Genomic DNA, 81,326 nt, shown 5'->3' with positions numbered 1-81,326 from the left:
GTTATCGTGGACCCGCCGCAATTGCTGCTGCACGCCGGGGCGCAGGGAGACGAACAGTCGCGCACGCTCCATCACCCCGTGCTGCGGGATTTGCCGACACGCCGCGCGGAATTCTCCCCCCAGCTCTATTACTGCGGCGGACCAAGCCTGCTCCGCGCAGCCAAGCGCCTCGCTGCGATCAGGGACGGTGCCGCGTGAACCGCCCGAACCGCCCGAACCTCATCTTGCTGGCGTGCCTGCTCGTGGCGATCCCGCTGTCGCTGCTCGCGGGGCGGGCGTGGATATTCGGGCAGGAGCAGGGAACCGCGCTGCTCATTATCGCCGATCTGCGGCTGCCGCGCGCGTTCTTGGCGGTCACCGTGGGCGCAGGGCTGGGCGCGGCGGGGGCGGCGATGCAGGGCTACCTGCGCAATCCGCTTGCCGATCCGGGCCTGTTCGGGATCGCGCCGGGTGCCGCGCTGGGCGCGGTGCTGAGCTTCTATTTCGGTTATGCGGCGAGCGGGTGGCTGCTGCCGATCATGGCGCTGACCGGCGCGGGCGGGGCGATGGCGCTGCTGGCGCTGCTCGCCGGGCGTGGCGGCGGAATCGCACTGTTCACGCTTGCGGGGCTGATGATCGCGAGCCTTGCCGGTGCTCTGACCAGCCTTGTCATCAGTCTCGCGCCGAACCCGTGGGCGTTGAGCGAGATCGTCACCTGGCTGATGGGCGCACTGACCGATCGAAGCTGGGCCGATGTCGCACTCGCCGCACCCCTGACGCTGGTCGGGATCGTTGTGCTGGCACGGGCCGCGCCCGCGCTCGACGCGCTGACTCTGGGAGAGGATGCGGCGCGATCGATGGGGGTTCGGATGGACCACTTGCTTGCCCTGCTGGTGGTGGGCGTCGGCATGACTATCGGCAGCGGGGTCGCAGTGGCGGGGATCATCAGTTTCGTCGGACTGATGGTTCCGCATCTCGTCAGACCGCTGACCGACCGCAGGCCATCCTCGCTGATCGTGCCGAGCGCGCTGGCAGGGGGGCTGATGGTGCTGGTGGCGGACAGCGTGTTGCGCGCGTTGCCGCTGATCACCGAGCTGCGGCTGGGAATCGCGCTGTCGCTGATCGGCGCGCCATTCTTCCTGTGGCTGCTGCTGCGCTTGCGCCGTGGCGGCACATTGGGGCTCACCTGATGCTGGAAGCACGCAGGCTTTCGCTGGACGACCGGTTGCGCGGCGCCACGGTCGAGATTCCCGCAGGGCGCGTGACCGCGATCTGCGGCCCCAACGGCGCGGGTAAGTCGACGCTGCTCCGGCTGCTGGCGGGCGTACTCATCCCCACGAATGGCGAAGCGTTGCTCGATGGCACCCGCCTGCAAGACATGAAACCGCGAGAGCGCGCCAGGGCCATCGGATACCTGCCGCAGGAACCGCAGATCGCGTGGGACCTGTCGGTCCGCAATCTGGTCGCTCTGGGGCGGCTGGCGCATGGCAGCGTGCGCGGCGGAAACCGTCAGAAACCGGTCGACGCCGCGCTTTCTGCGTTGTCGCTGGAGCGGTTTGCGGATCGCCCTGTCTCGACCTTGTCGGGGGGCGAGCGCGCGCGCGTATTGCTCGCAAGGGTCCTCGCGGGAGAGCCGCGGTTCATCATTGCGGACGAACCGTTCGGCTCTCTCGATCTGGCACATCAGGCCTCGCTGGCGCGGCACCTGCGCGCGCAGGCAGAGGCCGGGCGCGGAGTCGTGGTGGTGGTCCACGATCTTGGGCTCGCGCACAATATCGCTGACCGTGTCGTCCTTATGAAGAGTGGCGATGTGCTGGCAGATGGGCCGCCAGATGATGCCTTGTCGCCCGCAAAGCTCAAAGCCGCCTTCGGGATCGAGGGAACTTGGCTGGGCGAGCAGGGCGCGCGCGTGCTGTCGGTGCAAGCGCGTTAGAGTCTGACGGCGATTGTCACTGGCAGGGCGAGCGGCTTCGGAGCAGTCTTGCGGGAATTATGACGCGAGCGACCTCGGGGACAAATATCAATGCGCATTTCACTACTGGTAGCGGCAGCCGGGCTGGCCCTTTCCTCCGCCGCAATGGCTTCGGCCAGCGGCGCCGGGCAGGAAGCCAGTGGCACTGCCACGGCTGGCGCGCAGCAAGCCTCCTTGCCGCCCTGCGAATACAAGACCCGGATGAATTTCAGCATCGGTAGCGGCACCACCGGCGCACTCCATGCGCGCCGCATTCGCTTCAAGGATGCGCCCGCGCCGACGACCGAGCTGCGCATGACGATCGAAGCGCCGATCACGAAGGCGCATTCGGACACCGCTGAAGGGATGGTGAAGGTTACGCTGGGCGTAGCGGATGGATACCTGCCGCCGGCCGCGAATGGTGCGGGCGCTCGCAAGGCGGGCCTTCAGTGGGTCCATGTCAAATCGCGGCAATTGCAAGGGACCAGCCCCGATCACCCCGCCTACAAACGCAAGCCCAAGCCTGCCGTGCGCTGGATCGTGGGCGGCAAGCCCCTGATGGGAGACGGGTTCTCCCCCGATGGCGACGCCTTCTTCGTCCTCAGCCCTGCCGGGAGCGAAAATGCAGGTGTTTTCGACCCGGCAAAGCTGTTTACCGATGGCGACTGGATGTTCGAAACGTCCAAGGGCATCGAAACTCCCTGGGCCGGGTACACGCTGCCGACCGCATTCGTGGCGGGGATCGGCGCGGATATCGTAAAGATCATGGCGTCGATCGACCAGGCGGCCGCCAAGGGCGAATGCTCTATCGGCACCAGCTTCGGCGAAATGCCGAAGGCGGATATTTTCTACTAACGGGGCGGGGTAGCCGGGACGGGGCGTCCATTCCGGCCTGGCAGTGCAGGATTGAACGCGCGGGCCACGGCCTTGCGAGACCGGCTGGCCCGCGCGTTACAATGTGTGTCTCTTACTGCCCTTGTTCGCCAGGCTCGCCAGCGATGCGCGGCCCATCGTCGATCGACTCGTCCGCGAGGCCCAGTGCGACCAGCATGTACTGCACATCGGGATCGCGGTTCGCGAAGTTGCGGTACATCTCGCCGTAATCCATCGTTCCTCCGCGGCTGAGCACGGTGTCGCGATAGTGATCGCCGTTGGCGCGCGTCAGGCCACCGTTTTCGAGGAACCAGGCGCGGCTGTCACGATCCAGCATCTGCGTCCACAAATAGCTGTAATAGCCGGAGGAATAGCCCGTCGGTCCGGAGAAGATGTGGTTGAAGTAGGTCGTCCGGTAGCGCGGCGGCACCAGTTCGATCTCCAGCCCCAGGTCCTTGAGCGATTTGGTCTCGTAGGCCGAAACCTTCTCCGGCGTGTCGATCGCGGCAGCTTCGTCCTTCGACAGCGCGTGCCACTTCATGTCGAGCAGCGCGGCTTCCAGCACTTCGCCGAAGTCGTAGCCCTGGTTGAACTTGGACGATGCGAGGATCTTGTCGACCAGCTCGGTCGGGATGGTCTCGCCCGTCTTGTAGTTCTTGGCGTAGTTCTGGAGGACTTCAGGGTAGGTCGCCCACATCTCGTTGACCTGGCTCGGGTACTCCACGAAGTCGCGCGCGGTCGCGGTGCCCGACAGGCTGGGGTAGGTCTGGTCGGCGAAGAAGCCGTGCAGCGCGTGGCCGAATTCGTGGAACGCGGTTTCCACCCAGTCGAAGCTGACCAGCTGCGGCTCGCCCTTGGGGGCCTTGGGGATGTTGAGTACATTGTAGATGACCGGCTTTTCGTCCCACAGGAACGACTGGTCGACGAAGTTGCTCATCCACGCGCCGCCGCGCTTCGATGCGCGCTGGAACGGGTCGAAATAGAACAGGCCCATGTCCGATCCGTCCGCGTCCTTCACGGTGTAGACCCACACGTCGTCGTTATAAACGGGCAGATCGGTGCGGCGTTCGAAGGTCAGGCCGTACAGCTTGTTGGCAGCGTAGAAGACGCCGTCTTCCAGCACCTTGTCGAGCTGGAAATACTTCATCACCTCGTCGTCATCGACCTGATAGCGTTCGGCCTTGATCATGTTCGAATAACGATACCAGTCCCACGGCTTGACCTCGTAATCGCCACCTTCCTCGGCAATCTTCTCGGTCAGCATCGCGCCTTCGCGGCGCTGCGTTTCGGCGAGCGCGGGGACCATCTGGCCCATGAATTCGAGCGCGGCCTGCGGGGAATCAACCATCCGGTCGTACATCGTGTAGCTCGCCCAGTCGGGCTGGCCGAACAAAGCAGCCTTCTCCGCGCGAAGTTCGGCGATCCTGGCGACCAGCGGGCGCGTATCGATATCGGTCGTGCCGTCGGCGCGGTGGTAGCTCGCCATGAACAGCTTTTCGCGCGCCGCACGGTTTTCCATGCTCGGCAGCAGCGGCTGTTGCGTGGTGTTCTGCAGGGCGATCGCGAACTTGCCAGGCTGGCCTTCTTCCTTGGCGAGATCGGCGGCGGCGGTGATGTCGGCTTCGGACAGGCCTGCCAGTTCCTCGCGACTGTCGAAGAACACCGGCTGATCCGCCATCGCGTTGCGCGCAGACTGCGCGAACTCTGTGGTGACGGTCGAAAGCTCGGTGTTGATTTCCTTCACCCGCTCGCGCTGCGTGTCGGTCAGTTCGGCACCGGCGTGGACCATGCCATCATAGGTATCTTCGAGCAGCTTGGCGTCTTCGGGCGTCATGCTCATCGCGGCGCGATTGTCGTACACCGCCTTCACCCGGGCAAACAGCTCAGGGTTCAGCGTGATGCTGTCCGAATGGGCGGAAAGCTTGGGGCTGATTTCGGCGTCGATCTCGTCGAGCTTGTCGGTGGTATCCGCACCCGTCAGGTGGAAGAACACCGCGCTCACGCGGCCGAGCATCCGGCCCGACTTTTCGAGCGCGACGATCGTGTTCTCGAAGGTCGGCGGCTCGGGATTGTCGATGATGCGTTGGATCTCGCCCTTCTGGATCGCCATCGCGGCCTTGAAGGCGGGCAGGTAATCGTCTTCCGAAATCTTGCTGAAATCGGGCGCCTTGAACGGCAGCGAGCTTTCGAGATCGAAGTAGTTCGCGCCTTCCAGGTGATCGGTCGTGGTGACCGAGCCAGCAGTGTTCGAGGATGTCGTCTGGGCCATGGCCGCTCCATGAAAGCCGCCGACCATGGCGACGGTCGCGGCGGTGGTAAGAAGAATGCGCATCAAGTGCTCTCCAGCTGTCTGTCAGTCTCTACGTTCGTGAATGGGTTGGGCTATGCGATAGCAGCGGCCACTTGAACAGCGGCTTGCGGATTATTCAGCATTCATTCGGATGATCTTTGCGGGGCCCGCGTTCCTTCGCCGGCCTCGGCCTTCGCCCGCACCGCATCGGCGGCTTCTCCCAGCGCCTGTTTGTTCACCGTGACGATGCGCGGCCGACCGCCGCTGCGATCGACCACCAGCCAGACCGATCCCAGCCGCACGAAGGCACCCTGGTCGGGCACCACGGTAAGGGCGTCGAGGTCGACATCGCGCAGCAGGGCGAGAACATTGTCGTCGAACACTTCGGAAAAGGCCGCGTCGACATCGTCGGATGCGGTCAGTTCCCGTCGATTGCCGTTGGCATCGATATAGAGAAGAGGCAGGCCGATTTCGTCGAGGATCGCCGCCTTGTCCTGCGCGCGCGCCGCGCTGCGGATCGCGGTGAAGGCGTTGGCGAACTGGCTTGCGCTGGTGCCGGTCGCGCAGGAAATGGCGCCGCCGGTCGCGCTGTCGTGTGCCAGATCGAATCGTTCGTCGCGCGTCTTCTGATCCTGCCAGACCACCAGCAAGCAGTTGTCGGACGCCTTGGTGGGCCCGGTTTGCGGAGGCGATGGCGGCTGGGCCACCTGCGCCGCTGCGCGTTCGTCGCTCTGCGGTTGTGCGGGGGAGCAAGCGGCAAGCGCAGCAATGCTAACGCCGAGCATGAGGTTAGCCGGGGCGGACATCCGCATAATTCGCCTTGAGGAAAATCTGTGTGCGCCGTTCGGATCGATGGACAAGGCCACCTGCAATTTCTCCACCTGCAAAGCGATACCTGAGTTCGGCGGCTATCGCCTCGTAATCGGCATTGGCAATGGCGCGGTTGAGGTCGGGGCTCTCTTCGGGGGACAAAGTGCCTTCGCCAACGTTGTATGCCAGATCGACCAGTGCATCGAACTCATGCTGATAGAGCTTGAGGTCGCCGACGACCGCTACAACGGATTTCTCCGCCGTTTCCAGATCGGCTTTCAGGAATGCCATCGCCTGTTCGCGCGTGATCCGGTCGCCCACGCGCAAGCCGTCTGCGGGTCGGACGAGGTGGCCGATGCCGACCGTAGGGTAGCCCGCAACATCGCGATAAACGGTCAGGCGCATCCCCTCTTCCTGCGCCAGCGCGTTGCGCATCCGCTCGCTGGTGGTGAGGAGCCGCGCGTTCATGCGGGTATAGTTGGGGTTGGTCTTCAGGTTGTTCTCGTAAGACCAGCCACGCACGTCGTCCTGCGAAGGGCTGTAGGCACCGAGCGACCCGGCCGCGACGGACATTGCCGCAAGCGCGACCGGCGCGCGCTTCATAAAGCGTTTGCGGCGCGAGAGGCGGGGGCGCTCTTGGGCCTCAGGATGTCTCTCGCGCAGGCGCGCACGCTCTCGGCGCTGGCGCCGGGCAACGCGGGGGCCGCCGCCATTGCGAACGGAAGTGCGGGAAGCGGACAGGTCTGTCATCGGCCGACGTGCCGCCAGCCGCATATCCTGTCCGATGTGGTCGCCACCCGGGCGATCATATGCCACTCTCCTGTTGCACTGCTCTTCGGCAGACATGCGCGGGCGCGTGCGCACCGGTCTGCCACCTTCACCCGATCAACGGACAAACAGCCTCAAAAGGTCCGCGCTTCGTCGGGCGAGTCCGGCGGGTCGTCTTGTCGATGTCGGTGAAAGGTCCGGAAAAATGAGGATGGCAGCCGGTGTGTATTCGAAAAGCTGTGCGGGAATTCGCGCAAGACACGATGCGCTTCGTGGTGCAGTCGAAGGCAGGCAATGCGGGGTGCGAATGCCCCCATCGGGCTTCTGGCAGAGCAGGCTCAGGCCGTGAGCGGAAACGCCAGCAGCGGCTCGTATTGCGCACCGCCCGCATCGAGGCGGCTTTGGTAAAGCCAGAACCGCTCGACCTCCCACTCAGGCAGCGCGAGCCGCTCATGATCGGCCAGCCACCCGCCGATCGGCCCAGTCGAGGCATTGGTGCGCGCGAGCGTGATATGCGGCACGAATTTGCGCGTGACCGGCGCCAGCCCCGCACGCTGGCACGCCCGCTCGACCCGGCGCTGGAGGATGGCGAGCGGCTCGCACGGCGCGACCCCCGCCCACAGCGAGGTGACGCGGCCCTTGGTCTCGAACGTGCCGACGCCCCGGATGGCGAGCGCGAACGGCTCCACGCTCACCTGCGACAGCGCGTTGGCGAGATCGTCCGCCGTGCGCGCATCGACTTCGCCAGCGAAGCGCAGCGTGAGGTGCAACTGCTCATCGAACTGCCACCGCGCGCCTTCGATGTCCTCCATCGTATCGATCAGCGCATCTCGGATGCCTTCGGGCGGACGCAGGGCGGCGAACAGGCGGTGCATGCTTGACCGGGTAGCAGGCGCGGGGGATTGTGAGGAGGGTACCCAAGCGGAGCCGCAGCTATTCCTTCTCGCGCAGCGTGCCGGTCAGGCTCAGGATGGTCACCGAAATCAGCAGCATTCCCACAACCTCATAGATTGATTTCGCAATCGTCACCGCGCTGGCGAGCACATCGTATCGGAACGCTGCGGGATTGATCGTCCAGGTCGAGTCCTGGTTCAGATCGATGATCGGGATCGCCGCGTCGAAAGCGTAGACGAAAGGATCGAACACCGTTTGCGGCTGCGCATCGGTCGACGCGAGCATGAGCGCGTTGTGCGTGCTCAGGAAGTAAGCTGCGATCGTCCCCAGCGTAACGTACAGGACCGTCCAGAAGATCGCCCGGCCGGGTGAATAGCCGTAGTCGCTCGTCTCTTTGAGCAAGCGCTGCATCGCACGGTTGAACGGCCCCAACCGGCCAAATTTCCGGTTCATGTCTCGCTTTGCAATAATGACCTTGCGCCGCCCGCGGTCGTTGCCTTCGGCCGCAAAAATCGATGCGAGCTGTTCGTAGGGCTGCGGTATGAAGGTCACCGGGTCGGCCTTGCCGCGGGGATATTGCAGTTCCAGCCAGCGCAAACGTTTGCTCGCCGCATCCCGGTTGCGCCGCGTGCCGGAGTTCTCATCTTCATGAATGTCGTCGAGATCGCGATAGATGCATCCGTCCAGCAACAACTGCCCGGGCTGTAGGCCGGCCTTTCGCCAGCATTCGCCGCCGGAGTCCGAAATAAGCCCGATATTGGCGTTGCGCATGTCGACCAGTCCGGTCAGCATGGGAACGGGATTTTTCTCTTCGTCCTGCGAGCAATGCCCGATGACGAGTTCGCCGCCTATCTGGGTGTCGTTGAGCGATAGGGCCACGCCGCGTTTGCGGCGCGCCACGCGTTCCTCCGAATTGAAATGGGCCAGAGGTCGCGCCGTGTCCCCACGCGCCTCGAGGATGCAATCATTCACGATCACATCGCCTGAGATCTTGGCGTCGTCGAGACTGAACGCTCCGACAAACTTGGGGGGCGAGAAGTGACTGGCACGCCGTTCTATGCGCGATGTCGTCTGCCCGATCCGAACATTGTTGCGGATGACCGCACCTTCCGCATCCACGACCCGCCCCTGCCCGATGGCGAAAGCAACGTCCGGCAGGATCAGTTCGCACGACTGGAATTGAAGATCGCCCAGATCGCCATGGTCGAAGAACGCCATCCCGATCATGCGCGTGGTCAGTCGGCGACCGTCTATTTCGATCTCGGTGATGGAAAAGGTCTGCTTTACTTTCAGGCCCGAGGCCCAGAGCGAAAACGGTGCGGAAGTTTCCGCATCATAGAAGCCGATCTGGCAGCCTTCGAATGTGACGAGTGCCCAACTGCCATCCCACAGCGTCACCGCCGACGTGATATGACATGCTCGCAGGAAGAGATTGCCGATGCTCGTACTCGACTGAAGGTCCAGCGATACCTGGCGCGTTCCTGATACGAATGCGGATTGCCAGAACTGGGCTCCACTCGCCATTTCGGAAAAGAACACTTCCGCGCCTCCCGATACGAGCGAGCGATTGAAGTAGAGGTAGCCACCGATCTTCGAATTCATCATAAAAAACGAAGGGTGATTTTCATCGACCTGCTGTTCTGGATCGAGGTCGCTCAAAGTGAGCCGGTCCTCGCCGAAAATCTTGCATGCCGACGCCAGAAAATTGAAGTCTCCGTCGATCCGGCAATTGGAAAAGCGCAATTGACCCACGAAAAGGCTGTCGTGAAATTCCAGAGCTGCAACGCTCAGCGAGATGGCAGACAGCGCCATCGAGTCTGCGCCTGCCGCTACCGCGCGCGAACTATGCACCAGCATCGGTCCATCGAGTTTCGCGAAGTTGAGCGTCAGCCCTTTCCTGAAATCCGACCGTGTTATGTACATGGACCCCGCGATCTTGCCGTAATCGAGGTTGAACTCGGAATGGCCGGTGCCCTGCAGAACGCGGCAATCTGCCACATAGCAACTGCTGGAAGAAATAAGGGAATGGGCCCAGATGCGGCCCCTGAACACGCTGCGGGTAATTTCAAAGCCGCCCTCCAGTTTCGCCCGGAAGAGGTTGAGCGCGACCTCGTTGACCTCGGTTGATCGGACGCTGCACCGGCTGATGGTCAGCCCCTGGATATTCATCGCCGCCATCTCGATCGACCCATCGAAGCGGCATCGATTCACCGTCAGTCCGCCTTCGAGCGCCAACTGGCTGAAATCGGCGCAGAAAGCGTGGGGCGAACCTCCTTTCTGATCCCGCCCGCCTATCGTACAGCCTTCGATTTGGACGGAGCCCTGCGACTTCGCGGACGCCATGTGGAGCGAGTGCGCGAAGGTACAACGGGTGATGTCCAGACCCTTGGCAAGGTTGGCAAAATCGAGCGCCACCTGGCCGACGAAGTTACAGCCCTCGAAAGCCACCTCGCGTTCGAATTCGGCTCCGAGAAAATGAAGCGATTCATTCGTCGGATTGACGCTGTATTGCGTCTGGCTCGAGCCGAAGTTGCAATTCTCGAACGAGATGGCCCGCACACGGGTGCCACGCAGATCGATCAACCCGCCGATCTCGCACTCCAGCAAATCGATCTCGGGCAGAACTTCGTACCCTTCGCGTGCGGGGTTAGCCCGCGCCTTGAGGTCGCCAGCGATCCGAACCCCTGCAATCCTCAGCCCGGCAGGATGGATATGGTGATCGGGCAGCAGGCCCATCCACAAATCGCCGAGGAAGCTGGCGCGCACGGTCGGCAGATCGGCGGATGACTTGGATTGCCGGAAATCTGCAAGTTCGCCCTTTCGGGCTGCGGCAATGATACGCCTTTCAGGCTCGGACAGGTTTCTCATCGACGCCCCTTCGATTGCCACTTTCACCGATCGGGCTGCCCGTGTGAAGGTGTTTTGTGGTCAAATCGGCAATTCGCTGTGCCTCCACACACCTTCAAATCGCGCCCCGCCACACCACATTCTCCCCAACAGGGCGGAACCGCCCATGCCGGTCGCTCGCTTTCCAGCGGATAGGCCACTCGGCATCCTTGACAGACCCGGAACACAAGCGGAACACGCGCCCTATGGCACTTACCAAAATCTCCGTGCGCGGTGCGCGCGAGCATAACCTCAAGGGCGTCGATATCGACCTGCCGAGGCATTCGCTGATCGTCATCACCGGGCTCTCGGGCTCGGGCAAAAGCTCGCTCGCCTTCGATACGATCTATGCCGAGGGGCAGCGGCGCTATGTCGAGAGCTTGAGCGCCTATGCGCGCCAGTTCCTCGAAATGATGCAGAAGCCCGATGTCGAGCATATCGAGGGGCTGAGCCCCGCGATCTCGATCGAGCAGAAGACGACCAGCAAGAACCCGCGCTCGACCGTCGCGACCGTGACCGAGATTTACGACTACATGCGCCTGCTGTGGGCGCGGGTGGGGGTGCCGTACTCGCCCGCGACCGGGCTGCCGATCGAGGCGCAGACCGTTTCCAACATGGTCGACCGGGTGATGGCTTTGCCCGAGGGAACGCGCGCCTATTTGCTCGCGCCGGTGGTGCGCGGGCGCAAGGGCGAATACCGCAAGGAAATGGCCGAGTGGCAGAAGGCGGGCTTCACCCGCGTGCGGATCGACGGGGAAATCTACCCGATCGAGGATGCGCCCGCGCTCGACAAGAAATTCAAGCACGACATCGAGGTGGTGGTCGATCGCCTCGCGGTGAAGGAAGGGCTGGAGACGCGGCTGGCGGACAGCTTCGAGACCGCACTGCGGCTCGCCGAGGGGCTGGCCTACGTGGACCTGGCCGATGGGACGGTTGCCGAGGTGATGGGCAAAGCCCCCTCCTCTTCAGGGGAGGGGGTTGGGGGAGGGGGAGGCGCCGAGCCCCCCTCCCAACCCTCCCCCCTGAAGGAGGGAGGGCTTCGTGGCGCAGGCGTGCCCGCCAACCGGATCGTCTTCTCCGAAAAGTTCGCCTGCCCGGTCAGCGGGTTCACGATCGAGGAGATCGAGCCGCGGCTGTTCTCGTTCAACGCGCCGCAGGGCGCCTGCGCGACGTGCGACGGGATTGGCGAGAAGCAGCTGTTCGACCCGCAGCTCGTCGTCCCGAACGAGGCGCTGACGCTGAAGCAGGGCGCGATCATGCCGTGGGCGAAGAGCAATCCGCCGTCGCCCTATTACATGCAGGTGCTCGCCAGCCTGGCGAAGGAATACGGCTTCGACCTGACCACGCCGTGGCAGGATCTGGGCGCGGAGAACCAGGACGTCATCCTCTACGGCACCAGGGGCAAGCGCGTGCCGCTGACCTTCAAGGATGGCCGCAAGCAGTACACGGTGAACAAGCCGTTCGAGGGCGTGATCGGCAACCTCAACCGCCGCCTGCTGCAGACCGAAAGCGCGTGGATGCGCGACGAGCTGGCCAAGTTCCAGACCGCGCAGCCGTGCGAGACCTGCGGCGGCAAGCGGCTGAACGAGAAGGCGCTGGCGGTGAAGATCCCCAGCGGCGCCGGGCCGACCGACATTGCCGAACCTTCCCGCATGAGCGTGGGCGACGCGAAGGTGTGGTTCGAGAACCTGCCCCAGCATCTGGGCGAACAACAGCAGCAGATCGCCCGCGCGATCCTGAAGGAAATCAACGAGCGGCTGGGCTTCCTCGACAATGTCGGCCTCGACTACCTCAACCTCGACCGCAAGTCGGGCACGCTAAGCGGGGGCGAGAGCCAGCGCATCCGCCTCGCCAGCCAGATCGGCAGCGGGCTGTCGGGCGTGCTCTATGTGCTCGACGAACCGAGCATCGGCCTGCACCAGCGCGACAACGACCGGCTACTCGAGACTTTGAAACGCCTGCGCGATCTCGGCAACACGGTGATCGTGGTCGAGCATGACGAGGACGCGATCCGCACCGCCGACTATGTGGTCGACCTTGGCCCCGGCGCGGGCGTCCACGGGGGCGAGATCGTGGCGGAGGGCACGCTCAAGCAGGTGCTCAAGTCCAAGAAATCGCTCACCGCGGCGTACCTCAACGGCACGCGTGAGATCGAAGTCCCGGCCACGCGCCGCAAGGGCAACGGGCACCAGCTGACCGTCCACGGCGCGCGCGCCAACAACCTGAACAACGTCACCGCGTCGATCCCGCTGGGCACCTTTACCTGCATCACCGGCGTCTCCGGCTCCGGCAAGTCGAGCTTCACCATCGACACGCTCTACGCCGCCGCCGCGCGCGAGCTGAACGGCGCGCGGGTGATCGCGGGCGCGCACGATCGTGTCACCGGCCTGCAATATTGCGACAAGGTGATCGAGATCGACCAGTCGCCCATCGGCCGCACGCCGCGCAGCAACCCGGCGACCTACACCGGCGCCTTCACCCAGATCCGCGACTGGTTCGCCGGCCTGCCCGAAAGCCAGGCGCGCGGGTACAAGCCCGGCCGCTTCAGCTTCAACGTCAAGGGCGGCCGGTGCGAGGCGTGCCAGGGCGACGGCCTGATCAAGATCGAGATGCACTTCCTGCCCGACGTCTACGTCACCTGCGAGGAATGCGGCGGCAAGCGCTACAACCGCGAAACGCTGGAGGTGAAGTTCAAGGGCCACTCCATCGCCGACGTGCTCGACATGACGATCGAGGATGCGGAAAGCTTCTTCAAGGCGGTCCCCCCGATCCGCGACAAGATGGCGATGCTCAGCGAGGTGGGGCTGGGCTATATCAAGGTCGGCCAGCAGGCGACCACGCTGTCAGGCGGCGAGGCGCAGCGGGTGAAGCTGGCCAAGGAGCTGAGTAAGCGCAGCACGGGGCAGACGCTCTATATCCTCGACGAGCCGACCACCGGGCTTCACTTCGAGGATGTGAGGAAGCTGCTGGAAGTGCTCCACCGGCTGGTCGACCAGGGCAATTCCGTGGTGGTGATCGAGCACAACCTCGACGTGATCAAGACGGCGGATTGGCTGGTGGACCTTGGCCCGGATGGCGGTGTGCGCGGGGGGGAGATTGTTGCGGAGGGTACGCCTGAGGAGGTGGCCGAGGTGAGCGCGTCTTACACAGGGCAGTACCTTGCCCCAATTCTCGCACGGCAAAAGGAATCGGCGGAGTAAGGCTTTTCTTGAACGCGGCGTCAAAAGATATGCGATTAAGTAGCGTCTCTTGAGAAGAGAACATTACAAGACCGAGTTATGGAAAAAGAGCGAAAGAAAAATTCATTTATATAATATTCTGGATAGGCTCTGTTGTCCTTAAAGGAAACTATTTTACTTCTCTTTCGGAGCATGAGGCCTGGAGCATCTCGAGTATTGTACTCAAAGGCGTTTCCGAAGTATATAAAAGATTTGACGACGGGTTCTTTTTCCAAAAATAGTTCAAGTATTTCAGCGAGTGGAGAGCTTGACGCGCTTTGATATCCATTTATTAACGGCATCAAGGAAATCTCGTGCATCAATCTACATAGAGCAAAGCTAAGCGAAAGTGAGGGTTCTAAGATGGGATTTTCGAAATTCGTTCTGTGCAAGAACGAATAGAGGGAGGATCTTGTCTCGATATCGCCATTTGATGAAACGAGATTATCAATAAATATATTGAGAGCTTCAGAAAAGAAGTGCGTTGGGTCAGATGAAATTGCACTCGCGACTGCGAGGCACGGCGCGGATGGTCTAATCTCATCTAAATATGAGGTCAAATTCGGTAGCTTTACCAAGTGGCAAGCGGCTAGATATTCCTGTAGAACCGGATGGCAAAATTCATAATTTCTGTAACCCGATTCTACAATGAGTCCGGTATGGGATTCTATTTCTGACAGAACATCAATTGACGCACTTGATCTTATCTTGTTCCTCTTTAGTGAATCGATAATTGCGACTTCAATATCAGAAAAAGAAAAGCGAACCTTTCTGATTTCAAATACTGTCTTAAAGGCAATTTCATCAATTAGGCGGCGTTTTGTCGTAAGCATCACGTCTTCGACAAGTGATTCCCGGACTATAGAATTAACACTGTCGATCCTATTAATAATTAGATCCACCACGTGCTCATATAGATCGGAAGGGGTGTCTGGCAGTTTTTTTTGCCTATTAAATATTATTATCAAAAGCATAAGAAAAAGTGGTCTATCGACAAGCTGGCGATAGGAAATGCTGTCGATGCGCTTTAAGAAATCTGTGGGCGTTTCAGACCAAGTGTTCGCGATATCGCGAATATTCTGATCGGAAAGGGGCGCTATCTGGTAGGCGGAAAAGCCCTCTACTTTCGTTGACCAATCTCCCGATCGGCAGGTCGCGATGATCCCTCCTCGGACCATAGAAAGGCGAAGGTCGGCTAGGTCGCTAAAGACTCGCTGCTTGCTCTGACCGTCTAGCTCGTCAATCCCATCCAGGACTAAGAGGGTGTCAGACTGTGAGAGGGCGTGAAAAACTGCATCTCGCTTCTCCTTTTCCCGGATTTTTACGAGTTCATAGTAAGATTCGTCGTCCAACTCCGTTCTATCGATAAATACCTCTGAGTATCCGAGGATATCGAATATATGATCGATAAGATTTTTATTTTGTAAATCTCTACGGCAAATTGCTAGCAACAGACTTCGTATCTCTGGAAGGTAGTTTTCACTTCCCGTAGAAAATATGTGAGAAATAAGTCTTTTAACAAACGTCGTTTTTCCGGATCCCGGATCTCCAAGGACGACGACGAATCTGTCATCAGAAAAAATATCTCTCTCTCGTATTATTTCCGAATAGAAATTAGTCCCAATTTCTTTTCTGGTCTGTGTTGCTATATCGATTGAGATTGTTCCGTCGGAAATATCACGTGGCTTATGGATCAATGCAAACTGAGTTTTTGACGCCCAAGTGTTAATGTCGGTGGCATGTTTCTTTAGAGAGAAATCAGATTTTGCGGAGCTAAAGGATATGTATTCTCTGACGGTATGTTCACGATTTTTCTTCAGAAAGCGGAATGCCTCTAAAAGGGACAGGCTAAGCCCAAACTCTATCAATTATGCCTCCCGGTCGTCATGATAAAATTAATTCGCTACCCTAAGAGAATAAGTAATGCTCTTTGCGTTCTTAGTTCTTCAAATAATCGCGAAAATAATAGATTGGCGTCGCATGTGGTATACTATCTGTGAGTTTTTCCGTCCGATCAAGGGTGATTCCGAAGGTCGCTGTCCTAAACCTCTCTCTCCCACTAGCCTCCCGGTCCCCACCCACGAACCCGAGAGGCCAATCCATGTCCAGACCCACCCCACAGCACGCCGACCTTATGGGCGGGCCGCCGTTCTCGGCGCGCGTCGCGTATGAGGAGTGGCAGCGCCACGTCGATGCGGGGCGGATCGGGAAGCGCGCCTCGCAGACGCCTGCGCAGCTGCTGCGCCATATGCGTGGACGAGGAAGTTCTGCTGGGGCGCGCGGTGAGCGTGAAAGTGCATGTGCGGGAGGAATTGCGGGGGCGGTAGGAGTGCCTCGCCCTCAAACCCGTTCGTGCTGAGCTTGTCGAAGTGCGGACGGGGCGCTCGCCCTTCGACAAGCTCAGGACAAGCGGAGTCTTTTTTGGCCTCGCTTTCGGGCGGCCGGTCGGCCTTGCCTCGGCTGCGCCTCGGATTGGTGCGTGTCTGTGAGGGGGCAGGGCGGGCTGTCCTACAGCGCCTCTCGCGTATAGATGAATCGGTCCCTCGCAGCAGATGCTCACGGACCGCTCATGACCCACACCCCCCAACCTTCCGCAAGCACCGCCAGCCTCCCGGTGCTCTCGCCCGGCACGGCGCCGCCCGTGCCGCCGCATTTCAGCCGGGAGGATCAGGCGTTCTTCCTCGATCGGCTGGCGCAGTGCGGCAACGTGCTGGCCGCGACGCGGGCGACCGGTGTCTCGCGCTCCACCGCGTACCGGATGCGGCGGGCGTGTGCGCGCTTTGCCCGATTGTGGGACGCGGCGCTGCTGCTTGCGCGGCCGCAGGTGGAGGCGGTGCTCGCCGACCGGGCGCTGAACGGGGTGGAGGAGACGATCTTCTACCACGGGGAGGCGGTGGCGACGCGCCGCCGCTACGACGCGCGGCTGCTGCTCGCGCATCTCGGGCGGCTCGACCGGCTGGCGAAGGATTGCGCGGCGAGCGACGCGGTGGCCGAGTTCGACTTCGAACTGAACGAGTTGGCGGCGGAGGAGGAGATCACCTTCGTCGCATGCGCGCCGACGCAGACGCAGACCTCCGATGCGGATGCGGGTCCGGATGACGAGGTGTGCGGTGAGGCGGCGGATGAGCGCGCGCCAGAGCACGCCGAAAGCGACGAGGTTTTTTCGCCCCAGGACACTGTGTCAGGTGTGTCAGGCGAGGGGGAAACGCCCGCACTCAGCCGCGCGGGTGTGCGATCACAAAATGCCCTCCAGCCCCCAGGTCGCGTAGGCGTGGAACAGCTGGGTGAAGACGATGAAGCCCATCAGCACGATGCACACGATCCGGCGCCTGCTGAAGGCGAGCCACAGGAAGGCGGGGAAGTTGAGCAGCATGATCATGCTCGAAATGGCGAAGGCGGGGTGTTCGAGAGCGGCTTTCTGCGCCGCCGCGACCTGCTCGGCCCCCTGCGCGCCGAGCATCAGCGACGCGACGGTGGAGGCGATGTTGATCAGCAGCACGCCGCCGACCACCACGCGCTTCTGCTGCCAGAAATAGGCGTCGAAATCGGGCCATAGCTCGGGCTCGTCGGGGAACACCAGCGTCGCGATCAGGTAGTAGCCGCCGATGAGGACGAGCACGCCGAAGATGGTCGCGATCCGCATGTCGAGCACGCCGCGCATCGTCCAGATGATGCTCCAGAAGGTGGCGAGGTCGATCAGCACCAGCAGGCCGAGCAGCGGGACCAGCCAGCCGACCCGCACGCTGATTGCGGTGGGATCGACCCCCGCCTTGCGCCGCGCGCGCATCTTGAGAATGCGGGAAAAGCCCATCAGCATCTCCGCCACGGCGAGGCTGATGAGCAGCGTGAAGAGTTCGAAGATGTAGTCGAATTGCGGATTCACGCGCCTGCCCCCGATGTCGCTCCTTCCCGCTCTATTGCGCGGGGGAGGCCGGGCGGCAAGTCGCTAGTCGACCAGCGCAAGCTCCACGTTGCCGTGGCCGCGCTGGACCAGGCCGAGCTCGACCGCGGCGGCGCGGCTGACGTCGATCTCGCGGCCGCGGGCGTAAGGGCCGCGATCGTTGATCCGCACGATCACGCTCTTGCCGGTGCGAGGGTTGGTCACGCGGACCTTCGTGCCGAAGGGCAGCGTCTTGTGCGCGGCGGTGTAGGCATTCATGTCGAACCGCTCGCCACTGGCGGTGCGGCGGCCGTTGAACTTCGCGCCGTAATACGACGCGACGCCGCTGCGCCACACTTCGGGCTCCGCCTCGACCGGTGGATCGAAGCTGTCGAGATCGACGGCTGCGGTGCCCACGCTGGGTGCCGGCGGGTCGATATCAAAGCGCGCAAAGCTGGCGTCGAAGTCGGTCGCGGCGGCGCTTGCCGGAACGATCTCGTCGGTCAGCGATTGAGTATCGGCCTGGGCGATTTCGGCGACCATCGCGCGCTGGCCCGCCGCATCCTGCGCGCCCGCTCCGGCGAGCGGCAGTGCAAGGATGCCGAGTGCGAACGCCGGCAAGGCGACGCGGCGAAGGGTGTTCGTGTTCCCGTCCATGGCGAGGGAACTTAGGCCTGTTTGTCGGCGAAGGAATACGTCCGCAGGCAACTCGCCGCGCTTTCGCCACATTTGGCCCGATAGGAACGGACCTGTCGCAAAGTGACTCGGTTATTGCGCAGATTTGGCAGAAATCTGCATTTGATCGAGATTTAGCGAGCAATTTCAATGGCAAGTTAGGGTGCAAAAAGAACCCCTGGTCGCTGCGGAGCGATCGTCCGGCCTCGCGAAGTCGGGCGAGATGCAGTAGGCCATCGGACACCGCGCGCAAGACAAATGGGGCCGGCATTGCTGCCGACCCCACTCTCACCGGCCCGTGGTCCCGTCTTCAGGCGAACCTTCCGACGGTCGCTTGGCGCCCGATGCGTCCCCGTCACCTCCCGAAGGATCGGACGAATCATTCACCGGCGCTCGCACCGGCATCCGGTTTCGCCCGCGGTTGGACGAACCCGAAGGTCCATCCTCGTCTGGCGAGACCGAAACCGGGCGGTCCATGGTGGCCTTCCATCTCGAGCGGTCTCCCCGTTCGCCGAAGCTTGCAGGGTTTCCATCGATGTCCGGCCGGATTGCCCGGCTCATGGTGAAGCACCTTTCGCGGTTTTCTCGAACGGCTCGCTTGCTTCCGGCAAAAGCCTTTGCCAAGCGTTCCTCGAACTCCGCGCGGACAATCTCCGCCATCTCATCCGGTTCGAAAAAATCCTTCGTTTTCAGGTCTTTCGACCGTCATTCGAAGAGGTCTTTCGTCCCTTCCGATGTCTTGAGACTGCGCTCGACGAGTGAGTCGGACAAGCTTTTCAAGGTCGAGTTATCCACTTTCCCACGATTTCGCGGTGGACAGGGGTGGGTAACTCAACGCTTCGTCGCATGGCGCGCGATTGCGGTCAGCGATCCCGTTTTGCCAGCAGCCTGAGCCGCAGTGCGTTGAGTTTGATGAAGCCTGCCGCGTCCTTCTGGTCATAGGCGCCAGCATCATCCTCGAAGGTAACGTGAGCTTCGGAATAGAGGCTGTTGGGGCTGCGGCGTCCGACCACCGAGGCATTGCCCTTGTAGAGCTTGAGCCGCACCTCGCCGGACACACGCGTCTGGCTGTGGTCGATCGCGGCCTGCAGCATCTCGCGTTCCGGGCTGAACCAGAACCCGTTGTAGATCAGCTCTGCATATTTGGGCATCAGCTCGTCCTTCAGGTGCGCTGCACCGCGATCGAGCGTGATCTGTTCGATCCCGCGATGGGCGCGGGCGTAGATTTCGCCGCCCGGCGTCTCGTACATGCCGCGCGATTTCATGCCGACGAAGCGGTTCTCGACCAGATCGAGCCGTCCGATCCCGTGCTTGCGGCCGAGATCGTTGAGCGCCGCGAGCAGCGTGGCGGGCGACATCGCCTCGCCGTTGAGCGCGACGCCATCGCCCTTCTCGAACGCAATCGTGATGTACTCGGGCGTGTCCGGCGCATCCTCGGGATTGTCGGTGCGCGAATAGACGTAGTCCGGCGTCTCCTCCCACGGGTCTTCGAGCACCTTGCCTTCCGACGAAGTGTGCAGGAGGTTCGCGTCGGTCGAGAACGGGCTTTCGCCGCGCTTGTCCTTCGGTACTTCGATCTGGTGCTGCTCTGCCCACGCGATAAGGGCGGTGCGGCTGGTCAGATCCCACTCGCGCCACGGGGCGATCACCACGATATCGGGGTCCAGCGCATAGGCGCTAAGCTCGAAACGGACCTGATCATTACCTTTGCCGGTTGCGCCGTGCGCGATGGCGCCGGCGCCGGTCTCGTGAGCGATCTCGACGAGCCGCTTGGAAATCAGCGGGCGCGCGATGCTGGTGCCCAGCAGGTAGTCGCCTTCGTAACGGGCATTGGCGCGCATCATCGGGAAGACGAAGTCGCGCACGAATTCCTCGCGTAGATCCTCGATAAAGATGTGCTTGTCCGGGATCCCCATCGCCTGCGCCTTGCGGCGGGCGGGCTCCAGTTCCTCGCCCTGGCCGAGATCGGCGGTGAAGGTGACGACCTCCAGCCCGCGCTCGACTTCGAGCCATTTGGCGATGACGGAAGTGTCGAGGCCGCCCGAATAGGCGAGGACGACGCGGTTGTTCTGAGGGGTCGAGGTCATGGCAAGCGCCTATCAACGAGGTTTGGCCAAGACAATCCGCTATCGAACGCCAATCAGCGCAATTGGCTATCCTTGCTGCCGCGGCGGTTGATCCCGCTGGAGCGTGCGCTGCTGTCGCGTTTCGACTGGCATTCGACGCAAGTCTTTACTCCGGGCAGAGCGACGCGGCGCTTCTCGGGGATGTCTTCCCCGCATTCGATGCACCACTTCTCGCTCTCGCCCGTGGGCATCCCTGCCCGCGCGGCTTTCACCGCGTCGGACACCGTGTCGTCGATCTGGTCCTGCACCGCGCCGTCGCGTGCCCATCCGCCTGCCATTTGCGTAATCCCGTTCTGCCTCTCCCGCCCAAAATGGGTACGAAGATCAACGAAATCAAATCGTTCGGCAATTCAGGCCGCAGGAAGGGAGGTCAGGCGTCGCCGAGCAGCCGCTTCTCCGCCTCGGCCACGTAGTCGCGCGTAAGAGGCAGGGCATGTCGGTGGCGGGCGTACTGGATCTGGTAATTGCACATCGCACCGCTTTCGAATGCGGCGGCGGCACCGGCCAAATAGAACGTCCACATGCGATAGAAGCGCTCGTCGTACATGCCGACGATCGCGTCGCGATGTTCCTCGCACCTTTCGTACCACGCGCGCAGCGTATGTGCGTAATGCAGCCGCCAAGTCTCGACATCGGTGGCGATGAGGCGGCACTTCTCGCTCGCGGCGACGGTTTCGCTCAATGCGGGGATATAGCCGCCGGGAAAGATGTACTTGCGGGTGAAGGCGTCGGTCGATCCCGGAGGGCCCATGCGCCCGATCGTGTGGATCAGCATGACGCCGTCGACTGAGAGAAGCGTGCCGCAGGCACGGAAGAACTCGTCGAACTGCGCCCGTCCGACATGCTCGAACATGCCGACCGACACGATCCGGTCGTACTTGTGCCCCTGCGCGGCGTGATCGCGGTAGTCGACGAGCTCGATGGTGACCTTGTCCGACAGTCCGGCTGCGGCGATGCGCTCGTGCGCCAGGGCCGCCTGTTCCTTGGACAGCGTGATCCCGGTCACGTGAACATCGGCGCGCTCGGCAAGGAACATGGCCATGCCGCCCCAGCCGCATCCTATATCGAGCACGCGCTGACCCGGCTCCAGCGCCAGCTTGGCGGCGATATGCGCCAGCTTCGCCTCCTGCGCCTGCGCCAGTGACATGTCGGCGCCGCCGCGCTCTTCAGGCCAGTAGGCGCAGCTATACTGCATGTGCTCGGCATCGAGCATCAGCTGGTACAGCGGATTACCGATGTCGTAGTGATGCGAAACGTTGGATCGGCTGCGCACCGCATTGTTGAGCTGCTCTCCATGAAAGGCGAGCCGGTTTGCCAGCTTCTTGAGTGCGTGCGGCCGGTCATAGCTGGCACCCGCTTCCCACGGGGCGTTGCGGGCAAACAGTTCGATCATACCCATGATGTCGCCACGCTCGATCACCAGCCGCCCCTCCATGAAGGCGTCGGCCGCGCCAAGCGCCGGATCGAGAAGTATCTCCCGCGGCACGTGCGCATCGGTGAAGCGGATGGCGATTTCGAGCGAGCCGGGGGCGGGCGAGCCGTACCTCTCGACCGTGCCGTCGGCGAATGCGACCTCGAATGCGCCCGAGGTGATGTGGGAAGCGAAAAACCGGCTCAGCAGGCGACTTGCGAAACCGCTGGGCCGCGAATCGAAGGTTCGCCGAGAGGCGATTTCTTTCGTAAACATAAGGCGATCCGTCTACGCGGGGGCGAGATAGATGCCTTGTATCAAATTTCAGCCGGTTTTGCGTGTCAGAATGCGATCCAGCAGAGGCGGCTTGGCCCCTTTCGGAGGCAGCGTACCGCAAAGTTCGAACAGCATGTTGCCAAGCTGGACGGCCTGTTCCTTGTTCATCACCATGCGGGAAACGAGGATATCCTCCTCGCTTTCCGGCTTGTTGGTCGCCGTCTCGATCCGCACGATCATGTTCGATCCGAAGTCCTGGGCGGTCCAGCCGACCAGAACCCGTACCTCTTCATCATTCCAGACCTTGCCCATGACCCTGCTTCCAGTTCGGTAAATGCGGCTTAACGTTATCGTGCCCCACATAGCCGGACAAGGTTACTACATCCCTGCGTACCACTGGTAGCCACCGTGGTCTTCCCAGTATCCGCCCTTGCCGAGCCCGATGTCGTCCAGGCTCGCGACCGCCTCTACGCCCGTCAGATACTTGGCATGCTTGTAGCCAAGCTGACGCTCCACGCGAGCACGCAGCGGAGCGCCATTGCGGACGGGCAGCGGCTCTCCGTTGAGGCGGTGCGCGATGATCGTCTGCGGGTGGAGGGCATCCACCATGTCGATGCTCTCGTAATAGCGGCCTTGCGTGTAATCGTCGGCGCAGCGGAAGACGATGTAGTTGGCCGCTTCCTTCACCTTTGCCAGATCGAGGAAAGTGGAGAGTTGCGGTCCGGTCCACTGGCCGATCGCGCTCCACCCTTCGACACAGTCGTGGCGGGTAATCTGCGTGCGCTGCGGCAGGCGCATGATCTGGTTGAGAGTGAACGATAGCGGTCGCTCGACCAGCCCGCCGACGGTGAAGCGCCAGTTTGCGAAACCTTCGGCCACATGCTGGGGATAGCCATCGTTCTGCGGGTCGGTGGAGCCGTTGCCGCGGAAGAAGGGCGAGATATCCTCGGGCGCAAATTCGGGAGCCAGCGCGTTGCGTGCTGTGAGGCTGCGCTGAAGGCCTTTGTGCCAGTCGTCGACCACGCCGAACAGGCTTTGACCGGCCGTGCTGTCGTGCACCTTGGAACAGGCGCCGAGCATCAGGGCACCCGATCCCAGAAGGACGCTGCGGCGTTTCATAAGGATGCTCATGCGGCGTCTCCCTTGTCGTGCCGGGGCCTGGCGAAAGGCGGGTTGGCCGGTTCGTAATCGCCGCCCAGCGTCATCGCACGCAACTGGCCGATCGGACCCGTCAGCAGCACCAGTGCGACGTGCAGGATGAAGAAGCCGAAGATCGCCCAGGCGAACAGGAAGTGGATCGAGCGCGCGCTCTGGCGTCCGCCCAGTATATCGACCAGCCACCACAGCGTTGCCTCCATGCCGGGGCTAATCGCCAGTCCGGTCAGGATCATGCCGGGCAGCAGCACGCCGAACACGCCGCCATAGGCAAGCTTTTGGAGGAAATTGTACTTGCCGCCCTCATGCCGGAAATCGAAGCGCAGGTGCTGGACGATGTCGGACTTGATGGCCCGCCATCGCCATTCGTGTTTGCGGGTCACAAGGTCGCGCCGGAAGTGACCGTTCCAGAGCATGGCGATCCAGATGAACAGCAACCCGAAGGCGAAGGGCAGCGCCATGAGCAGGTGCCAGTCGCGCGCCTTGGCAAGGCTGTAGAAATCGGGGATCGTCATCCAGCCGGGAAAGCGCGGGACCGCCAGCCAGGCCTGATCGGGCGAGAACCCCCAGTTCCCCCAGTAGAGGTAGGGGTGGGCATTGGAGATGTTCAGTCCGCTCATGAACAGGATCACGATCGCGATCAGGTTAATCCAGTGCCACAGGCGCGTGGAAACAAGGTGCCTCATTGTCCGCCCTCCCGTTCGAGATAGATAACGTCGCGCGGCTGGCTGAGCAAATGCTGCCCACTGTCGACGAACAGCGTCTCTCCGCTCGCCAGATCGCCGCAGGCGAGCATCACCGCAGCCTGAGCCACGTCTTCGGGCGTGGTTCTGCGGCGGCGCAGGTTGAGCAGGTGCGAACGTTCCGCCTCGTCCTCGCTCTGATCGTGGCTCGCCAGGATCGCGCCGGGGGCGAGGCCGTAGATACGGTCTTCGGCGCGGGCCGCGCCCATCGCGAGCATCCGGATGGTGGCATCGGCGGCGTGCTTGCTCATCGTATAGCTGAAGAAATCCGGGTTAGGATTGGCCAGCTTCTGGTCGGTCACCTGAATCACGTGTCGACCTGCCCGTGCCCGGGCATGGGCGAGGTAGCTTTGCGCAAGCAGTGCAGGCCCGCGCGCGTTAACCTGCATCGCCTTTCCGAAAATCTCCGGGTCCAGGCCGGTGACGTCGTCCGGTTCGAAGATCGCCGCCGAATTGACGAGACAACGCCAATCGCCGAGCCGCTCGGCGAGTTCGCGTGCCAGCGCATCGGGGGCGCCGTCCTCGGCGAGGTTTGCTTGCATCGTTTCGGCGGAGGGGAGTTCGCCCGCCAGCGCCGCCGCTTCATCGCCCGACGAGCGGTAGTGAATGACGACATGCCAGCCTGCCTCTGCAAAGGCGCGCGAGAACGCTGCGCCGATCCGCTGTGCGCCTCCGGTGACGAGAACGGCTGGCTTGTCGGTCATCGGCGGGCCTCGGGCATGGAGGGGAGCCTAGCCTATGATCCGCCCCAAGTCTTCGGCCAATGCATCACGCTTCGGGATGCTTGCGGCGAATATCGCGCACCAGCCGGTCGGACACGCGGGGCAGGGTGGCGAGTTCGTCCAGCTCGTCGCGTTCCGGCTTCGATGCCCCGTAGACGAGGTGGAAGGCCCGCCTGACGGTCCAGTCGGTGGCGCCTTGCTCCAGCGGCGTGAGCACATCGCCGGCCCGAGCCGTTCCGGTTTCGACGACGCGAAAGAACATGCCGCAGCGCCCGCTGGCGACAATCGCCTTCACAACGCCTTTTCGGCCCAGATGACGCTCTATCGTGGCGCAGGGCTGGCGGGGTTGGGAGACTTCGATGACGGCGGTGCCCAGCCGGAACCGGTCGCCTATGTGGACCGAGGTCTCGTCGATCCCGTGCACGAACAGGTTTTCGCCCATGCTACCCGGCCCGTCGAGTGCGGGCAGATCGCCGAATTGCTCGCTTAGCCAAGCGTAGTGGTCTGCGGGGTACAGGTGCACGGCCATCGCCGGGAAGCCGTGATGGCGGCGGTCGACCTGTTCGTCTCCCGCAACGCCGCCTGGCCCGAATTCCACCGGGCCATCCAACGGAGATTTGACGATAGCGGTGCGTTTGCCATCGGAAAGCGAAGCTGCGCGTCCTGCGCAGATCGCTTCGACCAGCATGGTCACGCGGCGTCGACTTCCGCAGCAGCTTCCGCAGCTTCGCGATCGCGCTGGGCGCGGCTCTTCTTTTCCGCGGCCGTCTTCAGCTGGCCGCAGGCAGCGCCGATGTCGCGCCCGCGCGGGGTGCGGACGGGCGCGCTGATCCCGCCTTCGAAGACGATGTCCGAAAAAGCGCGAATGCGCTCGGGCAGGGAGGTTTCGTAATCGCTGCCGGGCCAAGGGTTGAACGGGATCAGATTGACCTTGGCGGGCAGATCATACTGGCGCAGCAGGCGGACAAGCTCGCGCGCATCCTCGTCGCTGTCGTTTTTGTCCTTGAGCATGATGTATTCGAAGGTGATCCGCCGGGCGTTGCTGGCGCCCGGATAGTCGGCGCAGGCCTGCAGCAGTTCCTCGATCCCGTACTTCTTGTTCAGCGGCACGATCTCGTCGCGGATGTCCTTGCGCACCGCGTGTAGCGAAACCGCCAGATTGACCCCGATTTCCTCGCCGCAGCGCTCCATCATCGGCACCACGCCGCTGGTCGAGAGCGTGATGCGGCGTTTCGACAGCGCCAGGCCGTCGCCGTCCATCACCAGCTTCATCGCGTCGCGCACATTGTCGAAATTATACAGCGGCTCGCCCATGCCCATCAGCACGATGTTGGTCAGCAGGCGACCATCCGAGGTGTATTCGGCGGTGTCCTCGACTTCATCCAGCCCGGCCATCGAACCCTTGGGCCATTCGCCAAGGCTGTCGCGCGCCAGCATCACCTGGCCTACGATCTCTCCGGGCGTCAGGTTGCGCACCAGCCGCATCGTGCCGGTGTGGCAGAAACGGCAATTGAGCGTGCAGCCGACCTGGCTGGAGATGCACAGCGTGCCCCGATCGGCATCGGGGATGAAGACCATTTCGAAATCATTGCCGTCGGCGGTGCGCAGCACCCACTTACGGGTGCCGTCTGTCGAGTGGTGCGCTTCGACTACCTCGGGCCGTCCGATCACGAACCGCTCGGTCAGCCACGGGCGCATCGTCTTGGCGATGTCGGTCATCGCCTCGAAGTCGGTCACGCCGCGATGGTAGAGCCAGTGGAACACCTGCTTGGAGCGCAGCTTGGCGGCTTTCGTGTCCAGACCGGCAGCCTCGAACAGCTCTCGAATGCGGGTTTTAGGCAGGCCGATCAGATCGACGCGGCCATCGGCACGCGGCGTAATATCGCGCGGGGTGGGCACCGGATCGAACGCTCCGGGCGTGGGCATGAGGTCTGTATCGGCCATGGGAAAGGCGCACATAATCTGTTTGCGGCCCGAATTCCAGCATCGCACGCATCCGCTCGCCCTCGGTTCCTACGGCTGGTCGCATCAATCCCTCAGCTGGGCGACAGATTGTTACCCTAATGCCACAGTTTCTTGTTGTGTGACGTTCATGAAACTTCGCGGGACCTTCCGACATTCCTTCCCTGCGTGCCGCATCGCAGGCGGCACTCGGATAAGAAGGAAGTACCCCCATGAATAAGATGATTGCATTGATCGCCACCGGCTCGATTGCAGCGCTCGCCACCCCCGCGTTCGCTCAGGATGCCGACTCGCCCTTCACCGGACTGCGCGTCCAGGGCGTGACCGGTTACGACAGCCTGCGTGCCGGATCCTCGGTGGACGATGATGGCAACGACAATAACGACCAGACCGCAGACGGCCTGCTTTACGGTGTCGCCGTCGGCTACGACGTCGACCTCGGCAGTGTCGTGCTTGGTCCCGAAGCTGAATTCTCCGGCTCGACCGCGAAGACCGACTACAAGGACGGCGACTTCGAAGGCTTCGGCTACGGCAACGTCTCCTCGGGCCGCGACCTGTACCTCGGCGCGCGTATCGGCGTGAAGGCGAACGAGAACATGATGTTCTACGCCAAGGGCGGCTACACCAATGCCAAGCTCAACGTTCGCAGCAACGATGGCACCACCGAGTTCAACGACGACTATGATCTCGACGGTTATCGCGTCGGTGGCGGGCTGGAATATGCCTTTGGCCGCAACATGTTCACCAACATCGAATATCGTTATTCGAACTACTCGCGGGCCGAAGTCGATTTCGACGGCACGCTGCCCGACAGCGACCGCTTCGATGTCGATACCGATCGCCATCAGGTGACCGTCGGTCTCGGCATGCGCTTCTGATAGCTTGACCTCACAACGCGAAGGGGCGTGGTCCTTACTGGGCCGCGCCCCTTTACTTTTGCGCGAACCGCAGCTGTCGCCCGCCTGTGCCCGACCTCAGTCCCTGGCGCAGGATATCGTCGCGGCGTCGATTGCCGTCGCAACCCCCGACAGGCTGTAGGTGTCGGTGAAGCGATTGCCGCCGCGGTCTGTCGCGGTGACAGTCATCCGGGAGCCCGCGCGCATGGTCGCGACGATCGCAGCATCCATCCGCTTGTCGACCGCCCATGCGTCCGCCTCGCCCGCTATGAGGCTGTAACTGTCGCCGCCAACGCGCAACACCACTTTCGGGTCTGCGGCAAGGCGGCGCGATGTCCGCAAGTGAACCTGATTGCGGATTTTGCGCTTGGGCCACGTGCCGACGGTTGCGTACGGCGTGAACTCGCGCGCACCCTTGCTGCGTTCGCCCTTCGAGATGGCATAGCAGCGTGGCAAGCGCGGGTCGCGAAACGCGCCCCAATCGTCGAAAATGCCAAGCGAGGAGCGTGCGAGGGCGGGGCTTGCCAGCATGGCGACCGTCGCAAGCGCCAAAATCGACCGTCTCATGCTGCCGCGCCTGCATTCTCTGGGTAGGAAACGGCGAGCACTTCCCATTCTCTAAGGCCAGTAGGGCCCTTCACCATACGCACGTCGCCGACTTCCGCGCCGCGCAGTGCCCGCGCCAGCGGAGACGACCAACCGATCCGGCCTTCGCCAGCCTCCTGTTCGTCGTCGCCCACCAGCGTGAGCACGCGTTTGCGATCATCCTCGTCGACCACGGTGACGGTCGCGCCGAAGAACACGCGGCCCCGGTTCGGCTGGTCTGCCGGATCGATCACTCGCGCGGTTTTCATCCGCCTCGCGAGATACGCCAGTTCGCGATCGATCTCGCGCATCTTCTTGCGACCATAGAGGTAGTCGCCGTTTTCGGAACGATCGCCATTGCCCGCCGCCCAGCTGACGATTTCCACGATCTCGGGCCGTGCAGTGCCGAGCAGATGGTCGTAACGCGCCTTCATCGCGGAATAGCCCGCAGGCGTGATGGGATTGTCTCCAGCCATGTCCGGCAGACTAGCCCGTCCTAGCGCAGGAAGTCACCCGCCATCCGTGGGCGGCCGAATTCGGAACGGTTGGGATTGAGCTGTTCGTAAACCGCTGCGTTCTCGATCACTCGCTGCACGTAGTTCTTGGTCTCGTAGATCGGGATACGCTCGATCCACGTGACCCAGTCGATCCCGCCTTCGCGCGGATCGCCATTGGCGCGCAGCCACTTGTTCACGTTGCCCGGTCCCGCATTGTACGCCGCGATGGCGAGCGGATATGACCCGTTGTAGTAGCTCATCATGCGGGCGAAGTACGCATCGCCGAGCTGCATGTTATAGCTCGGATTGTCGATCAGGTCGCTCGAGTTGTAACTCATGCCCAGCTTGCCCGCCTGCTCTCGCGCGGTGCCCGGCATCAGCTGCATTAGCCCGCGCGCGCCCGCATGGCTCTTCGCGTTGGCGGCGAACTGGCTTTCCTGCCGCGAAATCGCATGGACCATGGTCCAGTTTGCGCCCGGGGGCGGCGTGACCGTGGGGAAACCCTGCAAGACGAAGCCCCGCAGACCGTCCGCCGCAGCCGCCTCGGCGACGTTGACCGCGAGGTCGCGGCGCCCGGTATCGCGCGCCAGCTCGGCGACAAGCGCGTGTTCCTCCGGCGTATCGGCACGCTCGGAAATCGCCTGATAGAACTGGATGCCGGTACGCCATGGCGCGTCGCGAGCGACCTCGCGCACGGCCTTGGTCAAGGTCGAGTTCTCGAACTCGGCGCGTTGCTGTGCGGTCGGCAGCGCGACGCTGTTGCCGCCGAGCTGCGGAACGTCGCGGCCCAGCTTGGCGAGCGCCAGCTGGCCGTAGAAACGGTCGGGGTAGCTCGCCGCCATCTCGTAATAGCGGTTTGCTTCGCTGCGGTCGCCTGCACGTTCGGAAGCAAGACCTGCCCAGTAGAACCCCTTGGAGCGGGTCTGCGGGGTCTGTGCTGCTGCGCCATAGCGATAGAACAGCGGTGCTGCGCGTCCCGGCTGGCCGAGGTTCCAGTACGCATTCGTACCGCCCAGCCACATCAGCGATGTGTAATCGTCGCGCAGGCGATACGCTTCCTGGCTGATATCGGTGCCTGGCGCGAACAGATCGTCGACCTTGGCCGCGATCTGCGCCGAAGGGTCGGAGCCTGCACCGCGCGCCACGCGCAGCGCCTCGCCGACGAAATCCTCGGGGTCGAAAGCGGGGCGCTCGAAAGCGGGCCTATTGGCAAGGAGCGCAATCGCCTGCGGCAGCTGCCGGTTCTCGCGGTAATACTTCGCGAGATTGTAGACGTAGCCCGCATCCTGATGGGCGTCGGCGGGGATGGTCACGCCCGCGCTCGCCGGGTCATAGCCCTGAATCATGGCGAGCCGGATGGTGAACATGTCGCGCTTGTCGGGCGAAACGCGGGTGATCTGCCTTTGCGCAGCCTCCGTCGCGCTCTGCCACAGCAGCGCATTCATCCGCGCGTCTTCGTCGGCCTGCGTGAATTGCGAACCGAACAGCGACACCAGATAGGGTTCGCTGGTCGAGCTCATCTTCCCCCCGCGCCAAGCTTCGCGGGCGATAGCGGCAGCCTCGGGCCGCGAGACCGACGATAGAGCCAGCGCGTAACGCGCCTTGCCCGCATTGGTCACCGGCGGCAGCGCATCGAAATATGCGACCAGATTCTCTGGGCTGGCGAAGCTTTCGTCGAGGGCATTCTCGGCCCGTTCACGAAGCCTGTCAGCCTGCGGGAAATCGGGATAGGCCAGCAGAAAGCTTGCATATTCGGTGAAGGGTAGGTCGCGCTGCTCGAGCAGATATTCCCACCGGGCGATCACCTGCGCCATCTGGGTCGGTGCGGTTGCGATCAGGTCAGCCCGCGCGCGATCCCAGCTCGCCGCGTCCTGGGCGAAGGCGGGCGGGGTAATAGAGGTGGTGGAAACGAGCGCGATGGCCAGAAAGGGAAGTCGGGTCATGCTGGACATTATGGCCACTGGCTCCTTATCAGGCACTGAACAAATCGGGCGGGATGGGGCAGCTGACACCCCGTTTTCGCTCCCCTGTATAGTATCAACGAAAGAGCGGCTCAAATGTTCTCAGGCTCAATCCCGGCGCTCGTCACCCCATTTCGGGACGGCAAGGTCGACGAGGCGGCGTTTCGCACGCTGGTCGACTGGCAGATCGAGCAGGGCAGTGCCGCGCTGGTACCGTGCGGGACGACGGGCGAGGCCTCCACGCTTTCCAACGCCGAACACCACCGGGTGATCGAGATGTGCGTCGAGCAGGCGGCGGGCCGCGTGCCGATCATCGCGGGTTGCGGCAGCAACGACACCAACAACGCGCTGCTGCACCTCAAGTTCGCCAAGAAGGCGGGGGTGACCGCCGGACTGTGCGTCGCGCCCTATTACAACAAGCCGAGCCAGGCGGGCCTGATCGCGCATTTCAGCCATCTGGCCGAGCACGGCGATCTGCCGATCGTGCTCTACAACGTGCCCGGCCGCACGGTGACCGATATCCTGCCGGAAACGGTGTGCGAACTGGCGGAGAAATTCCCCGAGGTGATCGTGGCGATCAAGGACGCGAGCGAGGATTTGTCGCGCGTGGCCGACCACCGCATGGGTATCTCCCGAGATTTCTGCCAGCTTTCGGGCAATGACGAACTGGCGCTGCCGTTCAACGCGGCGGGGGGATCGGGCTGCATCTCGGTCACCGCCAATGTGGCGCCCAAGCTATGTGCTGAGTTCCAGCAGGCCTGTGCGGATAACGACCTCGTCCGCGCGCGCGAACTGAACGACCGCCTTTATCCGCTCCACTACGCGATGTTCGAGGATTCGAGTCCCGCGCCGGTGAAATATGCGCTCAGCCGCACGCAAAGCTGGATGACCGACGAGGTCCGCCTGCCGCTTGTCGCCTGCTCCGACCACGCCCGCCGCGCGGTCGACGAGGCGCTGGAGCATGCGGGGCTGGTGTGATCGTGGCCTACATCGGATGATGGGCTTGCGGAAACCTCCTAAAGCACCTCATCCTCGTCCAGCAGCGTGGTCGGCGGATGGGGTGGCTGGCTGACGGCCATGGCATCGGCGATGCTGCGGGCGTCTTTGCCCACGGCGTCCATCGTCTCGACCTCCGCGATATGGAACAGCGCGTCGCCCTGGTTGACCACGGGCAGTGTCGCGTGGCCGATGATGACTCCGTCGAACGGGTTGACCAGTTCCAGCCCGTCCTCCCCGAACAACCCGCCGACCACCGCCAGCAGGCTGCCCTTCTTCACGATGTCGCCCGATTTGCGCACGCGCCGCGTCACGCCGCCGCGCGGGGCGCGAACCCAGCTCGATCGGTTGGCGCGAACCGGCACCTCGGTCTCGTGCGCATTGCCATGCTGCTCGATCATCCCGATATGCGCCAGCACGCGCAGTACGCCCGCTACGCCGACCTTGATCGAATAGCGGTCGAAACGCAGCGCCTCGCCCGCTTCCAGCAACAGCATCGGCGTGTCGCGATCTTCGGCGAGCGCGCGCATCGATCCGGGGCGCAGGGGGCTCTCGATGATGATCGGCGGGGCGAAGGCCATCGCCAGCTCGGTCAGGTGCGCGCTGCCCGAGGCGATCCTGATCTGCGGCAGGTTGTAGCGGTGAACCGCCGCGGTGTGCAGGTCGATCCCCAGCGTGCAGCGGTCGATCACATTGACGAGGAAACAATGCGCCAGTTGCGCGGCGAGGCTGCCGTGCTCGTAACCGGGGAAGCTGCGATTGAGATCGCGCCGGTCGGGGAGGTAGCGGCTATGCGAGGCGAAGCCGTAGATATTGACTGCGGGTGCCAGGATCACCGTGCCCGCAATCTCCTCTGGCATTAGATGGTCGAGCAGTCGCTGGATGATTGCCGTACCGACGATCTCGTCCCCGTGGATTGCCGCGCTGACGAAGACCGCCGGGCCGGGCTTCGCGCCGTGCAGCACTTTCAGCGCGAGCGACGCGTCGAGCCCGGTGACCTGCTGGCTGACGGGGATAGTGAGAATTTCCGACGTACCCGGCGCAATGCTCCGGTCGTGAATTGCGAAAGGTTCGGTATCGTCCACCAGACTGTCTATTGGCCGGGAAGGGGGGCGCGACAAGCGTGTCTGCCCCCCGACGCCGACTAATCCGCAGGATTATGAGTCTGGACGAAGCGCATCGTGGCCTCGAGCATCTGCTGCCGGGTGGCCGACAGCGACAACCAGTGATCCTCGCCATCCAGAGATACAAGCTCGTAGGGTTTGCCGTTGTCCTTGAGCTTATCCGCCATCTGGGTCGAATGCGAATAAGGCACCACGGTATCTTCGCGCCCGTGGATTAGCAGGATCGGAGCATCTGCGCGATCGGCATTGCGTCGTGGAGAGACATCGTCCCACTGGTCGCGCGGTCCCAGCTGTTGCAACAGGGCTTCCTTGGTGATGCGGCGATCGCCGGACTCGCGATAATCCTCGTTGTACATCGCCTTGAGGTCGCTCACCGGAGCAACCGCCACTGCGCAGCGATAGAGCCCCTGTTGCAGCGTCACACCGGCGAGCGCGGCATACCCGCCGTAGCTCGCGCCGACGATACAGGCGCGCCGCGGATCGACGATGCCCGCATCTGCCAGCGCCGCCAGACCGTCCGATATGTCGGTCTGCATCTTGCGGCCCCACTCGCCGTATCCGGCCAGCTTGAACGCATCGTCGCGGTTGGTCGAGCCGCGAAAGTTTGGCTGGAACACGGCGTAGCCGCGAGACGCGAAGGCCTGCGCCCACCAGTCGAATTGCTCGCGATCGGATGCGTGGGGTCCGCCGTGCGGTAGCATGATAACCGGGAGGTCTTTTGCTTCGCGACCCGGAGGCAGCGTCAGGATGCCATCCATCTCGAGCCCGTCGACCGCCGTATATGCAAAGGTCGTAATCGGCCCCACCATGTCGGGCTCGATCGCCAGTCGTTCCCATCCGAAGCCTTCCGCGCGCATCGAGTGCAGATCGACGACATAGTACGAGCCGCTGTCGCCGTTGCCGCTCGTGCGGACGAGGACCTTGTCCATCTGCGGCGTCCAGTCGATCATCCGCATGTCGAGCTTGGAAAAGGCCCGGCGGATCTTGCTGGCCGCCGCCTGCCGCGCGGGATCTGCAAAGACAGGCCCCTTGTTGGCGTCGAGATAGCCAAGCAGATTGCCCGTCGTCTCGTCGAAATAGAGCCGGTCGACATCGGCATCCTGAAGGAGCGGGGTTACAGCGCCCCCGGCGAGCGGGACTTCGAACCACAGCGAGTTCCCTTCGGCATCCCGTTCGGAGTAGATGACCGATCTACCGTCGTAACCGAGCCCGATAAGGCCCGCGCGGCCGGCCTGATCCTGCCCATCGGCAATCTTGTCGCCATCTGGCCCACGCAGCACCCAGCGCCCAGAATCGCGGTTCATGTCGAATGTGGCAGCGACCCCACCGGTGGCATCGACCAGCCAATCGCGAGCGATGTCTTCAGGGGGTGCCCGGGAGACCATCTGCGACTTGCCGGTGCCCAGGTCGTACGAATACAGGTAGGGGCGACCGTGGTCGAATCTGTAGTCATTGTTGAAATCGCGTTTGAGTACGATAGCGCCGAAAAAAGCCTGCCATCGGCCGTCGATCTTGCGCGTACCGTAATTCCCGAAAACCGCCTGAACCAGCTTGCCATCGTTCGCGAAGACCGTCTCGACCTTACGATCTCCGCGGATCGGGATGATCTGCGCGCTGGAAAGTTCGATCTTGTCAGTGGTGAAGCCCCACACATCCTGCGTCTGGCTGGTTACCAGCAGCAGGCGATCGTCGCCGATCCAATCGAAATAGCGGACCTTGGCATCGCCCACTCCCCACCTGTCGACGATCGCCCTGTTCTGGTCGAGGACGACCAATTGTCGTTCTCCCTTGATCCGCGTCAGAATGGCGATGTTCGCTCCGCCGGTCGAAATCGCGGCGTCTTCTACATTGGGCAGGTCGCCGTAGACGGAAAGAAGCAGGGGCTCCTGCGCATGTAGCTGACCGAAAGAGAAAGCGAGCAGCAATGCCGCGAACAGCGACCGGATTTCGATAGTGTGCGGCATGGCTCCCCCCGAATGCCGTTATCCGACAAGCTTTGACGAATGCGCGAGGGAAGACAAGCCTCTTGGGTTCCCTTCCTGGGCGATCGCAGCCTCTCGGAACGGGTGGCGCGACACCTGCGCCACCCTTTTTCCTGGATCAGTCGGCCGGATTGTATTTCTCGACGAAGCGAACCGCTTCAGCGAGCATCTTCAATCGCGTGCTCGAAAGCGACAGCCAGTGGTCCTCTCCTTCCAAAGTGACCAGTTCGTAGGGCTTGCCGGCATCTTTCAGCTTGTCGGCCATGATCGTGCTCTGTTCATACGGGACGACCGTATCGTCCTTCCCGTGAATCAGCAGGATCGGTGCGCTCGCCTGATCGGCAAGCTTGGCTGGCGAAATCGAATCCATTTCGCTGCGCGGGCCGATCGTTTCTTCGCGGAAGTCGCGCAACGACCGGCTTCCGCCCTCGTTGTATTCCCGGCTGACCATCCTTTTCAGGTCACTCACCCCGGCAACTGCAACGGCACAACGGTAGACGTCCTTCTGCAAGGTAATGCCCGCCATTGCAGCGTATCCACCATAGCTGGCGCCGACGATGCAGGCGCGCGACGGATCGACGATGCCCTTTTCGGCAAGAGCGTCGATGCCGTCCGAAAGATCGGTCTGCATCTTCTTGCCCCATTCGCCGTTGCCTTTGTCGACGAAGGCCTGATCCTTGTCCGTCGAGCCACGGAAATTGGGTTGGAGCACCGCGTATCCGCGCGAGGCGAAAGCTTGTGCCCACCAGTCGAAGCCCTCTTCGTCGTGCGCTTGCGGCCCCCCATGCGGCAGCATCACCAGCGGCAGGTCCTTGGCTTCGCGGCCGGGGGGCAGGGTCAGGATCGCATCGATCTCCAGCCCGTCGCCGGCGGTGTAGGTGAAGGTCGATATCGGGCCGACCAAGCCGGGAGAGATAGCGGGCCGCTCAAGGCCGATCTGGAAAGTCGATCCCGCGGTGGTATCGACCATCAGCCATGTGCCGCTGTCGAAATTGCCGTTCGTAGTGACCAGCATCTTGGTGCGATCCGGGGTCCAGCCCACGATCTTGCCGTTTTGGGCATCGAAACCCTGGATGACTTTCCGCACCGCGTCCTGACGCTCCTCATCGAAGAAGATCGGCTCGTCGGGGGCATCCTCGAGCGCATATCCGATCATTCGGCGCGAATACCGGTCTGTGTAGACGGTATCGACTGTGCCATCGACATCGTCGAACAGTTTGGTTGTCGAGCCTCCCTGGAGCGGTACGGAGAACCACTCGACGTCGTTGTCGTCGTCGGTGATGGCCACGACCACACCCGTACCGTCGCGCGTGAATCCGGCAAGAGAAGCCCATCCGTCGTCAGAGGTGTAGTCCGTCGCCAGCTGCTTGTCGCTGCCGTTGCGCAAGACCCAGCGATGGTCCTGCCGGAAGTAATCGAGGTAGGCCCCGATGCTTCCATCGGCCTGGATTTCCCAATCCCGGTTGCCGCGATTTGTCGCGCCGCTGGCTATCCGCTCTGCCTTGTTCTTTGCGAGGTCCACCCGGTAGAGCGCGATAGGATCGCCGTCGTAGTAGGAATTCCCGCTCTGCGCGCGTTTCATCGGCAGGCCGGCATAATAGCCGTACCAGCGTGCGTCGATCAGGCGCTGGCCGTAACTGCCGTAGTTCGCGTTCAGAATATCGCGATTGTCGGCGAAGACGGTGCTCACCGGTTTCGAAGAGTCGACCGGCACGAGCATCGAGTTGCTGAACTCGGCCTGGTCGGCGATGAACCTGTCACCCAGTTCCTGGGTATCGGTCCGCTGAACGATCACGATGTCTTCCCCGGCCCAGCCGATCGAGCGGACCTTGATGTCGCCGACGAGGGCGTAGTTCATCGGCTTGCGGTTTTCGTCCAGCATCAGGACCATGCGCTTGCCGTTGACCTTGCCCAGCAATGCGATGCGGCCGTTGGGCGACAGCGATACGTCCTCGATGTCGGGCAATTCGCCATACGCTTCGAGCGGCGGCGGAGCCTGTTTGGCGGTCTGCGCGACAGCAGGCGATGTGGCCAGAGCTACGCTGGAAAGTCCTAGGCAAAGAATTGCGCTGAATACGGTTTTCACGAAGTCCCCCCTTGATTTCGTTAGCTGTTATTCATGCGGGGTCGGCGTTCCGCAGTCCAGTTGTTTTCCTCCCCGGATGCACTTCGGGCAGGGCCGGTTCGACCCCGGCGAACCGATTGGACGGCGTCTGAAATGCCGCACCCCCTTTCCCTTTGACCCGCGCCCGCCTACATCGCGCAGCCTTATGCCACGCCCCAAGCCCCCGACCTTCGACAAGCGCAAAGTCGTCGCCGAGAACCGGCGCGCGCGCTTCGACTACGAGGTCGAGGAAAAGTTCGAGGCAGGGATCGCGTTGCAGGGAACCGAGGTGAAGTCGCTGAGAGTGGGCGAGGCGGCTATCGCTGAATCCTACGCCGAGGTTCGCGACGGGCAGGCATGGCTGATCAACGCCAACATCCCCGAATTCAGCCACGGCAACCGCTTCAATCACGAGCCCAAGCGGCCCCGCAAGCTGCTGCTGCACGCACGCGAGATCGAGAAACTTCTCGGCGCGGTCGAGCGCAAGGGCATGACGCTGGTACCGCTATCGGTGTATTTCAACGGACAGGGTCGGGCGAAGGTCGAATTGGCACTCGCCAAAGGACGCCAGACGAAGGACAAGCGCGACTACATCAAGGATCGCGACTGGCAGCGCGACAAGGCCCGCATCCTGCGCGAGAGAGGCTGATTAGGCCAGATTGATTTATGCGGTGTGCGGTGAACGATTAAGGAAGCAGCCACCCCGTCCCGCCTATAATGCTACTGGCCTTTCGCAGGGCAAAATGCAGACGCGCGGCTTGCCCTTGGGGTCGGTCGATCCCATCATCGAACGAGACCTATGAGCCAACCTTCAGACAGCCTCCCGAAGCCGAGCGCCCGATCGGCAATTTGGGGGTATCTGCGCCGGTACACAGACCGCGAATCCCTGGCCGAAAGTCGCATCCTCAAGCCGATCGCGCACCGTTTCCTCAGCCCCGAATTATGGCGTTTCACGCGCCGCAATGTCCCGCGCGGCGTCGCGCTGGGTCTGTTTGCGGGTTTCGTGATTCCCTTCGGCCAGATCTTCCTCGCGCTGGTTCTCGCGTTCACCGTGCGTGCGAATGTGCCGATCGCGAGCGCAGTGACGCTTGTGACCAACCCCCTGACTCTGCCGTTCTGGCTGTGGGCGGCCAACCGCGTAGGACACAAGGTTCTGACGATTGCTCCCGATACGGGCGACGTCCTGCTGCGTAACGACAGCCTGCTGTCCTTCGCCGGACTGTTCGAAGCGGCGGGCGCGACCGTTCTCGGCTTCATGCTGTTCGCCGCACTATTCCCCCCGGTCGGCTACTTCATCACCAAGTGGGTATGGCGAATCGCGATGGGTCGGCGCAGGCGGCGGCGCCTCGTGCGGGGGCAGGTCGCGCGCCAGAAGGCGGCGCTCGACGCGATGGGTGAGGACGAGGGCCTGTGAGCCTGGCCGGCGAACCGGTCGAAAAAGCCACGCCGCTGGGGTGGGTGGTCCTTCTGCTCGCCCTGATCGTCAGCATTACCGCGGTATGGCTGCTTAGCGAGCTGCCAATCCTGACCGCCGCCTATGCCGGCGGGTTGGCAACGCTGATGGCGCTGCTGATCGTGCTGCGCAACAAGGCGGGCACGGCGAAGGCCGATGCGCTGGCTCCACCCGACTGGAGCGTGACGCTGGCGGCGATCGATCAGCCCGGCGTCCTTATCGCGATTACCGACCGCGCCAACCGGCTGGTCTGCGCGAGCGCGGCGTTTTCGGCGCGGTTCGGGATCGAGAAGGCACCGCCCAATCTTGCGCTGAGCGAGGAAGATGCGTCGGAGATGCTGCTCAAGACGGCGCGAGAAGCTTGGCGCGAGGGCAGGGCACATGCCTCGCACCTGTCGCTTGGCAAGGATGACGTGCGCTGGGAGGTCGAGGCGCAGCGGGCGGGGCGCGGCGAGGATCATCTGGTCTGGCGTTTCCGGCCCGAATCCAGCGAAGATCTTGCCACGGATATCGGTCAGCTGGTCGCAGGGCCGCTCGGGCGGATGCTCGGACGCGCAGGAGTGATCGCGGCGGTCGTTTCGCCCGAAGGCACGGTGCGTGCCTCGTCACCCGACTTCGCCGAACGTGCGAGCGGCGATCCCACCGCGACACTCGCGGGGCGTGAATTTGCCGACTACCTTCGGCTGGACGAGCGGGAGAGAATCTTCTTCGCACGTTCGGGCCGGGAAGGCGAAGCCTTTCAGCTGATCCATGTATCTCTGAACGATCTCGACGATGCATTGGTCGCCAATCCGCAGGACGCTCCATCATTGATGCTGCTGGTGGAAGCGCACGCCGCGCTCGCGGACAATAGCGGCGGCGATACTACGCCCAAACTCGAAACCCTGATAGAGGCGCTGCCACTGGGTCTCGCGATGACCGACCGTGACGGGCGCTTCCTATTCGCGAACCCGTCGTTCCTTCGTGCCTGCGGTCGCACCGATGTCGGGTTGCCGACATTCCCGTCCGATCTTGTGGTGCGCGAGGACAAGAGCGCGATTTCCGATGCGGTGCGGCGGTACGGCAAGGGCGGCGTGGCCAGCGGCGACGTTGCCGTGCGGCTCGCGTCCGCGCCCGAGGAACCCGTGTCGCTCGGCTTGGCGAGTATGCGCGGTCTGGGCGAACCTGCCGTTCTGCTGACATTGGCCGATTCGAAGGAAGAGACCGAGCTGAAGCGCCAGATGGCGCAGGCGACCAAGATGCAGGCGATCGGCCAGCTGGCGGGTGGGGTCGCGCACGACTTCAACAACGTGCTCACTGCGATCATCGGCTATTGCGACCTGATGTTGCTGCGCCACATGCCGGGCGACAGCGATTACGATGATATTCAGCAGATCCGGGCGAACTCCAACCGTGCAGCCAGCCTGACGCGGCAGCTGCTCGCATTCAGCCGCCAGCAGACGTTGCGGCCCGAAGTCGTTCAGCTGCCCGATGTGGTTTCGGAGGTCAGCCAGCTGCTCAAACGCCTTCTGGGTGAGAAGATCGAATTCCGGGTCCGACATGATCGCGATCTGGGGCCGGTGCGCGCCGATCCCGGACAGCTCGAACAGGTGATCGTCAATCTTGCGGTCAATGCGCGCGATGCGATTGCGGCTCAAGGCGATGGCACCGGCACGCTGGTGATGTCGACCCGAAAGGTGTCAGTGAAGGACCCGCGTGCACATGGGGCGACCGATATGCCGCCGGGCGAATACACCGCCCTGATCGTGCGCGACACGGGCGGGGGTATTCCGCCTGCGGTTATCAGCAAGATCTTCGATCCGTTCTTCACGACCAAGGAATTGGGCAAGGGCACCGGCCTGGGCCTGTCGACCGTCTACGGTATTATCCGCCAGTCGGGTGGCCATATCCACGCGCAGAATGTCCCACCGGCCGACGGGCTGGGTGCGGGCGCACTTTTCGCGATCTACCTGCCCGTTCACCACGGGTCCGTTGCGGGCGAAGACCGGCGCGGGGATACCGACGAGCCCGCCCGCGCGTGGTCGAGTGGAGGCCGCGTGCTGCTGGTGGAAGACGAGGACATGGTCCGCGCGGTCGCAGTGCGCGCGCTGGAGCGGGCTGGCTTTACGGTGACAGCCCGGCCCGATGGTGAAGATGGACTTGCCGAAATCGCCAATGGCGGCGAGTTCGATCTGATCGTCTCCGACGTGGTGATGCCGGGCATGGATGGGCCCGCGATGGCGCGCGCGATCCGGAAGTTGCGGCCCAGTCTCCCGATCCTGTTCATGTCGGGCTACGCCGAAGAAACGCTGCGGAGCGAAATCGATATCGACAATATGCACTTCATCGCGAAGCCGTTTAGCGTGGAGCAGATCTCCCAAAAGGTCGGTTCGGTCATGCGTGGAAACGGAACCGATACTTAGGGGCGTTCGCATATTTCCTTTTGCCTTAATTATGCGTAATTCATCCAGATGGCGGGGGTCTGCTTTTCATCTGATCATCTGATGAGCCAGCAGAGAACGGCTAGGGTCGCACCGAACCTGTTTGGGGGATGACGAAATGAAGAAAGCCAAATTTGCCACTTTGAGCGCCGCCGTGGCGCTTGCTGCCGGTTTGCCTACTGCACCGCTCAGTGCTCAGTCCGAACCGTTCATCGGGCAATTGGCCCTTTTCGGCTACGACTGGTGCCCGCGAAACTGGGCTCGTGCTGACGGGCAGCTCATTGCGATCTCGCAAAATGCGGCACTTTTTTCCCTGTATGGGACGACCTATGGCGGGAACGGGCAAACGACATTCGCGCTTCCTGATCTTCGCGGCCGGACGCCGATCCACGATGGCCGCGGTGGGGGGCTCACAAATTATACTCTGGGTGAAGTTGGCGGGGCTGAAACCGTGACGCTTGTGACACCCCAGATGCCTGCGCATAACCACAGTGGGCATGTCGTCGCCGTCAGTGGCATCCAGGCCGATAAGGCTTCACCAAATGGCACTGTCTTGGCCCGAACGGTGACCGCCAACATTTATACCAACGCCACTCCGACCGACGCTATGGCCAATGGGACGGTGCAGACAGATTTGACTGGCGGCAGTCAGCCGCATGAGAACCGCATGCCCTACCTTGCGATGAATTGGTGCGTCGCGCTGTATGGCATCTTCCCTTCTCGCAACTAGGTGTGACCCGACTGGGGAACGCAGTGGAGGGCGCGTCGCAAGGCGCGCCCTTTGCATTTCAGGCCAGCTCCGAGATATTTTTCGTTCCCCCCTTGTTCTTGTGGAACGTAACGGGTACATGCGGCTTATGTCGAAAAGGCGAGACCGCCCCTAGGCACTTGGAGGAGAGCGTGCGATGGCTGCCAAATTGAAGCTTGTAAACGACAAGGAAACCAACGTGGACCGTCAAAAGGCGCTCGACGCCGCGCTCGCACAGATCGATCGTGCTTTCGGAAAAGGCTCGGCGATGAAGCTTGGCTCGAAGGAGGCGATGAACGTCGAATCGATTTCGACCGGCTCGCTCGGTCTCGACATCGCGCTCGGCATCGGCGGCCTGCCCAAGGGGCGAGTGATCGAAGTTTACGGGCCTGAAAGCTCGGGCAAGACGACGCTGGCGCTGCATGTGATCGCGGAAGCGCAGAAGGCCGGCGGTACCGCCGCCTTCGTCGACGCCGAACACGCGCTCGACCCGGTCTACGCCAAGAAGCTGGGCGTCGATATCGACGAACTGATCGTCTCGCAGCCCGATACGGGTGAGCAGGCGCTGGAAATTACCGACACGCTGGTCCGCTCGAACGCGATCGACGTGCTGGTGGTCGACTCGGTGGCCGCGCTGGTCCCGCGCGCCGAAATTGAAGGCGAGATGGGCGATAGCCACGTCGGCCTTCAGGCGCGCCTGATGTCCCAATCACTGCGCAAGCTCACCGGGTCGATCAACCGTTCCAAGTGCATGGTCATTTTCATCAACCAGCTGCGGATGAAGATCGGTGTGATGTACGGCAATCCGGAGACGACGACCGGCGGCAACGCTCTCAAGTTCTACGCTTCGGTCCGTCTCGACATCCGCCGGACCGGGCAGATCAAGGATCGCGACGAGATCATCGGCAACTCGACCCGGGTCAAGGTGGTGAAGAACAAGGTCGCGCCGCCGTTCAAACAGGTCGAGTTCGACATTATGTATGGCGAAGGCATCTCCAAGATCGGCGAGATTCTCGATCTCGGCGTGAAGGCAGGGATCGTCGAGAAGTCGGGCTCGTGGTTCTCCTACGACAGCACCCGGATCGGCCAGGGCCGCGAGAACGCGAAGACTTTTCTCAAGGAAAACCCGGAGATTTGCGACAAGTTGGAGGCTGCGATCCGCGGCAGGACCGACGACGTCGCCGAGGAGATGATGGTCGGACCTGACGCGGAGGACTGATCGCCTTTTCTCAAGCGGGCGCGTGGCGCGCCCGGGAACCCGGAAAGCCGGATCGCATGCCTTCTTTCGAGAAGGTCTGGCGGCCGGCTTTTCGGTTATCTGCGCAGGACGTCGCCGTATGTACTTCGAAAGCTTGTCCGCCCGCAGGTTCTTGCCTAACTCACGCTCGTATGACGAGCACCAATGATATTCGCCGGACCTTTCTCGAATTCTTCGAAGCACGGGGCCACACCCGCGTCGCCTCCGCACCGCTGGTTCCCCACAACGATCCCAGCCTGATGTTCGTGAACGCCGGGATGGTGCCGTTCAAGAACGTGTTTACCGGCTTGGAAACGCCACCCGCCCCGCGTGCTGTAAGCGCCCAGAAATGCGTGCGTGCTGGCGGCAAGCACAACGATCTCGACAATGTCGGCTATACGGCACGGCATCACACCTTCTTCGAGATGCTTGGCAACTTTTCGTTCGGCGACTATTTCAAGGAACAGGCAATCGAACATGCCTGGACCCTGCTCACGAAGGAGTTCGGCCTCGATCCGGATCGTCTGACCGCCACCGTCTATCATACCGATGACGAGGCATTCGATCTGTGGAAGAAGATCGCAGGTCTTCCCGAAGATCGCATCATCCGCATCGCGACGAAGGATAACTTCTGGGCCATGGGGGACGATGGCCCGTGCGGACCGTGTTCGGAAATCTTCTGGGATCACGGAGACCACATCGCAGGCGGCCCCCCGGGATCGCCCGACGAGGACGGCGATCGGTTCGTGGAAATCTGGAACCTCGTGTTTATGCAGCACGAACAGCGCGGCGGTGAGATCATCGGGGACCTGCCGAACCAGAATATCGATACCGGCATGGGGCTCGAGCGGATCGCGGCCGTCCTCCAGGGCGTCCATAACAACTACGACACCGATACGTTCAAGACGTTGATCGAAGCCGCCGAAGCGCAGCTTCACGAACAGGCGACCAATGCCACGATAGCGAGCCATCGTGTAATTGCCGATCACCTGCGCGCGACCGGCTTCCTGATCGCAGATGGCGTTTTGCCATCCAATGAAGGGCGCGGATACGTGCTCCGTCGCATCATGCGAAGGGCAATGCGCCACGCACACATCCTGGGTGCCAAAACTCCGCTGATGCATCGGCTCGTCCCGACGCTGGTCGGCGAAATGGGGCAGGCCTATCCCGAACTGGTCCGAGGCCAGTCGCTGATCGAAGAGACCTTGCAGCGCGAGGAAACACGATTCCGCGAAACGCTGGAAAAAGGTCTGCGACTGCTCGATGATGCGACGGGCGACATGAGCGGTGGCGACGTGCTCGATGGCGAAGTCGCGTTCAAACTCTACGACACGTATGGCTTCCCTTACGACCTGACCGAGGACGCGTTGCGCGCGCAGGGCATCTCGGTTGACCGCGAGGGGTTCGATACCGCAATGGCGCGACAGCGTGCGGCTGCGCGGGCTGCCTGGAAAGGCAGCGGCGAGGCCGCAGACGGCGAAGTCTGGTTCACCATAGCCGAACGCGAAGGAGCCACCGAGTTCACGGGTTACAGCGCGACGCAGGGCGAAGGCCGGGTTGTCGCGATACTCAAGGATGGGGCGGAGGTGGAGTCTGCTTCTGCTGGTGAGGATGTAACCGTCCTGACAAACCAAACCCCTTTCTACGGTGAAAGCGGCGGGCAAACCGGCGACAGCGGCACGATCTCGACCCACGAAGGGCTGCGGATCACGGTCCGCGATACGGGCAAGCCGCTGGGGCGGTTGCACGCTCATTATGGTAAAGTCGATGCTGGCGAAGTGCATGTGGGCGACGAAGTGCGGCTCACCATCGATGCGGAGCGTCGCGATCGCATTCGCGCCAATCATTCCGCAACCCACCTCCTCCACACGGCGTTGCGCAATCGACTGGGCGAGCATGTGACACAGAAAGGGTCGCTGGTTGCCGAAGACCGCTTGCGGTTCGACTTCTCGCATCAATCCGCGCTGAGCGAGGGCGACATTGCTGCCATCGAAGCCGAAGTGAACGCCGAAATTCGTGGGAACGAACCGGTTTCTACCAGGCTGATGTCACCCGACGATGCGGTCGAAGCGGGAGCGCTGGCGCTCTTCGGCGAGAAGTACGGCGACGAGGTACGGGTGCTCTCGATGGGGCGTCAGGGCGATGGAGGCCGCAATTTCTCGGTCGAGCTGTGTGGTGGCACGCATGTCGATGCGACTGGCGATATTCAGCTTTTCCGAATCATATCCGAAGGTGCGGTCAGCTCAGGTGTGCGCCGCATCGAAGCACTCACGGGGGAGGCTGCGCGGCAATGGCTGGTGGCGCGAGAGGACGGGCTTAAACAGGCTGCCGCGGCGCTGAAGACCAATCCAGAGGAAGTGAACGCGCGCATCGATGCGCTTCTAGAAGAACGCAAAAGGCTCGAAAAGGATCTTGCTGCGGCGAAGAAGCAACTCGCTTTGGGTGGTGGAACCGGTGAGACGACCGCGGAGACCGAGACGGTCGGCAACGTTGCTTTCTCGGGTCAGGTCATTGATGGTCTCGATCCCAAAGAGTTGCGCCCATTGCTCGACGAAGCGAAGACGCGTCTCGGTTCGGGGGTGGCGGCAATCTGTGCCACCAACGATGGCAAGGCAGCGTTTGCGGTCGCGGTGACCGACGATCTGACCGGACGGTTCAGCGCGGTCGACCTTGTTCGTGCAGGTGTGGCCGCGTTGGGCGGGAAGGGCGGCGGTGGCCGACCGGACATGGCGCAGGGCGGGGGCCCCGACGCGAGCAAGGCAGATGCCGCGCTCGACGCGGTTCGCAATGCCCTGTCAGAGGCCGTCAGCGCCTAACGCATACTGGACGAGGGCTCAGCGTGCTCCGCTGCCGGCGCGACGCGTATCGGGTTCGCTCCCGCGACTAATCCCTTCGCCGCCGGTGTCTGCCGGGCTGGATGAGTCGCGCCGGGCAGAAGGTTTGGGCTTGCCTTGGCCCTGCACATTCTGCGGCTTGAACTTCTCGTCGTTCGGCGTCGGCTTGGTCGGATCATGGTCGGACATTTAAATTCTCCTTTCTCTCCCAATGGTTGGGAGACGAAGAAGGTCCTGATCACGCCTCGGGCGCGGTAGCGGGCGCGGTCGACGAGGCGGAGCTCGTACGCAACTTTGGCTTGTGTTCCAGTGCGCCCTCGGTCTGGATCTGCATCCGCATCTCGTCCCTCTTTTCATGGATAGAGGCGATCACGGGGCCCATGGCTACTCCGATATCGACCAGTACTGCCTCCGATAGCTGCAGCGAGCTTTCCAGCGTTTCCGGCACGGCGTGGCTGGCGCCCGCCTGATACAGCGCCGCTGCGTGGCTTGCATCGCGTGCACGACTGACGATCAGGAGAGCGGGGTAGGCCTTGCGCAACCGCGCCACCAGCCGCTGGGCCAAGACTGGCGCATCCATCGTCAGGACAATTGCCGACGCATCCTCCACCCGAAGCGCGCGCAGCGTTTCGAGCCGCGCGGCGTTGCCGAACAGCACGTTGTAGCCATCGCGCTTGTCCTGCTGGACGAGGTCGGCATCCGATTCGATCGCGATGTATGGCTTGCCATGCACCGTCAGCATGTCCGAAACGAGGCGGCCGACGCGTCCACCGCCGACCACGATCACCCGGCCGACGGGTGCGTCGGTGTCTTGCACGAGGTCGGGCACCGGGTCGACCCTGCGCGCGACCGCGCGCCCGACCAAAGCCAGCAGCGGTGTGACGGTGAGTCCGATTGCCGTCACGATCTGCCAGAACTGCGTGGTGCCAGGCTGGATGAGCATCGCAGAGCTCGCTGCGGAGAGGACGATCAGCGTGGTCTCCGAAGGGCTCGCCATAAGGATGCCCGTCTCGGTCGCGGTGTTGCGCCGTGCGCCCATCATTCGCAGCAGGAGCCCTGTCACCAGCGCCTTGAATACCAGAACAAGCACCACTGCGGTAAGGATCGTGCCGAGATTGTCGGCCAGTGCCTGCAGGTCGATACTCATCCCGATGGTGATCAGGAATATCCCCAGCGCGAGGCCCTTGAACGGCTCGATAATCGCCTCGACTTCGCCGTGGAAGTCGGTTTCCGCGATCAGCAGTCCGGCGATCAATGCGCCCACGATGGGGGAGAGGCCGGTCATCCCGGTCGCGAGGCTGGCGCCGATCACCACAACCAGCGTGGCGGCCAGGAAAACCTCCGGGCTTTTCGTACGCGCGGCCTGCGCGAACAGGGCGGGGAGGACATAACGCCCGGCGATGAGCAAAACGCCAATGACCGCTGCGCCTTGCCACAACGTGGTCCAGATGCCTGTCAGCCCGTCGGCCTGCGCATATGGGGCGAGCGCGCCGAGCATGAAGATGATCGGCACGATGGCGATGTCTTCGAACAGCAGCATCGACAGCGCGGCCTTGCCCACGGGTGACGCTGTGCCCGATATCGGGAGCACAATCGCAGTGGAGGACAGCGCGAGCGCGAGGCCCAGCGCCATTGCGCCAGTCCAGTATTGCCCCATCATAGCCAGCACCAGCGCGATCGAGCTGCCGATGATCAGCAATTCCATCGCGCCCAGGCCGAACACCAGCCTGCGCATCTGCCACAGGCGATTGAAGCTCAGCTCCAATCCGATGGTGAACAGCAGCAGGATGATGCCGAACTCTGCGAAGATATCGAGCGAGCCCGGCTCTGATATCGTCACCGCCGTCAGCCATTTGGCCTCGTCGGTCAGCGCGCCGAGCCCGTAAGGGCCGACGAGGATTCCCACCAGCAGGAACCCGATGACGGGGGTGATGCGAAAGCGTGCGAACAGCGGAATCACGATCCCCGCCGCGCCCAGAATTACCAGTGCGTCCGATATCGCAGTCGTCGGTTCGAGTTCACCCGCCATGTGAGTGACCTATGCGGGGTTTCGCGAAAAGTCACCCGGCCTGACGTTATGCTTGCCGGTGGGTTCGATCTTGGTAGCTTTGGCGGATAGACAGGGGGGGATGGACATGAGGGGTTTGGCTTGGTTTGTGGGCGCAGGCTTGGCAGTCTGCGCTGTTGGATCGCCCGCATCGGCACAGGACGCTGGGGAGGCGATGGATGAGGCGCTGCACGATGCGTTGGGCGCGCGTCGCGCGGGCGATGTCGGCAAGGCGCAGGACATCATCTCCTCCGCCGTCACCGCTTTTGAGGACAGTTTCGAAGACGGTGTCGACGTGTATTGCGCCTCGTCACCGACCGCGACGATCACCTACATGGCGCTGGCAGCCAGCCAGAAACACAAGGCCATCGCCGTGACCGATAGCTATTGCGACGCGCGGTTCCTACTCGCCTACCAGCTTGCAGAGGAGGGGACCTACGCTGCCGCTGCGCAGGCTATCGAAAGGGTTCTCGTCAACGATCCGATGAACTCGCACTACTTGAACGAGCTTGGTTTCGCCCGATCCCATGCCGGCGATCTCGCAGGCGGGCTGGAAGCCTACCGGTCCGCGCAAGGATGCGCGGGGTTGGCCGATGAAAGCGATCAGCCGCATTGGACGGCATTGGCACTGCGCGGCCAAGGCTGGGTACTGATCGAGCAAGGCAAGTGGGACGAGGCGGAAGCCGCGTTCCACGAAAGCCTCGAATTCGAGCCTGACAGCGAGGTCGCGCAGTCCGAACTCAATTATATCGCGCAGAACCGCAACTGATCGCAGTGGCGATCAGCCGCCGCCGGGTGTGTGCGGCCCCATCGGCTTGCTGTCCTGACCGGCTGCCTCGCTTTCGGCCTCGCCTATCCGCGGGGAGACCTGTCCCACGCGCTTGTCCCACTCGATCTGGTACAGATCGAAGCGGCGATCGGCGAGATTGCGGACCGTGCCCTCGGCACGTGCCCAGCTGAGGTCCGCCAGATTCACGTCGCTGATCGTCAGCGTTTCGACATTCTCGCTCGCTTCGGCGGCGATGCCGTCGCGCGCGAAGGGGAAGTCGCATGGCGTCAGGATGCAACTCTGCGCATACTGGATGTCCATGTTCGCGACATTGGGCAGGTTGCCAACATTGCCCGATAGCACGGTGAAGCACTGGTTTTCGATCGCACGGGCCTGCGCGCAATAGCGCACGCGCATGTAGCCCTGGCGGCTGTCGGTGCAGAAGGGCACGAAGATGATCCGCGCGCCTTCGTCGACCAGCCGGCGGGCAAGCTCGGGGAATTCGCTGTCGTAGCAGATCAGCACGCCGATCGGGCCGCAGTCCGTCGGGATTGCATCGATGCTGTCGCCTCCCTTGATGTTCCACCAGTAGGCTTCGTTGGGCGTCGGGTGGATTTTCTCCTGTGCGTGGATCGATCCGTCGCGCAGGCAGACATAGGCGACGTTGTGGATGTCGCCGTCGTCCATCCGCGTCGGATGCGATCCGCCGATGATGTTGATGTTGTAGCTCAGCGCCAGCTCGGAAAGCTTCTGGCGGATCTTCGGGGTATAGTCGCTCAGCGCCTCGATCGCTTCCATCGGGCTCAGCTCCTTTTCCTCCGCGCTCAGCAGCATCAGCGTGAACAGCTCGGGGAAGAGGATGAAATCGCTTTCGTAGTCCGCCGCAACGTCGACGAAATACTCGATGTGGCGCATGAACTCATCGAAGCCGGAAACCGCGCGCGCCTGCAGCTGGCATGTCGCGATGCGCACGCTTTCGACATCGCGCGGCAGGCGGTGCTTGCGCGGCGCGTCTGCGTCGACATACGGGTTACGCCAGACCATCCGCACCGCAAACGCCTTTGAACGCTTGTCTTCGGGCAGGTAGTTTTGGAGGATGCCCTGCGGTTCGAACCCGTTGGCCAGCTGGAAACGCAGCACGGGGTCGTGGATCTTGTTGTCGACGACCTTCTCGAGATAATCCTCGGGACCTTCCGCGCGGTTGCGCTTGCGGCGCATCGCGTTGGCCAGATTGGGCATCCGTCCGCCAAAAACGATGCCTGCAAGGTCGAGCCGCTCTGCCAGCGCCCGCCGCTCCTCGTACAGGCGACGCCCGATCCGGGTGCCGCGCACCTTGGGGTCGACGCACATCTCGTACCCATAGAGCCAATCGCCGGTCGGATCGTGCCGACTGCCGAACCCGTTGCCGGTCACCTCGTCCCAAGAGTGGTCGGACATGGCGACGCTGGCCTTCAGGCGCATCGATGCGCAATAGCCGACGATCACGCCGTCGAGCTTGGCGACGAAGCATCCCTCGCGGTAATTGTTCAGCTGCCCGCGAATCTCACCCAGGGTATATGGCGGCAGATCGGCGTATGCGCGACGGACTAGCTCGGCGATCTCGGGCACGTCTTTCAGCTTGGCCTGACGGACTTCGAGTCGCGCCTTGGTCTTTGCGGTGGTGGCGATCGGATCGTCTCCTGTAGATTTACGTTCGATGGGCACTAGTGCCTGAACAAGGAAAGGCCTCGAAGGTGCCGCACAATCCCGAATTGTCGGTAATTATCGTGGGTGGAGGCCCCGCCGGAATGTTTGCTGGCATGTTGCTCGCGCGTGCCGGCGTCAAGGTCACCGTGCTGGAGAAGCACGAGGACTTCTTCAGCGATTTTCGCGGCGACACCGTGCATCCCTCGACGCTCGACCTGTTCCACCAGCTCGGCTGGCTCGACGAGTTGCTGGCGATCGAGCACAGCAAAGTCGAACGAATCGGGCTGAGGGTCGCGGGCCAGCAGCGCGATATTGCCGATTTCCGGCACTTGCCGGTGCCCGCACCCTTCATCGCGATGATGCCGCAGTGGGACCTGCTCGACTTTCTCGCGGGCAAGGCGAAGCAGTATCCCGGTTTCGAATTGCGCATGGGGACCGAGGCGGTTGCCGCGCACACCGACGTCGACGGGCGGATCGCTTCGGTTGAGACCGGCGATGGCGAGGTGCTGCCAGCGCGGCTGGTAATCGCTGCCGATGGCCGCCGCTCGATCATGCGCGAAGAGGCTGCATTGCCGCTCAGGAACATCGGCGCGCCGATGGATGTCCTGTGGTTCAGGCTCGAACGACCGCCCGAGCTCGGGCCCGAGAGCTTCGGCTCGCTCGCCGCAGGGCGGTTTCTCGTGCTGATCAATCGGCGGACTTACCTGCAATGCGCCTTCGTCATCCCCAAGGGCGCAGGCGATGAGATCCGCCAGCAAGGGATTGCGGCGTTTCGCGATCGCTTGCGCGGGCTGGTGCCCGAACTGGACGGTGTGATCGACCAGCTAACCGATATTGATGATCTCAAACTACTGAGCGTATCGCTCGATCGGCTGACCCGCTGGTCGCGCGCGGGATTACTCGCGATCGGCGATGCGGCGCACGCGATGAGCCCGATTGGCGGGGTGGGGATCAACGTCGCGGTGCAGGACGCGGTGGTTGCGGCAAACGTGCTGGCAGCGCCGCTCGCGCGGGGAGAGAACCCCGACGCCCTGCTGCCGCGCGTGCAGCAACTTCGCGCCCGGTCGGTCCACTACACGCAGATGATGCAGAAGTTTGCGCAGGATCGCTTTATCCGGCCGATCCTCGAACGCTACACGCCGATCGAGCGCGCCCCGCTGCCAGTGCGCCTGATAGATCGCGTCGGTCCGCTGCAACGCCTGCCCGCCAGGATCATTGGCCTCGGGATCGACCGCCCGCATATAGAAAGCCCCGACGCCTACGGTTGAGGCGCCGGGGCAAACCTGGTGATGAAATCTCTGTTCGAGATTACGCGGGGGCCAGGCCCTGCTTCTTCATTTCGGTTTCGAGGTTGGTCACGATCGCCTCGAAGAACTGCTCGGTGGTCAGCCAGCTTTGGCCGGGGCCGATCAGCAGCGCGAGATCCTTGGTCATCTGACCGTTTTCGACCGTCTGAATGCAGACCTTTTCGAGCGTTTCGGCGAACTTCACCACTTCGGGCGTCTCGTCGAACTTGCCGCGGTACATCAGGCCGCGAGTCCAGGCGAAGATGCTCGCGATGGGGTTGGTCGAGGTCGCCTTGCCTTCCTGGTGCTGGCGATAGTGACGCGTCACTGTGCCGTGAGCGGCTTCAGCTTCCACGGTCTTGCCGTCGGGCGTCATCAGCACGGAGGTCATCAGGCCGAGCGAGCCGAAGCCCTGCGCCACGATGTCGGACTGCACGTCGCCATCGTAGTTCTTGCAGGCCCACACGAACTTGCCGCTCCACTTGAGCGCGGCGGCGACCATGTCGTCGATCAGGCGATGTTCGTAGGTGATCCCGGCGGCCTTGAAGTCGGCGGCGAATTCGGCGTCGAACACTTCCTGGAACAGGTCCTTGAAGCGGCCATCATACTTCTTGAGGATGGTGTTCTTGGTGCTCAGGTACACCGGCCACTTGCGATCGAGCCCGTACTGGAAGCTGGCGCGCGCGAAGTCGCGAATCGAATCGTCCAGGTTGTACATCGCCATCGCGACGCCGGGGCTGGGGAATTCGAACACGTCGATGTCGATGTTCTCGCCATCTTCGCCTTCGAAGACGAGGCGCAGCTTGCCCTTGCCGGGGATCAGCGTGTCCTTCGCGCGGTACTGGTCGCCGAAGGCGTGACGGCCGACCACGATCGGGTCGGTCCAGCCGGGCACGAGGCGCGGCACGTTGTCGATCACGATCGGTTCGCGGAAGACTACGCCGCCAAGGATGTTGCGGATCGTGCCGTTGGGCGAAACCCACATCTTCTTGAGGCTGAATTCCTCGACGCGCGCTTCGTCGGGTGTGATCGTCGCGCACTTTACGCCGACGCCGTACTGCTTGATCGCGTTGGCCGCATCGACCGTGATCTGGTCGTCGGTCTCGTCGCGCTTCTCGATCGACAGGTCGTAATATTTAAGGTCGATATCGAGGTAGGGCAGGATCAGCCTCTCGCGAATCCACTGCCAGATGATTTTCGTCATTTCGTCGCCGTCGAGTTCGACGACCGGGTTCTTGACCTGAATTTTTGCCATCATTCGTCCTGTCGGTACCGCGTGTTTCAAAATGGGGGTGAAATCTGGCGCGGCTTTAGCAGTTGGCCGGTGCTGTGCAAGGCGGCTGCTGGAAATGAAAAAGGCGCCGCAGTGCGACGCCTCTTGCAGTTTCAGGCGATGGTGGGCGTAGCAAGGATTGAACTTGCGACCCCTACGATGTCAACATAGTGCTCTACCACTGAGCTATACGCCCACACCATCGCGTGTGCCGCCATGACGGCGGACGCGCCAGATAGCCGCGCCGAACGCAGGACACAAGGCCCTAAAGCGGTTCTTTAAAGGCGGGCTTCGAACTGATCGGCAAAAACCCGGTCCACCTCCAGCACCAGATCGCGCAAGTGGAAAGGCTTGGATAGCACCTTTGCCTGCGGCTGGTCGGTACACGCTTTCAACGAAACCGCGGCGAATCCCGTGATGAACATCACCTTCGTATCGGGGCTGATCTCGTTGCAAAGCTGCGCCAGCTCGATACCGTCCATTTCCGGCATCACGATATCCGACAGCAGCAGATCGTACTCGGCTTTCTCGAGCAGAGGCAGCGCGGCCGTACCGCAATCGACCGAATCGACCGCGTAGCCCGCTTTTTCCAGTGCGCGGGTCAGGTAGGTCCGCATTGCTTCTTCGTCCTCCGCCAGGAGGATTCGCCGATAATGTACAGGTTCGCTCATAGACCTCCTCCTTAGCGCGCAGCACTTAAGGAATCTTTGGCGTGGCAGTGCCTTGCCCTGCTTTGACACACACGGTGATCGGGTTCAGCAATTGGTAAAGGGAGGCTGCCTTGCACGGCGATTCGCGGCGCGAAATTTCAGGGGGGCTGATCCCCGGCAGCGGGGCTCCCGCTTTCAGCATCCGCGGTGTGCGCGAGGCCCGGATTCCGGTACTGATCGCTGCGCCGCATGCGGGCCGCGCATATCCTGCCGAAATCGAAGCCGGACTTCGCAATCCGGGGATCGCAAAGTTGCGGCTGGAGGATCGGCTGGTCGACGAACTGGCGCTTCTCGTGGCGGACCTCGCGGGTGCGGCCACTCTGGTCGCACATGCGCCGCGTGCCATGATCGATCTCAATCGCGCGCCCGACGATCTCGATTGGTCGATGATCGAGGATGCACGCCCCGGGTCGCAGCATTCCAGCGCGAATCGACGTGCACGAAGCGGGCTTGGCCTCGTGCCACGCCGGGTGGCCGGGGTCGGCGAGATTTGGCGCAATAGCCTGTCGCAGAACGATATCGCCGACAGGCTGGCGGGGATACACGAGCCTTATCACCGGGCATTGACCCGCGCGCTGGACGATTTGCGCAAGGCGTGGGGCGTTGCGCTGTTGATCGATCTGCACTCGATGCCGCCGCTGCGGGTGCGCCACCCGGGATCGCGGGCGACCGATTTCGTGGTCGGCGATCGCTTCGGTGCATCGTGTGACGATCATGTCGCCAGTCGCGCACTGAATTTTTTCGCCCAGCACGATCGGGGGGTGGCCCACAATCGACCCTATGCTGGTGGATACATCCTCGATCGCCATGGCCGGCCGGCACTCGACCTTCAGGCTCTTCAACTGGAAGTGTGTCGGTCTCTCTATCTCGATCCCCGGTTCGAAAGCCTGAGCCCGCGGTTGCCGGGTCTGGCCCGCCTGCTTGCAGAACTGGTTCGCGCGCTGGCCGATGAGGTGCTGCCCGGCCGGCGTGAAGAGGGCCTGCCGCTAGCCGCCGAATGACATAAAAAAACCACCCCGTGCAATTGCTGCACGAGGTGGCCAAGGTTCAGGGAGGAAGCACGCATTCAGCGCGCTTATCCGGGCGGCTATGAGGGGGGAGGTCCGCCCGGACACCATGAATTTGGGGGGCGCTGCAGCATTGTCAAGGATTGCAGCGCACGCCCCTTAGGTAATGTTCCTATTGAGCCGGCGCTGCGGCCTGCGCGGGCAATTTGCCTTGCTCTTGCTGGCGCGCGAAGATCACTCGCAGCAGATCCAGCGAAGCGAGGTGCGCGTAGATCAGCGGAAGCATGCCGTCCTTGTTCCAGCGAGCGATCGTTTCGCCATCCAGTTCGCGCAGCTTGTTCTGATCGACCATCTGGAAGCCCTTGTAGACGTAGGGTTTGCCAGGTTCGCTGTTGCGTTCGATGCTGACCTCGCCATCCATCAGGAGGCCGTGCTTGACCAGCTCGTCGGTCATCAGCTTGGTGCGATGGCCTGCCTGTTCGAACTGTTCGCAGAAATTGAGGATTGCCTGCGTGTGCTCGGTCGGCGAACCGTCATCGTTGAACAGCGCATCGCCTTCGCTGAAATCGCCGACGGCGTCGCAGGTGGGGTCGAAGCACAGCGAAAGGTCTTCGCTTTCCGCGGTCAGGCGGGCGAGCATGAAGGGATAGCGGCGAACATAGGCAGGCACGTAAACCGGTTCGTGCGCCTTGCCGTTTTCGTCGAAGAAGGTGTTCACACCCTCGTTCAGGCCCATCAGTGCCAGCGGAAGCGGATTTTCGCCGGTCGAGAAGATGATCGGGTAATGACGCGCAACCTGGACGAATTCCTCGGCGGTCAGCGGAACCATGTGCTGTTTGGCCAGGTAGGGGGCCGTTTCACGCATCCGGTTGTGGAACTTCTTGTGATCCCGCGAATTGAGCGGCATCAGGTCCTCGTAGAACATCGGAAGCTGGGTCTGTTGCGGCTCACTGGCCATTGGTCTCTCCGTCAACGGGCTGAAGTGTCGAAGGGCGTCCGGCCTGAGCCATGCCCCGGATTTGGAACCCGCGCCTTTAGGGCGCGGGCGCGCGACTGGCAAGCGGGACGAGCTTGCCGGGATTCATGATGCCTGCCGGGTCGAGCGCCTGTTTCACGCTGCGCAGGATCGTCAGCGTGGCCGGATCGCCGAGGCGGGCGAGCTCATCGCGCTTCATCTGGCCGATGCCGTGCTCGGCACTGATCGAACCGCCCCATTGCGTTACCAGATCATGGACCGTAGCGCTCACCGCCTTTCCGTGAGTTTCCTCCCATTCGCCGGCCTTCGCCCCCTTGGGCGCGCGGAGGTGGAAGTGGACGTTCCCGTCGCCCAGGTGGCCGAATGCGACGGCTTGGGTTCCTGTGAAGCGGCCTTCCAGCATCTGGCTTGCTTCCACGATGAAGTCCGGCATCCGTTCGACAGGCACGGCGATGTCGTGTTGCACCGCCGGGCCGTGTGCACGCTCCGCAGACGAAATTCCGTCGCGCAAAGCCCACAGAGCTTCGGCTTGAGTTTCGTTGGTTGCGATCGTGGCGTCGGCCAGAAGCCCCTCGCGCAGCGCTGCGGCCAGAACAGCGGTAGCGCGCTCCTCCAGCGAAGGGGCCTGCGCTTCGTCGGCGACCACTTCGAACAGGGCGTACCATTGATGGGGCAGGGTCAGGGGATCGCGCAAGGCGGGCTCGTAGGCGAGGACCGATTCGAGCGCGGTGCGAGGCATGATCTCGAACCCTTCGAGCGTGTCGCCCATCCGGGCCGAGGCGAACAGGAGCAGTCGGCGCGCCTGCTGTACGGTCTCCAGTCCCGCAAACATTACGCGGCGCGCTGCAATCTTCGGCGCGAGCGCGAGCGTAGCGGCGGTTACGATCCCCAGCGTGCCTTCCGAGCCTATCAGCAACTGCTTCAGGTCGAATCCGCGGTTGTCCTTCTTCAGCGCGGCAAGCGTATCGAAAACCTCGCCGTTCGGCAGCACCGCCTCCAGCCCCAGGACCTGCGCACGCATCGTGCCGTGGCGCAGCACCTGCGTGCCCCCGGCATTGGTCGAGATCAGTCCCCCAATGGTCGCCGAGCCGCGCCCGCCCAGGGTCAGCGGGAAGCGAAGACCTCGCTGCTCCGCCGCATCGTGCAAGGTCTGCAGAACGACGCCTGCCTCGCACACGACCTGTCGCGCTTCCTCATTCCAATGACGAAACGCGCTCATCCGCCGCAGTGACAGCAGCAGCGTCTCGCCGCTTTTGTCAGGGGTCGCGCCGCCGGACATGCCGCTGTTGCCTCCCTGTGGCACGATCGGCACGCGATGCTGCGAGCACAGCTTGACCAGCGACGCGACTTCTTGCGTATTTGCAGGCGAAGCAAGCGCCAGCGCCCGCCCGGTATAGCGGCCTCGCCAGTCGGTCAGCCACGGTTCCATGAGGTCTGCATCGCGGGTCAGGCCACGCGGGCCAAGGAGGTTGACTGCGGCGTCGAGGAAGCGCGTACTCATGTTGTCGCATTGCCACACCCTGATGGCACTTTGCCACCCGTTTGGGCCAACGCCTTGCCGCAATTAAGCCTCCATTCAAAAGACGGGCCTATTGAAGTGTCCGGGTAGATCGAACGGGGCGGGGCGATCCGATCGGATTTCCGCCTCTGAGGAAGATGGCATAAGAATGCTTTTCATAGCCGCACTTATGGCACCGGCACTCGCGTTGACGCCCGCGAGCAAGGCAGACGCGCCCAATACCCAGCCGTTCGTCGCCGAAGGCGCCGCCTTGGCTGTCGAGATGCCGCGGCAACCCGCAGAGCCGGCTGCACGTGGCTGGATGGCAAGCGAAGCCTGGAGTGCGGATCATAATGCACGACAGGTCCGCATCCGGCGCGAAATCACCATTCGCGTCTCCCCTCGTCGGCCGAACACGCGCGAGATGGTCGCCGACTGGCGGGCCGTCATCCCGCAAAAGTTCGAACAGCGAGAGATCGGCAAATGCATCCCGGCGCGCAGTATCGTCGCGGTTCAGACAATGAGTGCGCGTGACCTGGTGCTGTACCTTTCGGACAGTCGGATGATCCGGGCACAACTGCGCAAGTCGTGCAGCGCGCGCGATTTCTATCTCGGATTTCAGATCGAGCCGAACAAGGATGGCGATCTGTGCGTCGGGCGCGATACCTTGCGCACACGCAATGGCGCGGCCTGCAAACTGAGCGCGATCCGCCAGCTCGTCCCCGTCGAATAGGGCGGGGCGGGGCGCATTTCCTTGACATTGTCGTGCGTTTGAGCGAAGGCGCGCGCGCCCCTGCGGGGCTATTCCTGTAGGGCAGTATTCCTGCGGACGTACCCGCACCAGCCCTCCACATCCGGAACCCTGAATGAAATTTGCCGATCTCGGCCTCTCCGACAAGTTGCTGCAGGCGGTTGAAGCCGCCGGCTATACCGAGCCCACGCCTATCCAGGCGCAGGCCATTCCGCCCGTTCTGATGATGAAAGACATTATCGGGATCGCGCAGACCGGCACCGGCAAGACGGCCAGCTTCGTACTGCCGATGATCGATATCCTGGCGAGCGGGCGCCGTCGCGCACTGATGCCCCGGTCCCTGATCCTTGCTCCGACGCGCGAACTTGCGGCGCAGGTGGCGGAAAATTTCGAGAAGTACGGCAAGGAGCATGACCTCCAGCTCGCCCTGCTGATCGGTGGCGTTCAGATGGGCGACCAGGTCAAGGCGCTCAACGAGGGCGTCGACGTGCTGATTGCCACCCCAGGCCGGCTTATGGATCTGTTCGAGCGGGGCAAGATACTGCTCAACGGCTGCGAACTCCTCGTGATCGACGAAGCGGACCGGATGCTCGACATGGGGTTCATCCCCGATATCGAGACCATTTGTTCCAAGCTGCCCGAGCCGCGCCAGACCTTGCTGTTCAGCGCGACCATGCCGCCGCCGATCGAAAAGCTGGCGCAGAAGTTCCTCACCAATCCCAAGCGGATCGAGGTAAGTCGGGCGGCTTCGACGAACGAGAATATTACCGCCTTCAAAATTCCCGTGAAGCCCCGCGAGAAGCGCGAGACGCTGCGCTGGTTGCTGGCCAACGATCACGTCGAAACGGCAATCGTTTTCTCCAACCGGAAGACGACCGTGCGCGAGATCAACAAGAGCCTGCAAAGCTACGGCTTTGCCAGCGGCGAGATTCATGGCGATATGGACCAGTCGAGCCGGATCGCAGAACTCAACAGGTTCAAGTCGGGTGAGATCAACATTCTCGTCGCGTCTGACGTCGCAGCGCGCGGGCTCGACGTCAAAGGCGTAAGCCACGTGTTCAACTTCGACACGCCCTGGCACCCGGACGACTATGTTCACCGGATTGGCCGGACTGGTCGCGCGGGGGCGAAGGGCCGCGCCTTTACCTTCGTGACGAGCGATGACGAAGAAGCGCTCACCAATATTGAGAAGCTGACCAAGACGAAGATCAAGTCTTTCGGGAAGGACGACGTACGCGTCGAGCTGGTAGAGGCGAAGCCGAAGCGCGAAGGTGGCCGCAGCCGCTCCGATGAACGCAAACCGGAAGCGTCTGAGCGAGAAGACGATCGCGAGGCGCAGGAAAAGTCCAAGTCATCTCGTGCACGCAAACTGCGGCGCGACGAGCAGGAGACGGATCGTTCGAGTCAGGCGAAATCTTCGCGTGGGCGAGGAGGCCGGGCGCGCGGGGAGGACAATGAGACTATTCCTGCCGGCGAATGGAATGGGCCCAAGCCCGATTTCCTTTCCGTGAGCGCCCTATAATCCTCATTTTTTTCTAGCGTCGGGTGCATGTCGATTAGGTCTGTTTTAACCATTTAGGGAGCAGGCTTTTCTCGACATAGAGACCTCCGATGACGAACACAGACACCAGCCCTGAGGCGATACGTCGGCGCACGCTTGCCGCGCTCGACATCCTCAATTCAGCTCCCGAAGACGAATTCGATGCCCTTGTCAGGGCTGCGCGCAGAATCTTTGGCGCGCGGACGGCCTATATTTCGCTGATCGATACCGACCGCCAATGGTTCAAGTCGCGAGAGGGTTTCGAACCGAGCGAGGTGTCGCGCGAATGCTCGATCTGCGCGACTGCAGTCGACGAGGGTCGCGAAATCGTTGTCGAAAACCTGCAAGAGCATCCGGTTTACAGCAAGAAGCCGGAGATTGCGGCCATGCCGCATTTCCAGTTCTTCGCCACAATTCCGTTCATGGGGCCATCGATCGACGGGTTGAGCGCGCCGATCGGTACGCTTTGCGTTATCGACGACCGACCTTGGATCGCAGCTCGGGAAGAACTCGACGAACTGCGCCATCTCGCCAAGGTCATCGAATCGCTATTGAGAAGCCGATTGCGTGCCAAGGTCATCGAGACGGCTTTGATCGAACGTAAGGAACTTGTCGATCGCTTGCGCCGGACCCAGCGCCAGTTCGAGCTTGCCGAAGAGATGGCGCAGGTCGGCCACTGGCGGATGGATCTCGAGACACAGGAACTGTTCTGGTCGCGGCAGACCGCGGCGATTCACGCAATCGAGAATCCGACCAGAGAGCATCTGGAGGGCGGGCTGGATTTCTTCCCTGCTCATGATCGCCCGCGTATTGCTCAGGCGGTCGAGGAGTGTGCCGCGAATGGCACGCCTTACGATCTGGAGCTCGATTTCCGCGATACGAAGGGTGTTTTCAAGCGGGTCCGTGCCATCGGCGAGCGTGAAGTTGTAGAAGGCAAACCGGTCGCGTTAATCGGCGTCTTCCAAGACATTACCGAGCGTTATAAACTCGAGACGCGGCTCCGCGCTGCCGCCCATGCGGACCCGCTGACCGGGTTGCCCAATCGTGCGCGTCTTAACCAGTATCTCGACGACGGGATAAGTTGCAGCCGGAAACACGGTACACCGATGGCGGTGCTGCTGATCGACCTCGATCATTTCAAGGACGTCAATGACCAGCTGGGTCACGAAGCGGGAGATCGGGTGCTCAACGGTGTGGCCGCGCAGCTGCTAGGCGAGCCTTTCGCGGGTCAGATGGCCGCCCGGCTTGGCGGGGACGAATTCGTTCTTGTGCTGGAAGACGAGCATTTGCTTGCCGATCTGCCGGCCACCTTGGACCTGCTGTTGGGCAAGCTACGGTTCGGAATCGGACGGGAAAGCGAAATTATGCCCGTCAGCGCGACGATAGGCGCGGCATGGCTGACCGATTGCAACGCCGACAGCAGTGCGCTCCTTCGCTGCGCTGACTACGCGCTCTATCAGGCCAAGCGCGCAAAGCGCGGCACTGCCTCAATTTGCCCCGATGCGATCGCGGGTGAACGTCTGCGCGCAACGCCTCAGCTTAGGATCGTCAGCTAGCGGCGGATTGGCGCGCAGTTTTGCGCATGATCGCAGCCAACCGCATTCTCAGTCTGCCAGCTGCACGAAGCTGTCGATCACACGTTTGGTGCCGCTCGTCTCGAATTCGATTTCGAGCTTGTTGCCCTCTTGATCGGTAACGGTTCCGTAGCCGAACTTGTCGTGAAACACGCGCGCGCCCAATGCGATGTCGCCACGCGGTTTCGCTGCGAAGCTGGCCGCGCTTCGGCGGCTTTCCTGCACGCGTACGGGGCGCGTTTCGTAGCCGGTAGCTAGCGCCCGCTGCCAACCGGGCCCGCGCTTCTGCGAGCGGTCGGGTCGATCGCGCGTGACATGCGCAAAGGGGTCTTCGCTCTCACTCCAGTTGGCGCGCCACAGCGATGCGCCGCCTGACATGGTCGTCTCGCTTTCGACATGATCCTCGGGCAGCTCCTCGATGAACCGGCTGGGGATCGAGCTGGTCCACTGGCCGTAGATGCGCCGGTTGGCAGCGTGCAGTATCGTGCAGGCCTTCTTGGCGCGCGTGATTGCGACATACGCGAGGCGGCGTTCCTCCTCCAGCGAGGCGAGACCGCCTTCGTCGAGGGATCGCTGTGAAGGGAACACGCCTTCTTCCCACCCGACCAGGAAAAGGTGATCGAACTCCAGCCCCTTGGCGGCGTGGATGGTCATGATGGTGACCTTGGCCTCGTCGGCATTCGCCTCGTTATCCATCACCAGCGCGACATGTTCGAGGAAGTCGCCCAGCGTCTCGTAATCCTCCATCGCGCGCGCAAGTTCGGAGAGGTTTTCAAGTCTGCCCTTGGCTTCAGGAGTGCGCTCGTTCTCGAGCATGGTCTGGTAACCGCTTTCCTCCAGTACCTGCCGCAGCAGCTCGGCGGGGGCGAGGCCGTCGGCCTGCTCGCGCCATTGCAGGAACTGTCGCATCAGGCCGCCGATGGTACCGCGCGCCCGCGCAGGCAGTTCGTCGCTATCGGCCAGGTCTAGCGATGCTGCGGCGAGCGGCATTCCGGTGCGCCGCGCGTGCTGGTACATCTTCTCCAGAGTCTTCGCGCCGAGCCCGCGCTTGGGCTGGTTGTAAATCCGCTCGAACGCGAGATCGTCTGCAGGTTGTGCGATCACCCGCAGGTAGGCGAGCGCATCGCGGATTTCGGCGCGTTCGTAGAAGCGAAAACCGCCGATAATGCGGTAGCCCATGCCGATCTGAATGAAGCGGTCTTCGAATTCGCGGGTCTGGTACTGCGCGCGCACGAGGATGGCGATTTCGTCGAGCCCGGTGCCGCCGCGTTCGAGGCTTTCGATTTCCTCGCCCACGCGGCGCGCTTCCTCGGGCCCGTCCCACACCCCGATGACGCGGACCTTTTCGCCCGTGTCTGTCTCGGTCCACAATTCCTTGCCAAGCCGCTGGCTGTTGGCACCGATCAGGCCCGATGCCGCGCCGAGGATGTGCGGGGTGGAGCGATAGTTCTGCTCCAGCTTGATGACCTTGGCGCCGGGGAAGTCCTTCTCGAACTTCAGGATGTTCGCCACTTCCGCGCCGCGCCACGAGTAGATCGACTGGTCGTCGTCGCCTACGACGCAGATGTTCTTGCGCTCCTGCGCGAGCAACCGCAGCCACAGGTACTGGACCTGGTTGGTGTCCTGATATTCGTCGACCAGGATGTATTTGAAGCGGGTCTGGTACTGGGCCAGCACGTCGGTATGTTGACGAAATACATTCAGCATATGCAACAGCAAGTCGCCGAAGTCGCACGCATTAAGTGCTTGTAATCGTTTCTGATAAGTCTCGTAGAGCTGGCTCCCGCGCCCGTTTGCGTAGCTTTCGTTCTCTACCGTATCGAGATCGCCGGGGTTGAGCCCGCGGTTCTTCCACCGGTCGATCAGCCCGGCCAGCTGCCGCGCCGGCCAGCGCTTCTCGTCCAGCTCGGCCTCGGCGATCAGCGCCTTCAGCAGGCGCAGTTGATCGTCCGGATCGATGATCGTGAAGTTCGATTGCAGCCCGACCAGCTCTGCATGGCGGCGCAGCATCTTGGCGCCGATCGCGTGGAATGTGCCGAGCCACGGCATTCCTTCCACTGCATCGCCCAGATGGCGACCGACACGTTCGCGCATTTCACGCGCGGCCTTGTTGGTGAAGGTCACGCACAGAATCTCGCTCGGCCAGGCGAGGCGCATGGCGACGAGGTGCGCCAGGCGCGCAGTCAATGCCGAGGTTTTGCCCGTTCCTGCCCCCGCCAGCATCAGCACCGGCCCTTCGGTCGTCAGCACCGCTTCGCGCTGCGGCATGTTCAGCCGTGCGGCATAGGGGGGGATGTCCGCGTCTCCGGCGGCTTCGGCGAGGGGGAAGGCATCATTCATGGCGATGCCCGAACAGGTAGGGAACGTCGACCGGGCGAGCAAGGGAAGCGACCAGTGCGCTCCCCAATTCGGAACCCTGCCGCCGCGCTTCCGTTGATGACGCAAGGACGAGGGAAAAAAGGAGACAGAGACATGAAGAACTATATTCTCGCCGCCACTGCCGCCTGTGGCCTCGCTGTTGCTGCAGTTCCGGCCATTGCGCAAATGGAGTCGGATGCCGAAACATATGTCATGACTGACGCACAAGAGCAGATGTACATGAATTGGCCTGCTGAAAACCGCACGACCTATCAGGCGTGGCCGATGAATGCTCAGGAGTACTTCTGGACGCTCAATGACAACCAGAAAAAGATCTGGTGGGACACGCTCAACAACGACCAGCGCGTCAAGATCGTTATGATGGAACCGGCGCAGCAGACCGCGACTTGGAATTCGATCTACCAGCAGCTGAACGGTACGGCGACGCCCATGGCGACGACCAGCGCCAATGCGAAAATCACATACTCCAGTAATGCGGTGGTGCAGCCCACGCCGGGCGACGCTGGTCCGCCCCCTGCAAAGCTGCCGATCTGCGAGCCGATGCAGCAGGACAACTGCATCAATCGCGGCGCAGTCTGATCATCGTTTAACCAGATATCTCATTTGGCAACGCCGGGAGCGATTCCGGCGTTGTCGCGTTTGGGGCAAGAGGAGACAAGCAACATGAACAAGATCCTTTTGACCGGCGTTGCCACCGCGATTGCGGGTCTCGCCATGCCTGCAGCGGCCCAGACCGCACCGAAGATCGATTACGTCAGGCAGGAAATGGTGCAGCAGGTGCCCCAGGGCGAACAGCCTGTTTCGGGCGATCTGCCGATCTGTAAGCCGAAGCAGGAAACCAATTGCATCAATAGCTGGGAAGCCAACAAGACCGGCAACCGCCCTATCAATTACTGGCCCGGTCGCCCGGCGAGCGAGATAAAGGAACCTTTGCCGCTCGACGATCCGAACGGCTGAGTGCAGTCAGTATAGAGAATTGACGAATAGGGGCGTCTGCATGAGCGGGCGCCCCTTTTTGCTGTCAGGCCTCGGCCCGCAGCAGCAGAAGCTTCGCCTTGCCGACTTTTCGCTCGCTCTCGATCTCGACCCCGCGCAGCTTCACATCCTCACGCGCGCCGACTTCCAGCGAGATCCACGTGGCCGGGCCGATCCAGCCCAGTCGCGCCAGCTTGTCGATCGCCACTGCCCCTGCGCCCGTATCGTAAGGCGGGTCGAGCATAATAAGGTCGTGCGGCACCTTGGCCGGTCCCAGCCGAAGTACGGACGCTTGCTGAACCGAACAGCGCTGCGCTGCGCCGAGCTTGGCAATGTTGGCCCGGATGGCATCGACTGCGCGCTTGTCTTCCTCGACGAACAGGCAGGAGGCCGCGCCGCGCGAGAGCGCTTCGAGGCCGAGCGCACCCGACCCGGCAAAGAGGTCGGCAACGCTCAACCCTTCGAAACTGCCGAGGCGACTGGTGAGCATGTTGAACAGGGTTTCGCGCATCCGGTCCGCGGTCGGCCGGGTGGTCTCGCCGGTCGGAGCTGCGATAGTCCGTCCGCGCCATTCGCCTGCAACGATCCGCATCAGTCGCGCCCCTGCTTTACCGCAGAGCGGAACTTGCCGATCTCGTGCTTCCTGACCTCCACCGCCTGCCCCCGCGGCAGATCACCGAGCGAGACCGGGCCGAAGGATGTTCGCATAAGGCGGTTCACCTTCAATCCCAGATGTTCGAGCACACGGCGCACCTCGCGATTCTTGCCCTCGGTAATGGTCAGCTCGATCCACTGGTTGGCACCCGTGCGCCGCTCCAGATTGGCGTCGATACGACCGTAATGGACGCCATCGATGGTGACGCCTTCGATCAGCGATTCGAGCTGTGCCTGCGACACTTCGCCGTGGGCGCGGGCGCGGTACGTGCGTTCAACCGCATTGGCAGGCAGTTCGAGGAGACGTTTGAAGCCGCCATCATTGGTCAGCAGCAGCAACCCCTCCGTATTGAAGTCGAGGCGACCGATCGGCATCACCCGAGGCGCGTCCTTGGGCAGGGCGTTGCGCAGCGCGTCGTAGATGGTGGGTCGCCCGCGCGGATCGCGTTCGGCGGTGATGAGGCCGGTTGGCTTGTGAAATGCAAATAGCCGGGTCGGCTCGGGTTTGGCGACCGGCTTGCCGTCGACCGTGACGCCACGGAGCGTTTCGAGAAGCGTGGCTGGTGTTTCCACCACCTTTCCATCGATTGCGACGCGGCGGTCCGCGATCATCCGCTCCACTTCGCGGCGGCTGGCGACACCGGCGCGAGCCAGCAGTTTGGCAATGCGATCGCCGCTCCGTTCGTCGTTCTTGGTCGTATTCATAGGGGCCGCTTAGCGCGGTCGACGGGTTCCACCAACCTTGCGCTTCGACCTGTTCGACATAACGCGCTCGAAGTTCGGGTGCGGTCGACGATCCATGTGGGCGTCATTCTCGTTATCGAAGATGCGCCAACCTTCTCCGGTGCGAAGAAGTGCCGCCCCACAGCACTCGCAAGTGGTGCGGAAGTTGAGATCATCGTGCCAGACCCGGTGTCGATTGACCACGTGTCCGCGCACCTTGCAGACGATTCCACGCAACATTGCAGGCGTTCCCCAATCAACGCCCCTTATCTAGCACAAATGGATAAGTTTGTTGCGCAAATTTAACGCTCAGGATTGCAATATTCTGATTTACAATGAAAATAATTTTCAAATGATTGCTGCAGGTGCGAAAACGCACCGCGAGACCTGAGCGCTGATTTTCGAATCGCGCGGCTCCGTTCAACCCTGCGTCAGGGGGCTATGCGAAGGGGGAGTTGGCAAGCTAGGAAGCTCTAGCAACGAGGAGGGGTGTCCGATGGGCGATGCACAAGCCGAAAAGAAGAAAAAGCCGGGCTGGCGGACCGTCCTGCGCTCTCTGCGGAATCGGAAAAGCGGATTCATGGCGCTGTTCGGGTTTGCCCAAGGCCTGCCGCCTGCGCTGTTTCTCGGCACGCTTTATGCCTGGTTGAGCGAAGCCGAGGTCGATCTGGAGACGATGGGCGTCTTCAGCCTCGTCGGTCTTGCCTATGCCTTCCAGTTCCTGTGGTCCCCGCTGCTCGACAAGGTGGATATTCCCGGCCTGAGCAAGCTGGGCAAGCGCAAGCAATGGATTGCGCCGATGCAGCTGATCGTCGGCATCGCGCTGCTGGTGATGAGCTTCCTTGATCCCAAGAACGCGCTTGGCTGGTTCAGCCTGCTCGCCGCGGTCGGTGCCTTCGCCAGCGCGACACAGGACATCGCAATTAATGCGTGGCGTATCGATGTCGCGGACGAGGAGGCAACGCTCGATATCCTGTCGACCATCACGCAGATGGGCTTTCGCCTGGCTGCCCTGGTCGGCGGTGCATTCGGCCTGATTATCGCCGAGCGTATCGGCTGGCCGCAGACCTATCTGATCATGGGGGCGATCATGCTGGGCATCGGGATCGCGAGCCTGTTCGCGCCCGACGCCACCGTTTCCGACGATACGGCGGCGACGGCTGCCGCCAACGCCGACGAAGTGGCGGAACTTTACAATGCCGGCGAAGTGACCGAGAAGGTGCGCACCCGCGCGCTGATCGCGGTCGGCGTGCTGTGGGGCTGGGCGATCATCACGGTCGTTGTCTTCATGGTCCGTTCGATGACGGCAACGCCCGACACGCGGCCCGACGTGACGCTGTTCACGACGACATACGGCCCGCTGATCGTACTCGCGACGGTGGTGCTGCCCGCCTTCATCGCGGCCTGGGTGGCCAGGCAGAAGCGCGAGGGCCGCAACGTCATCCACGCCGCACCTGGTGTGGGTGCGGGGCATACCGTCAAGTTTACCGATCACCTCTACCGTGCGCTGGTGCTGCCGCTGGTCGAGTTCGTCGGCCGGCTCGGCTGGTCGCTGGTGCTGATCCTGGCAATCGTGCTGACCTATCGCATCTGCGATTCGATCTGGGGCGTGTTCGCATACCCCTTCTATCTCGGCGAGCTGGGCTACACCGGGGACGAGGTTGCCTTCGCCTCCAAGTTCTTCGGCGTGTTTGCGATCATCTTCGGCCTCGCGCTGGGCGGATGGATCATCACGGTCTTCGGGCGCATGTTCACCCTGACGCTCGGCGCGGCGCTCGCCGCGGCGACCAACCTGCTCTACGCCGATCTCGCGGTCGGCGGGCCGGCGATGCAGGCGGCGAGCGATGCGATCGGCTTCAGCGCGCTGATCGGATGGATGGCTCCCTTCGGTGGCGAGGGTCTGCCGCGGCTGACCTTCACGATTTTCTGGGAGAATCTGGCGATCGGCATCGCCGGGGCGGCCTATATCGCCTGGCTTTCCAGCATCGTGGCCAAGAAGTACGCCGCCGTCCAATACGCGCTGCTCGCTTCGCTCACGCTGCTGGTCGGCACGCTGGGGCGCGGGGCGCTGGGCGAGATGATCGAGGTGAAGGGATATCACTACGTCTTCATCTTCACCGCGCTGATCGGGATTGTCGCGGTGGTGCTGTGCGTGCTCGAATGGATTCGCGAAACGCGTGCCGGTGCGAAGAGCGGCGTGGTCCAACCGGATCCGCAGATCGCCGCAGAGTAGGTCGGCCTTCAGTCGGGCAGCGCGCCGCTGAGCCGCAGGACGTCGCCCGCGAGGTAGAGCGAACCTGCGATCAGTACGGGCAGGCCGTCGCCGGGCAGGGCGGATAGCGCATCCGCGACGCTGTCGGCCGCGCGGGCTTCCCCGCCGAAAGCCTCCGCCGGGTGGTACTCGTGCCCCGGCACCGGCACGGCGGTGATGCTCGCGATGCTGTCCGCCAGCGGATCGACCAGCGCGCGGCGATCCTTGTTGGCGAGCATCCCGAGGATCAGATGGAAGCGCTGGCCTGCGAAGTGCCGCGCGAGCGCCTCGCCCGCGCTGGGGTTGTGCCCGCCATCGACCCACACTTCGCGCGCGCCGGTCAAAGGCGAGGCAGGCAGGCGCTGGAGCCGCGCGGGCCAGTTGGCGGTACGCAGCCCCTGCGCCATCGCGTCGCGCGACACGCTCACCCGGTCCTGATGGCGCAGCATCGCGATGGCGAGCGTAGCGTTCTCCGCCTGATGGACACCGGGCAGCGCAGGCAGGGGCATAGCCACTTCGCCGTGTTGGTCGGTATAATGCAGGCCGGTTTCGGTGCTGCTGGATTGCCAGTGCGCGCCGCGCATCGCCAGCAGCGCTTCACGCGCCACCGCCGCCCGCTCGATCTCTAGCGCCGCGCCTTGGGGGTAAGAGAGCGTAACCAGCGGCACGCCGGGCTTGGCGATGCCCGCCTTCTCGAACGCGATGCGCGCCATCGGATCGCTCGGCGTGCCGTCTTCGGGTGCGAGCAGGAAGCGTTCGTGGTCGATCCCCAGCGCCGCGATTCCGCACGCGGCGAGCACATCGGGGGCGAGCACATTGGTTGCGTCGAAGCGCCCGCCGAGCCCGACCTCGATCACGCAGGCGTCGGAGGGTTCGCGCGCGAAGGCGAGGAACGTCGCGGCGATGGTGACTTCGAAGAAGCTGGGGCTGAGGTCAGCGCCAGCATCGAGCACTTCCTGCAACAGGGCCGCGAGATGCGCGTCTTCGATCAGCTTGCCGGCGATCCGGATACGCTCGTTATAGCGCACCAGATGCGGGCTGGTGGCGACATGCACGCGCTTCCCGTCCGCCTCCAGCATCGCGCGCAGGAAGGCGCAGGTCGAACCCTTGCCGTTGGTCCCCGCGACATGGAACGTGCGCGGCAGGCGGCCCTGCGGGTCGCCCAGCCGGGCCAGCAGCGCGCGGATCGTCTCCAGGCCCAGCCGCCCATCGGGCACCGAGAGCGCGGCCAGCCGGTCGAGCTGGGCCTGCACGGCGGGATCGTCGGAGCGGGCGAAGTCCTTCATCGGTCAAGCCCCCTCCTCTTTGGGGGAAAGGGTTGGGCGAAGGGCGTTGCGCCCAGCTTTCCTCCGCCCCTCGATCCCCTCCCCCGAAGGGAAGGGGGGAATGTTCGTCACGCCGCCTTCGATCCGCGCATGTAGCGCAGCATCATCGCGAGCTCCGCCTTGAGGTCGTGGCGCTTGACCACGCGGTCGACCATGCCGTGTTCGTGCAGGTATTCGGCGCGCTGGAAGCCTTCGGGCAGCTGTTCGCGGATCGTTTCCTGGATCACGCGCTGGCCTGCGAAGCCGATCAGCGCGCCCGGTTCCGCGATCTGCACATCGCCGAGCATCGCGTAGCTGGCGGTGACGCCGCCGGTGGTCGGGTCGGTCAGCAGCACGATATAGGGCAGGCCCGCCTGCCGCAGCTTGCGCACCATCACGGTCGCCTTGGGCATCTGCATCAGGCTGAGAATGCCCTCCTGCATCCGCGCGCCGCCCGCCGCCGTGACGACGATATAGCCGCAGTGCCGCTTCAGCGCCTCTTCGGCGCCGTCGCAGAAGGCCTGGCCCACCGCCATGCCCATCGAACCGCCCATGAAGTGGAAGTCCTGCACGCCCATCACGGCGGGCTGGCCGTCGATCTCGCCGCTCGCCACGGTGAAGGCGTCGCGATGCGGATTGGCCGAGCGTGCCTGTTTCAACCGGTCGGTATAGCGCTTCGAATCGCGGAACTTGAGCGGGTCTTCCTTCACCTCGGGCTGCGGCAGCAGCTCGAAGCCTTCGTCCATCAGCATCGCGATGCGCGTGTCCGCACCGATCCGGCCATGATGTTCGCAGCGGGGGCAGACGTAGAGGTTGTCGGCATAGTCGCTTGCGAAGATCATCTCTCCGCACCCCTTGCACTTGATCCACAGCGTCTCGTCGGTGGAGCGCTTGTTGGCCACGAAGGGCAGCGAATTGCGGACGCGATTGAACCAGCTCATGAAATTGGCTTTAGACCTCTCTATTCGTCATTGCGACCCCGGGCTCGACCCGGGGGAAGCAATCCAACATCAGACGTTCGACCTTGCCGGGGCCTCGGAATCTGGATTGCCACGTCGCCTTTCAGGCTCCTCGCAATGACGGCTATTCGGAAATGTGTACGGCTTTCGCAAGTCTTGCGGTGAGATCGCGCAGGTATGCAGGGGCATTGGCGCCATGTTCCGCGACCAGATCGACCAGCGCGGAGCCGACGACGACCCCATCGGCGACCTTCGCGATCGCCCCCGCCTGCTCGGGCGTGCGCACGCCGAAGCCGACCGCCACCGGCAGGTCGGTCGCCGCCTTGAGGCGTTTTACTGCCGCCTCGATGCTGTCCTGCGCGGCGCTCTGCTTGCCGGTGATCCCTGCGACGGAAACATAGTAGAGAAACCCTTCGGAGCCCTCGATCACGGTCGGCAGGCGAAAATCGTCGGTCGTCGGTGTGGCGAGGCGGATCGGGGCGATACCTTGCTCGCGCAAGGCCGGGCCGAGCGCGGCGTCCTCTTCGGGCGGAATATCGACGCAGATCACCCCGTCGACGCCTGCGCCCGCAGCTTCCTTGGCGAACCAAGCGGGCCCGCGCCGCACCATCGGGTTGGCATAGCCCATCAACACCAGGGGCACGTGCGGATGCCGCGCGCGGAACTCGTTGGCGATCATCAGCACATCGGCCGTCGTGGTGCCCGCCTTCAGCGCGCGGATATTCGCCGCCTGGATCGCGGGCCCGTCCGCCATCGGATCGGTGAAGGGCATCCCCAGCTCGATCACATCCGCCCCGCCTTCGACCAGCGCATCGAGATTGGCGGCGGTATCCCCGTCGCCCGCGGTGACGAAGCAGACGAGCGCGGGGTGGGGCTTTGCGAAGGCGGAGGCGATTCGTTTCGCGTTGTTCATCGTAGGGCTCTCGGGGCTGAACGCTGACACACCTGACACAGTGTCCTGGGTTGGAAAAACTGGCTGGCTATGCGCATGGCAAAGAACGGCTGAGTGGGGAAGGGTTCGCGAGGGCTCATGCAGCGATTATGGCTGCGGGGAGAGATGTAGGACAGTCGGTGAAAGCCCCTCTCCCAACCCTCTCCCCGAGCGGGGAGAGGGCTATTCGGTGGGGCGCTTCAAGCCCCCTCACCTTCAGGGGAGGGGGTTGGGGGAGGGGCATGGCGCAACATCTCCACAATCGCGCCCAGCCGTTGCAAAACGCCGTCCATGTTTTCGATCACCTCTCCATTGCTGAAGCGAGCTACGCGATACCCTTGCGCTTCCAGATAGCTCGTACGCTCTGCGTCATAGTCCAGCTGGCCTACATGCGTATCGCCATCCAGCTCGATCACCAGTTTCGGGTGGTTCGCAGCAAAGTCCGCGATGTAACGCCCGATCACCTTTTGCCGCCGAAACTTGATCCCGTGAAAGCGACCGGCGCGAAGTTCGAGCCATAACCGCGTCTCCGGTTCGGTCATGCCCTTGCGCATATCGCGGGCGCGGGCTGTCAGTTCGGTTTCGCGCAAAGCCCCTCTCCCAACCCTCTCCCCTCAAGGGGAGAGGGCTTTCTGGGGCGCGAGGAGCCATCGTGAATCAACTCGCTAAGCCATTCTTGGAAGCGCGTCTTCGATACCGAATGAACTCACTCAGCGCGAACCCAGTGGTGACCCCAAGAACGATGACAACGCTACGCCTTTGCAGAATTTCATCGCCGATGAGGAGGTCCCCGACCGCGAAAATAGCCAAACCGAGGGCAAGCCAGAGAAGATACCGTCCGATGATCGAGAAGATCTTGAGGATCAAATCTCCACGCCCAGCTTTTCCGCGACGGTGAAGATATCCTTGTCACCGCGCCCGCACAAATTCGCGAGGATGATCGCGTCCTTGTCCATCTCCTTCGCGCGCTTTGCGACAGCCGCAATCGCGTGGCTCGGTTCGAGCGCGGGGATGATGCCCTCGGTCCGGCACAGCAGCTGGAAGGCGTCGAGCGCCTCGTCGTCGGTGACGGCGGTGTATTCGACGCGGCCGATGTCTTTGAGCCAAGCGTGCTCGGGGCCGATGCCGGGGTAGTCGAGGCCTGCGGAGATCGAGTGGCCTTCGGTGATCTGGCCGTCTTCGTCCTGCAGCAGGAAGGTCCTGTTGCCGTGGAGGATGCCCGGCGCGCCGCCGGTCAGGCTGGCAGCGTGCTGGTCGCCGTCGAGGCCAAGCCCCGCCGCTTCGACGCCGAGCATCTTCACATCCGCGTCGTCGAGGAACGGGTGGAACAGGCCGAGCGCGTTGGAGCCGCCGCCGATGCACGCGACCAGCAGGTCGGGCAACCGACCCACGCGCTTGTGCATCTGCGCGCGTGCCTCGGTTCCGATCACGCTCTGAAAGTCGCGGACCATCGCGGGGTAGGGGTGCGGGCCGGCGGCGGTGCCGATGATGTAGAACGTGTCCTCCACATTCGCGACCCAGTCGCGCAGCGCCTCGTTCATCGCGTCTTTCAGCGTGCCGCGACCGCTGGTGACGGGGACGATTTCCGCGCCGAGCAGCTTCATCCGGAACACGTTGGGCGATTGCCGCCGCACGTCCTCCGCGCCCATGTAAACGACGCACGGCAGGCCGAAACGCGCGCACACCGTGGCGGTGGCGACGCCGTGCTGGCCCGCGCCGGTCTCTGCGATGATGCGCGTCTTGCCCATGCGGATCGCGAGCAGGATCTGGCCGATGCAGTTGTTGATCTTGTGCGCGCCGGTGTGATTGAGCTCGTCGCGCTTGAACCATACTTGCGCGCCGCCGAGTGCCTCGGTCAGCCGCTCGGCGAAATAGAGCGGGCTGGGGCGGCCGACATAGTGCTCCAGCAAATCCTCGAACTGGTCGGTGAAGGCGGGGTCTTTCTTCGCCTCGTCGTAGGCCTGCTCCAGCGCGAGGATATTGGGCATCAGCGTTTCGGCGACGTAGCGCCCGCCGAAATCGCCGAAATGGCCGCGCTCGTCAGGCTGGTTGCGGTAGGAATTGGGAACAGCGTCGGTCACAGCAAATCCGTTCGTGCTGAGCCTGCCGGAGCATTGATCGTGCTCCGGACGCGGCTCGGGGGAGAGAATCGCGAAAGGCCTATCGGCCGCCACCCGTTCCGACAAGTTCGGCGCGCGCGGGTCAAGAGGGGCCAAGGGTGCCCCGGGGGCCGCCAGGTGCGCGGATGAAAAACCCCGACCAGGCGGAAACGCGCCTGCCGGGCCCTCTATAATGGAAGTCTTTTGCAATCGGGCCCGCCCTCTATCGAGCGCGCCGCCCCTTGTCGGGATGTTCCAATGTTCAAACCAGTTCTGCTTTCCGCCCTCCTGATCGCCCTGCCGGCGGCTCCCGCGCTCGCCGGGGAAGCAGCAGGCGGTCCGCGCGCCGAGCTGCGCGGCGGGGTCGCCTGGGCGGATGGTCATACCGATCCGGTTCTCGGTATCGCGGCGGGATACGATTTCGATCTTGGCGACCACGCCTTCGTGGGCGGCGAAGTCTCGGGCGAGAAAATCCTCGCCGAAGATACCTATGTGGAATTCGCCCTCACCGGTCGCCTCGGCACCAAGGTGAGCGGGAAGGGCAGCGTCTTCGTGGCGGGCGGCTACACCTTCACGCACCACGGCGATGCGCCGCACCTCGGCCTTGGGTACGAGCACCACGTCGGCCACGGCGGCACCTATATCGCCACCGAATACCGCCGCGTCTTCGTCGATCATCACGAAGGCAACGCCGTCACCCTCGGCATCGGCACGTTCTTCTGACCGTTGCGCGCGATCGGGGCCTCGGCGGATGGCCGCCAGCCCCGATCGGGCATCAGTCTTTCGGGCCCGCGCTGCGTACCGCGTCGCAGAAGGCGCGGATCAGTGCGACGTCCTTCACGCCGGGCGCGCTTTCTACCCCGCTCGAGGTGTCGACCAGCGGTGCGCCGGTCGCGGCGATCGCCTCGGCCACGTTGTCCGGCGTCAGGCCGCCCGCCAGCGCCCAGGGCATCGGATGGTCGTAGCCGTCGAGGATACTCCACTGGAAGGTCACGCCATTGCCGCCCGGCAGCGCCTTGGCAGGGGCATCGAACAGCACCCGGTCGACCTTGCCGACGAACTTGCGCGATCGGTCCAGCGTCGCCTTTTCCTGCAGACCCACCGCGCGCCATGTCTCCACGCCGAGCAGCTTGCGCACCATCGCCATCCACTGGACGGTCTCGCCGCCGTGGAACTGGACGATATCGGGGCGCACCGTGCGGTAGGCGTGTTCCATTTCGGCAGGCTGCAACTTGACCGTCAGCAGCACCACCTTCGTGCCCGCCGGAACGCGCGCACGCAGTTTCGCGGCGTCTTCCAGCGACACATGGCGCGGGCTCGGCTCGTGGTGGACGAAGCCGATGTGGGTCGCCCCCGCGTCGACCGCGGCATCGACGGTCTCGGGCGTCGAGAGCCCGCAAATCTTGATTCCGGTCATGGCGTGCCTCTTATCGCTTGGCCTGTGCGACGCCAATGCTAGTCTGATCCCCGGTTTTCATACCTAGGGGGGGCGGGCGATGATGAAGCGGATGGCGCTGGTGCTGGCGGCGACGATGCTGGCGGCGTGCAATCCTTTCGCGCAGGCAGAGGGCGCACGCGAACAGGTGGACCTGTTCCACGATCGGCTCAACGCAGGCGACGACCAGGCGATCTGGACCAACGCGGGCGAGGAACTGCGAAAGGCGACGTCGCAAGAGGATTTCGCCCGACTGCTCGACACGGTTCACAAGAGCCTCGGCGATGCGGGCGAAACCTCGCAGGCGGGGATGAGGGTGAACACCAATACGCAAGGCACCTTCACCACGCTGCAAATGGATACCCAATTCGAGAACGGGCGGGGTTCGGAGACCTTCCTGTTCCGCGGATCGGGGGATTCGCTTAAATTGATCGGCTACCACATCAACTCGCCCGACATGATGAGCGACGTCTTCGCGAAATATGCGGATGAGCCTTCGGAGAAGCCGAGCGACAGTGCCGACGCACCCGAGGCGCCTGCTGTCAGGATTGCGCCGGTCGAGCAGTAGGCGCCGGCTTCAGGGTTCGATCGGCGCGAGAACCGGGCCGCCCAGCGATCCGTCGAACGCGATGCGTCGTATGGAGCGGCTATCCAGATCGTACTCGACCCCGAAGAACCGGAAGCCGCCATCGCACATCTGTACCGGTTTGCTGAGGTCAGCGCGAGCGGTTGCGGGAATGAAATCGCCGTAGATCATCGGCCTACCATTCTCGTAATAGCCCACATACTGGCGGCGATAGAGCGCGGGGTTGACGGGCCAGTCGAAAGGCGTCGGTTCATCCGCAGCCTCCACGAAGGATCCGGCGTAGTCCCCGGCTCGCTCGCGAAGGAGGCGCATCGTGGCGGTTTCGGTCGCGGTGATCTGACTGGGCGAGGGGACGAAAAATCGCTCCGCACTTTCCGGCCCAGGGCGTGAGCACGGGCGAGTCAGCGCGGCGCCCATCGCCGGGTCGATCAGCGCGACCCTCTCGGATGCGCGCGGCGTGCCGACGCATGCAGTGAGGACAAACGCGCTTGCGGCGAGGACAAGCCCGCGCTTCATAAAGTCTCTTCGATCGCCTTGGCAGCCGCCAGCGGGTCGTCCGCTTTCGAGATCGGTCGCCCGATCACCAGCACGCTGGCACCTGCATCGCGCGCGGCGCGCGGCGTAACCACGCGCTTCTGGTCGCCCACCGCGCTACCCGCGGGGCGCAGGCCGGGTACGACGAAGAAGCCCTGTCTCCAGCGCCTGTGCACTTCGCCCACCTCATGGCCCGAGCATACGATCCCGTCCAGCCCGGCATCCTGTGCCACATCGGCGAGGCGCAGCACCTGGTCGTGCGCGCTGCCCGATACGCCGGTGCGCGCCAGATCGCGCTCGTCGAGGCTGGTGAGCATCGTCACGGCGACCACCTTCGTGTGCTCGCCCGCCGCAGCCTTGGCGTCTTCCATCATGGCGCGCCCGCCCGATGCATGGACGGTGACGATGGCGGGTTCGAGCACGTGGATGGCCTGCATCGCGCCCGCGACGGTGTTGGGTATGTCGTGAAACTTGAGGTCGAGGAAGATCGGCAGACCGACCTGCGCCAGCTCATGGACGCCGTGATGGCCGTGCGCGCAGAAGAATTCGAGGCCCAGTTTCAACCCGCCGATGTGTCCCTTGACCTTTTCGGCCAGCGCGCGCGCTGCGTCGACGCGCGGCAGATCGAGGGCGAGATAGACGGGATTGGTCACGGTTGAGTCGACTTGTCCTCTGGCTCGGCGTGATCCTCGGTAGTGTCCTCGCCGCCGGTTGCCGGCTCGCCGTCCGCCGCCGAGACCGCTTTCGCGTCCGTGGTGTGATCCGTATCGGAGGCTGCGGTGTCCGGCTCGATGGTGCTATCTTCAGCCGGCGTATCGTGGGTCGTCAGCAGCGGTTCGGGTTCTGCGGGTGTTTCCACCTCCGGCGTATCGTTTGCAGCGGCTGCTTCGGCATCTTCGCTGACGGCTTCGTCGGCGACCGGCTCCTGCCGCGAAGCTTCCTCGCGTTCCGCTTCGCGCGCCGCTGCCGAGACCGAGCTGGCCTTCGCGGCGATCTCGAGGCTGCGGATCTTGCGGTTGAGGCTCCAGATAATGCCGCGCGATATCAGCCATGTCGGCAGGAAGCCGAGCAGGAACGAGATGATGACCAGCGCAGGGACCTTCGTCTCCAGCACCAGATTGTCCCAGATCGTCACTTCGACCGGGTTCCAGTTGAAGAACGAGAACAGGAGGACGCCGAAAAGAATCAGCACCCAGATGATCGTCCGTATCACTTGCATCGCGAAGTCCCCCACCAAGGCTCAAGTCGAATGCGCCCGGCGCAACGACAGCGAGCCTAAACCGGCCTGCCGCGCCCGTCCAGCGAAACGCCCCCGGGAAAATCCCTAGCCGAAGACGCGCGCGAAGATCGTGTCGACGTGTTTCAGGTGATAGTCGAGGTCGAACAGGGCGGAGAGTTCGTCTTGGGACAGTGCCTTGGCGACATCTTCATCCTGTTTGAGCAGGTCGAGCAGTTGCAGGCGCCCGTCCGATTCCCACACCTTCATCGCGTTGCGCTGGACGATGGCATAGGCATCTTCGCGGCTGACGCCGTTCTGCGTCAGTGCCAGCAGCACGCGCTGCGAATGGATCAGGCCGCCCATCCGGTTCATGTTGGCCTCCATCCGCTCGGGGTAGACGAGCAGCTTGTCGACCACGCCGGTGAGGCGGGCGAGCGCGAAGTCGAGCGTGATCGTTGCGTCGGGGCCGATGAAGCGCTCGACCGACGAGTGCGAGATATCCCGCTCGTGCCACAGGGCGACGTTTTCCAGCGCGGGCAGAGCGTAGGCGCGGATCATGCGCGCCTGGCCGGTCAGGTTCTCGGTCAGCACGGGGTTGCGCTTGTGCGGCATCGCCGACGAACCCTTCTGCCCCTTGGAAAAGAACTCCTCCGCCTCGAGCACTTCGGTGCGCTGCAAGTGGCGGATTTCCACCGCCAGCCGCTCGATGGAGCCTGCGACCACGGCGAGCGTGGCGAAATACATCGCGTGGCGATCGCGTGGGATCACCTGCGTGCTGACGGTTTCGGGGACCAGCCCCAGCTTGTCCGCCACGTAAGCTTCCACATCGGGCGAGATATTGGCGAAGGTGCCGACCGCGCCGCTGATCGCGCAGGTCGCGATTTCGGTGCGCGCATCCCACAGCCGCGCGCGGCAGCGGTCGAATTCGGCATAGGCCTGCGCCAGCTTGAGCCCGAAGGTCACGGGCTCGGCATGGATGCCGTGGCTGCGCCCGATGGTGGGGGTGAACTTGTGCTCTTCCGCCCGGCGCTTCAGCGCTTCGAGCAGCGCGTCCATGTCGGCGAGCAGGATATCGGTCGCGCGGACCAGCTGGACGCTCAGCGTGGTGTCGAGCACGTCGGAACTGGTCATGCCCTGGTGCATGAAGCGCGCTTCCTCGCCCACATGTTCGGCCACCCAGGTGAGGAAGGCGATCACGTCGTGCTTGGTCACCGCCTCGATCGCGTCGATCGCCTCGACGTCGATTGCGGGGTTCGTGTCCCACCAGTCCCACAGCGCCTTGGCAGCGCTTTGCGGCACAACGCCCAGTTCGGCGAGCTTTTGCGTCGCGTGCGCCTCGATCTCGAACCAGATGCGATATTTCGCCTCAGGCTCCCACAGGGCGGTCATTTCGGGGCGGGCGTAGCGGGGGACCATGGCGGGGCTCCGGGTGCAGTGAAGGTGTGCAAGCGGCGCGGCTAGGCTGCATCGCGGTGGATGGCAAGGTTCGCGAACCGGCATCCAGCCCGCACGGGAACAGCTGATGATAATCGCTTGCTAGTGCAGCGGCGCAATGCAAGTCTGACTGGGCAACAGGACGAGTTTTTCCGGGGGAACAATGCGCTACATCTATCTCGCCTCAGCCGCGACGGGGCTTTTCGCGGCTGCGCTGGTTACACCTGCGCATGCGGGCGATTCGGTGCTTTACGCTCCCGTAGAAGACTGGGTCGATGTCAGCGATCTGCCGCCTGTCGACCAGGACCCGGGCATGCCCCTGCGCCTTGCCGAATCGCAGACCCGGATGGAAGGCGGGGTCGTATCGACCTATGGCGACATCGCCTTCGCGCTCGACAGTTCCGAAATGCGCGATGCGGTCAGCACGATCTCGCTCGGCTGGATGCCCGACAAGGGGGACCTCGTGGTCCACCGGGTCGAGCTGCTGCGCGACGGCAAGACGATCGATCTGCTGGCGGATGGCGAGCGCTTCGAGGTGCTGCGGCGCGAAGCCATGCTGGAACAGCGCATTCTCGATGGTGCGCTTACCGCGACGATGAAGGTCGCCGGCGCCAAGATCGGCGATGTCCTGCGCTACAGCTTCACCACCACGACCGACGAGCAGATTCTCGAAGACGACATGGAATACGCCAGTTCCGTCCTTTCGGAACCGGCTCCGCTGGCGAAAGGCCGGATGATCGTCTCCTGGCCGGTCGGCGAGGATGTTCGCTGGGCGACGACCCGCGTGGATGCGCCGGTCGAGGAAGTGACGCGCGACGGGTACAAGTACATCACGATCAAGGTGCCCATCGCGGAACTCAAGGATATCCCGGGCGACACACCGCCGCGCTTTCGCCTGCCGCCCGCGATCCGTGCATCCACATTCGACAGCTACAGCCAGATATCCGCCGACCTTGCGCCCTTCTTTTCCACCGAGGGTGCGATCGAGCCGGGCAGCACGCTTGCCGGGAAGGTTGCCGAAATCGCCGCGAAGTCGAACGACCCGCTTGAGCGGGCCGCGCTCGCCACGCAGTTCGTGCAGGACGAGATCAGTTACCTCCTCGATGGCCTCAACGGCGGAAACTACATTCCGCAGACCCCGGCAAAGACGTGGGAAGTGCGGACCGGCGACTGCAAGGCCAAGTCGATGCTGCTGCTGGCCATGCTGCGCGAACTGGGCGTTTCGGCAGAGGCGGTGCTGGTCAACAGCCGCACCGGCGATGCAGTGCCCGGGTTGCTGCCCACGCTCGGCAATTTCGACCATATGATCGTGCGCGCCGATATCGGCGGCGAACCTTACTGGCTCGACGGCACCAACGGCGGGCTGAGACTCGCCAATATCGGCGAAGTCCCGCGTTTCCGCTTTGCTCTGCCCGTTCGCGAAGGTGGGGCGGATCTTCAGGAAATGGCGATGCGCCCGCAGACCATGCCGGACGACGACATCCGCCTGACGATCGATCAGAGCGCCGGGATCGACCTGCCTGCGATCTACCAGATCGAATGGCGCGTCAGCGGGGCGGCGGCGCGCACCTACCAGGCGGTGGCCCTGCTCGACGATTCCGACATGCGCACGGACCGGATCGAGGCAACGATCGGCTCCCTGCTCGGATCGAACCACCCAACCAGCGTCGACGTCACCTACGACGAGGCGAGCGGCATCGCCGTGGTGACCGGTCGCGGGCTGGTCGAGCCGACGTGGGATCGGGAGAGTGGTCGGGTCGAGCTTGACGTGCCCTATCAGGCGCTCTCCTCCTTCTCGTTCGACGTATCGCGCGACCGGGCCGACATCGCGGATGTCCCGCTGACCGTGAACGGGCCGCTTTATTTCAACCGGCATATCGAATGGCGCCTGCCCGAACAGGACGGCGAATATCGCCTGCTCGGTGGCAAGCCGGTCGATACCGTGATCGGCGGAACGCAGCTGGTCGCCGATCCGAAGCTTGCCGATGACCTTTTCACGCTCGATGAATCGGTGCGGAGCCTCGTGTGGGAAGTGCCGGCGAGCGACCTGCCGCAAATCCGCCGCGATTCGCTGCGCCTGAAGCGCGGCTTGCCGCGCATCGTCGCGCCGCGCAATGCCCGGATGGTGTGGGACAATCGCGACCAGATCGTCCGGCTGACCGCGCCAATCGCAAGCATGTACGATGCGGTGCTCGCCCGCGAAGACGACCCCGAGGCGCTGGTCGATCTGCACCGCGATCGCGGGTATTTCCGCTACCAGATCGCCGATTTCGAAGGGGCCCTTGAAGACTATAGCGCAGCGGTGGACGGCGATCCGTCCGCCAGCAGCTACAGCTCCAGGGCATGGGTTCGGTTGCAGCTGGGCGACAACGAAGGCGTGCTGAGCGATATCGAGGCAGCCGCCGATCTCGATCCCGAATACGGCCTTTCCCGGCAGCGGATGATTGCGCTGGCACTGCTCGGCCGCGGGGAGGAAGCCGTGGCGCTGGCGGACGAGTATGCCGTCTATCTCGAGGATGCGAGCACGCAGGCGCAGGAACGCGCCTATGCGCTGGGGCAGGCCGGCCAGATCGAAGAGGGGCGGGCAGTTCTGGAGGAGGAGCTGGAGTACACCCCCAGCGATCCCAATCTGCTCAATGCCTCGTGCTGGTATGACGCGATCTGGAACCGCGTGAGCGAAGAAACCATCGACCGCTGCACGCGCGCGATCGAAGGGCTGGAAAACAGCGAGGAAGCACTCGACAGCCGCGCGCTCGCGCTATTCCGCCTCGGCCGCAGCGAAGAGGCGCTGCGCGACCTCGACCGGGTGCTCATTATCAATCCCGAGATGTACGGATCGCGTTACCTGCGCGGCGTCATCCGGTCGCACGGCGGCGACAGCGCAGGTGCCCGCGAAGACATCGAGATCGTCCGCTGGGCTAGCCCCTACACGCCGCGCCAGTATGCGCAGTGGGGCCTGGAGCCGAGCTGAGGCCACCACGCGTGGGGCGGGGCGAAGCGCGCCTCACCCCACGCCAGGCTAGATCAGGCCCTTCGCCTTCAGGCTGACATGGCTGCCCTGGCCGATGATCACGTGATCGTGGACGGTTATTCCCAGCAATCGCCCGGCTTCGGCGATGCGCTGCGTGATCGCGATATCGGCACGGCTGGGTTCGGGGCTTCCGCTGGGGTGGTTGTGGACCAGGATCAGTGCGGCGGCACCGAGGTCCAGCCCGCGCCGGATGACTTCGCGCGGGTGGATCGCCGCCTCGTCGATCGATCCGTCGCCGA

Annotated in this window: 69 protein-coding genes, 1 tRNA gene and 1 pseudogene (1 of these 71 cut by a window edge); 25 read left to right on the top strand and 46 right to left on the bottom strand. The window is 63.1% G+C overall.

The genetic code is table 11. The annotated features are described in order from the left end of the window. The 4 genes and pseudogenes from AAG591_RS12405 to AAG591_RS12390 all read left to right on the top strand — a co-directional run. Positions 1-198 (top strand): annotated as a pseudogene (locus AAG591_RS12405) (ABC transporter substrate-binding protein); the annotation flags it as partial. Next, positions 195-1,169, top strand: coding sequence for a FecCD family ABC transporter permease (locus tag AAG591_RS12400; RefSeq protein ID WP_342531660.1), 975 nt, complete (start codon positions 195-197; stop codon positions 1,167-1,169). The pseudogene AAG591_RS12405 and the gene AAG591_RS12400, both read left to right, overlap by 4 nt. Beyond that, the gene (locus AAG591_RS12395) at positions 1,169-1,912 is read left to right on the top strand and encodes an ABC transporter ATP-binding protein (RefSeq protein WP_342531659.1); all 744 of its coding nucleotides are present in this window, start codon (positions 1,169-1,171) and stop codon (positions 1,910-1,912) included. Before AAG591_RS12400 ends, AAG591_RS12395 begins: the two co-directional genes overlap by 1 nt. Before the next feature lie 90 nt (positions 1,913-2,002). Then, a complete protein-coding gene (locus tag AAG591_RS12390; protein ID WP_342531658.1) occupies positions 2,003-2,785 on the top strand; it encodes a hypothetical protein in 783 nt (260 codons plus the stop codon). Positions 2,786-2,897: 112 nt separating this feature from the next. On the opposite strand, the gene AAG591_RS12385 is transcribed toward AAG591_RS12390, so the two are convergent. The 5 genes from AAG591_RS12385 to AAG591_RS12365 form a co-directional block, all read right to left on the bottom strand. Next, complete coding sequence (locus AAG591_RS12385) at positions 2,898-5,135, bottom strand: M3 family metallopeptidase (RefSeq protein WP_342531657.1); 2,238 nt, start codon at positions 5,133-5,135, stop codon at positions 2,898-2,900. Positions 5,136-5,236: 101 nt separating this feature from the next. Beyond that, positions 5,237-5,899, bottom strand: coding sequence for a hypothetical protein (locus AAG591_RS12380; protein ID WP_342531655.1), 663 nt, complete (start codon positions 5,897-5,899; stop codon positions 5,237-5,239). Then, positions 5,883-6,506 (bottom strand): lysozyme, encoded by a 624-nt coding sequence (locus AAG591_RS12375; RefSeq protein WP_342531653.1) that lies wholly within the window; start codon positions 6,504-6,506, stop codon positions 5,883-5,885. The genes AAG591_RS12380 and AAG591_RS12375 overlap by 17 nt, the downstream gene beginning before the upstream one ends. 503 nt (positions 6,507-7,009) lie before the next feature. Then, positions 7,010-7,546 carry an RNA 2',3'-cyclic phosphodiesterase gene (gene thpR, locus AAG591_RS12370; RefSeq protein WP_342531651.1) on the bottom strand — a complete coding sequence of 179 codons (537 nt, stop codon included), beginning with the start codon at positions 7,544-7,546 and terminating at the stop codon, positions 7,010-7,012. 58 nt (positions 7,547-7,604) lie between these two features. After that, a complete protein-coding gene (locus AAG591_RS12365) occupies positions 7,605-10,301 on the bottom strand; it encodes a hypothetical protein (protein WP_342531649.1) in 2,697 nt (898 codons plus the stop codon). Positions 10,302-10,657: 356 nt separating this feature from the next. On the opposite strand from AAG591_RS12365, the gene uvrA reads away from it, so the two are divergent. After that, positions 10,658-13,651, top strand: a complete 2,994-nt coding sequence (gene uvrA, locus AAG591_RS12360) for an excinuclease ABC subunit UvrA (protein WP_342531647.1) — start codon at positions 10,658-10,660, stop codon at positions 13,649-13,651. 35 nt (positions 13,652-13,686) lie between these two features. Here the strand turns inward: uvrA and AAG591_RS12355 are convergent, their stop codons facing one another. The 13 genes from AAG591_RS12355 to rlmN all read right to left on the bottom strand — a co-directional run bounded on the left by AAG591_RS12355 (position 13,687) and on the right by rlmN (position 26,601). Continuing rightward, a complete protein-coding gene (locus AAG591_RS12355; RefSeq protein WP_342531645.1) occupies positions 13,687-15,537 on the bottom strand; it encodes an NACHT domain-containing protein in 1,851 nt (616 codons plus the stop codon). A 1,367-nt stretch (positions 15,538-16,904) separates the two neighbouring features. Continuing rightward, complete coding sequence (locus tag AAG591_RS12350) at positions 16,905-17,552, bottom strand: hypothetical protein (RefSeq protein ID WP_342531644.1); 648 nt, start codon at positions 17,550-17,552, stop codon at positions 16,905-16,907. A 63-nt stretch (positions 17,553-17,615) separates the two neighbouring features. Beyond that, positions 17,616-18,206: a septal ring lytic transglycosylase RlpA family protein gene (locus tag AAG591_RS12345; protein WP_342531643.1), complete on the bottom strand. Its 591-nt coding sequence runs from the start codon at positions 18,204-18,206 to the stop codon at positions 17,616-17,618. A gap of 306 nt (positions 18,207-18,512) precedes the next feature. Then, positions 18,513-18,701 (bottom strand): hypothetical protein, encoded by a 189-nt coding sequence (locus AAG591_RS12340; protein ID WP_342531642.1) that lies wholly within the window; start codon positions 18,699-18,701, stop codon positions 18,513-18,515. Positions 18,702-19,087: 386 nt separating this feature from the next. Further along, positions 19,088-20,311, bottom strand: a complete 1,224-nt coding sequence (locus AAG591_RS12335; protein WP_342531641.1) for an argininosuccinate synthase — start codon at positions 20,309-20,311, stop codon at positions 19,088-19,090. Between the two features lie 53 nt (positions 20,312-20,364). Next, positions 20,365-20,628 carry a DksA/TraR family C4-type zinc finger protein gene (locus tag AAG591_RS12330; protein WP_342531640.1) on the bottom strand — a complete coding sequence of 88 codons (264 nt, stop codon included), beginning with the start codon at positions 20,626-20,628 and terminating at the stop codon, positions 20,365-20,367. A gap of 92 nt (positions 20,629-20,720) precedes the next feature. Continuing rightward, the gene (locus AAG591_RS12325) at positions 20,721-22,037 is read right to left on the bottom strand and encodes a class I SAM-dependent methyltransferase (protein WP_342531638.1); all 1,317 of its coding nucleotides are present in this window, start codon (positions 22,035-22,037) and stop codon (positions 20,721-20,723) included. A gap of 48 nt (positions 22,038-22,085) precedes the next feature. Beyond that, positions 22,086-22,349, bottom strand: coding sequence for a hypothetical protein (locus AAG591_RS12320; protein ID WP_342531636.1), 264 nt, complete (start codon positions 22,347-22,349; stop codon positions 22,086-22,088). A gap of 66 nt (positions 22,350-22,415) precedes the next feature. Continuing rightward, the gene (locus AAG591_RS12315) at positions 22,416-23,168 is read right to left on the bottom strand and encodes a molybdopterin-binding protein (RefSeq protein ID WP_342531635.1); all 753 of its coding nucleotides are present in this window, start codon (positions 23,166-23,168) and stop codon (positions 22,416-22,418) included. Then, positions 23,165-23,878 (bottom strand): cytochrome b/b6 domain-containing protein, encoded by a 714-nt coding sequence (locus AAG591_RS12310; RefSeq protein ID WP_342531634.1) that lies wholly within the window; start codon positions 23,876-23,878, stop codon positions 23,165-23,167. Before AAG591_RS12310 ends, AAG591_RS12315 begins: the two co-directional genes overlap by 4 nt. Further along, the gene (locus AAG591_RS12305; protein WP_342531633.1) at positions 23,875-24,639 is read right to left on the bottom strand and encodes an SDR family oxidoreductase; all 765 of its coding nucleotides are present in this window, start codon (positions 24,637-24,639) and stop codon (positions 23,875-23,877) included. Before AAG591_RS12305 ends, AAG591_RS12310 begins: the two co-directional genes overlap by 4 nt. A gap of 64 nt (positions 24,640-24,703) precedes the next feature. Further along, positions 24,704-25,345 (bottom strand): MOSC domain-containing protein, encoded by a 642-nt coding sequence (locus AAG591_RS12300; RefSeq protein WP_342531672.1) that lies wholly within the window; start codon positions 25,343-25,345, stop codon positions 24,704-24,706. Between the two features lie 2 nt (positions 25,346-25,347). After that, a complete protein-coding gene (gene rlmN, locus AAG591_RS12295) occupies positions 25,348-26,601 on the bottom strand; it encodes a dual-specificity RNA methyltransferase RlmN (RefSeq protein ID WP_342531632.1) in 1,254 nt (417 codons plus the stop codon). A 230-nt stretch (positions 26,602-26,831) separates the two neighbouring features. On the opposite strand from rlmN, the gene AAG591_RS12290 reads away from it, so the two are divergent. Beyond that, entirely contained in the window at positions 26,832-27,497 is a 666-nt protein-coding gene (locus tag AAG591_RS12290; RefSeq protein ID WP_342531631.1) for an outer membrane protein, read from the top strand. 96 nt (positions 27,498-27,593) lie between these two features. Here AAG591_RS12290 and AAG591_RS12285 read toward each other — a convergent pair whose 3' ends face one another. Genes AAG591_RS12285 through AAG591_RS12275 form a run of 3 tightly spaced genes read right to left on the bottom strand, consistent with a single transcriptional unit; the run spans position 27,594 to position 30,549 of the window. Beyond that, entirely contained in the window at positions 27,594-28,082 is a 489-nt protein-coding gene (locus AAG591_RS12285) for an invasion associated locus B family protein (RefSeq protein WP_342531630.1), read from the bottom strand. After that, positions 28,079-28,576, bottom strand: a complete 498-nt coding sequence (locus AAG591_RS12280; protein ID WP_342531629.1) for a GreA/GreB family elongation factor — start codon at positions 28,574-28,576, stop codon at positions 28,079-28,081. The genes AAG591_RS12285 and AAG591_RS12280 overlap by 4 nt, the downstream gene beginning before the upstream one ends. 20 nt (positions 28,577-28,596) lie before the next feature. Beyond that, positions 28,597-30,549 (bottom strand): lytic transglycosylase domain-containing protein, encoded by a 1,953-nt coding sequence (locus tag AAG591_RS12275; protein ID WP_342531628.1) that lies wholly within the window; start codon positions 30,547-30,549, stop codon positions 28,597-28,599. 105 nt (positions 30,550-30,654) lie between these two features. Here AAG591_RS12275 and dapA point away from each other — a divergent pair, with 105 nt between their 5' ends. Next, positions 30,655-31,536 (top strand): 4-hydroxy-tetrahydrodipicolinate synthase, encoded by an 882-nt coding sequence (dapA, locus tag AAG591_RS12270; protein ID WP_342531627.1) that lies wholly within the window; start codon positions 30,655-30,657, stop codon positions 31,534-31,536. Between the two features lie 38 nt (positions 31,537-31,574). Here the strand turns inward: dapA and AAG591_RS12265 are convergent, their stop codons facing one another. The 3 genes from AAG591_RS12265 to AAG591_RS12255 form a co-directional block, all read right to left on the bottom strand. Beyond that, positions 31,575-32,639, bottom strand: a complete 1,065-nt coding sequence (locus AAG591_RS12265) for a succinylglutamate desuccinylase/aspartoacylase family protein (RefSeq protein ID WP_342531626.1) — start codon at positions 32,637-32,639, stop codon at positions 31,575-31,577. Between the two features lie 59 nt (positions 32,640-32,698). Next, positions 32,699-34,642, bottom strand: coding sequence for an alpha/beta hydrolase family protein (locus tag AAG591_RS12260; RefSeq protein WP_342531625.1), 1,944 nt, complete (start codon positions 34,640-34,642; stop codon positions 32,699-32,701). Positions 34,643-34,778: 136 nt separating this feature from the next. Beyond that, the gene (locus AAG591_RS12255; RefSeq protein ID WP_342531624.1) at positions 34,779-36,746 is read right to left on the bottom strand and encodes an alpha/beta hydrolase family protein; all 1,968 of its coding nucleotides are present in this window, start codon (positions 36,744-36,746) and stop codon (positions 34,779-34,781) included. 184 nt (positions 36,747-36,930) lie between these two features. On the opposite strand from AAG591_RS12255, the gene smpB reads away from it, so the two are divergent. From smpB to alaS, 6 genes are all read left to right on the top strand, one after another. Continuing rightward, positions 36,931-37,413: an SsrA-binding protein SmpB gene (gene smpB / locus AAG591_RS12250; protein WP_342531622.1), complete on the top strand. Its 483-nt coding sequence runs from the start codon at positions 36,931-36,933 to the stop codon at positions 37,411-37,413. A gap of 150 nt (positions 37,414-37,563) precedes the next feature. Continuing rightward, positions 37,564-38,178, top strand: a complete 615-nt coding sequence (locus tag AAG591_RS12245; protein WP_342531621.1) for a DUF2062 domain-containing protein — start codon at positions 37,564-37,566, stop codon at positions 38,176-38,178. Continuing rightward, complete coding sequence (locus AAG591_RS12240; RefSeq protein ID WP_342531620.1) at positions 38,175-40,619, top strand: hybrid sensor histidine kinase/response regulator; 2,445 nt, start codon at positions 38,175-38,177, stop codon at positions 40,617-40,619. Before AAG591_RS12245 ends, AAG591_RS12240 begins: the two co-directional genes overlap by 4 nt. Before the next feature lie 136 nt (positions 40,620-40,755). After that, positions 40,756-41,367 (top strand): phage tail protein, encoded by a 612-nt coding sequence (locus tag AAG591_RS12235; RefSeq protein ID WP_342531619.1) that lies wholly within the window; start codon positions 40,756-40,758, stop codon positions 41,365-41,367. 175 nt (positions 41,368-41,542) lie between these two features. Beyond that, positions 41,543-42,604: a recombinase RecA gene (gene recA, locus AAG591_RS12230; protein WP_342531618.1), complete on the top strand. Its 1,062-nt coding sequence runs from the start codon at positions 41,543-41,545 to the stop codon at positions 42,602-42,604. A gap of 170 nt (positions 42,605-42,774) precedes the next feature. Further along, positions 42,775-45,438, top strand: coding sequence for an alanine--tRNA ligase (gene alaS, locus AAG591_RS12225; protein ID WP_342531616.1), 2,664 nt, complete (start codon positions 42,775-42,777; stop codon positions 45,436-45,438). A gap of 18 nt (positions 45,439-45,456) precedes the next feature. Here the strand turns inward: alaS and AAG591_RS12220 are convergent, their stop codons facing one another. Both AAG591_RS12220 and AAG591_RS12215 read right to left on the bottom strand, forming a co-directional pair. After that, positions 45,457-45,645 (bottom strand): hypothetical protein, encoded by a 189-nt coding sequence (locus tag AAG591_RS12220; protein WP_342531614.1) that lies wholly within the window; start codon positions 45,643-45,645, stop codon positions 45,457-45,459. Positions 45,646-45,694: 49 nt separating this feature from the next. Continuing rightward, entirely contained in the window at positions 45,695-47,485 is a 1,791-nt protein-coding gene (locus AAG591_RS12215) for a cation:proton antiporter domain-containing protein (RefSeq protein WP_342531612.1), read from the bottom strand. A 139-nt stretch (positions 47,486-47,624) separates the two neighbouring features. On the opposite strand from AAG591_RS12215, the gene AAG591_RS12210 reads away from it, so the two are divergent. Beyond that, the gene (locus AAG591_RS12210; protein ID WP_342531611.1) at positions 47,625-48,272 is read left to right on the top strand and encodes a tetratricopeptide repeat protein; all 648 of its coding nucleotides are present in this window, start codon (positions 47,625-47,627) and stop codon (positions 48,270-48,272) included. A 12-nt stretch (positions 48,273-48,284) separates the two neighbouring features. Here AAG591_RS12210 and AAG591_RS12205 read toward each other — a convergent pair whose 3' ends face one another. Beyond that, a complete protein-coding gene (locus tag AAG591_RS12205; RefSeq protein WP_342531671.1) occupies positions 48,285-49,940 on the bottom strand; it encodes a GNAT family N-acetyltransferase in 1,656 nt (551 codons plus the stop codon). Between the two features lie 38 nt (positions 49,941-49,978). Here AAG591_RS12205 and AAG591_RS12200 point away from each other — a divergent pair, with 38 nt between their 5' ends. Beyond that, entirely contained in the window at positions 49,979-51,226 is a 1,248-nt protein-coding gene (locus tag AAG591_RS12200) for an FAD-dependent oxidoreductase (protein WP_342531610.1), read from the top strand. A 40-nt stretch (positions 51,227-51,266) separates the two neighbouring features. On the opposite strand, the gene AAG591_RS12195 is transcribed toward AAG591_RS12200, so the two are convergent. The 3 genes from AAG591_RS12195 to cpdR form a co-directional block, all read right to left on the bottom strand. Beyond that, positions 51,267-52,499: an NADP-dependent isocitrate dehydrogenase gene (locus AAG591_RS12195; RefSeq protein WP_342531670.1), complete on the bottom strand. Its 1,233-nt coding sequence runs from the start codon at positions 52,497-52,499 to the stop codon at positions 51,267-51,269. Between the two features lie 139 nt (positions 52,500-52,638). Further along, a tRNA-Val gene (locus tag AAG591_RS12190) sits at positions 52,639-52,713 on the bottom strand. Between the two features lie 82 nt (positions 52,714-52,795). Continuing rightward, positions 52,796-53,188, bottom strand: a complete 393-nt coding sequence (cpdR, locus tag AAG591_RS12185) for a cell cycle two-component system response regulator CpdR (protein ID WP_342531609.1) — start codon at positions 53,186-53,188, stop codon at positions 52,796-52,798. Between the two features lie 110 nt (positions 53,189-53,298). Here cpdR and AAG591_RS12180 point away from each other — a divergent pair, with 110 nt between their 5' ends. Next, positions 53,299-54,228: an N-formylglutamate amidohydrolase gene (locus AAG591_RS12180; protein ID WP_342531608.1), complete on the top strand. Its 930-nt coding sequence runs from the start codon at positions 53,299-53,301 to the stop codon at positions 54,226-54,228. A 178-nt stretch (positions 54,229-54,406) separates the two neighbouring features. Here AAG591_RS12180 and AAG591_RS12175 read toward each other — a convergent pair whose 3' ends face one another. Then, on the bottom strand, positions 54,407-55,192 hold the full coding sequence (locus tag AAG591_RS12175; protein ID WP_342531607.1) for a SapC family protein: 786 nt from the start codon (positions 55,190-55,192) through the stop codon (positions 54,407-54,409). Between the two features lie 76 nt (positions 55,193-55,268). Continuing rightward, on the bottom strand, positions 55,269-56,711 hold the full coding sequence (locus tag AAG591_RS12170) for an FAD-binding oxidoreductase (protein WP_342531606.1): 1,443 nt from the start codon (positions 56,709-56,711) through the stop codon (positions 55,269-55,271). Positions 56,712-56,877: 166 nt separating this feature from the next. Between AAG591_RS12170 and AAG591_RS12165 the strand changes: the two genes are divergently transcribed. The 3 genes from AAG591_RS12165 (at position 56,878) to AAG591_RS12155 (ending at position 60,555) form a co-directional block, all read left to right on the top strand. Beyond that, the gene (locus AAG591_RS12165) at positions 56,878-57,441 is read left to right on the top strand and encodes a hypothetical protein (RefSeq protein WP_342531604.1); all 564 of its coding nucleotides are present in this window, start codon (positions 56,878-56,880) and stop codon (positions 57,439-57,441) included. Between the two features lie 133 nt (positions 57,442-57,574). Then, a complete protein-coding gene (locus AAG591_RS12160; protein WP_342531603.1) occupies positions 57,575-58,981 on the top strand; it encodes a DEAD/DEAH box helicase in 1,407 nt (468 codons plus the stop codon). An 89-nt stretch (positions 58,982-59,070) separates the two neighbouring features. Beyond that, positions 59,071-60,555: a sensor domain-containing diguanylate cyclase gene (locus tag AAG591_RS12155; RefSeq protein ID WP_342531602.1), complete on the top strand. Its 1,485-nt coding sequence runs from the start codon at positions 59,071-59,073 to the stop codon at positions 60,553-60,555. 48 nt (positions 60,556-60,603) lie between these two features. On the opposite strand, the gene AAG591_RS12150 is transcribed toward AAG591_RS12155, so the two are convergent. Then, a complete protein-coding gene (locus AAG591_RS12150; protein WP_342531601.1) occupies positions 60,604-62,913 on the bottom strand; it encodes an ATP-dependent helicase in 2,310 nt (769 codons plus the stop codon). Positions 62,914-63,045: 132 nt separating this feature from the next. Here AAG591_RS12150 and AAG591_RS12145 point away from each other — a divergent pair, with 132 nt between their 5' ends. Further along, positions 63,046-63,531: a hypothetical protein gene (locus AAG591_RS12145; protein WP_342531600.1), complete on the top strand. Its 486-nt coding sequence runs from the start codon at positions 63,046-63,048 to the stop codon at positions 63,529-63,531. Positions 63,532-63,615: 84 nt separating this feature from the next. Then, positions 63,616-63,909, top strand: coding sequence for a hypothetical protein (locus AAG591_RS12140; protein WP_342531599.1), 294 nt, complete (start codon positions 63,616-63,618; stop codon positions 63,907-63,909). A gap of 64 nt (positions 63,910-63,973) precedes the next feature. On the opposite strand, the gene rsmD is transcribed toward AAG591_RS12140, so the two are convergent. Together rsmD and AAG591_RS12130 are read right to left on the bottom strand one after the other, a co-directional pair. After that, entirely contained in the window at positions 63,974-64,519 is a 546-nt protein-coding gene (gene rsmD / locus AAG591_RS12135; protein ID WP_342531598.1) for a 16S rRNA (guanine(966)-N(2))-methyltransferase RsmD, read from the bottom strand. After that, entirely contained in the window at positions 64,519-65,286 is a 768-nt protein-coding gene (locus AAG591_RS12130) for a pseudouridine synthase (RefSeq protein ID WP_342531597.1), read from the bottom strand. The genes rsmD and AAG591_RS12130 overlap by 1 nt, the downstream gene beginning before the upstream one ends. 514 nt (positions 65,287-65,800) lie before the next feature. On the opposite strand from AAG591_RS12130, the gene AAG591_RS12125 reads away from it, so the two are divergent. After that, entirely contained in the window at positions 65,801-67,537 is a 1,737-nt protein-coding gene (locus tag AAG591_RS12125; RefSeq protein ID WP_342531596.1) for an AmpG family muropeptide MFS transporter, read from the top strand. Between the two features lie 8 nt (positions 67,538-67,545). Here AAG591_RS12125 and AAG591_RS12120 read toward each other — a convergent pair whose 3' ends face one another. The 5 genes from AAG591_RS12120 to trpB all read right to left on the bottom strand — a co-directional run bounded on the left by AAG591_RS12120 (position 67,546) and on the right by trpB (position 72,830). Then, positions 67,546-68,841 (bottom strand): bifunctional folylpolyglutamate synthase/dihydrofolate synthase, encoded by a 1,296-nt coding sequence (locus AAG591_RS12120; protein ID WP_342531595.1) that lies wholly within the window; start codon positions 68,839-68,841, stop codon positions 67,546-67,548. A gap of 107 nt (positions 68,842-68,948) precedes the next feature. Continuing rightward, complete coding sequence (gene accD, locus AAG591_RS12115; protein ID WP_342531594.1) at positions 68,949-69,800, bottom strand: acetyl-CoA carboxylase, carboxyltransferase subunit beta; 852 nt, start codon at positions 69,798-69,800, stop codon at positions 68,949-68,951. 142 nt (positions 69,801-69,942) lie between these two features. Beyond that, positions 69,943-70,731, bottom strand: a complete 789-nt coding sequence (gene trpA, locus AAG591_RS12110; protein WP_342531593.1) for a tryptophan synthase subunit alpha — start codon at positions 70,729-70,731, stop codon at positions 69,943-69,945. Between the two features lie 218 nt (positions 70,732-70,949). Next, complete coding sequence (locus AAG591_RS12105) at positions 70,950-71,339, bottom strand: endonuclease domain-containing protein (protein ID WP_342531592.1); 390 nt, start codon at positions 71,337-71,339, stop codon at positions 70,950-70,952. A 273-nt stretch (positions 71,340-71,612) separates the two neighbouring features. After that, entirely contained in the window at positions 71,613-72,830 is a 1,218-nt protein-coding gene (trpB, locus tag AAG591_RS12100) for a tryptophan synthase subunit beta (protein WP_342531591.1), read from the bottom strand. A 276-nt stretch (positions 72,831-73,106) separates the two neighbouring features. Here trpB and AAG591_RS12095 point away from each other — a divergent pair, with 276 nt between their 5' ends. Continuing rightward, positions 73,107-73,571: a hypothetical protein gene (locus AAG591_RS12095; protein ID WP_342531589.1), complete on the top strand. Its 465-nt coding sequence runs from the start codon at positions 73,107-73,109 to the stop codon at positions 73,569-73,571. A 52-nt stretch (positions 73,572-73,623) separates the two neighbouring features. Here AAG591_RS12095 and AAG591_RS12090 read toward each other — a convergent pair whose 3' ends face one another. After that, entirely contained in the window at positions 73,624-74,265 is a 642-nt protein-coding gene (locus AAG591_RS12090; protein ID WP_342531587.1) for a phosphoribosylanthranilate isomerase, read from the bottom strand. A gap of 79 nt (positions 74,266-74,344) precedes the next feature. Here AAG591_RS12090 and AAG591_RS12085 point away from each other — a divergent pair, with 79 nt between their 5' ends. Then, complete coding sequence (locus tag AAG591_RS12085; RefSeq protein WP_342531585.1) at positions 74,345-74,851, top strand: DUF4019 domain-containing protein; 507 nt, start codon at positions 74,345-74,347, stop codon at positions 74,849-74,851. A gap of 9 nt (positions 74,852-74,860) precedes the next feature. Here AAG591_RS12085 and AAG591_RS12080 read toward each other — a convergent pair whose 3' ends face one another. The 4 genes from AAG591_RS12080 to purB form a co-directional block, all read right to left on the bottom strand. After that, positions 74,861-75,385 (bottom strand): hypothetical protein, encoded by a 525-nt coding sequence (locus AAG591_RS12080; RefSeq protein WP_342531584.1) that lies wholly within the window; start codon positions 75,383-75,385, stop codon positions 74,861-74,863. Next, positions 75,382-76,056 (bottom strand): orotidine-5'-phosphate decarboxylase, encoded by a 675-nt coding sequence (pyrF, locus tag AAG591_RS12075; protein ID WP_342531583.1) that lies wholly within the window; start codon positions 76,054-76,056, stop codon positions 75,382-75,384. Before pyrF ends, AAG591_RS12080 begins: the two co-directional genes overlap by 4 nt. Continuing rightward, positions 76,053-76,622 carry a LapA family protein gene (locus AAG591_RS12070; protein WP_342531582.1) on the bottom strand — a complete coding sequence of 190 codons (570 nt, stop codon included), beginning with the start codon at positions 76,620-76,622 and terminating at the stop codon, positions 76,053-76,055. Before AAG591_RS12070 ends, pyrF begins: the two co-directional genes overlap by 4 nt. 105 nt (positions 76,623-76,727) lie before the next feature. After that, positions 76,728-78,038 carry an adenylosuccinate lyase gene (gene purB, locus AAG591_RS12065; protein ID WP_342531581.1) on the bottom strand — a complete coding sequence of 437 codons (1,311 nt, stop codon included), beginning with the start codon at positions 78,036-78,038 and terminating at the stop codon, positions 76,728-76,730. 181 nt (positions 78,039-78,219) lie between these two features. Between purB and AAG591_RS12060 the strand changes: the two genes are divergently transcribed. Next, the gene (locus AAG591_RS12060) at positions 78,220-81,027 is read left to right on the top strand and encodes a DUF3857 domain-containing protein (RefSeq protein WP_342531580.1); all 2,808 of its coding nucleotides are present in this window, start codon (positions 78,220-78,222) and stop codon (positions 81,025-81,027) included. Positions 81,028-81,075: 48 nt separating this feature from the next. Here AAG591_RS12060 and radC read toward each other — a convergent pair whose 3' ends face one another. After that, on the bottom strand, positions 81,076-81,326 hold the 3' end of the coding sequence (gene radC / locus AAG591_RS12055) for a RadC family protein (protein WP_425341662.1). It continues 496 nt past the right edge of the window; 251 of the gene's 747 nt are visible here — the last part of the coding sequence; its start codon lies beyond the right edge, outside the window — the gene reads right to left on this strand; the stop codon is at positions 81,076-81,078.

Origin of the sequence: Citromicrobium bathyomarinum (genome assembly GCF_038594485.1) — a bacterium.
GTDB classification, from domain to species: Bacteria; Pseudomonadota; Alphaproteobacteria; order Sphingomonadales; family Sphingomonadaceae; genus Alteriqipengyuania; species Alteriqipengyuania bathyomarina_A.
This window is presented reverse-complemented; position numbering and strand designations above follow the sequence as displayed.

Excerpts from the sequence above, each read along its gene's own strand:
- AAG591_RS12395 (WP_342531659.1), top strand. The coding sequence starts at position 1,169 with ATGCTGGAAGCACGCAGGCTTTCGCTGGACGACCGGTTGCGCGGCGCC.
- AAG591_RS12390 (WP_342531658.1), top strand. The coding sequence starts at position 2,003 with ATGCGCATTTCACTACTGGTAGCGGCAGCCGGGCTGGCCCTTTCCTCC.
- AAG591_RS12385 (WP_342531657.1), bottom strand. The coding sequence starts at position 5,135 with ATGCGCATTCTTCTTACCACCGCCGCGACCGTCGCCATGGTCGGCGGC.
- AAG591_RS12380 (WP_342531655.1), bottom strand. The coding sequence starts at position 5,899 with ATGTCCGCCCCGGCTAACCTCATGCTCGGCGTTAGCATTGCTGCGCTT.
- AAG591_RS12375 (WP_342531653.1), bottom strand. The coding sequence starts at position 6,506 with ATGAAGCGCGCGCCGGTCGCGCTTGCGGCAATGTCCGTCGCGGCCGGG.
- thpR (WP_342531651.1), bottom strand. The coding sequence starts at position 7,546 with ATGCACCGCCTGTTCGCCGCCCTGCGTCCGCCCGAAGGCATCCGAGAT.
- AAG591_RS12365 (WP_342531649.1), bottom strand. The coding sequence starts at position 10,301 with ATGGGCCTGCTGCCCGATCACCATATCCATCCTGCCGGGCTGAGGATT.
- uvrA (WP_342531647.1), top strand. The coding sequence starts at position 10,658 with ATGGCACTTACCAAAATCTCCGTGCGCGGTGCGCGCGAGCATAACCTC.
- AAG591_RS12345 (WP_342531643.1), bottom strand. The coding sequence starts at position 18,206 with ATGGACGGGAACACGAACACCCTTCGCCGCGTCGCCTTGCCGGCGTTC.
- AAG591_RS12340 (WP_342531642.1), bottom strand. The coding sequence starts at position 18,701 with ATGGACCGCCCGGTTTCGGTCTCGCCAGACGAGGATGGACCTTCGGGT.
- AAG591_RS12335 (WP_342531641.1), bottom strand. The coding sequence starts at position 20,311 with ATGACCTCGACCCCTCAGAACAACCGCGTCGTCCTCGCCTATTCGGGC.
- AAG591_RS12330 (WP_342531640.1), bottom strand. The coding sequence starts at position 20,628 with ATGGCAGGCGGATGGGCACGCGACGGCGCGGTGCAGGACCAGATCGAC.
- AAG591_RS12325 (WP_342531638.1), bottom strand. The coding sequence starts at position 22,037 with ATGTTTACGAAAGAAATCGCCTCTCGGCGAACCTTCGATTCGCGGCCC.
- AAG591_RS12320 (WP_342531636.1), bottom strand. The coding sequence starts at position 22,349 with ATGGGCAAGGTCTGGAATGATGAAGAGGTACGGGTTCTGGTCGGCTGG.
- AAG591_RS12315 (WP_342531635.1), bottom strand. The coding sequence starts at position 23,168 with ATGAGCATCCTTATGAAACGCCGCAGCGTCCTTCTGGGATCGGGTGCC.
- AAG591_RS12310 (WP_342531634.1), bottom strand. The coding sequence starts at position 23,878 with ATGAGGCACCTTGTTTCCACGCGCCTGTGGCACTGGATTAACCTGATC.
- AAG591_RS12305 (WP_342531633.1), bottom strand. The coding sequence starts at position 24,639 with ATGACCGACAAGCCAGCCGTTCTCGTCACCGGAGGCGCACAGCGGATC.
- AAG591_RS12300 (WP_342531672.1), bottom strand. The coding sequence starts at position 25,345 with ATGCTGGTCGAAGCGATCTGCGCAGGACGCGCAGCTTCGCTTTCCGAT.
- rlmN (WP_342531632.1), bottom strand. The coding sequence starts at position 26,601 with ATGGCCGATACAGACCTCATGCCCACGCCCGGAGCGTTCGATCCGGTG.
- AAG591_RS12290 (WP_342531631.1), top strand. The coding sequence starts at position 26,832 with ATGAATAAGATGATTGCATTGATCGCCACCGGCTCGATTGCAGCGCTC.
- AAG591_RS12285 (WP_342531630.1), bottom strand. The coding sequence starts at position 28,082 with ATGAGACGGTCGATTTTGGCGCTTGCGACGGTCGCCATGCTGGCAAGC.
- AAG591_RS12280 (WP_342531629.1), bottom strand. The coding sequence starts at position 28,576 with ATGGCTGGAGACAATCCCATCACGCCTGCGGGCTATTCCGCGATGAAG.
- AAG591_RS12275 (WP_342531628.1), bottom strand. The coding sequence starts at position 30,549 with ATGTCCAGCATGACCCGACTTCCCTTTCTGGCCATCGCGCTCGTTTCC.
- dapA (WP_342531627.1), top strand. The coding sequence starts at position 30,655 with ATGTTCTCAGGCTCAATCCCGGCGCTCGTCACCCCATTTCGGGACGGC.
- AAG591_RS12260 (WP_342531625.1), bottom strand. The coding sequence starts at position 34,642 with ATGCCGCACACTATCGAAATCCGGTCGCTGTTCGCGGCATTGCTGCTC.
- smpB (WP_342531622.1), top strand. The coding sequence starts at position 36,931 with ATGCCACGCCCCAAGCCCCCGACCTTCGACAAGCGCAAAGTCGTCGCC.
- AAG591_RS12245 (WP_342531621.1), top strand. The coding sequence starts at position 37,564 with ATGAGCCAACCTTCAGACAGCCTCCCGAAGCCGAGCGCCCGATCGGCA.
- AAG591_RS12235 (WP_342531619.1), top strand. The coding sequence starts at position 40,756 with ATGAAGAAAGCCAAATTTGCCACTTTGAGCGCCGCCGTGGCGCTTGCT.
- recA (WP_342531618.1), top strand. The coding sequence starts at position 41,543 with ATGGCTGCCAAATTGAAGCTTGTAAACGACAAGGAAACCAACGTGGAC.
- alaS (WP_342531616.1), top strand. The coding sequence starts at position 42,775 with ATGACGAGCACCAATGATATTCGCCGGACCTTTCTCGAATTCTTCGAA.
- AAG591_RS12220 (WP_342531614.1), bottom strand. The coding sequence starts at position 45,645 with ATGTCCGACCATGATCCGACCAAGCCGACGCCGAACGACGAGAAGTTC.
- AAG591_RS12215 (WP_342531612.1), bottom strand. The coding sequence starts at position 47,485 with ATGGCGGGTGAACTCGAACCGACGACTGCGATATCGGACGCACTGGTA.
- AAG591_RS12195 (WP_342531670.1), bottom strand. The coding sequence starts at position 52,499 with ATGGCAAAAATTCAGGTCAAGAACCCGGTCGTCGAACTCGACGGCGAC.
- cpdR (WP_342531609.1), bottom strand. The coding sequence starts at position 53,188 with ATGAGCGAACCTGTACATTATCGGCGAATCCTCCTGGCGGAGGACGAA.
- AAG591_RS12175 (WP_342531607.1), bottom strand. The coding sequence starts at position 55,192 with ATGGCCAGTGAGCCGCAACAGACCCAGCTTCCGATGTTCTACGAGGAC.
- AAG591_RS12170 (WP_342531606.1), bottom strand. The coding sequence starts at position 56,711 with ATGAGTACGCGCTTCCTCGACGCCGCAGTCAACCTCCTTGGCCCGCGT.
- AAG591_RS12165 (WP_342531604.1), top strand. The coding sequence starts at position 56,878 with ATGCTTTTCATAGCCGCACTTATGGCACCGGCACTCGCGTTGACGCCC.
- AAG591_RS12160 (WP_342531603.1), top strand. The coding sequence starts at position 57,575 with ATGAAATTTGCCGATCTCGGCCTCTCCGACAAGTTGCTGCAGGCGGTT.
- AAG591_RS12155 (WP_342531602.1), top strand. The coding sequence starts at position 59,071 with ATGACGAACACAGACACCAGCCCTGAGGCGATACGTCGGCGCACGCTT.
- AAG591_RS12150 (WP_342531601.1), bottom strand. The coding sequence starts at position 62,913 with ATGAATGATGCCTTCCCCCTCGCCGAAGCCGCCGGAGACGCGGACATC.
- AAG591_RS12145 (WP_342531600.1), top strand. The coding sequence starts at position 63,046 with ATGAAGAACTATATTCTCGCCGCCACTGCCGCCTGTGGCCTCGCTGTT.
- AAG591_RS12140 (WP_342531599.1), top strand. The coding sequence starts at position 63,616 with ATGAACAAGATCCTTTTGACCGGCGTTGCCACCGCGATTGCGGGTCTC.
- rsmD (WP_342531598.1), bottom strand. The coding sequence starts at position 64,519 with ATGCGGATCGTTGCAGGCGAATGGCGCGGACGGACTATCGCAGCTCCG.
- AAG591_RS12130 (WP_342531597.1), bottom strand. The coding sequence starts at position 65,286 with ATGAATACGACCAAGAACGACGAACGGAGCGGCGATCGCATTGCCAAA.
- AAG591_RS12125 (WP_342531596.1), top strand. The coding sequence starts at position 65,801 with ATGGGCGATGCACAAGCCGAAAAGAAGAAAAAGCCGGGCTGGCGGACC.
- AAG591_RS12120 (WP_342531595.1), bottom strand. The coding sequence starts at position 68,841 with ATGAAGGACTTCGCCCGCTCCGACGATCCCGCCGTGCAGGCCCAGCTC.
- accD (WP_342531594.1), bottom strand. The coding sequence starts at position 69,800 with ATGAGCTGGTTCAATCGCGTCCGCAATTCGCTGCCCTTCGTGGCCAAC.
- trpA (WP_342531593.1), bottom strand. The coding sequence starts at position 70,731 with ATGAACAACGCGAAACGAATCGCCTCCGCCTTCGCAAAGCCCCACCCC.
- AAG591_RS12095 (WP_342531589.1), top strand. The coding sequence starts at position 73,107 with ATGTTCAAACCAGTTCTGCTTTCCGCCCTCCTGATCGCCCTGCCGGCG.
- AAG591_RS12090 (WP_342531587.1), bottom strand. The coding sequence starts at position 74,265 with ATGACCGGAATCAAGATTTGCGGGCTCTCGACGCCCGAGACCGTCGAT.
- AAG591_RS12085 (WP_342531585.1), top strand. The coding sequence starts at position 74,345 with ATGATGAAGCGGATGGCGCTGGTGCTGGCGGCGACGATGCTGGCGGCG.
- AAG591_RS12080 (WP_342531584.1), bottom strand. The coding sequence starts at position 75,385 with ATGAAGCGCGGGCTTGTCCTCGCCGCAAGCGCGTTTGTCCTCACTGCA.
- AAG591_RS12070 (WP_342531582.1), bottom strand. The coding sequence starts at position 76,622 with ATGCAAGTGATACGGACGATCATCTGGGTGCTGATTCTTTTCGGCGTC.
- purB (WP_342531581.1), bottom strand. The coding sequence starts at position 78,038 with ATGGTCCCCCGCTACGCCCGCCCCGAAATGACCGCCCTGTGGGAGCCT.
- AAG591_RS12060 (WP_342531580.1), top strand. The coding sequence starts at position 78,220 with ATGCGCTACATCTATCTCGCCTCAGCCGCGACGGGGCTTTTCGCGGCT.